The sequence below is a fragment of the Variovorax sp. CF313 genome (genome assembly GCF_000282635.1).
In the GTDB taxonomy this organism is placed as follows: Bacteria; Pseudomonadota; Gammaproteobacteria; order Burkholderiales; family Burkholderiaceae_C; genus Variovorax.
The window spans coordinates 55,720-161,519 of record NZ_AKIW01000013.1; the positions used below are offsets into that span (position 1 = coordinate 55,720).

Genomic DNA, 105,800 nt, shown 5'->3' on the forward strand with positions numbered 1-105,800 from the left:
GCTGGGCATCGACCTTGCGGGCAAGGCGCTCAAGGTCGCGCAACTGCATGCGCTCGAGGCCGGCACCCGCGGAGTGAAGTACCGCGAAATCAGTGCTGAGGCGCTGGCTGCCGAACAGCCCGGCAGCTTTGATGTCGTCACCTGCATGGAGATGCTCGAGCATGTGCCGCAGCCGGCCTCGGTGATCCAGGCCTGCTCAGCGCTCGTCAAGCCCGGCGGTTGGGTGTTCTTCTCGACGATCAACCGCAATCTGAAGTCGTTCATGTTTGCGATCGTGGGCGCCGAGTACGTCCTCGGCATGCTGCCGCGCGGGACCCACGAATATGCAAAGCTGATCCGGCCCAGCGAACTGGCCGGCTACTGCCGCGCGGCGGGCTTGGATCTGCGGCACACCCGCGGCATGGAGCACAACCCGTTGACCCGGCGCTACTGGCTCAGCGGCGACACCAGCGTCAACTACATGTTCGCCACGCAGAAGCCGGCCTCGCCGGATTCAAGGAAATGATGGGCGCGCAGACGCGGGCCGTGCTGTTCGACCTCGACGGCACGCTGATCGACAGTGCGCCCGATCTGGGTGCTGCAGCCGACAAGATGCGCACCGATCGCGGCCTCCATTCATACCCGCTGGAGCGCTACCGCCCCATGGCCGGAGCAGGCGCGCGCGGCATGCTCGGTATCGCTTTCGGCATCACGCCGGATTCGCCCGAGTTCAATGAGCTGCGCGAAGAGTTCTTCGTGGCTTATGAGCGCCGCATGCTGCTCAACACGCAGGTATTCGACGGCATCCAGGCGCTGATCGAGGCGCTGCGCGAGCTTGGGTTGCTGTGGGGCGTCGTCACCAACAAGTCGATGCGCTTTACCGATCCGCTGACGCGCGCCATTCCGCTTTTCGCGAGTGCGGGCGCGGTAGTGAGCGGTGACACCACGCCATTTGCGAAGCCGCATCCCGAGCCCTTGCATGAGGCGGCGCGCCGGCTCGGCGTGCCATCGGAGGCATGTGTCTACGTCGGCGACGACGAGCGCGACATCATCGCGGGCCGGGCTGCGGGCATGCGCACGGTTGCGGCGACCTATGGCTACATGGGGCCGCAGGCCGATTCAACGCTCTGGCAGGCGGATGCTTCAATCTCTTCGCCCCTTGAGCTCTTGAAGTTACTCAATAGAGCCTAAAATGTGAGGCTTGGGGCTGCACTGGTTTCGACGTGGGTTCGGAGTCGCAGCGGGGCATGTCGAGCTGAATGCGCTCGTAAAACAGATTCAAACAAACTAACTGCAAACGACGAACGTTTCGCACTCGCTGCTTAATTGCCAGTGAGCCTTGCAACAGTTGGCCGATGGGCTGGGCAAGGGGGTCTGGAGCAATCCTGACCTCCCGGCTGCAAGGATAATTACATGGGCTGGCTCCGATCCGGGTACCTTGGGTCGGGGCGAGAAAATAGGGTGCTGGCGTCCGGTTTAGCGTGTGACTGCGCGACTCCGGAAGCGAGACTCAAATCAGATCACTAAACATGTAGAACTGCGCGATGAAGGCTTGCGGACGGGGGTTCAAATCCCCCCAGCTCCACCACATTTCTCAACGCGAGCCTCTCTGAACATGGGCTTGCAGATGCTGGACCATGTCCAGCGACCCAGACTCAGTTGCACTGGAACAGGACGCCCTGTTCTGCAGGCGCCTTGCCGAGCCAGCGCGGCGTCTTGCTTTGCGCGTCGCAATAGTCCGAGGCTTGTACGTACGTCTTGGCCCGCAGCACGCCGTCGCGAACCTGCGTCACTTCGTTGGGGGGTGTCGAGCAGCCGGTGAGGACCAAGGCAAGCGGAAGCAGTGTGCGCCAATTCATCGGGTCATTCTAAGACCGGCGATCGCTGGAGCCGGGCCCGCGCTCGGGGTAGAGATACTTGAAGTATTCACCGGACTTGCCGAACAACTGGTGCGCCAACCGCACGGGATCTTCACTCTTGTGCTTCTCGTAGAGCACAGGCCCCCAGATGATGAAGCCGTCGATGCTGAGGCTTCTCGGCGAAGGCTCGATGGCCTTCCACGCGTGCGCGAACTTCGAGATCCAGGCCAGCGCTTCCTTGAGCGCGTGATTGGGCGCAGCGGTTGTTTCTTCGGTCAGAGACATGGCAGGTATCCTTTCTGAAAAGACTGTATAAATATACAGTAAACTGTGTCCCGGCCGAAATTTCTCCTTGACGGGTAACCGTCCCCCGCTGGTCAACCTGTGCGGGGACCTCGATGCATGCCAAGCAGAGAGGCTTTCAAGCCCAGCCCTCGCGGCTGGGCTTTTTTCTGTGCCATTCGCGCGGCCTGCTCGGGCTCGTTTTTTTGCTCGAACGCGGGCTATAGTCGGCCAGCGTTGTCACATTGCATTTGCTGCAATCCATCGCTGCCCGCGGTGCCCGTACCAAGGCACTGCCGCTTGCCCAGATCCCGAAAAGGACGCCCGTGCCGGATTCGCTGACTTCAGAGTTGACCACTTACTACGACACGGTGCCCTATGATTCGCATCCGTTTCCACAGTCGGCAATGGAGCATCTGGAAGCGCTGGCATTTCTCTTCGGGCTCGATGTTCCGTCTCCTGCAACGGCCCGCGTGCTGGAGCTCGGCTGCGCGGCCGGCGGCAACCTGATTCCCTTTGCGGCGCGCCACCCCGAGGCTTCTGCGATCGGCGTCGACCTCTCGACGGTGCAGGTGGCGCAGGGCATGGCGGCCATCGGGCGCGCCGGGCTGTCGAACATCGAGCTCAAGGCCTTCAACCTTGCGGACATCGACGCCTCGTTCGGCCAGTTCGACTACATCGTGTGCCACGGCGTCTACAGCTGGGTGCCGGGCCCGGTGCAGGACGCGATCCTGCGCATCTGCTCGGAGAACCTCGCGCCGAGCGGCGTGGCCTACGTGAGCTACAACGTGTACCCCGGCTGGAAGGCGCGCGAGATCGTGCGCGACGCAATGATCCTGCGCGGTGGCCCACGCGATACGCCCGACGAAAAGCTGTCCTATGCACGCGGCATGCTCGATTTCCTCGAGCAGTCGGCCCGCGCCGACAGCGTGCTCAAGAAGACGCTCGAGGAGGCGATGCCGATCGTGCGCAGCGCCAACAGCTCGTACCTGCTGCACGAGTTCCTCGAGCCCTGCAACGCCCCGTGCTATTTCAAGGAGTTCGTGGCGCGCGCGAACGTTCATGGCCTCGCCTACCTGGCCGATGCGGAGCCGTCGACGATGTTCGTGCAGAACTACGGCGACAAGGTGCGCGATCCGCTGCTGCGCGAATGCGGCGGCAGCCAGGTCATGATGGAGCAGTACCTCGACTTCCTGGTCAATCGCACCTTCCGCCAGACCCTGCTGGTCAAGCAGGAGCAGGCCAGGCATATCCGCTACAAGCTGGAGCCCGCGCGCATCCGTTTGCTCGAGTTCGCCGGCGTCTTCAAGGCCGACGGCGGCGAGGCGCTCACGCTCGATGCCCGCGAGCAGCCGTGCAGCGCGATCCAGGGCCGCAAGGTCACGCTGCGGGTACCGGTGCACAAGGCGGTGGCGCATCTGCTCGACATGCGTTATCCGGCGTCGATGTCGGTCCCGGCCCTCATCGAGGCCACCTCCGCGCTCACGGCGCAGCCGCCCGCCGAAGTCGAGGCGGCCGTGCTGGCCATGCTCGAGGAGCTGCTGATCCTCGGCGCCCTGCGCATCCGCCGCACTGCGGTGCCGGCGGCCGACGCGATTTCCGACCGGCCGCGGGTCCTGCCCGCTGTTCGGGGTGCTTCCGGCCTTGCGTCAGGCGCCGGTGCCACAGCCAACACCTGCAATCAATGGCACGAGCCCGTGGTGCTGACGCTGCTCGAGCGAAGCCTGCTGCCGCTGCTCGACGGCACACACTCGCACGACGCCCTGGCTGAGCATCTCGAAGCGGAAGTGCGCAGCGATCGCCTGCGCTTCGTCAAGGACGACAAGCCGCTGACCGACCCGCCGGCAGTCAAGGAATTCGCCCGCCAGCAGGTCGCGCTGGCACTCGACGCCCTGCGCCGCAAGGCACTGCTGACGGCCTGAACTTCATTCTTCATCACGCCCAAGAGGAGACTTTCACATGCAACAAATCCAATGGACCCCGAAGCTGCGCGCTGCCGTCGCCGCGGTGCTCGCGCTGGCGGCCGCCGGCGCGTCGAATGCCGCGTCGGTGGCGCCCGTCGCATCCGAGCACGGCATGGTCGTGAGCGCGCAGCACCTGGCCAGCAAGGTCGGCGTCGACGTGCTCAAGCGCGGCGGCAACGCGGTCGATGCGGCGGTGGCCGTGGGCTATGCGCTGGCGGTGGTGTATCCGGCCGCCGGCAATCTCGGCGGCGGCGGCTTCATGACCGTGCAGCTGGCCGATGGCCGCAAGACCTTCCTCGACTTCCGCGAGAAGGCGCCGCTGGCCGCCACGGCCAACATGTACCTCGACAAGGACGGCAACGTCATCAAGGGCCTGAGCACCAACGGGCACCTCGCCGTGGGCGTGCCGGGCTCGGTCTCCGGCATGGAGTACGCGCGCGAAAAGTACGGCACGATGAAGCGAGCCGACCTGATCGCCCCGTCGATCCAGCTGGCCGACAAGGGCTTCGCGCTGGAGCAGGGCGACATCGACATGCTGCTCACGGCCACCAACGATTTCAAGAAGGACCCCGTCTCCGGCGCGATCTTCCTCAACAAGGGCGAACCTTTCGCCGTCGGCCAGAAGCTGGTGCAGAAAGACCTCGCCAGGACGCTGAAGGAAATCAGCGCCAAGGGCACCGACGGGTTCTACAAGGGCTGGGTGGGCCAGGCCATCGTGGCTTCCAGCCAGGCCGGCAAGGGCATCATCACGCAGGCCGACCTCGACCAGTACAAGACGCGCGAACTCGCGCCGGTCGAGTGCGACTACCGCGGCTACCGCGTGGTGTCGGCGCCGCCGCCCAGCTCGGGCGGCGTGATCATCTGCGAGATGCTCAACATCCTCGAGGGCTATCCGCTCAAGGACCTGGGCTTCCGCTCGGCGCAATCGGTGCACTACCAGATCGAAGCCATGCGCCATGCCTACGTGGACCGCAACAGCTACCTGGGCGACCCCGACTTCGTGAAGAACCCGCTCGAGCGACTGCTCGACAAGGGCTACGCCGAGAAGATCCGCGCCGTCATCGACCCGAAGAAGGCCGGCGTCTCGAAGGACATCAAGCCCGGCGTGGCGCCGCATGAAGGCAGCAACACCACCCACTATTCGATCACCGACCAGTGGGGCAACGCGGTGTCGGTCACCTACACGCTGAACGACTGGTTCGGCGCCAAGGTCACGGCTGCCAAGACCGGTGTGCTGCTGAACAACGAGATGGACGACTTCACCGCGAAGGTGGGTGTGCCCAACCTCTACGGCCTGGTGCAGGGCGAGGCCAACAAGATCGAGCCGGGCAAGCGCCCGCTGAGCTCGATGAGCCCGACCATCGTGTCGAAGGACGGCAAGCCGGTGTTCGTGGTCGGCACGCCGGGCGGCAGCCGCATCATCACGGCCGTGCTGCACACCATCCTGAACGTCGTCGACTACGGCATGAACGTACAGGAGGCCGTCGACGCGCCGCGCTTCCACCAGCAGTGGCTGCCCGACGTCACCAACGTCGAGACCTTCGCGCTGAGCCCCGACACGCGCAAGATCCTGACCGACATGGGCCACAACCTGGGCGTGCCGCAGCCGGCCAACCACCTGGCGGCGATCATCGTCGGTGCGCCATCCCTTGGCGGCAAGCCGGTCGGCGCCAACCGCTTCTATGGCGCCAACGACCCCCGCCGCAACACCGGCCTGGCCGCCGGCTACTGATACTGCGGCAAACTAGAAGGCGGTCGTGCCCTTGTCGGCACGGCCGCCTTTTTCAATTTTCATGCACCTGCAAGACATCCTCTACACCCAAGGCTTCGGCACGCGCCGCGTGTGCGCGGGCCTGGTCCAGCAAGGCCACGTGACCGTCGCGGGCCAGGCGGTGACCGACCCCTTTGCCGATCTCGATCCCGACGGCCTGCTTTTCACCGTCCAGGGCACCGCGTGGGCGTACCACGAGAAGGCCTATCTGATGCTGCACAAGCCGGCCGGCACCGAGTGCTCCCAGAAGCCCTCGACCTACCCGAGCATCTACACGCTGCTGCCGTCGCCGCTGCGCCTGCGCCCCAACAAGGGGGCGGTGCAGGGCGTGCAGGCGATCGGCCGGCTCGACCAGGACACCACCGGCCTGCTGCTGATGACCGACGACGGTCAGTTCATCCACAAGATGGGTTCGCCCAAGCATCATGTGCCGAAGGTCTATGAAGTGACGGCCAAGCACCCGGTGGACGAAGCGCAGATCGCGAAGCTGCTGGCCGGCGTCGTGCTCGACGACGACCCGAAGCCCGTGCGCGCGGCCGCTTGCGAATCCGACAGCCCGCTGCACCTGCGGCTCACGCTCACCGAGGGCAAATACCACCAGGTCAAGCGCATGCTGGCGGCGGTCGGCAATCGGGTCGAGGGACTGCATCGTTCGCGCATCGGCGACCTGGCGCTGCCCGGCGACCTGGCACCGGGGCAGTGGCGGTGGCTGACGGCCGAAGAGGTCGCGGCGCTGCGCGCGCCGGCCAAGCCGGCGAAACCGGCGAAATAGAGGGGAAAAGCGAGCGAAAGAGCGTATTCCCGGTCAGCCAGCCATAAGACCTGGCCGTTAAGATTCGCAGCTCTCTCTCGGAACCTTCCCTTGCGACTCCCTGCTCGACCGAACGGCCGCACCGCGGCCTTCCTGCTTTCCTGTCTGACGGCCCTGGCGGCACACACCGCTGCTGCCGCGCCGGCCGAACCTCCGCCGATCTTCGTGCTCAACTCGCTGGATGCCAACGTGAGCGTGATCAATCCGGTCGACTGGACGGAAAAGCAGCGCATCGCCACCGGCAAGGAGCCGCACCACCTCTACATGACGCCCGACGAGAAATCGGTCATCGTGGCCAACTCGGCGGGCGATTCGCTGACCTTCCTGAACCCCCGCACGGCCGAAGTGCAGCGCGTGGTCTACGGAATCATCGATCCGTACCAGCTGCAGTTCTCGCGCGACATGAAGTGGTTCGTCACGGCGGGCAACCGCCTGAACCACGTCGACATCTACCGCTGGGACGGGAAAGACCTGAAGCTGGCCAAGCGCATCGCCAGCGGCAAGACGCCCAGCCACATCTGGATCGACAACACCAGCACCATCGCCTACGTGACGATGCAGGACAGCGACGAGATGATCGCCATCGACCTGCCCACGCAGACCGTCAAGTGGCGCACCGCCACCGGCACCATGCCGGCCGACATCTTCGGCGTGCACAACGACAAGACCCTGCTGGTGGGGCTGACCGGCAGCGACGGCGTGCAGGTGTTCGACGTGGCCGGCGCCGAGCCGAAGCTGGTCGGCAAGATCCCCACCGGCAAGGGCGCCCACGCCTTCCGTTCGGCCGGCGACGGCAAGAGCGTGTTCGTGAGCAACCGCGTGGCCAACAGCATCAGCCGGATCGACCTGGCGACGCTGAAGGTCATCGCGAACTATCCCGTGCCCGGTGGCCCCGACTGCATGGACGTCTCGGCCGATGGCAAGACGCTGTACGTGACTTCGCGATGGGCCAAGAAGCTCAGCGTGGTCGACCTGGCCAGCAACAAGGTCGTGCGCCAGGTCAACGTCGGCCGTTCGCCGCACGGTGTCTGGACGCTCGATCATGGCAAGCGCATCTAGCCGCATCGGCGCGGCCCTCGCGTTGTCGCTGGCCGGGGCCCTGGCGCCCGTGGCCTGGGGCGCGCAGCCGGGCGCCACCTGCGAAAAGCCCGTGTACCTGACCTTCGACACCGGCCACATGGGCGTCGCCCCGTTGGTGGCCGACGTGCTCAAGCGGCAGGACGTGCGCGTCACCTTCTTCGCCGCCGCCGAGCGCACCCAGACCGACGGCGACAGCCTCGACGACCATTGGGCGCCGTGGTGGAAGGCGAGGGCGGCCGAGGGCAACGAATTCGGCTCCCACACTTACGACCACGCGTACTGGCGCGCCGACGTCAAGGGCGCGCCGCCGAGCTTCCGCATCAAGCCTTCGGCCGGCCCGCAGGACGGCAAGGAATCGACCTGGAGCGCGGCCGAGTACTGCACCAACATCCGCAAGTCGTCCGACCGCCTGGCCGCCATCACGGGCAAGAAACCGCTGCCGCTGTACCGCGCGCCGGGCGGCAAGACGTCCCCCGCGTTGCTGGCCGCCGCCGAGGGCTGCGGCTACAAGTACGTCGGCTGGGCACCCGCCGGCTTCCTCGGCGACGAACTGCCGAGCGAGAAGTTCAGCAACGCCAGGCTGCTGACGCAGGCGCTCGACACCATTCGCCCTGGCGACATCCTGCTCGCGCACCTGGGCATCTGGTCGCGCAAGGACCCGTGGGCGCCGGCCAACCTCGAGCCGCTGATCGTCGGTCTCAAGGCCAAGGGCTTCTGTTTCCAGACGCTGCGCCAGCATCCGGACTTCCGCGCCTGGATCGCATCCCACCCCTGACCGAGTTGCCGCCATGATCGATTGGCTGACAGACGCCTTTTCCGCCCTGCAGGGCTGGTTCTTCGAGACCGCCGTCCAGCCGCTGGTCTATGCCGTCGGCCTCGGCGGCTGGACCGAGGACGCCTTCGACGCCACCGGCTGGCTGCTGGTCGGCCTCATCCAGATCCTGGTGCTGATCGCGGTCATCGGGCCGCTGCAGCGCTGGCGCTCGGTGGAGCCGGTGGTCGATCGCCATGCGGTCCGCATCGACGTGCTCTACACGCTGATCCACCGCCTCGGCCTGTTCCGGCTGGCGCTGTTCTTCACGCTGCAGCCCTTCTTCGACGACGCACTGGGCAGCCTGCGCACGGCGGGGTGGGGCACCTTTCATCTCGACGAGGTGTGGCCCGGCGTGACCGACGTGCCGGTGGTGGCCTTCGCCATCTACCTCGTGGTGCTCGACTTCGTCGGCTACTGGATCCATCGCGGCCAGCACCAGTTCAACTGGTGGTGGGGCCTGCATTCGCTGCACCACTCGCAGCGCCAGATGACCATGTGGAGCGACGACCGCAACCACCTGCTCGACGACATCGTCCATGACACGCTGATCGTCATCGTGGCGCAGCTGATCGGCGTGGCGCCGGGGCAGTTCATCGCCTTCGTCGCCTTCACGCAGCTCAGCGAAAGCCTGCAGCACGCCAACCTGCGGCTGAGCTTCGGCGCCATCGGCGAGCGGCTGTGGATCAGCCCGCGCTTCCACCGGCTGCACCACAGCATCGGACTGGGGCACGAGTCGAACGGCAAGAGCACGCTGGGCGGCCACAACTTCGGCGTGCTGCTGCCGTGGTGGGACATGCTGTTTCGCACCGCGAACTTCGAGGATCGCTACGACCCGACCGGCATCCGCGACCAGGTCGAGCCGGACGCGAATGGGCGCGTGCGCGACTACGGCCGTGGCTTCTGGGCCCAGCAGTGGCTCGGCCTGAAGCGGATGGCCGGTCGCGGCTGAGGGGCTCCGGGCCCTGAAAGGCGCGTCCGACGCGTTATCCTCGCTGCCTCATGCGCCTGCTCCTCGACTCCTTCTGGCGCGCGGTCGCCTATTGCATGCTGCCGCGCGTGATCGTGCTGTCGCTGCTGCCTTTGGGCCTGATGGTGGTGCTGGCCGCGGGGCTCGGTTACTTCTATTGGGACGACGCGGTTGTATGGACGCGCGGCGCGCTCGACGCCTGGCCGCTGCTGTCGAGCTTCTGGGCCTGGATCGGCCGTCTTTTCTCCGGTGACGTCACTTCCGCACTGGCGTCCCTGGTCGTGGTGTTTGCCGCCACCCCGGTGATCGTGGTGCTCTGCCTGCTGATCGTGGCCGGCTTCATGGCGCCCGCGCTGACGAAGCTGGTGGCCGAACGGCGCTTTCCCTCGCTCGAACAGAAAAAGGGCGCTTCGTTCTTCGGCAGCGTCGCGCGTTCGCTGGGCGTCACCATCCTGGCGCTGATCGCCCTCGTGGTGTCGATGCCGCTGTGGCTCATTCCGCCGCTGGTGCTGATCCTGCCGCCGCTGATCTGGGGCTGGCTCACCTACCGCGTGATGAGCTTCGATGCGCTGGCCGAGCATGCCAGCCCCGAGGAGCGCACCGCACTGCTGCGCGCGCATCGGCTGCCGCTGCTGTGCATCGGCGTGCTTTGCGGCTACCTGGGCGCCGCGCCCAGCATCGTCTGGGCATCGGGCCTGCTGTTCGCCGCCGCCTTCTTCGTGCTGGTGCCGATCGCCATCTGGATCTACACACTGGTCTTCGCCTTCTCGGCGCTCTGGTTCGCGCACTACTGCCTCGACGCGCTGGCGCAGCTGCGCGCTCAGCGCGCCGTGGCCGAAGCGTCGACCGCCGCCGGCACCACGTCGGCCCTCGAAGCCGAGGGAGCCAGCAAGGCCGCACTCTCTCAATGGGGTTCACCATGACACGCGCATTCGGTCTCATCGTCGTCGGCGACGAGATCCTTTCCGGCAAGCGGGCCGACAAGCACATGGCCAAGGTCATCGAGCTGCTCGCCGCGCGCGGCCTGCAGCTCGGCTGGGCGGAGTACGTGGGCGACGAGCCCGCGCGCATCACCGCCGCGCTCATGCGCGCCTTTGCCTCGGGCGACATCGTGTTCTCGACCGGCGGCATCGGCGCCACGCCCGACGACCATACCCGCCAGTGCGCTGCGCAGGCGCTGCGCGTGCCGCTCGCGCTGCACCCCGAAGCCGAGATGCTGATCCGCGAACGCATGCGGGACACGGCGGACGAACAGGGCCTGCCCTATGAGCCCGACCGTCCCGACAACATCCACCGCCTCAACATGGGCGTGTTCCCGCAGGGCGCGACCATCATCCGCAACCCGTACAACAAGATTCCGGGTTTCAGCGTCGACCACGTGCATTTCGTGCCGGGCTTTCCGGTCATGGCCTGGCCCATGATCGAGTCCGTGCTCGACAGTCGCTACGCCGACCTGTTCACCCGCAATGCCGTCGCCGAGAAATCGGTGATCGTTTTCGGTGCCATGGAAGCCACGCTGACCCCGCTCATGCAGGCCATCGAGGCCGCGCACGCCGGCATCAAGGTGTTCAGCCTGCCCAGTGTCGACCACCCTGAATATGGCCGGCACATCGAGCTGGGCGTCAAGGGCGACCCCGGCCGGCTCGATGCCGCCTATGTCCAGCTGATCGAAGGGTTGCACACCTTTGATGCCAAGCTTGGCCCAGAATTGGTGCGTTGATGTCGATTGCACCAACTTGGTGAATTTCCGCCTCTATTTGGGGTTTGCAGCGCTCGCCAAAGCGTCGTCGGGTGAGGCGACAATGGCACAGAAACTGCATCCCTCGTCCCTGTATTCCTAACCACCATCCAACTCAGGAGAAACTGATGGCAAAGACCGTCGCCGATGTACTCAAGCTCGTCAAGGAAAACGAGGTCAAGTTCGTCGACTTCCGCTTCACCGACACCCGTGGCAAAGAGCAGCACGTCACCGTGCCGGTCTCGGCTTTCGATGAAGACAAATTCACCTCGGGCCACGCGTTCGACGGTTCGTCCATCGCCGGCTGGAAGGGCATCGAAGCTTCGGACATGCAGCTCATGCCCGACCCGAACACCGCCAACATCGATCCCTTCTTCGAAGAAACGACGCTGATCCTGACCTGCGACGTGATCGACCCCGCCGACGGCAAGGCCTACGAGCGCGATCCGCGTTCGCTCGCCAAGCGCGCCGAAGCCTACATGAAGGCCTCCGGCCTGGGCGACACCGCCTTCTTCGGTCCGGAACCCGAGTTCTTCGTGTTCGACGGCGTCCGCTGGAAGAACGACATGTCGGGCTGCTTCGTGAAGATCGACTCCGAAGAAGCCTCGTGGAACACCGACAAGGAATACGAGCACGGCAACACCGGCCATCGTCCGGCAGTCAAGGGCGGCTACTTCCCGGTTCCCCCGGTCGACAGCTTCCAGGACATGCGCTCGGAAATGTGCCTGGTGCTCGAATCGCTCGGCATCCCGGTCGAAGTGCATCACCATGAAGTGGCCAACGCCGGCCAGATGGAACTGGGCACCAAGTTCAGCACGCTGGTCCAGCGCGCCGACTGGGTCCAGCTGCAGAAGTACGTGATCCACAACGTGGCCCACGCCTACGGCAAGACCGCCACCTTCATGCCCAAGCCCATCGTCGGCGACAACGGCTCCGGCATGCACGTGCACCAGTCGGTCTGGAAGGACGGCAAGAACCTGTTCGCAGGCGACGGCTACGCAGGTCTCTCGGACTTCGCCCTGCACTACATCGGCGGCATCATCAAGCACGCCCGTGCCCTGAACGCCATCACGAACCCCGGCACCAACAGCTACAAGCGCCTGGTGCCCGGCTTCGAAGCCCCGGTGAAGCTGGCCTACTCGGCCAAGAACCGCTCGGCCTCGATCCGCATCCCGTTCGTGGCCAACCCGAAGGGCCGCCGCGTCGAAGCGCGCTTCCCCGATCCGCTGATGAACCCGTACCTCGGCTTCGCTGCGCTGCTGATGGCGGGCCTCGACGGCGTCGAAAACAAGATCCATCCGGGCGAAGCCGCCAGCAAGGACCTGTACCACCTGCCGCCGGAAGAAGACGCGCTGATCCCGACCGTCTGCCACAGCCTCGACCAGGCCCTGGAATACCTGGACAAGGACCGTGCGTTCCTGACCAAGGGCGGCGTGTTCACCGATGCATACATCGATGCGTACATCGAGCTGAAGATGCAGGAAGTCACGCGCTTCCGCATGGCGACCCACCCGGTCGAGTTCGACATGTACTACTCGCTGTAAAGGCGAGCCCCTGACGGGGATTCAAGACAAAAGGACGGCCTCGGCCGTCCTTTTTCATTGGCCTGGAACATTTGGTCACGGTTGGCATCGAATTGCACGAAAATGCACCTTTGTCGCCGCCCTCCACCGATACACATGAAGACTGCTTCTCTCATTTTTCTGGCCGGTTCATTGATCGCGCTACCGGCGCTCGCGCAGGAGCGCGTCTGGCGTTGCGGCAACGAGTACACCAACAACGCCACCATCGCCCAGCAGAAGGGCTGCAAGGTCATGGAAGGCGGCAACGTCACGGTCGTGCAAGGCACGAAAACTTCGGGCGGCTCCGCGTCGTCCGGTGGCTCTTCCGCGGCACGCGCACCGGCGGGCAGCCCGCGTGTCGAAGGTGTTGACCAGCGCGCGCGCGACGGCGAGGCGCGCTCGGTGCTCGAAGCCGAACTCAAGAAGGCGGAGGCACGCCAGGCCGAGCTGCAGAAGGAATACAACAACGGCGAGCCTGAAAAGCAGGGCAGCGAAGGCCGCAACTACCAGAAGTACCTGGACCGCGTCGCCGAAATGAAGGCCGAGCTGGCGCGCAACGAAAGCGACATCGCCGGCATCCGCCGCGAGATCGGCCGCCTGCCGAACAAGCAGCAACCGCAATAGCCATATGGTGTTCGGGAAGAAGGCGAGCGGCGCCAATCCGCGCTTCCAGTCCTTCGACCTGCTGTCCACCCTCATCGCGGTGGTCAACAGCAACGGCTCGGTGCTGTTTGCCAATGCAGGCCTCGAAGACGCACTGGGCACATCGCGGCGCACCCTCGAGGGGTCGCAGTTCGGTGCGTGCTTTCACGAGCCGCAGGTGCTGCGCACGGCGATCGACGGCGCGAGCAGCAACGACTTCGCCACCCTGCGCTACGAAGCCTTCCTGCGCCGCGTCAACCACGAGCTCATGCCGGTGCAGGTCACGCTCGCGCATGGCGACAAGAAGGGCGAACTCATCATCGAGATGTCGCCGCTCGAGCATCAGGTGCGGCAGGACCGCGAAGAGCGCCTCATCGACCAGGCGCAGGCCAACAAGGAACTCATCCGCAACCTCGCGCACGAGATCAAGAACCCGCTCGGCGGCATCCGCGGCGCGGCACAGCTGCTGCAGATGGAGGTCGAATCGCGCGACCTCATCGAATACACCCAGGTCATCATCCACGAGGCCGACCGGCTGCAGACACTGGTCGACCGCCTGCTCGCGCCGCACCGCCGGCCGCACGTGGTGGGCGACGTCAACATCCACGAGGTGTGCGAGCGCGTGCGCTCGGTCATCCTTGCGGAGTTTCCGCGCGACCTGCACATCGAGCGCGATTTCGACGTGTCGATTCCCGAGTTCCGCGGCGACCGCGAGCAGCTCATCCAGGCCACGCTCAACATCACGCACAACGCCGCGCAGGCGCTGGCCGAGCGCCGCGCGGCCGGCGATGCGCAGATCACTTTCAAGACGCGCGTCGCCCGCCAGGTGATCTTCAACAAGCAGTGGTATCGACTGGCACTGGAATTGCATGTCATCGACAATGGACCGGGTGTGCCGGACACGATCAAGGACCGCATCTTCTATCCGCTGGTATCGGGCAGGGAAGGCGGGACGGGGCTGGGATTGACGCTCGCACAGACTTTTGTGCAACAGCATCACGGCGTGATCGAGTGCGACAGCGTCCCGGGCCGAACCGATTTCAAGATATTGATACCGCTGCCCTAGCAGCCCGGCAACAAGGAGATGCATGAAGCCGATCTGGATAGTTGATGACGACCAATCGATTCGCTTCGTGCTCGAGAAGGCTCTGCTGCGCGAAGACTTGCCCACGCGCAGTTTCACGAACACGCGCGAGGTGCTCGCAGCACTCGAACAGGCCGCCGACGACGATCAGCAAGGTCCCCAGGTCCTGGTGAGCGACATCCGCATGCCCGGCGGCTCCGGGCTCGACCTGCTCGACAAGATCAAGGCCAAACATCCCGGCCTGCCCGTCATCATCATGACGGCCTTTTCAGACCTCGACAGCGCCGTCTCGGCCTTCCAGGGCGGCGCCTTCGAATACCTGCCCAAGCCCTTCGACCTGCCGCGCGCGGTCGAGCTCATCCGCCGCGCCGTCGACGAAAGCCAGCGCGAGGAAGTCGCCGAAGAACGCATGGTCGCCGCGCCCGAGATGCTCGGCCAGGCGCCCGCCATGCAGGACGTTTTCCGCGCGATCGGCCGGCTCTCGCAGAGCAACGTCACGGTGCTCATCACCGGCGAATCGGGCTCGGGCAAGGAACTGGTGGCGCGTGCGCTGCACAAGCACTCGCCGCGCGCCAACGGCCCCTTCGTGGCCATCAACACCGCGGCCATCCCGAAGGACCTGCTCGAGAGCGAACTCTTCGGCCATGAGCGCGGCGCCTTCACCGGCGCGCAGACCATGCGCCGCGGCCGCTTCGAGCAGGCCGAGGGCGGCACGCTGTTCCTCGACGAAATCGGCGACATGCCCTTCGACCTGCAGACGCGCCTGCTGCGCGTGCTGAGCGATGGCCATTTCTACCGCGTGGGCGGCCACAACTCGGTGAAGGCCAACGTGCGCGTGATCGCCGCGACCCACCAGGACCTGGAGCAGCGCGTCAAGCTCGGCGGCTTTCGCGAAGACCTGTTCCACCGCCTCAACGTGATCCGCCTGCGCCTGCCGGCATTGCGCGAACGCGGCGAAGACGTGCCCGCGCTCACGCGCCACTTCCTGCAGGCGAGCGCGCGCCAGCTCGGCGTCGAGCCCAAGCGCATTTCCGACGCGGCGCTGGCCAGGCTCGCGGCCTTCAGCTTTCCGGGCAATGTGCGCCAGCTCGAGAACATCTGCCACTGGCTGACCGTGATGGCACCGGCCCAGCTGATCGAAGCGAAGGACCTGCCGCCCGAGGTGATGGCCGTCGGCGCAGGCGCCGAGGCCCACGTGCCCGAAGCCGTGGCTGCCGCGTCGGCTGCGATGGCCCAGCCCGTCGCATCGCCGCCGATTGCGGCCAGCGGTGAGTCAGCGCCCGTGCCCGCCGTATCCGAATCCACCGAAGCGCATGCAGGCGTGAGCAGTTGGGAAAGCGGCCTGGAGGTCGAGGCGCAGGCGCTGCTGGCGGCGGGCCGCACCGACGTCTGGGACGTGCTCACGCGCCGCTTCGAGTCGAGGCTGATCCTCACGGCCCTGGCCAACACGCGAGGCCGCCGCATCGAGGCCGCGCAGAAGCTCGGCATCGGGCGCAACACCATCACCCGAAAGATCCAGGAACTCGGGATCGAATGAAAAGGCCCTTCGGGGCTTTCTTACGACGCGACCCCAGCAGGGATGCCGCGGAACCGGTTTTGCCGGGCCGCCGGTATCGCCCCCTGCAGGGGGTGTGCCAAGCTACCTGCTGCGCTGGCCGAGCGTCAGCGAATCGATCTGGAATTTCCCGCTCTTGTCCCAGAGCCAGGTGTCAACGTACGTGTGACCGCCCAGCTTGCCCGGATTGGGCAGCGGCGACGTGGCCTTGATCAGTTCGGCAATCATCGGCGGCACTTCGGGCGCATGGCTCGGCGTGCGGCTGAACGTGACGTTCACTACCTTCCCGGTGGCGTCGATCTCGGTCTCGACCACCACCACGGCATACACCAGCGGCGGGATCTTGCCCTTGTAGATGCGGCTTGCGTACTTGTTGTAGATGTGGCGCGCGCCGATCTTGCGGTACGTTCGCACGGCCGGCGTTTGTGCCGTGATCAGGCGCACGGTGGGCACGTTGCGGTCGTCCGGCGCGGCCTCGCCGGCGGGGGCGGTCGCGGTGGCGCCCGTACCGCCTTCGGCCTTGTCGGTGGGCTTCAGCAGGGAGCAGGCGGACAGCGCGAGTGCGGTGGCCACCAATGCGATGCGGCCTGCGATGCGGATGGGCGCGGCCATCGGTCAGGCCCCCTGGTCCAGATCGAGCACCACCGGCGCATGGTCGCTCGGCTTTTCCCATTTGCGCGGCACGCGGTCGATGACGCAGCCCTTCACGCGCGGCACCAGCGGCTGGCTCACCAGGACGTGGTCGATGCGCAGCCCGCGATTCTTCTGGTAGCCCAGCATGCGGTAGTCCCACCACGAATAGCTTTTCTCGGGCTGCTCGAACATGCGAAAGCTGTCTGTCAGGCCCAGTTCGAGCAGCGCCTTGAAATGGTTGCGCTCCTCGGTCGTGTGGTGGATCGTTTCCTTCAGGCCCACCGGGTCGAAGCTGTCGCGGTCTTCCGGCGTGATGTTGAAGTCGCCCAGCAGCACGAGGTTCGGGTTCGACACCATCTCCTGGCGCAGCCAGTCTCGCAGCGCGTCGAGCCACTTCAGCTTGTATTCGAACTTGTCGGTGCCCGGCGCCTGGCCGTTCACGAAGTAGCCGTTGACCACACGCAGCGGACCCGACGGCGTTTCAACGGTGGCCGCGATCACGCGCGACTGGTCGTCGGTGAAGCCACCGATGTTCTTCACCACGTCGCGCATTGGTGCAAGGCTGAGGACCGCCACGCCGTTGTAGGTCTTCTGGCCAAACACCGCCGCTTCGTAGCCGGCCGACTTGAGCACGTCGAGCGGGAACTTGTCGTCGGTCATCTTGAGCTCCTGCAGGCACAGCACGTCGACCGGATTGGCGATGAGCCAGTCGAGCACGTGCTGAAGGCGCGCGGTGAGGGAGTTGACGTTCCAGGTGGCGATTTTCATAAATTATTGTAAGTCATTGATTTCAAATGAAAATTTATCATTTTCAGAGCGTCTTTGGCAGCCTGCACCCCTTGGTGTGCCCGTTCGGCGTTTCGCTTTGCCTCGGTTGGCGTGCATGCAACTGATCAGCTTAGCAAAAGCACTCGAACTTCCTTGCTTCTCGGGTAAGCGGGCGCAACAGCAGCGGCACCGCAGGGCGACGCCGCTGCTAGGTGCTTACCACTATCGTCAACAATATTGTCAACAATAATGTTGACGTTAATTTCAACAAAGCCTAGATTACGCCCGACAGCCTCGGCGGTGCACTGGCCCGGACCAGCCCGACCCGCGACTGCAAAGTTCGCCAGCGTGCCGGGTCCTTTTCCTGCAGGCTGGCATCCGTGCCACTGCAAGGAGACAAACCGATGCAAAACACCATGACGGACGGCGCCAAGGCGACCGCCGCAGCCCCCGACGCCGCCCACCAGCCCACCAAGGTGCGCTGGAAGATCTTCCTGATGATGTTGTTCCTGATCTCGATCAACTACATCGACCGGGCCTCGCTTTCGGTGGCCATGCCGCTGATCGCCAAGGAATTCGACATCGGCCCGGCCGTGCAGGGCCTGCTGCTCAGTTCGTTCTTCTGGACCTATGCGCTGATGCAGATCCCGGGCGGCATGCTGGCCGACCGCTTCGGCCCGCGCGTCGTCATCGCTGGCGCGACCGTGGGCTGGGGCGCCTTCCAGGCCATCGCTGCCCTCTGCACGGGCTGGGTTCCCTTGCTGTTGACGCGGCTGGGCCTGGGCGCGGCCGAGGCGCCGATCTACCCCGCGGGCGGCAAGCTCAACGGCATCTGGATGACCCAGACCGAACGTGGGCGCGGCGCCACCTTGCTCGACGGCGGTGCCCCCCTGGGTGCCGCGTTGGGCGCGATCCTGATCTCGGCATTGATCGCCGTGCTCGGGTCCTGGCGCCTGGCGTTCGTCATCGCCGGCGTCGGCACCGTGGTGGCAGGCTACTTCGCCTGGAGCTACATCCGCAACCATCCACGCCAGCATCCCGGTGTGAACGAGGCCGAAGCGCGCTACATCGAGGCCAGCCACGCTGCCGACGCCGCCAAGGAATCGGCCGACGCGAGCGGCCGGGTGCTCGACTTCTTCCGCTACCGCTCGGTGTGGGGCATGTTCTTCGGCTGGATGTGCTTCAACGCGCTGTTCTACGGCCTGCTCACGTGGATGCCCAACTACCTGTCGAAGGTGCACGGCTTCGACATCAAGCAGATGGGCGGCGCGGTGTTCATCATGTTCTTCTCGGGCTTCGTCGGCGAGATGTTCGGCGGCTGGCTGGCCGACAAGTGGCAGGCGGCCGGTGCCTCGCAGAGCAAGGTGCTGCGCACGCTGTTCGGCATCTCGTCGATCATCGCCACCATCGCCATCTTCATGGTGACCCAGATCAAGGACCCGGTCGCCGTGGTCGTGCTGCTGTCGGTGACGCTGTTCTTCCTGCGCTGGTGCGGCCTGTTCTGGTGCGTGCCGTCGATCCTCGGCACGCGTGCCCGGGTCGGCTTCCTCGGCGGCACCATGAACCTCGGCGGCAATGTCGCGGGCATCGGCGTGCCGATCGTGGTGGGCCTGATCGTGCAGGCGACCGGCTCGTACTTCATGGCGCTGATGCTGTTCACGGCGGCCGGTGCCGGCCTGTTCGTCTGCTCGACGATGCTGATCGACTACAGCAAGAAGCTGCCGGTCTGAGGCACGCAACCGAACCGGAAGGAGACGCTCCCATGTTTGTTTCTCATCTTCGTCTCGCGGCGGGTGCGGTTGCCCTGCACCTTGCCTGCGCCGGCGCGGCCCTGGCCCAGCCGGCGGTCGATGCCGAGCCCGGGATTGCCGTTGCGGTGCCCGAGGCCGTGGGCGTCGACTCCCAGCCGCTGGTGCGGCTGTCGGAGTGGATCCGCAAGGAAAACCTCGACGTGCGCAGCTTCCTCGTGGTCAAGGACGGCAAGCTGGTCTTCGAGCGCTACAGCCAGGGGCTTACGCGCGACCACAACTACGAGCTGTACTCGATCACCAAGAACGTCACGGCGCTGGCGGCCGGCGTGCTGATCGACGAGGGCCGCTCACGCCTCGACGAGAAGATCGCGCCCATTCTGGCCAAGGCGCGTCCCGACCTGAAGGACGCGCTCGCAGATAAGCAGGCCATCGAACTGCGGCACGTGATGTCGATGTCGACCGGCCTGTTCTACGACTTCAAGCCGACCGACGACCCGATCTACTACGGCGCGCCGGACCGCCTGAAGCTCGCGGCCGGCACCACGCCCCGGCGCCCGCCCGGCGAGGCCTTCGACTACACCGACGTCAACCCCATCCTCGCGAGCGCCACGCTGGGCGCCGATGCCGGCATGCCGCTGCAGGCCTTCGCCGAGCAGAAGATCTTCAAGCCGATGGGCATGGTGCACTACGCCTGGGAGCGCGCGGACGACAAGGGGCTCGTGTCCTCCGGCTGGGGTCTGCGGCTGCGCGCCGTCGACATGGCCAAGCTCGGCATGCTGGTGCTCTCGGGCGGCCGCTGGAACGACCGGCAGATCACGTCGCAGGCCTGGATGCGGACCATGACCGCGCCGTCGTCCGCGCCCTGGTACGGGCAGTACTGGTGGATCAACGACATCGTCGCCACCGAGCCCGAGGTGCATGCCATGGGCTTCAAGGGCCAGTTCATCGTGGCGCTGCCGCAGCGCAATGCGGTGGTCGTCATGACGAGCATGCTGCCCATCGAGGGCGGCCTGCGCGAGTCGAAGAACGTGCTGGCGATCCGCCGCATGGTCAACGACTTCGTGCTGCCCGCGCTCGACAACGCCTCGCATGCGAGCCCGACGCCCGCGCGCCGCAAGGCCCTGGCGCGCGAACTCGACTTGGCCGCGCACCACCAGGGCAAGCCCGGCGCACCGGCCGACCCGACCGATACCCCCCGGCTCTGACGACCATGACGCAACGAAAGCTCATCGGCGTGCTGACGCCTTCCTCGAACACCGCGCTCGAACCGCTGACCAGCGCGATGGTCGCGGGCGTGCCTGGCGTCTCCGCGCATTTCTCGCGCTTCACCGTCACCGAGATCTCGATGCGTGACGCCTCGCTGAACCAGTTCGACGACAGCAAGATCCTCGACGCCGCGCGGCTGCTGGCCGACGCGCGTGTGGACACGATCTGCTGGAGCGGCACCTCGGCCAGCTGGCTCGGCTTCGAGAAAGACCAGGCGCTGTGCGCGCGCATCACCGAGGCGACCGGTATCCCGGCCACCACCTCGGTGCTGGCGCTCAACGAACTGCTGGCCGCGCAGGGCGCGCGCACGCTGGGCCTGGTGTCGCCGTATGTCGAGGACGTGCAGCAGCGCATCGTCGCCAACTACGCGGGCATCGGCATCGACTGCGTGGCCGAGCGCCACCTGGACCTGACGGTGAACTTCGCGTTCAGCGAGGTCGAGCCCGACACGCTGCGCCGCATGCTGCGCGAGGTGGCACAACAGCGCCCCGACGGGATCACCATCATGTGCACAAACCTCAGCGGCGCGCAGCTGGTCGAAGAAATGGAGCGCGAGCTAGGCATCCCGATCTACGACTCGGTGGCCACCGTGGTCTGGCGCGCGCTGAAGACGGTCGGCGTCGATCCGAGCGCCGTGAAGGGCTGGGGCCGGCTGTTCGACGCGAAGGCCTGAACGGCCACCACCGACCATCAGACCCAGACATAAAAGCAAAGAAAGACCATGACCTTCCGCGACCTCGATCTCGTGGTGCGCAACGCCCGCGTTGCCACCGCCAGCGACACCTTCGATTCGGACATCGGCATCCGCGACGGCCGCATCGTGCAGCTCGGCCTCGGCCTGCCGCCGGGGCGGCAGGAGATCGATGCCGCCGGCCGCTACGTGACGCCGGGCGGCGTCGACGCCCATTGCCACCTAGACCAGCCGATGGAGCCGCCGGTGCGCATGGCCGACGACTTCGACACCGGCACCCGCGCGGCGGCCTGCGGCGGCACGACCACCGTGATCCCGTTCGCGGCGCAACACAAGGGCCAGTCGTTGCGCGCCGCCGTGCAGGACTACCACCAACGCGCCGAGGGCCGCGCCCACGTGGACCACGCCTTTCACCTGATCGTGAGCGACCCGACCGAGGAAGTACTCAAGCATGAGCTGCCGCAGCTCATCGCCGAGGGCTACACCTCCTTCAAGATCTACATGACCTACGACGATCTGAAGCTGGACGACGGCCAGATTCTCGACGTGCTGGCGGTGGCCAGGGAGCAGGGCGCGATGGCCATGATCCATGCCGAGAATGCCGACTGCATCGAGTGGCTGACCAAGCGGCTCGAAGCCGGCGGACGCACTGCGCCGCGCTTTCATGCGCATGCGCGGCCGATGCTGGTCGAGCGCGAGGCGACGCACCGCGCGATCGCGCTGTCGGAGCTGGTCGACGTGCCGATCATGATCGTGCACGTGTCCGGGCGCGAAGCCGTCGAGCAGATCCGCTGGGCGCGCGCACACGGCCTGAGCGTGTTCGCCGAGACCTGCCCGCAGTACCTGTTCCTGACCGCCGAAGACTTGGGGCTAGACGACAGCTACCAGGGCGCGCGCTGCGTTTGCAGTCCGCCGCCGCGCAACCGCGAGAACCAGCAGGTGATCTGGAACGGGCTGTCGGACGGGCTGTTCACGATCTTCTCTTCGGACCATGCGCCGTTCCGCTACGACGCACCCGAGGGCAAGAAGCCCGGCGGCGAAGAGGTGGCGTTTCGCCACATTCCGAACGGCATTCCCGGCATCGAGACGCGGCTGCCGCTCTTGTTCTCGCACGGCGTGCTCGATGGGCGCATCACCATCAACAAGTTCGTCGAGCTGACGTCCACCAACCCCGCCAAGGCCTACGGGCTGCACCCGCGCAAGGGCACGATCGCCGTCGGCGCCGATGCCGACCTCGTGGTCTGGGGCACCACGCCGCGCGCCATCCGCAACGCTGATCTGCACCACGACGTTGACTACACGCCCTACGAGGGCATCGAGGTGAAAGCCTGGCCGGCGCTGACGCTGGCGCGCGGCGAGGTCGTGTGGGACGGCGAACGCTTCCATCCGCGTGCCGGACGCGGAGAATTCCTGCGCCGGGGCGAGCCCACCTTGCTGCCGAGCCGCCGACCGGCCTGAGCCAATCGCCTGGAGACATTGCCATGAACCTGCTGCTGATCAACCCCAACACCTCGCAAAGCGTCTCGGACCTGATCGCGGCCGAAGCCCGGCGTGCGGCCGCGCGCGACACGCGCATCGAGGTGCTGACCGCACCCTTCGGTGTCGCCTACATCGAGACCCGCTTTGAATCGCTGATCGGCGCCTATGCCGCCGCTACGCTCGCGGCGGAGCACCACGCGCGGCACGACGCCATCGTGGTCGCGGCCTTCGGTGACCCCGGCATCGACGGCCTGCGCGAGGCGCTCGACATCCCCGTGGTCGGCCTGACCGAGGCCGCGCTGATGAGCGCGTGCCTGCTGGGCAAGCGCTTCTCGATCGTCGCGATCTCGCGGCGCATCACGGCGTGGTACCGCGAGTGCGTGCAGGCCAACGGCCTGATCGACCGGCTGGCGAGCATCCGCAGTCTCGACGGTCCGCTCAAGGACATCGGGCACGTGCAGGACGACCACGGCCAGCGACTGGAGGCGTTGTGCATGTCGGCCATCGAGGACGACGGCGCGGATGTGATCATCATCGCCGGCGCGCCGCTGGCGGGCCTGGCGCGTTCGATCAAGGACCGCATTCCGGTGCCGGTGGTCGATGGTGTGTCGAGCGCCGTGTGCCATGCCCAGACGCTCGTGTCCCTGGCGGCTGCGCCGGCGCGCCTGGGCAGCTTTGCGCCGCCGCCGATCAAGCCGAACCAGGGGCTGCCAGACGCCCTGGCGCGGCTGCTGGCGCGCGATGCCGGACGCAGCACGGGCTGAGGTTGCGGGTCCCGTGGCGCTCTGCAGCGTAGGGGGGCCGCCGATAGAATCGGCGCCGATGTCCACCAAAGCCCCAGCCCGCAAGACCAGCGCGAACGGCGCGGCCAACGCCCGCGAACACAGTGTCGAGGAGATCGCCGAGAAGATCTCGGCAGCCATCCTCGAGCACCGTCTCGCGCCCGGCACGAAGCTGGGGGAAGACCGGCTGGCCACGATCTTCGCGACCAGCCGCGCCAAGGTGCGCGAAGTGCTGGCCCGGCTGGCTCACGAGCAGATCGTCGAGCTGGTGCCGCAACGCGGCGCCTTCGTCGCCAAGCCCACCATCGAGCAGGCGCAGGACGTGTTCGAGGCGCGCCGCCTCATCGAACCCGGCGTGCTGCGCCGCCTCATCCGTACGCTCGACGACACCAAGAAGCAGCGCCTGCAGCGCCACATCGAACTCGAGGCCGACGCGCGGCGCCGCGACGACAAGCGCGCCATCGTCCGCCTGTCGGGTGAGTTCCATGTGCTGCTGGCCGAACTGGCCGGCAACTCGGCTCTGGCGCGATCGATGCGCGAGCTGTCGGTGCTGACCTGCCTGATCATCTCGCTGTACGACGCCCCCACGGCCACCAGTTGCCGCGCCGACGAGCACGAGGAAATCGTCGCTGCCGTGAACCGCGGCGATGCCGAGCGCGCCGAGAAGCTGATGCTGCATCACCTCGATCACATCGAGCAGAGCCTGAAGCTGGACGACAGCGCCGAAGAGGTCGACCTCGAAAGCGTGTTCAGCTGAAGCAGGAACGGTGCAGGCGAACCGTGCGCCCCGGAATTGGCACGATCAATGACATCGTTCATGCGCCGCAGGCGCGGTTTCCTACAGTTCGATGAATGCCGACGTGGCCTTGTTGAGCGCCAGCTTGCCCTTGGCGGTGATCGATTCGACCTGGGCCAGCTGGCGTATCGCGCGCGCATCGGGCGCGCGGTCCGAGGGCGGAATGAAGGCCGTCACCAACTCTGCCGCACGCAGCACGCGCAGCCTGTCGATGTCTGCCGGCGTGTGAATGACGTATGGCAATTTCTGCTCGGCGATGACCCGAAGAAATTCCATGGACATGAGCCGTCTCCTTGGGTTGAGGGCGGGAGCGACATTTTGCGCACAAACAATTGGCGTTGTCTAAACCCTGAGCCGGGCATGCCTTTACACGCGTGTACCGAAGTGTTCCTTTCGCGCTGAAAGGAGCGACGCAGGTGCCAGTTTGTTTCTGGTAACCGGGCGATTATTTTTTTTGAGCGTCAGGGCCGGCCAAACTGTCGCCGCTCATCCGTTCGGGGATGCGATGCGCTCGTAGGTCACGAAGCTGAAGCCCAGGCCTTCCTTGGCCGAGACATGCGATTCGCGCTGCGTCTCGCGCCATACGGCTGCGTCGAGATCCGGAGCATAGGCATCGCCTTCGTAGTTGCGCGCAACCTCGGTCACGACCGCGCGCTGCGCGAGCGGCTCGGCTTCGGCGTAGATCTGCGCGCCGCCGATCACCCACACGGCGTCGGCCTTCGATGACGATTCGCAAAGCGACAGTGCCTCCTGCAGGCTGCCTGCGCGCAGCGCGCCGTCGGCCTGCCAGCCGGGCTGCCGCGTCACCACGATGTTCTGCCGGCCCGGCAGTGGCCGGAAGCGTGGCGGCAGCGAGTCCCAGGTCTTGCGGCCCATGATCACCGGCGCGCCCACGGTCTGCTGCTTGAAGTGCGCCATGTCCTCCGGGATGTGCCAGGGGATCGTGTTGTTCGCGCCGATCACGCCGTTGGCGGCGCGCGCGAAGATGAGGTTGACGCGGGGCTTGCTCATTCCGCTCATACCGCCACGGGCGCCTTGATCGGATCGCCGTGCCGGTAGTCCAGCACCTCGAAGTCTTCGTACTGGTATTCGAAGATCGACGCCGGCTTGCGCTTGATGTTCAGCGTGGGGTACGGGTAGGGCGTGCGGCTCAGCTGCAGCGCGACCTGTTCGGCATGGTTGCTGTAGATGTGGCAGTCGCCGCCGGTCCAGATGAAGTCGCCCACGTCGAGGTCGCACTGCTGCGCCACCATGTGCGTGAGCAGCGCGTAGCTCGCGATGTTGAAGGGCACGCCCAGGAAGATGTCGGCGCTGCGCTGGTAGAGCTGGCAGCTGAGCTTGCCCCGTTCGCCTTCGGCCTGCGGCGGCGCCACGTAGAACTGGAAGAAGGCATGGCAGGGCATCAGCGCCATCTTCGACAGCTCGGCCACGTTCCATGCGCTCACGATGATGCGGCGCGAATCGGGGTTGCTCTTCAGCGTCTTGATGACGTCGGCGATCTGGTCGATGTGGCCGCCGTCGGGCGTGGGCCAGCTGCGCCATTGCACGCCGTATACCGGGCCCAGGTCACCGTCCTCGCGCGCCCATTCGTCCCAGATGGTGACGCCGCGTTCCTTGAGCCAGTTGTTGTTGCTCGACCCGGTCAGGAACCACAGCAGCTCCTGGATGATGGACTTCAGGTGCACCTTCTTCGTGGTGACCAGCGGGAAGCCCTCGTTCAGGTCGAAGCGCATCTGGTGGCCGAACACGCTCTTGGTGCCCGTGCCCGTGCGGTCGCTCTTGAAGACGCCATGCGTGTCGACGTGGCGCATGAAGTCTTCGTACTGGGAGCGGACGGGGCGGGCGGGCGTGGAGGTCATGGGCGAAAGGCTTCCGGGGGATCTGGCGGGAGGCTTCGAATTTTAAGTGCCCGGGCGTAGCATCGCCGGAATGAGCGCAGACCACCCCCACGACGACAGCGGCCACGGTCACCACCACGATCATGACCACGAACACAGCGAACTCGGCGAGATGGACCTGCGCGTGCGTGCGCTCGAAAGCGTGCTCGCGCAGAAGGGCTACATCGACCCGGGCGCGCTCGACGTGCTGATCGACACCTACCAGACCCGCATCGGCCCGCGCAACGGCGCAAGGGTGGTGGCGCGGGCCTGGGTCGATCCGGCCTTCCGGCAGTGGCTGCTGGCCGACGCCACGGCAGCCATCGCCTCGCTGGGCTACGCGGGGCGGCAGGGCGAGCACATGGTGGCAGTGGAGAACACCGGCGATACGCACCACATGGTGGTGTGCACCCTGTGCAGTTGCTATCCGTGGCCGGTGCTGGGCCTGCCGCCCACCTGGTACAAGAGCGCGCCGTACCGCTCGCGCGCGGTGAAGGACCCGCGCGGCGTGCTCGCCGATTTCGGCGTGACCCTGCCCGAGACCACGCGCATCCGCGTGTGGGATTCGACCGCCGAGGTGCGCTACCTCGTCATCCCGCAGCGGCCCACCGGCACCGAAGGCCTGAGCGAAGAAGAGCTCGCCGCATTGGTTTCACGCGATTCGATGATCGGCACGCGGCTGGCCGGTGCACCAGTTGAAGCCGGGAGCGACGCATGAGCTACGCGACGAAGGCCGACCTCGGCGGACAGCCCGGCTTCGGCAAGGTGGTGCCTGAAGCCGAGGGCGAGCTTTTTCATGCCGATTGGGAGCCGCGCGCGCTGGCGCTCGTGCTGGCCATGGGCGCGACGGGCTCGTGGAACATCGACGCGAGCCGCTCCGTGCGCGAGACGCTGCCCGACTATGGCGAGCTGAGCTACTACCAGATCTGGCTTCGCGCGCTGGAGCAGCTGATGCTGCAGCGCGGGCAGCTCTTTCCCGACGAGATCGCCAGCGGCGAGGTGAGCCATGCTGCCGCGCCCGTGGCCCGCGTGCTGCGCGCGGCCGATGTGCAGTCGGTGCTCGCCAAAGGCTCGCCCGCCGAGCGGCCGGCGCCTGCACCGGCCCGCTTTGCCCTGGGGCAGAAGGTGCGTATGCACCTCGGCAAGGTCGACCATCACACGCGGCTGCCGGCCTATGTGCAGGGCAAGCGCGGCACCATCGTTCACGTACATGGCGCGCATGTGTTCGCAGACACCAACGCGCAAGGGCTCGGCGAGCAACCGCAGTGGCTCTACACGGTGGAGTTCGACGAAGCCGAACTGTGGGGCGACGATGCGCCGCGCCAGAACCTCTCGGTGTCGGTGGATGCGTGGGAGAGCTATCTCGAGGCCGTGGCATGAGCGCCGCGCCGGGCCGCCCCAAGCAAGCTCGCACCGCAGTGCGAAGCACGAAGGTATTCCAATGAGCGGCGAGCGCATGCCGCTGTCGCCCGGCATGCCGCGCGATGCGGACGGGCCGGTGTTCAGCGCGCCATGGGAGGCCCAGGCCTTCGCGATGACGCTGGCGCTGCACGAGCGCGGCCTCTTCACATGGCCCGAATGGGCCGAGGCGCTGGCGGCGCAGATCTCCGAGGCTCAGGCCGCGGGCGACCCCGACACCGGCCAGACCTACTACCTGCACTGGCTGGCCGCGCTCGAGAAGCTCGTGGCCGCCAAGGGCGCCAGCTCGGGCGACGAACTGGCCCGCTACCGGCATGCCTGGGAGCACGCGGCCGGCCGCACGCCGCATGGGCAGCCGATCGAGCTGCGCGGGGAAGACTTTCCGGGTTGAACTTTTCCGGCTGAAGTGTCTGTAGAGTGCGTGCGGCAGCGCCCGCATCGTGAGCTTGATCCGTTCGCGAGTCGGGTGATAGCCTGCCGCGCTTTCCTCGACATTCCTTCAACAGAACGGACAACATGACGACTCACTCGCGCCATCCCGCTTCGGCTTCTTCGGCCATGAAATCCCGGACTCCCGCTCGCCGCCACATGCTCGCCATCGCCCAGTGCACCGCGCTCGCGTGCGCCCTGCTGACTGGCAACGCCATGGCCCAGAAGCCGCACCAGGGCGTGCTCGACGCCGCCACGCAAAGCAAGGACGAGGCGCTGAAGATGCTGGAGCGCATGGTCAACATCGACTCCGGCTCGGCCGACACGGCGGGCCTGGACAAGGTCCGCGAGATGGCGGTGGAAGAGCTGCGCAAGCTCGGCGCGCGCATCGAGACCTTTCCGGCCGATCCGCATCCCGGCACCAACGTGGTGGCCACGCTGACAGGGCAGGGCAAGAAGAAGATCCTGATCCTCGCGCACATGGACACCGTCTTCAAGGAGGGCACGGCCGCGGCCAAGCCCTTCTACATCAAGGATGGCCGCGCCTACGGCCCCGGCGTGATGGACGACAAGGGCGGCGTGATCGCCGGGCTCTATGCGCTGAAGATCCTCAAGCAGGTCGGCTTCCAGGACTACGGGCAGATCACCTTCCTGCTCGACACCAACGAAGAGGTCGGCTCCGTCGGCACCAGCGCGCTGATCGAGCGCATCGCCAAGCAGCACGACGTGGCGTTGAACCTGGAGCCGGGCCGACCGGCCGATGGCCTCGTGGTCGAGCGCAAGGGCTCGGCCACCGCGCTCGTCGAGGTGAAGGGGCTGGCCGCTCACGCGGGCGTGGCGCCCGAGGCCGGCCGCAATGCGGCGATGGAAGTGGCGCACCAGGTGCTGCAGCTGTCGAAGACGGCCGATGCCGCGAAGAAGACCACGGTCAACTTCACGGTGCTCACGGCCAATGGACCGACCAACGTGATTCCGGCGACCGCGAGCGCCAAGGGCGACGTGCGCGCGGCCACGCCCGAGGAGCTCGACCGCGTCGAGAAAGACCTGGTCCGCATCTCGCAGAACAAGCTGATCCCCGAGACCGAGGTGCGCGTGCGACTGATCCGCGGCCTGCCGCCGATGCCGCGTTCGCCCGCGTCCGACAAGCTGGTGCGCATGGCCGAAGGCATCTACGGCGAGATCGGCAAGAAGCTCACCATCGAGAGCAGCGGCGGCGCGGCCGATGCGAGCCTGGTGGCAGGCGTCGGCGTGCCGGTGCTCGATGGCTTCGGCATCGTGGGTGGCGGCATCCACACGCCGGAGGAATATGCGGAGGTAGAGAGCGTGGTGCCGCGCCTCTACCTGCTGTCGCGCATGCTGATGGACCTGAGCGCCAACTGAGCAGGCGCTCAGCCGCGCTTCGGAATGCCCAGCCCCGCCACCACGGCGGGGCGCGCCACGAAGGCTTCGAGCGCGCGCGCCACGTTCGGAAAATCCTTGAAGCCCACGAGGTCCGCTGCCTCGTAGAAGCCGATCAGGTTGCGCACCCACGGGAAGGTGGCGATGTCGGCGACGGTGTAGCTGTCGCCCACGATCCACGCGCGGTCCGACAGGCGCTTGTCGAGCACGCCGAGCAGGCGCTTCGATTCGGCCACGTAGCGGTCGCGCGGGCGCTTGTCTTCATAGTCCTTGCCGGCGAACTTGTTGAAGAAGCCGAGCTGGCCGAACATCGGGCCGATGCCGCCCATCTGGAACATCACCCACTGCAGGGTTTCGTAGCGGCCGGCGGCGTCCTGCGGAATGAACTTGCCGGTCTTCTCGGCGAGGTACATGAGGATGGCGCCCGATTCGAACAGCGCCAGCGGCTTGCCGCCCGGGCCATTGGGGTCGAGGATGGCCGGGATCTTGTTGTTCGGGTTGAGCGACAGGAATGCCGACGACGTCTGGTCGTGGGTCTCGAAGCTCACGAGGTGCGGCTCGTACGGCAGGCCGGTCTCCTCCAGCATGATCGACACCTTCACGCCGTTGGGCGTGGGCAGCGAGTACAGCTGCAGCCGGTCAGGATGCTGCGCGGGCCATTTTTTCGTGATGGGAAAGCTCGAGAGATCGGTCATGGAGGGAGTCCTTGGGAGGGAGACGGCAAGCGCCGGATTCTGCCCGGGCCGGGCAGGCGGCGTGCGCGTACGGCCTTGCCCCTCAGATCCCCAGCCAGCTCATCAGCGAGGACTCGACGTCGGACGAAGGCGTGACGAAGCCGACATAGGTGGACGCAGCGAGCGCGCGCTTGCCGGCGTCGGTCTGCGCCAGGCTCAGCAGCGCATCGCGCGCCGCGTTCACCGTGGCCGCATCGAGCTTGCGCGACGCGAGCCATTGCTTGATCGGCACTGCGCGCGATTCCGCGCAGACCTTGCCGCCGCCGTCTTTCCAGGTCTTGATCACGCCGGAGGCTGCCGTTGCACCGTAGGCTGCAAAGCCGTTCTGCACGTAGAAGGGCACGGCCTCCTGGAAGCGCGTGTTGGTGACCTTGACCGCGGTGCCCTGCAGTCCCTGCTCGCGCAGCATCGCGCGCGTGATCACCGCGGTGATCGAGTCGGCGTCGGGCATGACCAGCTGCTTGCCGGCCACGCTCTTCCAGTCGGAGATCGGCTGCTGTTCCTTGCACAGGAAGGACACCTTGTAGTCGGTGTAGCCGGTGGTCCAGGCGAATGCGCTGTACTGCCCGCCCTTGATGGCGCCGAGCGCCACGTGCGACGGGTGCACGAAGGCGAAGTCGACCTGCTGCTGCTTCAGCGCGTCGCGCGCACCGTTGTACGAATTGAGGATCTTGATCGTCACCGGCTGCTTGAGCGCCTTCGACAGCACCTCGGCGATGGGCTCGAAGCGGGCGGTGACCTGCGCGTCGGACACGTTGTAGCTCACGCCTTCGCTGACACCGATCACAAAGGCGTGTGACGAAGCGCAGGTTGCGAGAAGCAGCGCGGCCGTACCGCGGGCGATGGTGCCAGGTGAATGGAGGGCGGCGCGGTGTTTCATGGGGACTTTTTCCGGAGGGTGGTGTTGTAACTAAATTATTACATTCATCCACTCGAAGGAACAAGCCCGGACCGCAGGGTTAGCACTGATGAAACAACACTCCGGCGGCCCGCGGGCCGACCGGGCGAGGCGCTATCGCAGGATCAGCCCCGCAGCAGCACTTCCTCGACCTTGATCGACGGCACGTTCTCGCCGCCCGACTTCACCATGTCCTTCGGCCGGTCGAGGAAGACCAGCTGCCCATCGGCGTCGAACTTGCCCAGGTCGCCCGAGTGGTGCCAGCCGAAGCGCTGCGCGTTCGCCGTCGCCTCCGGGTCCTTGTAGTAGTCCAGCATCACGTTGGGTCCGCGAAAGACGATCTCGCCGACCTGCTCCGGCCCGAGCAGGTCGCCCTCATCGCCCATCACGGCGACCTCGTTCACCAGCGTGCCCACGCCCCAATACGAGCCGAAGCGCTTGCGCTGCTCCTGCACCTCGAAGATGGTGGCGCCGGGGTACATCTCGGTCTGGCCCGAGACGAGTGCGAAGTTGGGGCAGAACCCGTCGAGCAGGCGCAGCAACTGCGTGCGCGACATCGGCGCCATCGCGTAGACGCACAGCCGCAGGCTCGACAGGTCGCGCGCGGCGCGCTGCGGCTGCGCGAGGAGCGCACCGTACATCATCGGCAGGCCGACCATCACCGTGATCCGGTGGCGCTCAATGGCGGCGAGCACCGCGCCGGGGTCGAAGCCGCGCAGGACGACGAGCGCGCCGCCCACCGCCAGCGCCGACATCAGCACCGTGTGCTGGCCGCAATGGAACAGCGGCAGCACGCAGCTCCACACGTCGGCGCGCTCGGGGCTGCTGCCTCATTCGATCATGTTGCTCAGCAGCACCGAGTGCACCGACGCATGCGAATGCATCACGCCCTTCTGGCGCCCAGTGGTGCCGCTGATGTACATGATGAGCGCAAGCTGTGTGCTGTCGATGGGCACTTCGGGCAGCGTGTGAGGTCCCTGCGCGAGATGCGCGGATGGAACTGCGGCGGCGCGAGGCCGGTGGGGGCTGCAGGTATGCTCTGTGTCTCCGTTCTTCGGTGATGGGCGCAGCCCCAAGGCTGGCCGCCGCACCGCGCTTGCGAAGACTGGCTACACGCAGAACGCCCCAGGGCCTAGAAGCGTGCCTTGAGGAAAGCCGAAGGCCCCTGCAGGCGGACCTTCAAGCGCGAATCGGCAGAGCCGCTCTCGCGCGTCAGGTCGATGTTCGTCAGGCCATAGGCGAGCACCAGGCCCACGTTCTTCACCGGGAACCACTCGACGCCGGCGGAGGCGTTGTAGATGTTGCCGTGGAAGCGGCCGCTGCTCTTCCACACGCCCGAGGCGTCGGCGAACAGCCGCAGGTCCGGCGTGATGGCGTGGCGCACGCCCACTTCGAGCAGCGGCGCCACGGCGTTGTCGCTGGAGCTTTCGTTCAGCGTTCTGACCTGGCCGTTCACCCCGGCGAGCGCAGTCGCGCCGAGCGTCGCACGGTAGTAGGCGGCACCGGCGCCCAGGCCGAGCACGGTGTTGCCCGAGCCGATCCACCACTTGTACGAGAGCTTGGCAAAGTCGAGCTTGGTGTTGACGGTGGCGTTGCCGAAAGTATTCAGCGAACCGAAGTTGCCCAGGGACGTGGTGTTCGCGACGCCGCCGGAGTAGTCGCGCCGGTACTGGTAGTAGTCGAACGAGATTCCGTGGCTGTCGCCGATCAGCACGTCGGCCGTGATGCGCGGCATGGTCACGCGGCCCGGCTTGATGTCGCCCGATTGCAGCGTGCCATACGGCGTGCTGACCGAAGCGTTGAACTTCGGATCGGCGCTGAAGGCACCGACCGAGAAGCTGAACCGGTCGAGCGCGGGCGAGGGATCGGCCAGAGCCGGCGCGGCGGCAAGCAGGAGGCCGGAGCCGAACAATGCGCCGAAAGCGGGGCGAGGGCGGAGCAGCAGCATGGATGAAATCCTTGGTGACCCGGATGGGAAATGGATGCCGCGGGCACGCGATGAAATGGGCGCAGGCCTGAGGCCTTGCGCTGTGCTTCCGGGCGAAGCTCCCTTGAACAGCGAGAACCCTAGTGGCCCGCGTGAGCTTTCCCGATGCGCGGAATGCCGCTGTACTTGTAGGACTCCTTCTACGCTACGGCGCTACAGTGCTCGCCCATGCGCCGACATCTTTCCACCACCACCGGTCCCCAACGTCTTCTCTACGGCGCGGCCACCGGCTGCGCCGTTGCGGCCGCGCTGATGCCGCTGCCCATGAGCGGCATGGCGCGCGGGCTGGCCGGATGGTGCGTGGGCGTGGGGGTCTTCCAGCTGCTGTCGTGGTGGTTGGCCGACACCTTCGATGCGAAGCGCACGCGCGAGCGCGCCCAGTCGCTGGACCAGCCTAATGTGGTGATCCTGGTCTCGATGCTGGTGGTGGTGGGCATGAGCGTGGTGGCCATCGCGATGCTGCTGCAGCAGGTGAAGGGGCTGAGCGGCTGGGAGCGCGCGGCGCATGTCGCGCTGGGCCTGGTGGCGCTGGCAGGGTCGTGGCTGACGATGCACACCATCTATGCCTTTCACTATGCGCACCGCTACTACATCGACCAGCGGGACGGTACTCCTGACGGCGGGCTCGATTTTCCGGGCGGGCACGACGCCCCCGACTACTTCGACTTTCTCTACTACTCGTACGTGATCGGCATGACCTCGCAGGTGTCCGACGTGCAGGCGACGTCGAAGGAGATGCGGCGCATCACGCTGCTGCACAGCGTGCTGGCCTTCGCGTTCAACATGATGGTGCTGGCGCTCTCGGTGAACGTCGTCGCGGGTGCCGTGTAGGCGCCCCGCAAGAAAACACGCTCAGGCCGAGGCCCTGCGCGGCAGGCCCAGCTTGACGATGCCGCTCGACAGCGCCACGCCGCAGACGATGACGCCCGCGCAGATCAGCATCCACTGCGTGATGTTTTCTCCGAGGAACACCGCGCCGTAGAACAGCGCGAACACCGGCACCAGGAAGGTCACGGTCAGCGCGCGGGCCGGCCCGGCGCGTTCGATCAGCCGGAAGAACAGGATGTAGGCGACGCCCGTGCAGGCGATGCCCAGCGCCAGCAGCGCCAGCCACGCGCGCAGGCTGGGCATCTGCGCGGGCCAGAGCCAGAAGGCCGGAATGGCGAGGAACAGCGTGGCACCGATCTGGCTGCCGGTAGCGGTGGTCAGCGCGGGCACGCCGCCCAGGTGAGCGCGCGTGGCGCTGGCCGAGATGCCGTAGCACAGGCATGCGCCCAGGCAGGCCAGCACCGCGAAGAGCGCGGCATGCCCGCTGGCGCCAGCATGCAGGCCGGCGCTGCGGCTCGCGAGCATGGCGACGCCGGCAAAGCCGATCGCGAGACCGATGAGGCGCGAGCCGTTCGGACGCTCGCGGAACCAGGCCCACGCCACGAGCGCGCCGAACATCGGCGTGGTGGCGTTGAGCACGGCGGCCAGGCCGGTGTTGATGGTCAGCAGCGCGAAGCAGAACAGCGCGAACGGCATGCCCGAGTTGAAGACGCCGACCGTGAAGCTGGCCTTCCAGTGCTTCGCCAGGGATGGCCCCTGGCCGCGCAGCAGTGCGATGGGCAGCAGGAACAGCGCGGCGATCGCCACCCGCACCGCCGCCGTCGGCAGCGCACCGAACTCCGCCGCGCCGATGCGCATGAAGAGGAAAGACGCGCCCCAGAGCGCGCCCAGCAGCACGAGGTCGATGAGCCAGGCGCTGGGTGCAAGGGGCTTGGTGGCGGCGATGTTGTTGTTCGTAGTGGTCATGCGTCTTTCGCTCTGCTTCTTGTGGCTGCTCAGAGCGCTCCCTCGAGTTCGAGCAGGGCGGTCTTGCGTTCGAGCCCGCCAGCGTAACCGGTCAGCGAACCGTCGGCACCGAGCACGCGGTGGCAGGGCACGATCACGCTGATCGGGTTGCGCCCCACGGCTGCGCCCACCGCGCGCACCGCGGCCGGGTTGCCCACGTTCATGCTCAGCTTGCCGTAGCTCGTGGTGGCGCCGGCCGGAATGGCCAGCAGCTCCTGCCACACGCTCTGCTGGAACGCGGTGCCGTGCGACAGGTCGAGCTTCATGTCGAAGCGCTCGCGCTTGCCGGCGAAGTAGTCGCGCAGCTGGGCGGCCGCCTCCACGAGCGCGGGATGGTCGTCCTTCGTGATCCAGCCCGCGGTGTCGGGCCAGTGGCGCTGCTGGTCGAACCAGACGCCGGCCAGGCCCCGGTCGGTGGCCGCCATCGTGATGCCGCCGAGCGGCGTGTCGATGTGCGAGGTATAGATGACTTTGCTCTTGAACTTCATGACATTTCAGGCGGTGAGGCCTGCCGTAGTGATGAGAGGGGATTCCGTGATCGCCACGTCGGTGGCGGCCACGGCAGGAGAAGGAGAAGAGGGCGCGTGCCACGCCCGCAGCACCGCATAGCTGCGCCACGGCCGCCAGGCTTGCGAGGCCTCGCTGGCCGCGCGCGCGGTGGTCACGCCCAGCGCCTTCTGCAGCGCAACGTCGCCGGCCGGGAAGGCGTCGGGCCAGCGCAGCGCGCGCATGGCGATGTACTGCGCGGTCCACGCGCCGATGCCGGGCAGCTCCTGCAGCGCGGCGATGGTCGAGGGCACATCCGCGCCCGCATGCAGCGCCAGCTTGCCGGCCGCGACCTCGCGCGCGATGGCGTGCAGCGCCGTCTGCCGCTGGCGCACGATGCCGAGCTGGCCCAGTGCGTCGCCGCTCGCGTCGGCAATGGCCACGGGCGTGGGAAACAGGCGATCCAATCCTTCGACGGGCGTCGCAAGCGGCTCGCCGAAGGCCTCGACCAGCCGCGAGCCCAGCGTGCGCGCTGCGGCCACCGTGATCTGCTGGCCCAGCACCGCACGCACCGCCAGCTCGAAGCCGTCGACCGCGCCGGGCACGCGCAGTCCGTCGCCATGCGGGAAGGCCGCATGCAGCGCCGCGTTGATGGCCATCGGCTCGGCGTCGAGGTCGAACAGCGCGCGGGCGCGGCTGATGACGATCGGCAGCACCGCGGCCAGCGAATCGCTGATCGACAGCAGCACCTGTTCGCGCTCGAGGTCGAAGCGCAGCTGCAGCCAGCCTGCGTGCGCCTGTCCGCCCTGCTGGATGCGCAGCGTGCGGGTGAGCTTCACGTAAGTGGGCGTGCTGCCCTTGGCGGGCTCCTTGCCGTCCGATGTCGAGACGACTTCGACGCCGCGCAGCGCACGGCGCGCGAAGAAGCCGAGCATGGCGTTGGCGTCATAAGGCGGACGAAAGCCCAGCCGTACCTCGATGGCCTTGGCTTCGCCGCCCTCGGCCGTGGCACCGCCGGCGCGCCGCAGGGCGCTCGGGTTCAGGCCGTAGTGTTCGAGGAAGGCCGCATTGAAGCGCCGCACGCTCGCGAAGCCGCTGGCCAGCGCCACCTGCGTCATCGGCAGGCGGGTGTCGGCAATGAGCTGCTTGGCGGCCAGCAGCCGGCGCGTCTGCAGGTACTGCAGCGGGGACACGCCGAACTGCACCTCGAAGATGCGCCGCAGGTGACGGTCGCTCACGCCGAGCCGCGCCGCGATCTGCGCAGCGCCCGGACCGTCTTCCGACCACGCGTCGGGCTCGTCGATCAGTCGTGCCGCCTGCAGCGCGAGGATGCGAGAGGCGTCCTCGGTCGACCAGGTGGCCGCGCGCGGCGCGAGTTCGGGCCGGCAGCGCAGGCAGGGGCGAAAGCCCGCGGCCTCGGCCTGCGCCGCGTGGCGGAAGAACCGGCAGTTCTCGCGCCGCGGCAGCTTGACGCGGCAGACCGGGCGGCAATAGATGCCGGTGGAGGTCACGGCGGTGAAGAACGACCCGTCGAAGCGCGCATCGTGCGTCTTCATCGCCAGGTAGCAGGCGTCGCTCTCGAGCGCTTCGGTGGAGGTGTGGCTGGTGGGCATGGGGAAATGATACGGTTTCGACTCGTTTCAACTGGCCGTTTTCGGACATGTGGGCGCCCGGAGCCTTGCCTACAATGCCTCGTTCCAAAAACCAACAGGGAAACGCCTTTCATGCAGCTCAGCGCGTCCATCTTCAAGGCCTATGACATTCGCGGCGTCGTGCCCGTCACTCTCGATGCGGAGGTGGCCGAAGCGCTCGGCCGGGCCTTCGGCAGCGCCGCCCGCGCCGCCGGCGAGAAGTCCGTGGCCGTGGGACGCGATGGACGCCTGTCGGGCCCCGTGCTGGCCGAGGCGCTGATCAAGGGCCTCGTCGCCACCGGCGTCGAGGTGATCGACGTGGGCGCCGTCACCACCCCGATGCTGTACTTCGCGGCCCACACGCTGTGCACGAGCGGCATCCAGGTCACCGGCAGCCACAACCCCAAGGACTACAACGGCTTCAAGATGGTGCTGGCCGGGCGCGCGATCTACGGCGACGAGATCCAGGGCCTGCGCAAGACCATGGAAGCCGGCACCGCGCAACTCGCCCCCGGCGGCAGCGTGCGCAAGGTCGACGTGACCGAGGCCTACGTGAAGCGCATTGCCGGCGACATCAAGCTGGCACGCCCGATGAAGATCGTGGTCGATTCGGGCAACGGCATCGCGGGTGCATCGGCCCCGGCCATCTTCCGCGCCATCGGCTGCGAGGTGACCGAACTGTTCAGCGAAGTCGACGGCGACTTCCCCAACCACCATCCCGATCCGAGCAAGCCCGAGAACCTCAAGGATCTGATGGCCGCGCTGGCCGCGGGCGATGCCGAACTGGGCCTGGCCTTCGACGGCGACGGCGACCGCCTGGGCATCGTCACCAAGGACGGCCAGAACATCTTCCCCGACCGCCAGATGCAACTCTTTGCGCAGGACGTGCTGTCGCGCGTGCCGGGCGGCACCATCGTCTACGACGTGAAGTGCTCGCAGCGCCTGGCGCCGGCCATCGAGGCCGCGGGCGGCGTGCCGATGATCTTCAAGACCGGCCATTCGCTCATCAAGGCGAAGATGAAGGAAATCGATTCGCCGCTGGGCGGCGAGATGAGCGGCCACATCTTCTTCAAGGAGCGCTGGTTCGGCTTCGACGACGGCACCTATGCGGGCTGCCGGCTGCTCGAAATCCTGAGCAAGAGCCCGAACGCGAGCGAGGTGCTCAACGCGCTGCCCACCAGCTTCTCGACGCCCGAACTGAACGTGCCCTGCGCCGAAGGCGAGCCGCACACCGTGGTCGACAAGCTCGTGAAGGGCGCGAGCTTCGCGGCCCCGGCCAAGGTCTCGACCATCGACGGCCTGCGCGTCGACTGGCCCGATGGCTTCGGCCTGATCCGCGCATCGAACACCACCCCCGTGCTCGTGCTTCGCTTCGAAGGCCAGACCGATGCCGCGTTGAAGCGCATCGAAACCGAGATGCTCGCGCTGCTGCGTACGGCCAAGCCCGACGCCAAGCTCGCCGAAGCGTCCCACTGAGCCTGTGCGTTCCCTGCTGCTGCGCCTCTACGGCGTCTTCACCACCGTTGTGCAACCGCTCGTGCGCCGCAAGCTGCGGCGCCGCGCGGAGGCCGAGCCGGGCTATGGCGTGGCCGTGGAAGAGCGCTTCGGCCATTACGACGAAGCCACCACCGGCAAGGCCCAATGCTGGGTGCATGCGGTTTCGCTCGGCGAGACGCGCGCGGCCGCCATCCTGATCGCCGAGCTGCGCAGGCAGTACCCGGGCATCCCGATCCTGCTCACGCACGGCACCGCCACCGGCCGTGAAGAAGGCGCCAAGCTGCTCGAACCGGGCGACACGCAGGTCTGGCAGCCGTGGGACACACCGGGCGCGGTGGCGCGTTTCCTGGATCGCTTCGAGCCGCGCATCGGCGTGCTGATGGAGACCGAGGTCTGGCCCGAAATGGCCGCCGCCTGCGCCGAGCGCCGCATTCCGCTGGTGCTGGCCAATGCGCGGCTCAACGAGAAATCGCTGGCCGCGGCCGAACGGCTCGCATGGCTCGCGCGGCCCGCCTACTCGGCCCTCGCGGCCGTGTGGGCGCAGACCGAGGCCGATGCGCACCGGCTGGTGTCGCTCGGCGCCAAGGTGGCCGGCATCTACGGCAACCTCAAGTTCGACGCCACGCCCGACGTGCGCCAGCTGAACGCGGCCGTTTCGCTGCGCGAGCACCTGCCTCGGCCGATGGTCGTGCTCGCGAGTTCGCGCGACGGCGAGGAGCGGATGCTGCTCGAAGTGCTCAAGCGCTTCGGCGCGACCTCGCCCGTGCCGCCGGAGCAGGGCGCGATCCGCTCGATCGCCAAGCGCGTGCACGACGTGCAATGGATGATCGTGCCGCGCCATCCGCAGCGCTTCGACGAAGTGGCGGCGCTGATCGAGGCCGAAGGCTTCGCCGTGGCGCGCCGCAGCGCGGCGGGCCAGCCGGCCGAGGCAGAGATCTGGCTCGGCGATTCGCTGGGCGAGATGGCGCTGTACTACGGCCTGGCCGACGTGGCGCTGCTGGGCGGCAGCTTCGAGCCGCTGGGCGGGCAGAACCTGATCGAGCCGGCCGCCTGCGGCTGCCCGGTGGTCATGGGACCGTCGACCTTCAACTTTGCCGAGGCGGCGCAGCTGTCGCTGGCGGCCGGTGCATCGCTGCGCGTCGAGAACATGGAGCAGGCCGTGACGGCCGCGCTGAAGCTGGTCGAGAACCCCGAGCGCCGCGCCACGATGGCGCAGGCCGCGCTGGCGTTCTCTTCGTCGAATCGCGGGGCGGCCGAGCGCACGGCCGCCGCGGTGCTCGCGATCGCGCAGGCGGCGGAGCCTGTGGCGTCGGGACTCGCGCCGCTCGAAAGCGAGCCGCCGCGCGCCGAACCCACACTCGACTGAGTTTGCATGGCTCCCTCCCCTTCGGGGGAAGGCCGGGATGGGGGCAAGCGCCCAACGAGCGCAGCAGTGGGGCCGAGGCCGCCGTGCCTCCACCCCAACCCTCCTCCGGAAGGGGAGGGAGAAAGAATTTCAGCGCACCGGCGGATTGAGGATCACCGGCGGCACCGGTGCCGTCGGCATCGTCGGCGCCGGCGGATTGAACGGTGGTACCGGCACCGGCGGAATCACCGGGATGCTCGGCGGCGTCACGGCAGGCGTCGTTATGTTGCGATCCGGCCCCGTGGCCGGAGGCACCGCCGGCACGCTGCCGCTGCTCGCCAGCGTCGCGTTGATCGCGTTCATGTCGTCGATCGTCAGCGTGCCGTTGGCCTGGCGCAGCTTCAGGTTGCCCAGCAGCACGTTGTAGCGCGCCTGCGCGAGGTCGCGCTTGGTCTGGAACAGCTGGCTTTGCGAATTCAGCACGTCGATGTTGATGCGCACGCCCACCTGATAGCCCAGCCGGTTGGCATCGAGCGCGCTCTGGCTCGAGGCCTCGGCCGCTTCCAGCGCCTTCACCTGCCCCGCACCCGAGACGAGCCCGAGGTACGCCGCGCGCGTGGCCTGCGCCACGCTGCGCTTGGTGCCGTCGAGCACGCTGCGCGACTGGTCCTCGAGCGCCAGCGTTTCCTTGATGCGGTTCTCGGTGGCGAAGCCGGCGAACAGCGGCAGGTTGAACGTGACGCCGACCGTGGCCGCGTTGATGCGTGTGCCCACGGTGCTCGTGCTGGTGCCCGTCGGGTTGCGCGTGACGTTGTAGCCCAGGTTGGCGTCGAGCGTGGGCTTGTGGCCGGCCTTGGCCTTCTCCACTTCGAGCCCGGCCACGTCGAGCCCCAGGCGGGCCTGCTGGATGGCGGGGTGCACCTCGTCGGCCTGTGCGACCCAGGCGTTGATGTCCGCGGGCATGGCGGTGGGCAGCACCACCGGCACCCGCAGCGGCACCGGCACGCTGCCGGGACGGCCGACCAGCTGGTCGAGCACCACCTTCTTCACCTGCAGGTCGTTCTCGGCCGCGATTTCCTGGGCGATCACCAAGTCGTAGCGCGCCTGCGCTTCGCGCGAGTCGGTGATGGTGGAGGTGCCGACCTCGAAGTTGCGCTTGGCCGATGCCAGCTGCTCGGCCACGGCGACCTTCTGCGCGCGCACGAGCGCCAGGCTGTCCTGGCTCGCGAGCACGTCGAAGTACGCCTGGCTCACACGCACGATCAGGTCCTGCTCGGCAATGGTGAGCACCGCCTGTGCGATGTCGGCCTGGCGCTTGCCCTGCTCGTATGTGGCCCAGTTGGCCGGCCGATACAGCGGCTGCGTGGCGTTGATGCCGACGTTCTGCGTGTTGAAGTCGCGCGGCGTGGTGGTGCCGCGGCCGGCGCCGGTGAGGGTTTCGATGTCGAGATCGCTGCGCGTCACACCGGCCGTGAGTCCCACGGCGGGCAGGATGCCGGCCTTGGCCTGCGCGGCGCGCGCGATGCTGGCGTCGTACTGGGCCCGTGCGCCCTGGTAGGTGGCGTCGAAGCCGCGGGCGGATTCATAAAGTTCGTTCAGTGTCTGGCTCTGGGCCGGCGATGCGAGCAAGGCTGCGAAGATGCTTGCGAGCGCTGCGGAAAGAGGCGAAAGCCGGGGCCTGGAAGGCATTGAACGTCCTTGGAGAAAGAATCAGTAGCGCGGCACGGAAGGGTCGTGCTGCGAAGACCAGGCGTCGATGCCGCCCGCCACGTTGGCGAGCTGGTCAAAGCCGTTCTGGTTCAGGAAAGCGGCCACGCGCTGGCTGCGTGCGCCGTGATGGCACAGGCAGGCAATTCGAAGTCCGGGCTGGCCGTCGTTCAGCTCGGCCAGCCGCCCGGGAATCTCGTTCATCGGAATCGCGACCAGGGTGAAGCCCTGGGGCACGACGCTCGCCGTCTGCAGTTCCCAGGGTTCGCGCACGTCGAGCAGCACGGGGGTGGCGTCGGCGTCCTGGGCGAACCAGGCGGCAAGGTCGGTGGGGCGGACTTGGTCGATCATTCGGTGGACCGCCCGCTCAGAACGAGAAGCGCGAGGGCTCGGGGAAGTTCAGCAGCCGCGGGGCCACGGTGTCCCACGGCTGGATCGTGTCCCACTTGCTTTCGCTCGTGCGGGTGACGAAGTGGGCGCGCATCATGGGCTCTTCGCCCACGATGGCCGAGAGGCGGCCGCCGACCTTGAGCGAACCCAGCAGGTTCTGCGGAATGCGCGCGACCGAGCCGCTGAGCACGATCACGTCGAAGCTCGGGCCGCTGGGCAGCGGTACGGCGCCGTCGGCATGGCGCACTTCGACGTTGGTCACGCCGTTCTGGCGCAGCGTCTCGGCGGCGCGGGCGGCCAGCACGGGGTTGATTTCGAGCGTCAGCACCTGGGCGGCGCGGGCGCCCAGCAGGGCGGCCATGAAGCCGGAGCCGGTGCCGATCTCGAGCACCGATTCATGCTTCTGGATGTGCAGGTCCTGCAGCGTGCGGGCCTCGACCTTGGGCGACAGCATGATCTCGCCGGGCACGGAGCCGTCGAGCAGCGGCAGTTCCATGTCGAAGAACGACAGCGTGCGGTGCGCGTCGGGCACGTAGTCTTCGCGGTGGATTTCGGCCAGCAGTTCGAGGATGTCGGTATCCAGCACATCCCAGGGGCGGATCTGCTGTTCGATCATGTTGAAGCGCAGGCGCTCGAGGGTGGGGGTGGGGTTCATGGCGTGGCTTTCCTTGTGGGCTCAGGACAAACCTTCAATTTTAGGCGTCGCCGATGACGCCTCCGCCGCGGTCGGCCTTCCGGGGCGCACGCAGAGTCCGTTGATCACCACCTCGGCCTGGGTGGCGAGGTATTTTTCGGGGTCGAGGGCCGATTCGCCGTCGACGCAGACCATGGCTGAATGCTTCCAGAGCATGAGGAAGACCATGGGTGCCACCACCGAGTAGATCGCGTGGTCGACGTCCATCGGAGCGAACTCGCCGCTGTCGATGCCGCGCTGGAAAATGCGCCGCAGCAGCTCGTGGCCGGGGCGGACCACTTCGCGGCGGTAGAACTCCGCCAGATCGGGAAAGTTGGCGCCCTCGCTCATCATGAGCTTGGTCAGGCCCGAGGCCTGGGTCATGCCGACGCGTTCCCACCACACTCTCATGCAGTAGCGCAGCATGTCGGCCGTGGTGCCCTCGAAAGCCGCGAATTCGGCGTTCCACTCGGTGAAACGGCCGCCGAGGCTTTCCATGACGACGGCCTTGAACAGCTCTTCCTTGCTCGGGAAATAGAGAAAGAGGGTGCCCTTGGAGACGCCGGCGCGCACCGCTACTTCCTCTGAGCGGGTGGCGGCAAAGCCTTTTTCGACGAACAGGTCGAGTGCGGCGGCCAGCAGTTCGCCGGGGCGCGCCTCTTTGCGGCGCTCACGCTTGGCGCGCACCGGGCAGATGATCTTGTCGACGAAGGAACGGGGCGGGGACATGGGATGTTAATGACTCGCGGGTTAGTAATGTAGTGACCGATATCCGTCACGTCAAGCCGCCACAATACCGGGCTCATCCTTTTCCAACCTCCCGGAGCCGCACCATGTCCACTTCATCGCCGCCCACCGAAACCATCGTGCTCGGCGGCGGCTGTTTCTGGTGCACCGAGGCGGTGTTCGACCGGGTGCAGGGCGTGCTGGACGTGGAGTCGGGCTATTGCAACGGCCAGACCGTCAATCCGACCTACGAGCAGGTCTGCACCGGCCGCACCGGCCACGCCGAGGTGGTGAAGCTCGAATTCGACCCCGCGCAGATCAGCCTGCGTGAAATCCTCGAGATCTTCTTCGTCGTGCACGACCCGACCACGCTCAACCGCCAGGGCAATGACGCCGGCACCCAGTACCGCAGCGGCATCTACTACACGAGCGACGCGCAGAAGCAGGTGGCCCAGGAGGTCATCCGCGAGATCGGGGTCAGCAAGACCTACAGCTCGCCTGTCGTGACCGAGGTGGCGCAGCTCGCCAACTACTCGGCGGCCGAGGCCTACCACCAGGACTACTTCCTGAACAACCCGAACCAGGGCTACTGCGCGTTCGTCGTGGGACCGAAGGTCGAGAAGTTCCAGAAGACCTTCGCATCGCGCGTCAAGGCCTGAGCGCCGATCGGTACCTCGCCCCGTGCATCTCTCCATCCGCCAGCCTCGGACCCGTTCGACCCGCGCGCTCGTCATCGCGCTGATGGTCGCGGTGTGGTTCGCGGGCACGCTCGGGTTGATGCACCGCTCGCTGCACGTGCCGGGCCTGCCGGCCGCCGCGGCGCAGGCTGGCCACAAGCATGCCGTCCCCCAGCTGGCCAGCCTGTTCGGCGAACACAACGACGCCGAGTGCCGGCTGTACGACCAGCTCTCGCACGGATCCGGCGTGCCCGGCGTGCCGCTGGTGGTGCTGCCGATGCTGCTGCCGTCGGCCGTCTTTGCTTTCCTGCAGGGCGAAGCCGTCGCCCGCTGGGTCGCGCTGTTCGACGCGCGCGGCCCGCCTTCCACTCGCTGAATCCCCTGTGTTCCGGCTGCCGCACCCGCTTCCCGCGCGGGCGGCGGCCGGTCGTTTCCCGATTCAACGAGTGTTCCTTCATGACTCCCAAATTCCGTCGCAACGCCATCGGCGTTGCCGTTCTTTCGCTCGCCTCCTTCGCAAGCATGGCCCAGGACCAGGCGCAGGTTCAGGCCCAACCCGCCGACGCCGCCAGCCTGCGCGAGGTCACCGTCACCGGCAATCCGCTCGGCGCCTCCGAACTGATCGCTCCCACCACCACGCTGTCGGGTGACAAGCTGCTGCTGCGCTCCCAGTCGACGCTCGGCGAAACGCTGGACAACGTGCCCGGCGTGAGCAGCAGCTACTTCGGCCCCAACGCCAGCCGCCCGATCATTCGCGGCCAGGACGGCGACCGAATCCGCATCCTGCAGAACGGCGGCGGCGCACCCGATGCCTCCGCGCTGAGCTACGACCACGCGGTGCCTGTCGATGCGCTGGTCACCGACCGCATCGAAGTGCTGCGCGGCCCGTCGGCGCTGCAGTACGGCGGCAGCGCTGTCGGCGGCGTGGTCAACGTGATCGACAACCGCATTCCTTCGGAGCCGATCAACGGCTTCGGCGGCCGCGCCGACCTGGGCTATTCCACCGGCAACAAGGAGAAGAATGGCGGCGTGGTGCTCGAAGGCGGCAGCGACCGCTTCGCACTGCACGTCGACGCCTTCAACCGCGACTCGAAGGACGTCTCGGTGCCGATCACCCTCGAATGCAGCAAGCCCGGCTCGCCGTGGACGGCGCGCAAGATCTGCAACTCGGCCAACGAGGCGCACGGCGGCGCGCTCGGCGGCACGATGTTCTTCGACCAGGGCTACATCGGTGCCTCGGTCAGCACTTACCGCAGCACCTACGGCACCGTGGCCGAGGACGACGTCACCATCGGCATGAAGTCCGACCGCTATGCGCTCGAAGGCGAGTGGCGCCCGGGCGGCTTCATCAGCAGCATCCACGCCAAGCTGAGCCACACCGATTACCGCCACACCGAGTTCGAGGGCGGCACGCCCGGCACCACGTTCTCGAACATGAGCAACGACCTGCGCATCGAGGCGCGCCACCAGAAGATCGGCAACTTCGAGGGCCTGGTCGGCTTCAGCAGCGAAACCAACCGCTTCGCCGCCGATGGCGAAGAGGCCTTCGCGCCGCACAGCCGTACGCGCTCCAATGCGCTGTTCATGTACGAGGAGTACGGCACTTCGTGGGGCCGGCTGAGCTTCGGCGCGCGCACCGAGCAGGTCCGCATCCGATCGCTGGGCTATCCGGACGATCCGACGGTCACGCGCTTTGCGGTCGGCGAGCGCACCTTCAACCCGCACAGCGCGGCCTTCGGTGCTCTGGTCAACCTCGCGCCTCAGTGGCAGCTGACTTCGAACCTCGCCTACACCGAGCGCGCGCCGAAGGACTACGAACTGCTGGCCAACGGCCCCCACGTGGCGACCGCCGCGTGGGAGGTGGGCGACCCGAACCTGAAGAAGGAAAAGTCGACCGGCCTCGACCTGGGCGCGCAGTGGAAGTCGGGCCCCAACACGGCCCGCGTCAACGCCTACGTCACGCGCTTCAGCAACTACATTGGCCTGACCGCGACGGGGCGCAACCTCGACGAGGAAGGCAACGTGGCCGAGCCCGGCGCCACCGATACGCTGGCCGAGTACGTCTACAGCGGCGTGCGTGCACGCTTCACCGGCATCGAGGCCAACGGCAACCTGCGCCTGCTGGGCAGCGAAGGCTTCGCGCGCATGGACGACGCCGGCACGCTGGACCTCGAATGGCGCGGCGACATCGTGCGCGCGAAGAACCTCGACACCGGCGAGCCGCTGCCGCGCATCGCGCCGCTGCGCCTGGGCGCGACGCTGGCCTATGCCAACGGTCCGTGGGGCGCGCGCTTCGGCTTCGACTACAACGCGGCGCAGCACCGCATTCCGTCGGTGGGTGCGCGCGAGACCGATGCCTACACGCTGTGGAACGCGGCCATCACCTACCGCATGAAGGTGCAGCGCGCCAACCTCACCTGGTACGCGCGCATGGACAACATCACGAACAAGCTGGCCTACAGCGCGACGTCGATCCTGACGACGACGGTGTATCCGAACGCGCCGTTGCCCGGGCGCACGCTGAAGGTCGGTTTGCGCGTGACGTTCTGATCTTGTGTTGCTCCCTCCCCCGTTGGGAGAGGGCAGGGGGTGGGGGCAAGCGGCCTTTGACAGGGCCATGGCTCCTGCGAGTGCCGCCTGCCCCCATCCCGACCTTCCCCCAGAGGGGGAAGGAGCAAGGCACTCACTGGGCTATCCTCGCCGAGTGAATTCCTTCGTCATCTCCTCCCTGCTCCCCGTCGTCCTGCTCATCGCCGCGGGCTACCTCGCCGGCAAGCGCCGATGGATCGGCGGCAATGCGGTGAAGGACCTGTCGCATCTCATCTTCCTGCTGCTCGCGCCCGCGCTGCTGTTCCGCGCCATGAGCACGGTGCACGTCGAGCAGCTGAGCCTGAAGCCGGTGGCGGCGTACTTCGTTGCTTCGGGCCTGCTGTTCGCGGCCACGCTGGCGCTGCGCGGATTCAATCGCACCGCGGCGGTGATCGCGCTGGCCAACACGTACAGCAACACGGTGATGATCGGCATCGCGTTGATCGGCCTGGCGTATGGCGAGGCGGGCATGGTGGTGCTGCTCACGCTGATCTCGCTGCATTCGCTGGTGCTCCTGACCAGCGCCACGGTGGTGCTGGAGCTGGCCGTCGCGCGCGAGCACGCGGGTGTCGGTGGCGAAGACAAGCGCCCCTCGATGGCACGCACCGTGATGCGTGCGCTGCGCAACGCCATCATCCACCCCGTGCCGCTGCCGATCATCGCGGGCCTGTTGTTCGCGCAGACCGGGCTGGTCATGCCCGAGTTCATCGACAAGCCGATCCAGTTGCTCGGCCAGGCCTTCGGCCCCATCGCGCTGGTGATGGTGGGCATCACGCTCGCGCTCACACCCATCGGCCGGCATTGGCGCGGCGCGCTGATGCAGGCGCTGGTGAAGAACCTGCTGCATCCGCTGCTGGTGGCCGTCATCGGTTGGCTGCTCGGCGTGCGAGGCATTCCGCTCACGGTGATGGTGGTGGCGGCGGCGCTGCCGATCGGCGCCAACGTGTTCCTCTTTTCGCAGCGCTACCGCACGGCCGAAGACCTGGTGACGGCCAGCGTCGCGATGTCGACGGTGCTGGGGCTCGCCACGCTCCCGCTCGTGATGGTCTGGGTGCAGTGGTTGCCCTGAGCCCTTCGGTTCTCTCTTCGTAGAACCTCGCAGACTTTCGCCTTAGCGCGGTTCGCCGCACGCCTATGCCGTTCGGCAGGGTGGCCGTTTGGAGAGATGGCGCGCGGCCTCTGCCGCCCTACATTTGCCGGCTGATGATTCACCCGGCGCGCTCTTCGCCCCTTCTTGCTATGGCGGTGGTCGCGACGACGATCGCCGCGCTGCAAGTTCGCCCCGCGCAGGCCACAGGCGAGGCCAGGCCGTGCCGCACGCCGTGCCTGTCGGCGAACGTGCCGCGCGAGCCCGCCGAGCCGCCGCCCGCCGAGAAGGCTGAAAGGGCCGACGAGGGGCCGTCGAAGCCGAGGCCGGTGATCAGGACGCGCACACAGCCAGCCGCGTCGGCACCGCCGCCGGTGCAACGGGAAGCGGCGGTATCAAAGCCTGCGCCGTCGAAGCGCTGCAGCGAGATCAACATGCGCGCCGCCGTGGGCGAGCCGCTGTCGGATCAGGACATGAAGACATTGAGGAGCCAATGCTGATGACGACCATCACCACCCAACGAGTACGCCTGGCGCTGCGCGCGCTCGCGCTGTGCGCCGCCGTGCTTGCCGCCGCCTGCGCGCACCGCCCCGCGCCGGGCAACGCCATGCCCTTCGACCAGGCCGTGAACCAGGCGGTGGACGACCTGATGGTGCAGACGCAGAAACTGCCGGCCTTCCTGGCCAAGGTGGAGTCGACGCTCACGCAGCGCCGCATCGTGATCGACCCGCTGCTCGAAGGCGCGAGCGGCCAGCAGACCGAGGTGACGCGCGTGGCCGAGCAGCGCATCGTGCAGCGCATGCAGGCGCAGTTCAGGCAGTTCACCGTCACGCCCTTCAACGCGAGCGAGATCGGCAGCGCGCAGTACGTGCTCAATGGCACGCTGGTGCGCGACAGGGACGCTTCGGGCGCACCGTACCGACTGAACCTTGCGCTGACCGAGATCCGCAGCGGCATGGTGATCGCGCAGTCGGTCACGCGCATCAGCGATGCCACGCTCGACACACGGCCCACCGCCTTCTTCCGTGACAGCCCGGTGAATGGCAAGGACCGCGGCGTCGAGGGCTACATCCGCACCGCCGAGACCCAGCCCGGCCAGGCCGCGGACGCGCTGTACCTGGAGCGCCTGCCGACCTCGACCGTGCTGCAGGAGGCCACCGCCGCCTACGAGGCCGGCCGCATGAGCGAGGCGCTCGGCCGCTACGAGGCTGCATCGAAGCGGCCCGACGGCCAGCAGCTGCGCATCTACAGCGGGCTGTACCTCACGCAGTCGCAACTCGGCCGCACGGCCGATGCCGAGAAGACCTTCGGCACCATCGCGCGGCTGGGGCTCGAAACCAACAACCTGAGCGTGAAGTTCCTGTTCAAGCCGGGCTCGACCGACTTCCTCGCCGATCCGAAGATCAGCGCCGCCTATCCGATGTGGCTGCGCCAGATCGCGCGGCAGGCGGCGCAGATCGATTCGTGCGTGGTGGTCACGGGCCACACGAGCCGCACGGGCTCGGAGGCGGTGAACGAGCGGCTGTCGCTGCAGCGCGCAGTGAGCGTGAAGACCCGGCTGGTGGGCGAGGCGGCGCCCCTGTCGAAGAAGCTGCGGGAATCGGGCATGGGCTTCCGCGAGAACATCGTCGGTACGGGGGCGGACGATGCGAGCGACGCGCTGGACCGGCGCGTCGAGTTCAAAGTCGTGAGTTGCGAGGCCTGACGACGATCCGCCTCACGGAGCCAGGCGCTCGCGCACCCAGTCGCTACCGTCGAGCCGGTAGCGCAGCCGGTCATGCAGCCGGCTCTTGCGGCCCTGCCAGAACTCCCAGCGGTCGGGCACCAGCCGGTAGCCGCCCCAGTGCGGAGGGCGCGGCGGCGAGAGCATGTGCTTGGCCGCGGCAACGGCGGCGTTCTTCACCAGCACGTCGCGTCCGCTGATCACCTCGCTCTGCGGACTGGCCCAGGCGCCGATGCGCGAATCGAGCGGGCGGCTCGCGAAGTAGGCGTCGCTCTCTTCGGCGCCTGCCTTCTCGACGCGGCCCTCGATGCGCACCACGCGTTCGAGTTCGACCCAGTGGAACTGCAGCGACGCATACGGATTGCCCGACAGCTCGCGGCCCTTGCGGCTCTCGTAGTTGGTGTACCAGACGATGCCGCGCGCGTCGTAGCCCTTGATGAGCACGATGCGGCTGGACGGCCGCAGGTCGCTGCCCACGGTGCACAGCGTCATCGCATTGGGCTCGGGCACCTGCGCGTCGATGGCTTCGGTGAGCCAGCGCTCGAACTGCTTCAGCGGATCGCCGGCGCTGTGGGCTTCGCCGAGTTCGGCGCGCTCGTAGCTCTTGCGCAGCGCCGCCAGTGCGTCATTGGAGAGGGGGGAGGTCATGCCGGGATTGTTGCGCACATACTCGGCCCATGACGACCATGAAGGTGAATTCCCCGGTGGTGATCGTGCTGGCCTCGGGCCGCGGCGAACGCTTCATCGCGGCCGGTGGCGCGGGCTCGAAGCTGAAGGCGTTGCTCGCCGGCAGGCCGGTGCTGGAGCGCACGCTCGACGCGGTGCGCGCCAGCGGCCTGCCATGGCACGTGGAAGATGCGGGGCACCCCGGCATGGGCGATTCGATCGCGGCCGCAGTGCGCGCAACGCCCGATGCGGCGGGTTGGCTGATCCTGCCGGGCGACCTGCCGCTGGTGCAGCCCGCGACGCTGCAGGCTGTTGCAGCAGCCCTGGGCGGCCGGGTGAATGCCGTGCAGCCGCAGTACCGGGGCGAGCGCGGCCATCCGGTGGGCTTTGCCGCCGGGTGCGGTGCGCAACTCGCCATGCTGGAGGGAAGCCTGGGCGCATCGTCCATCCTGCGGTCGATGCGTGCCATCGATTCGGTGGCCGACCTGGTGGTGGACGACGTCGGCGTGATCACCGACATCGACACACCCGAGGCGCTGGCGCAGGCCGAGACGCTGTGGCTGGCGCGCGAGGGCGCCTAGCTTTTGCCGCCCGTTTCGATCAGGGCTTGGTGATCACCGCACAGGCGATGCGCGGGCCCGAGTTGCCTGACGGCTGCGTCGTGAAATCGTCGCGGTCGCGATGCACCACCAGGGCGCGGCCCACCACGTTGTTGGCGGCGCCGTCCGTCAGCGAGATCGAGTGGTCTTCCACGCTGAAGCGGGCCACGCCGCTGGCATCGGCCACCAGGCTCGGCAGTTCGCCGGCATGGCTGCCCGCGGCGGCGAACTTGCCGTGCGTGCCGCCGGTCGGATTGAAGTGGCCGCCCGAGGCGTCGCCGTTGTTGCCGCAATCGCCCTTCTCGTGGATGTGGAAGCCGTGCTCGCTGCCCGGTGCCAGCCCGCGCACTTCGCCCGACACGCGCACGCCGTGGTCGAGCGCGGCGAAGGTCACCGTGCCGCGCGTCGGGTTGGGCGTGATGGCGCCGGTCGGCACCAGCTCGACGGCGGTGCTCGGCTTGCCGCCCATGCTGCCGCAGGCGGCGAGAAGGGCGCAGGCGAGGAGGGCGGCGCCGGCGGCGGCGAGACGACGTTGGGTCATGTGTTTTCCTTGGATGATTCGGAAGGTTGGGAAGAAGAGTCTGAAGACCCCGGAACATATACCGGAGGCTGCGGCGCCCCGCAATCGGCGGCGGCCTCGGTTTGCTGCTGGCGCTGCTGTTCCTGAACGGCGGCCAGCGCCACCAGGCGGGCCAGCGCCGCGTCGTGGATCGAGTGGCGCTGCAGTTCGAGCAGCGTCTGGCGTGCGTAGTCGAGCGAAGTTCCGTAGCGGCCGACGGCGTTGGCGAAGATGTGGCGGTAGCGCTCGTCGCTGAGCTCGCCCGTGAAGTTGGGGCTGCGCCGCGACAGCGTGAACGCCAGCGCGCGCACAGGCCCTTCGGCCGTGCCGCAGCGCAGCCATTTCGGGTCGTACACGCCAGTCGGCATCTCGCGCAGCCAGAGCCGGCGCAGCGTTTCCAGACCCTCGGCCCTGGGCACGCGGAACACCATGCCACGGCAGCTGCCGCCCGAGAGCAGTCCGAACACGAGGCCGGGCACCTGGACGCTGCCGCGGTTCACGCGGCTCCACATCTTCAGCGCGCGATGCCAGCCGCGCACCCAGGCCTGGCGCCGCTCGACGAAGTCGAACTCGGGCCGCCAGATCAGCGAGCCATAGCCGAAGAGCCAGAGATCCTCATGCCCGCCCCAGTCGGCGATGGCGCGCTCGAGCATCGGCTGCGGATCGCGCAGGGGTTTGGGCATGGGGTCGAGTCCCGGCGGACCGGGGTTCGGCGCAGGGTCCGACATGGGGATGCCGGGACCGCCGCCTACAATTTCCTGATCATGGTTCACCGCACCATTATTTACCTACCCCTTCCCTATGGAGCAAGATCCCCGATGAGCGATGACGACAGCCAGCAGAATTTCATCCTCGGATTCGTCATGGCGCTGATCGCCCTGGTGATCTTCTTCGTGGTCGGCATCGTGCTCTGGCACAGGGGCCACAACCCCGCGGTCGCGCAGGCCGCCGCCGCTCCCGCGGCGGTGGTGGTCTCGGCGCCGGCCCCCGGCGCCGCGCCCAAGGTGGCCGAGGTCACCGAGACCGTGACGGTCACGATCCCCGACGGCGCAAGCATCCGCGTGGTCGACGGCGTGGTGAACTTCTACTTCGCGACCGGCAGCGCCGACCTTGCACCCGGCGCCGCCGAGGCGCTGGCCGCGGTCATCAAGGGCGTCGAGAGCGGCCGCAAGGCGGTGGTCTCGGGCTTCCACGACACCACCGGCGACGCCGCCATCAACGAACAGCTCGCGAAGAAGCGCGCTGAGATGGTGCGCGACGTGCTCGTGGGCCTGGGCGTGCCGGCGGCCAAGGTCGACCTGCAAAGGCCCGCCGTGACGGCCGGCTCGGGCAACGATGCCGAGGCGCGCCGCGTCGAGGTGAAGCTGGTGGACTGAGCGCCGCGCGCATCGGCTGCAAGAGCAGAAGAAGCCCGGTGACGCCGGGCTTTTTCATGGGTGCTTCCCTGCAGGGGCGCGGATGAGAGGATTCGTATTGGCGGGCACCCGGATTTCATCGGGCTTTCGTGCCCGGCTTGTTACCATGGGTCTCCAGGCCCACAGCCGCCCTGGCGGCACGCAGCAAGAGCCACCGACCCCATGAGCAGCAGCACACACCCCATCGTCCGCGACGTCACCGATCGCATCCGCGAGCGCAGCAAGGGGCTGCGCAGCGCGTACCTCTCCCGCCTCGCCGAAATCCGCGACCGCGACCGCGGCTCAGACCGCATGGGCTGCGCCAACGTGGCGCACGCCGTGGCCGGCATTCCGGCGAACGACAAGTTCCGCGTGGTGGCCGAGCGCGCGCCCAACATCGGCATCGTCACCGCCTACAACGACATGCTCTCGGCCCACGCGCCGTACCAGGGCTACCCCGACATCATCAAGCACGAGGCCCGCCGACTCGGCGCCACCGCGCAGGTGGCCGGCGGTGTGCCCGCCATGTGCGACGGCGTCACGCAGGGCACGCCCGGCATGGAACTGAGCCTGTTCAGCCGCGACCTGATCGCCATGAGCACGGCCGTCGCGCTCACGCACGACATGTTCGACAGCGCGCTGCTGCTCGGCGTGTGCGACAAGATCGTGCCGGGCCTGCTGATCGGCGCGCTGCACTTCGGCCACCTGCCGACCGTGTTCGTGCCCGCCGGCCCGATGCCCTCGGGCCTGTCGAACAATGCCAAATCGAAGGTGCGCGAGCAGGCGGCGCAAGGCCTCGTGGGCCGCCAGGGCCTGCTCGACGCCGAGATGGCGGCCTATCACACGATGGGCACCTGCACCTTCTACGGCACCGCCAACAGCAACCAGATGCTGCTCGAGGCCATGGGCCTGCACGTGCCCGGCACTGCCTTCATCCAGCCCGGCGACGCGATGCGCGAAACGCTCACGCGCGAAGCGGTGCGCACCGTGCTGGGCAAGGCGAGCGACATTTCCTTCCAGTGCCCGCCCATCGGCGAGATGGTGGACGAGCGCTGCATCGTCAACGCCATGGTCGCGCTGCTGGCCACGGGCGGCTCCACCAACCACCTGATCCACTGGGTGGCCGTGGCGCGCGCCGCCGGCATCGTGATCGACTGGGACGACTTCTCGAAGCTCTCCGATGTGGTGCCGCTGCTGAGCCGCGTGTATCCCAACGGCAGCGCCGACGTGAACGAGTTCCAGGCCGCGGGCGGTCCCGGCCTCGTGATCGGCGAACTGGTCGACGCCGGCCTGATGCATGCCGACGTGCTGACGGTGCGCGCGGGGGGCATCCGCGAATACGCGAACATCCCGGCGCTGGCGGGCGATGGCGCCGAACAGCGCCTGCAATGGAGTCCCGCGGCGCCGCTGAAGAACGAAGCCATCACACGCACGGTCGCGAATCCGTTCAGTGCCACCGGCGGCCTCAAGCTGCTGGGCGGCAACCTCGGGCGCAGCGTCATCAAGGTGTCCTCGGTGCCCGACGACCGCCATGTCATCGAAGCGCCCGCGCGCGTGTTCGACTCGCAGGCCGCGCTGCACAAGGCCTTCACCGCCGGCGAACTCGAGCGCGACGTGGTCTGCGTGGTGCGCTGGCAGGGCCCGCAGGCCAATGGCATGCCCGAGCTGCACAAGCTCACGCCGCCGCTGTCGGTGCTGCAGGGCAAGGGATTCCGCGTGGCGCTGGTCACCGACGGCCGCATGAGCGGCGCGTCGGGCAAGATACCGGCCGCCATCCACGTCTCGCCCGAAGCGGCTGCGGGCGGCCCGCTCGCCAAGGTGCGCGACGGCGACCTGATCCGCCTCGATGCGGTAGCGGGTACGCTGGCCGTGCTGCTGCCCGAAGACGAATGGGCCGCGCGCGAAACCGCGACGCTGCCCGAAGCGCAGCGCATCGCCGATGGACACGGCCTCGGCCGCGAACTGTTCGCCGGCATGCGCCGCAATGCACTCACTGCCGAAGAGGGAGCCTGCTCATGGCTGTAATCGGGCTCGCCCCCAGGCTGCGCGCGCTTCGTGCCGCTTCGCCTTCCCCCTTCCGGGGACAACACCGGTGGCCCGGCAAAGCCGGTTCCGCGGCGTTTCTGGAATTGAGCACCGCGATTTTCAGGATCGCGGATGTGCTTGAAGTAATGGAGCTATGAAATGACAAAGAAACTCACCGCCCTCGAAGTCATGCGCGATGCGCCGGTCATTCCGGTCATCGTGCTGAACGACGTGAAAGACGCCGTCCCTCTCGCTCGTGCACTGGTGGCTGGCGGCATCCGCATGCTCGAAGTCACGCTGCGCACGCCGCAGGCGCTGCAGTGCATCGAAGCCATTGCCAGGGACGTTCCCGAGGCCGTGGCCGGCGCCGGCACCATCCGCAGCGCGGCCGATGCCCAGGCCTCGGCGCTGGCCGGCGCGAAGTTCGGCGTGAGCCCGGGCTACACGCGTGCGGTCGGCAAGGCCTGCCACGACCTCGGCCTGCCGCTGCTGCCCGGCGTGGCCACCGGCAGCGAGATCATGATGGCGCAGGAAGACGGCTACACCCAACTCAAGTTCTTCCCCGCGCTGCAGGCCGGCGGGCTGCCGATGCTCAAGGCCTGGCAGGGTCCGTTCGGCGACGTCACCTTCTGCCCGACGGGCGGCATCCAGGCGGGCAACGCGGCCGAGTTCCTCGCGCTGTCGAACGTGGCCTGCGTGGGCGGTTCGTGGATCGTGCCGACCGACGCGATCCGCGAAGGCGACTGGGCCCGCATCGAGCAGCTGGCACGCGCCGCGAGCCAGCTGCCGCGCTGATCATGCGCGCCGATTTCGACGCGGGCGACCTGAAGGTCATCGCGTTCGACGTCTTCGGCACGGTGGTCGACTGGCACAGCGGCATTGCCGCCGAGGTCGAGCGCGCATTGCCGGGCGTGGACGGCGCGGCCTTCGCGCTGGCGTGGCGCGCGGGCTACCAGCCCGCGATGAAGGCCGTGATGGAGCGCATTGCCGCGGGCGAGGGCGGCTTCACGCTGCTCGACGAGCTGCACCTGAGCATGCTCGAACAGGTGCTGCGCGATTTCGGCCTGTCCGAGCGCCTCGACACGGCCGCCAGGCGCGACCTGAGCCGCGCCTGGCACCGCCTGCCGGCCTGGCCCGATTCGGTGCCGGGTCTCACGCGGCTCAAGAAGAAGTTCACCATCTGCACGCTGTCGAACGGGAACATCGGCCTGCTCACCGAGATGGCGAAGCGTGCGGGCCTGCCCTGGGACTGCGTGCTGTCGGCCGAGGTGTTCAAGGCCTACAAGCCCGACCCGCGCACCTACCTCGGCGTGGCGGGTGTGTTCGATGCAACGCCCGGTCAGGTGATGCTGGCCGCCGCGCACCACGACGACCTGGCCGCCGCGCGCGTGTGCGGCCTGAAGACGGCCTACATCGAGCGCCCGCACGAATTCGGCCGCGCCAAGCCGAAGGACGTGTCGCCGCAGCCGGACAACAACCTGCATGCGCGCGACATCGAGGCGCTGGCCGACCTGCTGGGCTGCTGATCAGCCGGTGAGCAGCTTCTCCACCGTACGCAGGTTGCGCGTGGTGGTGCTCGACTTGTAGCGCGTCTTGGCCAGCAGCTTGGCCACCGGCGTATCGAGGCTCTCGCCGCGCGGGCATTGCCAGTACAGCACGCCCTTGCCGGGCTCCATCTGTTCGACGTCGGCATCGACGGTGCCGGCCTTCTCCACGATCTCGTCGAGCATCGCGGTGTCCGAGCCGAACACGATGTAGGGATGCCGCTCGTCGTCGATGCGCTCGAAGGGATAGGCCTTGGCCACGTCGGCCACCTGCTTCTGTGTGAGCAGCACGATCCACGCCTCGTAGCCGAATCGCTTGCGCAGCGCCTGCTCGATGCGCTTGCGCAATGCGGTGGCATCGCGCTCGTCGGTGTCGAACAGCACGTTGCCGCTGGCGAGCACGGTGCGCACCGCGCCGAAGCCGAGTTCTTCCGCGAACAGCGCCTTCAGGTCGGCGCTCCTGATCGCGATGCCGTTGACGTTCACGCCACGCAGCAGGGCAACGCGGCGAGTCATCAGCGCAGGCCGCCGCCGGCGGCGCCTTCGTCACGCTGGATCAGCTCGATCTTGTAGCCGTCGGGGTCCGTCACGAACGCGATCACGGTGGTGCCGCCCTTGACCGGCCCGGCCTCGCGCGTCACGTTGCCGCCCGCGGCCTTGATCTTCTCGCAGGCCGCGTACGCGTCGGGCACGCCCAGCGCGATGTGGCCGTAGGCGGTGCCCAGTTCGTAGCTCTCGGTGCCCCAGTTGTAGGTGAGCTCGATCTCGGCCTGCTCGGGGTTGCCCTTGCCGTAGCCGATGAAAGCGAGGCTGTACTTGTACTCGGGGTTCTCCGAGGTGCGCAGCAGGTTCATGCCGAGCACCTTGGTGTAGAAGTCGATGGAGCGCTGGAGGTTGCCGACGCGCAGCATGGTGTGGAGGAGTCGCATCTCGTGGGGGCCGTTGGGCGTGAAGAAAGGGAGGCCGCTATTGTCTGCCTCCCGCCGCGACGATCAAGCCGCCAGTGTCAGCAGGTGGGCCTGGTGGCGCTTCAGGAATTCCATCAGGTGCCGGGGATATTCAGGCACCACCGCATCGCGCACGCTGGGGCGGGCCGCCAGCGCCTTGCGCCAGGCCTTGACCCTGGGCAGTGCGTCGAAGACATGCGAGTCGCTGATCGCGTCGAACACCTCGAAGTAGCGGAACACCGGTGCGAAGACCGCGTCGACGAGGCTGAAGTTCTGGCCGGCGAAGTAGGGACCTTCTCCCGAGGCTGCCAGCGCAGCTTCCACGCGCTCGAACCTGGCGACGAGCGCCAGCCGCTTCTGCTCGAACACGGCCGCGTCCTGCGTGGTCTCGTAACCCCAGAGGTCGCCGAGGATGGCCGAGCCGAACTCCATCCACGCGCGATGTTCGGCGCGCTGGAGCGGGTCTTCGGGGTGCAGGCGGGCGCCGGGCTGTGTCTCCTCGAGGTACTCGCAGATCACGTTGCTCTCGAACAGCACGGCCTCGCTGCCGTCGGGCCGGCGCACCTTCAGCAGCGGTACCTTGCCGAGCGGCGAGATGTCGAGAAACCACTGGGGCTTGTTCGCGAGGTCGATGACGACGCGCTCGAAGGGCACGCCCTTTTCATGCAGCGCGATCGCGGCGCGCTGGACGTACGGGCACAGCAGGTGGCTGACGAGGGTGAGAGCTTGCGTCATGGGGCTTTCCGTTCCTGGGTGATGGATGTGTCTGGAAGGCCGCGATTCTTGCGGACCGGAACAACCTTTTCCCGGAAAGCCCATTCGGAAAATGGGCCTCGTGTGCTACGCCGCTGCGTCGAGCCAGTGCGTGATGCGCCCGCCGTGCATCACGCCGATGCGGTCGGCCATGGCGTGCGCCTCGGCCTCGTTGTGCGTGACGAGGATGGCGGTCTGGCCGGCCTGCTTGAGGATGCCGCGCACCTCCGCAGCCAGCCGCTCGCGCGTGCCGCCGTCGAGGTTGGAGAACGGCTCGTCGAGCAGCAGCAGGGCGGGCGAGGGCGCGAGCGCGCGGGCCAGTGCGACGCGTTGCTGCTGGCCGCCGGAGAGTTGGTGCGGATAGCGTTCGCCCGCGTCGGCGAGGCCGACCAGCGCCAGCATTTCCGCCACGCGCGATTGCTGCGCCGTGCGGCCGAGCCGGCGCAGGCCGAAGGCCACGTTCTTCGCCGCCGACAGGTGCGGGAACAGCGCGTACTCCTGGAACATCATGCCCACGTGCCGCTGCTCGGGCGGCAGGTGCTTCTGCGCGGACGAGAGCAGCACGTCGCCGAGCCGGACCGTGCCGGCGCGCACGGGCTCGAAGCCTGCGATGGCACGCAGCACCGTCGTCTTGCCGCAGCCCGAAGGGCCGAACAGGCAGCCGATTTCGCCGGCGTCCAATGCCAGCGAGAAGCCGTCGACGACCGTGTGTGGGCCGCGCGGTGTGTCGTATGCGAGCTGGATCGCATCGAGGTGCAGGGGGGAACTCATGGTGTCTGGTCGGGGCCGGGTGCGGCCGAAGGCGCGCCCAGCTGGTTGCGCGCGAGCAGCAGGACGGGCAGCAGGCCGGCCAGCACGATGGCGAGCGCGGCAATCGCGCCTTCTTCATACGTGCCGCGCGCGGCCTCGGCATACAGCCAGGTGGCGAGGGTGTCGAAATTGGCGGGCCGCAGCAGCAGCGTGGCCGGCAGTTCCTTCATCGCATCGACGAACACCAGCAGCGCGCCCGTGGCGATGGCGGGGCGCAGCAGCGGCAGGTGCACGCGGCGCAGCGTGCCGCCGGTGGTTTCGCCGAGCAGGCGCGAAGCCTGTTCGATGGCAGGCGGAATGCGCGCGAGGCCGGCCTCGATGCCGCCGACCGGCATCGCGAGAAAGCGGATCGCGCAGGCCACGACCAGCACGATGCCCGCGCCCATGAGCGGCAGGCCCTGCCATCCGAATGCCGTGGCGAGCGCGCTGTCGAAGGCCAGCGCCGGCGTGAGCAGGCCGATGGCCAGCACTGTGCCCGGCACCGCGTAGCCCAGCGTCGCCGCACGCGCCTGCCATCGCGCGCGGTTGGCGAGGCCCGCGCCCTGGCTGCGCGAGGCCCAGGCGACGACCAGCCCCGCCGCGACTGCGGCCGCGGTGACACCCGAAGCCAGCGCCAGCGTGTTGCCGAGGCTCGCGACCAGGCCTTGGGAAATGCCGCCGCCCTGATGCAGCCGCTTGAAGCTTTCCCGCACGAGGTAGAACGCAGGAGCCACGAAGCCGATCAGCACCGGCAGCGCCGCCGCCACGCTGGCGGCCCACGCCGCGCCACCGTGCAGCCGCCGCGGCTGCACCGCGCGCATGCGCTGCGCCGAGCCGAAGCGCTGGTGCTGCCGGCCATTGCGTTCGAGCCAGACCAGCGCCACCACCACGAACAGCATCGCGCACGCGATCTGCGCAGCCCCTGCGAGGTCGGAGCGCGTGATCCACGTCGTGTAGACCGCCACCGTCAACGTGTTCACGCCGAGGAACTCCGAGGCGCCGATGTCGTTGAGCGTTTCGAGCAGCGCGAGGCTCAGCCCCACGGCCAGCGCCGGCCGCGCCAGCGGCAGCGCCACGCGGAAGAACGCGCCGCGCCGGCTCTCGCCGAGCGTGCGCGCCGCTTCCATCAGGTGCGCCGGCTGCGTCATGAACATCGCGCGCGCCGTCATGTAGACGTACGGATAGAGCACGAAGCCCAGCACGAAGATTGCACCGGGCATCGAGCGCAGGTCGGGCAGGCGGAACTGGCGCGGGCTGTCGAAGCCCAGCATCCAGCGGATCGCGCCCTGCACGGGGCCGATGGGGTGCAGCAGGTCGAGGTACGCGAAGGCGACGATGTAGGTTGGCATCGCCAGCGGCAGCAGCAGCGCCCAGTGCAGCACGCCGCGCCCCGGGAAGTCATGCGCCGTCACCAGCCACGCGCAGCCGGTGCCGATCACCAGCACCAGCACGCCCACGCCCGTGAGCAGCATGGCCGTGTTGAGCGCCGCCTGCGGCAGCACGTTCGCAAACAGCGGCCCCCAGTGCCCGAGGCCCGAGCCGAAGGCGAGCCACACCAGCGTGAGCACCGGTGCGAGCACGCCGACGGCGATGGCGAACGAGGCAAGACGCCAGACCGGACCTGCGGCGTGCAGGCCCGGGAGCTGGCGTCGTGTCATTCGCATGCTTCCTCAGGCACCGGGAAGGCGTGCCCGGCCGCTTGCGTCACTGGTCGAAGCCGACCTTGTCGACCAGCGCGCTGGCCTGCTTGCGGTACTTGGCGATCTCGGCCACGGGCAGCGGGTCGGCCTTCAGCTCGCCGATGCTCGACGCGATGATCGGGTCGAGCGCGACGCCCTTGCGCACCGGGTACTCGTAGTTGGTCTGCGCATACAGCGCCTGCGCCGGCTCCGACACCAGGAACTCGAGCAGCTTGACCGCGTTGGCGCGCTGCGGCGCGTTCTTCGCCACGGCCGTGCCGCTGATGTTGACGTGCGTGCCGCCGCTCTTGGCGAAGGTCGGGCGCACCACCTTGATGGCGTCGCCCCACTTGCGCGCGTCGGTGCCTTCCTTGGAACTCTTCATCTGGCCAACGTAGTACGAGTTGGCCAGGCCCACGTCGCAGATGCCGCCGAGGATGTCGCGCGCCACGTCGCGGTCGCCGCCCGTGGCCTTGCGCGCCAGGTTGGCCTTGACGCCGCGCAGCCACTGCTCGGCCTTGGCTTCGCCGTCGTGCGCGATCAGCGCGGCGACCAGCGCGGTGTTGTAGGGGTGCTGGCCGGCGCGGATGCAGACCTTGCCCTTGTATTTCGGGCTGGCGAGGTCTTCGTAGCGGAAGCTCGTGAGCGGCAGGGCCTTGTCGGCATAGAGCACGCGCGCGCGCAGCGAGAGCGAGAACCACTGGCCGTCGGCGCCGCGCAGGTTGGCCGGAATGGCCGATTCGAGCGCGGGCGATTTCACGGGCTGCGTCACGCCGCCGTCGACGAGGTCCATCAGCGCGCCGATGTCCACGGTCATCAGCACGTCGGCCGGCGAGCGGGCGCCTTCGGCCTTGACGCGCTCCAGCAGGCCGTCCTTCACGAACACGGTGTTGACCTTGACGTTGCTCTGCGCGCTGAAGGCAGAAATCAGCGGCTGGATCAGTGCGGGCTCGCGCGTCGTGTAGAGCGTGAGTTCGTCGTTCGCAGCGTGGGCGGGCAGGGCCGTGAGGGCGAGCCAGGCGGTAGTGGCGCCGATCAATGCGCGCGCGGCGCGGACTTGAGCGCCAGAGCGTTCGGTCATGAAAAATCCTCCAGGACGGTGAAGTGTTCTTGTGAAAGCATCGGCGGCACGGCGTGCGGCGCCAATGCGAACAATTATCACTGACGAAGAGGGGATGAGCCGTTTGGACTTACGAGCTGAAGGCCTACTGCAGGCGAATCGACGTTCAGCGTCAACGCGGTGAGCGCCGGGTTGTCGATGTCGGTGGCCAGGGTTCGTGCGGCCACCGCCCCATCCGGATCGCCGAGGGCGGCGCGAAGGAGGTGGGCCCGCACCACGAGTTCCCGCATGCCGGTTCGTGCGGCGATGTCCATCAACTCGTCCACCTGCCGGCGGATCGGCGACGTGCGCCGCGACACGCCAAGACGGCAAAGCGCCTCCAGCACATAGGCCTCGCCCCACAGGTAGGCGTCCGGCGGGCGGGTGCAACGGGCCAGTGTGTCCAGCAGGATTTCCTCGGCGCGCGCAGCGTCGCCGCGAGCCATCGCGACCAGTCCGAGGCCGCGGCCGGCAATGCCTTCCCAGCATGGATCGCCCAACTGGCATCCCAGCGCGAAGGCGTGCTCGAAGCGCTCAGCGGCCGGCTCCAGTTGGCCGTCGCTCAGATCTATTTCGGCGCGAAAGGACAAGGGCCAGGGAAGGAAGGCGGCCCACAGCCGGCCAGCCTGGTCGACGGCACGGTCGACGATCGGCCTCGCTGCTTCCCATTCGCCGCGCAGGATCATGGCCCGACCCAGCATGGACTCGGCGTAGATCACCTGTTTGGGCTCGCCCGCCTCCAACGCCCAGGCTGCGGCGTCGCGCAGCGTTTCCATGGCGGCCGGGTAATAGGCCGAGTCGCTCAGGATGGAGCCCTTCACCGTGGCGATCCGGGCCCGCTCGGCAAGGGAGTCGCCTGCCAATGGCTCTGCCCGTGCCATCCAGGCCAGCGCGCGCTCATAGCGACCTCGCAGGAACTCGACGTAGCCCAGTTCGCGGCATGCGGCGGCGGCCAGTGCGGGCGCGGCTTCACGGCCGATGGCCAAGGCCTCGTGCAGGGCCGCGGCGCCCTCTTCGTCGCGGCCGCGCGCCGCGTGCACCAGCGCGCCGCCCAGCGCGACCCGCGCGCGCGTGCGCAGGGCGGGATCGCCGGTGCCGTCGGCGTCGACCATGGCTCGGCGCAGGCATTGCAGGCCGGCCTCGAGCACGCCCGCGCCGATGGCGGCCTCGCCAGCCTCGAGCTGCGCCAGGGCACCCGCGCGGCCAATGGCCGGCCGGGCTGTCGGCGTGGCCGTCACGGTGTGCAGTGCATCGGCCAGCGCGGGCCCGGGTGCGACGCCGAGCTGGCGCCTGAACAGTTCCCGGCAGGCGGCCGCCTGCCGCGCCGCGCCCATCCCGTCGCCCGCCGCCGCAAGGCAGCGCACCAGCAGGACATGCGCGTTTTCGTCCAACGGGTCCAGGCTGACGAGCCGGTAGGCCAGGTCGGCGGCCGCGCCCGGCGCCCCGTCCGCCACGCGGGACAAGGCGGCTTCGCGCAGCACGGCTTCCGCCGTGGCCTGCATCCTTCGTCGCTCGGACTGCAGCCACGCTGCGAACGACGGGCTCGATGAAAAGCCCAGGCCCTCCAGCAGCTCGCATCCGAGCCCATGGAGCGACAACGCGTCCGACCAGTCTCCCCGCGTCAGCACGGCAACGTCCACGCCGGCGACGTGCTCGTGCGGAAAGGCGATCGCATCTCCGCGCAGCGTGCAGTCGCCCAGGGCCCGACGCAGTTCGCGAAGGTTCCAGCGCAGCGCAGCCAGCGGGTCTTCGGCGTCCTCGAACAGCAATCCGGCCAGGCGCTGCCGCGCAACAGCGCCCGGTTGGAGCGCGAGATAGGCAAGCAGTCCCCAGGCCTTGTGGCCCCGGATGGGCGCGACCGGGCCGTCTGGGCTCACCACACACGGCACGCCAAGAAGCTGGACGAAGGGCCTCATGCCAGCAGTGTGGCAGAGCGAGGCACGGGGCGCAGCAGGATCGTGGGGTCAGGCCTCCGCAGTCGTCGGATCGATCGTCGTCACCACGCGGGCCACGCTGTCGGCGGGGAATCCGCCCTTGCGCGCGTGCTCGCGCACCAGCTCTTCGCTGGCCGCGTTGTAGACGCAGTAGATCTTGTCGCCCGTGACGTAGCTGTGGACCCATTGCACGTCGGGGCCGAGTTCGCGCAGCACGCCGCACGACTTCTGGGACACGGCCTGCAGTTCGGCGGCGCTGGCGGCGCCGATGTTGGGAATGGCGCGTTCGATGACGAATTTGGGCATGAGGCTCACCTTGAAGAGAGAGTCGAAGGGAGCGCGACCGTAGGCGCGGCGCGTTTGAGCTTGCGTTTGACGGCGGGTTACCCCGCCGCGGCCCCCTTGGCGACTACCGCCGCCTGGTGCCAGCCGCCGATGAGTCCGCCGGCTGGTCCGCCGAAGCCTGCCGTGCGAGCGACAGTGCCAGGTAGTCGACGAAGGCGCGCACGCGCGCCGCGAGTCGGTGGCGCTGCGGGTAGACCGCGTAGATGTCCGCGTCCGGCGTGTGGTGCTGCGGCAGGACCTGCACGAGGCGGCCGCTGCGCAGGTGGCGGGCAATGTCCCACTCCGCGCGCATCAGGATGCCGTGCCCGTCGAGCGCCCAGTTGACGGCGATCTCTCCGTCGTTCGTCGTCAGCGTGCCGCGTGTCTTGACGGCCTGCGTGGTGGCGCTCTTGCCCCGGCCGCTCGACAGCCGCCAGAGGCCGTAGGCCTCCTCGCCCTGCCGGATGCCGATGCAGTTGTGCCTGGCCAGGTCGCTGGGCACCTTGGGCATGCCGCGCCTGGCGATGTAGGCCGGCGCGGCGCACAGCAGGCGGCGGTTGGCAGCGATCCGCCTTGCGATCACGCGCGAATCCGGCGGCGCGCCGAAGCGCACGCAGACATCGAAGGAATCGTCCGTCAGCGGCGGCGGATTGACCGACAGCTGCAGCTGCACTTCCACCTCCGGATATTCGCGCACGAACTTGGATATCAGCGGTGCGATGTGGCTGCGGCCGAAGCCGAGCGTGGCGTTGACGCGCAGCAGTCCCCGTGGGGTCGCCTTCGACGCGCCCAGCATCTCGCTCATGCTGTCGATGTCGTTCAGGATGCGGCGCGCGTGCTCGAGATAGAGCTCGCCTTCGGGCGTCAGGCTCATGCGCCGCGTGGTGCGGTTGAGCAGGCTGACACTCAGGCGCGCTTCCATCTGCGCGAGATGCTTGCTCACGGCCGCCGTCGAGACACCCAGCTCGCGTGCCGCGGCACTGAGGCTGCCGGCGCTCGCCAGCGCGCAGAAGAAGCCCAGGTCGGCCGGCTGGATCTCGTTTCCCACGGCTCAGCCCGCCGGCCGCGTCTCGAACACCAGGCAGGTCGTGGTGGCATGCGCGTACAGCGTGCCATCGGGCCCGAAGAGGCGGGCCTCGGCGGTGGCCAGCTGGCGGCCGCAGTGGATCACCTTGCCTTCGGCGCGCACGCGCTGCACCTTGGGCGTCAGGCCTTTCACGTAGTTCACGTTCAGCTCGGCGGTGGTGTAGGCCCGCCCGGGCGGCATCATCGTGTGGACGGAGCAGCCCAGGGCGGAGTCGAGCATCGTGGCGACCCAGCCGCCATGGATGGTGCCCAGCGGGTTCAGGTGCTGCGGCAGCGGCGTGCCCTGGAAGATGGCCACGCCCGGGCGCACTTCGAGGATCGTGAAGTCCAGCGTCCTGGCGATGGCTGCAAAGGGAATCTCGCCGTTCAGCATCGCCTGCATCATCTCGAGGCCGGTCTTGCCCGCGATCTGGTCGGGGCGGGCGAGGCCAGGGCCTGGGCCGGCTTCGAGGCGTTCGGTGATCTTTCGCTCTTCGGCGATCCATGCGTCGAGCTGGCTGGGGTTCTGCGTCATGCCGGGTGTTCTCCTGTCCGGGTTGTCTGGAGGGTTAAGTTGCATATGCAATAGTTGTAGCTACAATAATACCCCATGGACACCCTCGCCAAGCCACGCGGCTGCACCAGCTTCAAGGTACGCCAGCTCTCGCGCCGCCTCTCGCAGCACTACGACGCCGAGGTGTCGAAGAGCGGCCTGAAGACCACACAGTACTCGCTGCTGTCGAATCTGGCGCGGCTCGGGCCCTCGCGCCCGGTCGACCTGGCAAGCGAACTCAAGATGACCGCCTCGACCCTGAGCCGCAACCTGCAGCCGCTGATCGCCGCGGGCTGGATCTCGCTGGGCGCCGGCGCCGATGCGCGCAGCCGGCTGGTGCAGATCACCGATGAGGGCGATGCCAAGCGCCGCGAGGCGCAGCTGCACTGGAAGGCAGCGCAGCAAAAACTCAATGCGCTGCTGGGCGTCGAGCGTGTGCTCGCGCTGCACCGGCTGATCGACGAGTCGATGGAACTGCTGGGCGCGGAGGACGAGCCCGACGCCGAAGACTGAACCTTTTCTTTCCAACCGCACGCCTTCACCCATCGCGTCCGAGGCCGCGCGCGGATTCCGTTTTCGTTTCCTGCTTCTCCTCACATTCAATTCCAACAGCAGAGGTCCCATGTTCGCCACTCCCGTCTCCGCATGGCTGCAGCGCCGCGGCATTCACTACGGATGGATCGTCGCCGCCATCACCTTCCTCACCATGCTGACCATGTCGGCCGCGCTGGGCTTGCCGGGCGCCATGCTGCAGCCGCTGGGCAAGGAGTTCGGCTGGAGCACCGGGCAGATCTCGTCGGCGCTGGCGCTTCGCTTCGCGCTGTTCGGCCTGATGGGGCCGTTCGCCGCGGTGCTGATGGAGCGCTACGGATTGCGCGCCGTGGTCTGCACCGGCCTCGCGCTGGTCGGCCTGGGCATGGCACTGGTCACCATGGCTTCGCAGCTGTGGCACCTGTTCGTGCTGTGGAGCCTGATGCTGGGCCTGGGCACCGGCATGACGGCGCTGGTGCTCGGCGCGGTGGTGGCCAACCGCTGGTTCGTCGCGCGGCGCGGCCTCGTCGTCGGCATGCTCACGGCCAGTTCGGCCACCGGTCAGCTGGCCTTCCTGCCGCTCGCGGCCTGGATGATCGAGCACTGGGGCTGGCGCTCGGCCATCGTGCCGATCGTGGCCGGCAGCATACTGATCGGCGTGCTGGCGCTGTGCCTCATGCGCAACCGGCCTTCGGACCTCGGCCTGCTGCCCTACGGCGAGTTGCCCGGCACCCAGCCGGCCGCGCCTGCCGCCGCCGCGCCGGCGATGAACTTCGCCACGCCGTTTCGCGTGTTGAAGGAAGTTTCGACCAACCGCACCTTCCTCATCCTCGCCGCCACTTTCTTCATCTGCGGCCTGAGCACCAACGGGCTCGTGCAGACGCACTTCATCTCGCTGTGCGGCGACTACGGCATGAGCGCAGTGCCCGCAGCCTCGGTGCTCGCGATGATGGGGGCCTTCGACTTCGTCGGCACCATCCTCTCGGGCTGGCTCTCGGACCGCTACGACAACCGCAAGCTGCTCTTCTGGTACTACGGCCTGCGCGGCCTGTCGCTGTTCTGGCTGCCGCATTCGGAGTTCACTATCTACGGCCTGGGCATCTTCGCGATGTTCTACGGCCTCGACTGGATCGCCACCGTGCCGCCGACCGTCAAGCTCGCGGGCGCCGCCTTCGGCCCCGCCAAGGTGGGCCTGGTGTTCGGCTGGGTCTTTGCCGCGCACCAGCTGGGCGCCGCCACGGCCGCCTACGGCGCCGGCTTCGCGCGCACGCTGCTGCTGACCTACACACCGGCGCTCTACGCGGCCGGCGCAGCCTGCCTGGTGGCGGCGGTGGTCGTGATGATGATCCGCCGTCCGGCGGCGAAGGCCGGCGCGCAGGTCGCGCCTGCCGCGGCACGGGCCTGAGCGCGCGGAGCCCCCGACATGACGACAGCCCACACCGAGCTCGACCCGCGCACGCGCCGCCTGCTCGAGGCGCCCATCGTGCCCACCCTGCTGCGCCTGGCTGCGCCCAACGTGCTGGTGATGCTGGCACAGGCCTCCGTCGGCCTTATCGAGACCTACTTCGTCGGCAGGCTCGGCACCGATGCGCTCGCCGGCATGGCGCTGGTGTTTCCCATCGTGATGCTGATGCAGATGACCTCCAGTGGCGCGATGGGCGGCGGCATCGCCTCGTCGATCGCGCGCGCACTTGGCGCACGCCGCAAAGACGATGCGGATGCGCTGGTGTGGCATGCCATCGTCATCGCGCTGGGCTTCGGCCTGTGCTTCACGCTGGCCCTGCTGCTGGGCGGGCAATGGCTCTACGGGACCATGGGCGGCACGGGGCCGGCGCTCGAGGCTGCGCTCACGTACTCGAATTGGGTGTTCGCGGGCGCGACGCTGGTGTGGCTCTTCAACTCGCTCTCGGCCATCATCCGCGGCACCGGCAACATGTCGGTGCCGGCCAACGTGACGGTGGTGGGCGTGGTGTTCCTCGTTCCCGCGTCGCCGCTGCTGATCTTCGGCATCGGACCGCTGCCGGGCATGGGCATCGCGGGCGGTGCGATGGCGCTGCTGCTGTACTACCTGCTGGGCTCCGTCGCGCTGATCGTCTACCTGCGCTCGCCGCGCAGCCTGCTGCGGCCCACGCTGGCCGCGCTGAAGCTGCGCTGGCCACTGTTCCGCGACATCCTGCGCATCGGGCTGGTGGGGGCGGTGTCGACGGTGGCGACCAACCTGTCGATCGGCATCGCCACTGCGCTGACAGGTCATTTCGGCTCGGGCGCGCTGGCCGGCTACGGCACGGCCTCGCGGCTCGAATACCTGCTGGTGCCGCTGGTGTTCGGCCTCGGCGCGCCGCTGGTGGCCATGGTCGGCACCTGCATGGGGGCAGGGCAGCGCGAACGCGCGCTGCGCGCCACCTGGACCGGCGCGGCGCTGGCCTTTGCGCTCACAGAAACCATCGGACTCGCGGCCGCGCTGTTCCCGCGCCCGTGGCTGCTGCTGTTCGGCAGCGACCCGGCGATGCTCGAGACCGGCGCGCACTACCTGCGCGTGGTCGGGCCGCTGTATGGCTTCTTCGGCGTCGGGCTGGTGTTGTATTTCGCGTCGCAGGGCGCGGGCCGCCTGCTGTGGCCGGTGCTGGGCAACATCGCGCGCCTGGCGGTGGCGGGCACGGGAGGCTGGCTCGCGCTGCGCTGGGGAGGCGGGCTCACCGGCGTGTTCGGGGCGCAGGGCGTGGCGCTGGCGGTGTACGGCATCGTGATCGCATCGGCCATCGCGGGCGGGGCCTGGTTCGGCCGCGTCGGCTGGCCGCGTACCACCGGCGGGCTGCTGCGGCGCATGGCGCAGGCCTGATGAAGCCCGCGCCTGCGCAACGAACCGGACGTGGACGCGGGCCGACCCGAGGCTCTGGCCGACGAGGTCTCGCGGCAGCTCAAGCAGGGCCTGTCGAGTCCGACGCCGCCCTATGCCGGCTCGCCGCGGGCAGCCTGAACCGATGCCCGAATGGAGCACCCGGGCGCGCGGCCCGGGCCTTCGTCAATAGCGGTAGGGGTTGTTGGGCCGGCGGTCGTAGCGGTTGGGTACGCCGTCGCCGTCGTTGTCCCTGCGGCCATAGCGCGGGCGGTCGTCCCAGCGGCGGCCGTAGTGGCGATCCGGACCGCGGTAGTAGCCGGGGCCGTAATAGTGGCGCGGCGGGGGCGGCGGCGCGTAATAGTGGCGGGGCGGTGGTGGCGGTGCGGGCACGACATACACCTGCGCCTGGATGAAGCGCCCGCCCGTCTGGGCCTGGGCCGGAATGCTGAGTGTGGCCAGCGACAACAAGGCCGCGGCACCGATTGCGAAACTAAGCTTTTTCACTTGATCCCCCGGTTGTGGTTGGAAGCCTCATCCTCGCGCCTGCGTGTGAAGTTGTTGTAAGGCTGAAGCGAAATCGGATGAAGAGCTGTAAGCCCGTGCGCGCCGGACGCGGCATGGTCAAGACACAATTGTGAATGGCTTTGCACCGCGGAACATGTCCCGCGGACAGGCCATTGGCCGTATCGGCCGGATGCTCAGTCGCGCGGGGCGGGCAGCATGCGCCGCAGGGCTTCGAAGAACAGGTCCGACTGTTCGCGCTCGCCCTGGATCTGCGCCGCCACATGCGCGGCCAGCTTCGCGTCGACCGGCACGAGCGGACGGCCGGTCGATTGCGCGATCACCTGGTGCAGGCAGGCGCGCTCCAGGTAGTAGAGGTCGTCGTAGGCATGGGCGATGGTGCCGCCTGCCACGATCACACCGTGGTTCGCGAGAAAGGCCACGTCCTTGCCGGCCATCGCGCGGGCGATGCGTTCGCCCTCGGCGTCGTCGAGCGCGAGGCCGTTGTATTCGGCGTCGATGGCGATGCGGTTCATGTAGCGCATCGCGTTCTGGCTGGCGGTCGGGTCGAGCGCGCGGTCGGCCGTGATCGTGAGCGCGGTGGCGTACGGCATGTGGCAGTGCATCACGACCGCATGGCCCGTGAGCCGGTGCACCGCGCCATGGATGAAGAGGGCTGTGGGCTCCACGCGGTGGCGGCCCGCAAGCACCTCGCCGTGCACGTCGATCAGCACGATGTCGTCGGGGCCGATCTCGCTCCAGTGCAGCCCGCGGGGGTTGATGAGGTAGCGGTCCTGCGCGCCCGGCAGCATCACGCTGAAGTGGTTGCAGACGCCTTCGGACAACCCGTGGTGGGCGGCGGCGCGCAAGGCCAGGGCGAGGTCTTCGCGCAGCTTGCTGACGGCGGGGCTGGCGTAGGCGGCATCGGCGGACATCGAGGGGGCTCCTTGTTCTTGGGTTGCGTCCTGGATCAGGCCTGGATCAATCCCGTCCAGGCCGCGATGAATTTCTTCGCATCGTCGCACACCGCCGCGGCCTGCTTGCCGGGCTTGTAGAGCGCGGAGCCGATACCGAACCCTGCAGCCCCGCCCGCACGCCATTCGGCCATGTTCGCGGGCGTGATGCCGCCCACGGGCATCACGGGCGTGCCGGCCGGCAGCACGGCCAGCAGCGCTTTCACCACGGCGGGCGAGGCCAGTTCGGCCGGGAACAGCTTGAGCCCCGTGGCGCCGGCCGCGAGCGCGCCGAAGGCCTCGGTTGGCGTCATGACGCCCGGCAGGCACACCATGCCGAGCCGTGCGGCCTCGGCGATGACCTCGGCGTTGAAGTTGGGCGAGACGATCAGCTCGCCGCCGGCCGCGTGCACCTCGCGCACCTGCTGCGCGCCGAGCACCGTGCCGGCGCCGACCAGCGCGTGCGGAAAGCGCTTGCGCATCAGCGCAATGCTTTCCAGAGGATGCGGCGAATTGAGCGGCACCTCGAGCAGCCGGAAGCCGGGTCCGGCGATGGCGTCGCCGATGTCGGCGGCCTCGGCGGGCGTGAGACCGCGCAGGATCGCCACCAGGGGCAGCTCGCGCATCGCGGCATGGAATTTTTCGAGGGGCGTGGTCATGTGGGGGTTCTGTCGGTGTCGAGAAAACCGGACAGCGCGTGCAGTCCGGCCCAGGTGGCTTCGGCGCCCAGCGTGCGTGTGGCGACGCCGGTGGCGCGCAGGGCCAGTGCATAGCGCTGGGTGAGGGCGGACGAGCCGATGAGGATCACCTCGCCGGCGGCCTGCAGCGACTGCGTGCGCAGTTCCTCACCGATCAGCAGGCCCGAGAGATAGCTCGACAATTCCTGCTTCGGCATGCGCTCGAACAGCGCCAGCGTGCGCGTGCCGAAGGCGTTGTGCAGCAGGCCGTGGCCGTTTTCCGAGCAGGTCACGCCTTCGAGGAAAGAGGCCTCGTCGAGCGGTGCCGACGCGTCGAGCATGCGCGCCAGGATCGAATGCTGGCTCAGCAGCGCGTAGAACTCGCCCGTCATGTAGGTGCGGAAGCCCGCGACGCGGCCCTTCTTGACCGTGACCCATTTGTTGTGCGTACCGGGCAGCACGAAGACGCCGTCGTCCAGGCCGGTGATCGACATCGCACCGAAGATCTGCACCTCTTCGCCGCGCATCACGTCGGGCACGCCGTCGTGCTCGTCGTTCAGGCCCGGCACGATCGCGATGCTGGCACCGGGGATGGCGTCGACGTCGATGATCCTGCGGCCCACCTCGACGCGGCCGGCGGGGCAGGCACAGTACGGTGCTTCCACCCAGCCCTGCTTGCTGCCGGCCATGCCGGAGATCAGGCAGCGCGCGCCCTCGAGGCGCATCCAGTCGCCGAACAGTGACTCGAAGACGGCGGGAAAGCCACCTTCGGGCACCGCGAGGATGCCTCGCGCATCGCTGCGTTCTTCCTGTACCTTGCCTTGGGCGTCCAGCAAGGCACCGCGCAGCGAGCTTGTGCCCCAGTCGATGGCTATCAGTCGTGTCATGTCTGTCGCCTGCGTTTTGAGGATTTGTGTCGGGGTGCGTGCACAAGCCACCGGGTGCTCCCCTCCGCGAATGTCCCCCGTCGGCGTGATCGCGCCGCGAACCCTCAGCCCTCGGTCCTAGTGATTGTCGCGCGGCACGAAAGCCCCACGGCGACCACGCAGAAAGCCCAGGTCGGCCCCCTGGTCAGCCTGCAGCACCGTGTCGACGTAGAGCTTCCAGTACCCCGAGTCCAGCGGCGCCTTGGGAGCGACCCATTTCTCGCGGCGCTTCGCCAGCTCTTCGTCGCTCACATGCAGATGCAATTTGCGGTTCGGCACGTCGAGCTCGACGATGTCGCCGTCCTGCACCAGCGCCAGCGGGCCGCCGGCTGCGGCTTCGGGTGCGGTGTGCAGCACCACGGTGCCGTAGGCCGTGCCGCTCATGCGCGCATCGCTGATGCGGACCATGTCGGTGATGCCCTTGCGCAGCACCTTCGGCGGCAGCGGCATGTTGCCGGCCTCGGCCATGCCGGGGTAGCCCTTGGGGCCGCAGTTCTTCAGCACCATGATGCAGTGCTCGTCGATGTCGAGGTTCTCGTCGTCGATGCGCTTGTGCAGGTCTTCTGCGCTTTCGAACACCACCGCGCGGCCCTTGTGCACCAGCAGTTCGGGCGTGGCCGCGCTGGGCTTGATGATGGCGCCGTTGGGCGCGAGGTTGCCGCGCAGCACGCAGATGCCGGCCTTCTCCTTGAAGGGCTCGGCCAGCGTGCGAATGACCTGCGGGCCATAGTTCTCGGCGTCCTTCACGTTCTCCCACACGCTCTGGCCGGTGACGGTGAGGATGTCCTTGTGCAGGTGGTCGGCGATCTCCTTGATGACCACCGGCAGGCCGCCCGCGTAGCAGAAGTCTTCCATCAGGAACTGGCCCGAAGGCTGCAGGTTCACGAGGCAGGGCAGCTCGGAGGCGAGGCGGTCGAAGTCGTCGAGCGTGAGGTCCACGCCGATGCGCCCCGCGATGGCCAGCAGGTGGATCACGAGGTTGGTCGATCCGCCGATGGCCGCGTTCACCTTGATGGCGTTCTCGATCGCCTGGCGCGTGAGGATCTTCGACATGTTCATGTCCTCGTGCACCATGTCGACGATGCGCCGGCCCGCCTGGCGCGCGAGCACGTTGCGGCGGCCGTCCACGGCGGGGTAGGCCGCGTTGCCCGGCAGCCCGATGCCCAGCGACTCGACCATGCTCGCCATGGTGCTGGCGGTACCCATCGTCATGCAGTGGCCGTGGCTGCGGTGCATGCAGCTCTCGGCCTCGAAGAATTCCTGCAGCTTGAGCGTGCCGGCGCGCACCTGCTCGCTCATCTGCCATACGCCGGTGCCCGAGCCCAGCTCCTGGCCGCGCCACTTGCCCGAGAGCATCGGGCCGCCGGAGACGCCGATGGTCGGCAGGTCGACGCTGGCCGCGCCCATCATCAGTGCGGGCGTGGTCTTGTCGCAGCCCATGAGCAGCACCACGCCGTCGAGCGGATTGCCACGGATGCTTTCTTCGACGTCCATGCTCGCGAGGTTGCGGTACAGCATGGCGGTCGGGCGCAGCAGCGTCTCGCCGAGCGACATCACGGGGAACTCGAGCGGAAAGCCGCCCGCTTCGTACACACCGATCTTCACTTGCTCGGCCAGCGTGCGGAAGTGCGAGTTGCAGGGCGTGAGTTCGCTGAAGGTGTTGCAGATGCCGATGACCGGGCGGCCGTCGAACTGGTCGTGCGGCAGGCCCTTGCCCTTCATCCAGCTGCGGTAGATGAAGCCGTCGCGGTCGTTGCGGCCGAACCATTGCTGGCTGCGAAGTTCACCGGGTTTTTTCTTGGGAGCGGTGCTCATGGAGTGTCTCTCTTTGTTGTCGAAATAAGAGGCAGAACTCTCAGGGTTTGTCCTGCCGATCCGGGCTTTCAATCATCATATGATAAGCGCGACCAGCACGCCGGACCCTTGGTGTTTTCGAGCGTCGAGATACCGAATTTCGCATCACACATGATCAAGAACATCCACGGTCGTACGCTCGAGCTGCTCGGTGAAGCCGTGGTGTCGGGACGCTATGCGATCGGTGCGTCGATCCCCTCCGAGCCGGTGCTCGGCGAGGAACTCGGCGTGAGCCGGACCGTGGTGCGCGAGGCCATCAAGTCGCTGGCGGCCAAGGGCCTGATCGTCACGGGGCCGAAGGTCGGCACGCGCGTGCTGCCCCAGGACAAGTGGAACTGGTTCGACCCCGATGTCATCACCTGGCAGGCGCGCGCGGGGCTCACGCCCGAGTTCCTGCGCGACCTGCAGGACCTGCGTCGCGTCGTGGAGCCGGCGGCCGTCAGGCTCGCGGCCGAGCGGGCCACGGCCAAGGACATCGCGGAAATAGAAACGGCCTTCGCCGGCATGAAGGAGGCGGTGGAAAACGGCGGCGACTACGTCACCTTCGACCTGCGCTTCCATAACGGCCTGCTGAGTGCCGCCGGCAACCGCATGCTGGCGCAGATGAGCAAGGTGCTCAGCGCACTGCTGCGCACCAGTTTCGAGATATCGACCGCCAAGCCCGACGGGCCCGCGCTTTCGCTGCCGCTGCATCGCGCGGTGATCGACGCGGTGATCGCGCACGACCCGAGCGGGGCCGAGCGCGCGATCATCCGCCTCATCGACGGCGCGCGCCAGGACATCGAGGACGTGCTGGGCTCTCGCCGGCGATTGCCGCGCCTGAGCAGGCCGCCGCCCAGGCTCAAGGCCAGCTAGCAGCATCTGCGCCGTCTACGCGTTTGTCCGCAGTTCGCATCCGGTTCTTTCACCCTACGCTCGCGCCCCGAGCAAATTCCACCCAAGAAGAGAAGGAGACATCAACCATGAAACTCGTCAAGTCGCTCATCGCGCCGACGCTGGTCGCGCTGGGCCTGCTGTCGGCAGGCCACGCTGCCGCGCAGGAAAAACTCACCGTCTGGTGGGTCAAGGGCTTCTACAAGGCGGAGGACGATGCGCTGTTCGCCGCCATCAAGAAGTTCGAGGAGAAGAACAAGAACGTCAAGATCGAACTGTCGCAGTACCCGATCCAGGACATGATCCCCAAGACCGTGTCCGCGCTCGACTCGGGCAGCCCGCCCGACGTGGCCTACGCCGACGTGTACGACTTCCAGGTCACGGGCAAGTGGGCCTTCGACGGCAAGCTCGAGGACATCAGCAGCGTGCTCACGCCCATGAAGGACCGCTTCGCGCCCAACACGATCGAGACCACCTACCTCTACAACGACCAGACCAAGAGCAAGGCCTACTACGCCTTCCCGATCAAGCAGCAGACGATGCACATCGAGTACTGGCGCGACATGCTGGCGGAGGCGGGCTTCAAGGAGTCGGACATCCCGACGACCTGGAAGGAGTACTGGACGTTCTGGTGCGAGAAGGCGCAGACCGCCAGCCGCCAGAAGAGCGGCAAGCGCACCTTCGGCATCGGCATGCCGATGGGCGTGGATTCGAGCGACTCGTTCTATTCGTTCCTGACCTTCATGGACGCCTACAACGTGAAGCTGGTGGACGACAACGGCAAGCTGCTGGTCGACGACCCGAAGGTGCGCACCGGCCTGATCGGCGCGCTGACCGACTACACCACGCCCTACACCAAGGGCTGCACGCCGCCGTCGTCGACAAGCTGGAAGGACCCGGACAACAACGTCGCGTTCCACAACAAGACGACGCTGATGACGCACAACGCGACCATCTCCATCGCCGCCAAGTGGCTCGACGATTCGGACAACGCCTCGCTCACGCCCGAGCAGCGCGAGGAAGCGCGCAAGAACTACACCGAGCGCATCCGCACGGCGGGTTTCCCGAGCAAGCCTGACGGCAGCAAGATGGTGTACCGCACCGCCGTGAAGACCGGCGTGGTGTTCAAGGACGCGAAGAACAAGGCGCGCGCCAAGGAGTTCGTCGCCTTCCTGATGCAGGAAGAGAACCTGACGCCGTACGTCGAAGGCTCGCTGGGCCGCTGGTTCCCGGTCACCAAGGCCGCGCAGCAGCGCGACTTCTGGAAGGCCGACCCGCACCGCCTCTCGGTCTACAACCAGTACGCCGCCGGCACCGTGACCTTCGAGTTCACCAAGAACTACAAGTTCACCGTGCTGAACAACGAGAACGTCTGGGCCAAGGCCATGAGCCGCGTCGTCACCGACAAGGTGCCGGTGGACAAGGCCGTGGACGAGATGATCGCGCGCATCAAGACGGTGGCGGCGCAGTAAGCGGCGCACACGCGACACCCGCAACCACCAGCAGCTGCATGCCATGAGCGCCACAGCCACCGCCGCCGCGTCGACCCCGACGCCTGTCGTCAATCCCGGAGCGCGGCATGCGCGCTGGCAGTTCTGGGGCGCGGTCATGGTCGTGCCCTACCTGCTGGTGTTCGTGGTGTTCGTGCTGTACCCGGTGGGCTATGGCCTCTGGCTCGCCCGCCATCCGCAAAGCTACGTGAAGCTGGTCGAAGACCCGATCTTCTTCCGCTCGGTGATCAACACGGCCATCTTCCTGATCGTGGCGATCAACCTCAAGATGCTCGTGGCACTGGTGCTCTCGGGCTTCTTCGTGACATCGCGCTGGTGGATCAAGATCGTCTCGGCGATCTTCATCCTGCCCTGGGCGATGCCGTCGATCCCGACCATCCTGTCGATCCGCTTCATGCTGAACCCCGAGTGGGGCGTGATCAACAGCACCATCTTCCGCCTGACCGGCGCCGATGGGCCCAACTGGCTCAACGACCCCGCGCTGGCATTGGCCTTCGCGATGGTGGTGCACGTGTGGAAGTCGCTGCCGTTCTGGACGCTGATCCTGGTGGCGGGGCGGCTGGCCATTCCATCCGAACAATACGAGGCGGCCTCCGTCGACGGCGCCTCGTCGTGGCAGAAGTTCCGCTTCGTGAGCTGGCCGGCACTGAAGACGCTCTACATCACCTCGACCATCCTCTCGATGATCTGGACGCTGGGCGACTTCAACAGCGTCTACCTGCTGACCGGCGGCGGCCCCGCCGACCTGACGCATGTGCTCGCCACGCTGGGCATCCGCTACCTGCGCCTCGACCAGGTCGACCTGTCGATGGCTTCCATCGTGGTGGCCTTGCCGCTCGTGCTGCCCCTCGTGTACTTCATGATGAAGAGGCTCTCGAAATGAAGCGCTGGACTCCGAAAGCCGTGCTCACCGAAGCCCGGCTCCTGCTCATCGGCATACCTGTGCTGCTGTGGACGCTGATCCCGGTCTACCACATGGTGCTGTTCGCGATCTCGTCGAAGGACTCAGCGACCTCGGGCCACCTGTGGCCCAAGAACCCGACGCTGGACAACTTCCGCATCGTGTTCCAGCAGAAGCATTTCTACCTCGACCACTTCTGGCTGCAGCTGTGGAACTCGCTGCTGATCGCGCTGTCGGTGGGCGTGCTCACGCTGTTCGTGGCGACCACAGCCGCATTCGCCATCAGCCGGCTGCGTGTGCGCGGCGGGCGCACGGTGATGAACCTGGCGCTGTTCACGTACTTCATCCCGGCGGCGTTCCTGGCCGTGCCGATGTACAAGACCATGGGCAACTACGGGCTGCTCAACAGCCAGTGGGCGTTGATCCTGGCGATGGTGACCATCGCTTCGCCGTACTGCATCTGGGTACTGAAGCAGGCGTCGGACAAACTGCCCTACGAACTCGACGAGGCCGCGCGCATGGACGGCGCCTCGCCGCTGCAGTTGTTCCGCCTGGTGTACTTGCCGCTGATGGTGCCGTCGCTGGTGGCGGTGGGCACCTATTCGCTGCTGCTGGCATGGAACGAATACCTCTACGCCTTCCTGCTGCTGTCGAACGACAGGAGCGTGACCCTTGCCGTCGCGCTCGGCAACTTCCTCTCGGCGGACGATTCGCCATGGGAGCTGCTGATGGCCACCGGCCTCATCTATGCGTTGCCGCCCGCGGCGATCTACTACGCATTCAAACGCTACATGGTCGGTGGTCTTACTGCCGGCGCCGTCAAGAGCTGAGCGAATCCAGGAATCACAAATGGCATCCGTAACCTTTCGCAATATCCAGAAATCCTTCGGCAAGGTCCAGATCATCAAGGGCCTGGGCTTCGACATCAGCGACGGCGAATTCGTCGTGCTGGTCGGCCCTTCGGGCTGCGGCAAGTCGACGCTGCTGCGCATGCTCGCGGGCCTGGAAGACATCAGCGGCGGCGAGATCGTCATCGATGGCCGCGTGGTCAACGACCTCGAGTCGAAGGACCGCGACATCGCCATGGTGTTCCAGAGCTACGCGCTCTATCCGCACATGACGGTGGGCGAGAACATGGGCTTCAGCCTGCGGCTGCGCAACGCCGAGAAATCGGTGACCGACGAGCGCGTGGCGCGGGCCGCGAAGATACTCAACCTCGACGCATTGCTGGGCCGCTATCCGCGGGAGCTCTCGGGCGGCCAGCGCCAGCGCGTGGCCATGGGCCGCGCCATCGTGCGCGACCCGAAGGTGTTCCTGTTCGACGAGCCGCTGTCCAACCTCGACGCCAAGCTGCGCGTGGCGATGCGCGCCGAGATCAAGGCGCTGCACCAGCGCCTGAAGACCACCACCGTCTACGTGACGCACGACCAGATCGAGGCCATGACCATGGCCGACCGCATCGTGGTGATGCACGACGGCATCATCGAGCAGATCGGCACGCCGCTGGAGCTGTACGACCGGCCCGACAACCTGTTCGTCGCGCAGTTCATCGGCTCGCCGTCGATGAACGTCATCGAAGGCACGGTGCGGCGCGCGGGCGGCGACTGCTGGGTCGAATCGCAAGGCGCGCGCTGGCCGGTGCCGGCCGGCACCTCGGCCCCCGACGGCCAGCCGGTGCACTACGGCATCCGGCCCGGCGACATGACGCTCGGCGGCGGCCCGCACAGCGTCGAGGCCAAGGTGATCGTGGTCGAACCCACCGGCGCGGAGACCGAACTGCTGGTGCAGGTCGGCGAAGAAAAGCTGGTGCTGGCGGTGCATGGCCGCGTCGATGCCGGACCTGACGAAACGGTGCGGCTGGCCATCGAGGCCGAGAACGTGCACCTGTTCGACCGGCAGACCGGCCGGCGCATGGGCTGATCCTCAGGCCGTGCGCAGCCGCAGCAAGGCGCGCACGAAGCCGTGGTCGGAGCGCGAGCGGTCGCGCCCTTCGTGCAGGTGGTCGTTGAAATAGTCGACCCGCCGCACGTCGCCCAGGCTGTGCCGGCTGGTGGCGACGAACTCCTCGCTCACGAAGATCTGGTCGAGCACGTCCGGAAAGCCCTGGTGGATGTGCGAATACGCCACGTCCTTCTTGAGTGCTGATTCACCCTGCATCTCGTAGGCGTTGAACAGGGCCACGTCGCGCGCGGCCTTGTCGTAGGCCACTTCGGAGGTGGCAGCCACGAGCTGCGTCGTCACGCTGTGCGGGTTGTCGTTGAAGTCGCCCATCACCACGAGCGGCACGTTCGTGTCCTGCAGCAGATCGATGACGATGCAGCGCAGGGCCGCGGCTTCCGCGCCGCGCATCAGCAGCGAGCGCATCGAGGCCATCACGCCCACCTTGCGGTCGTCCCGGTCTTCGAGCGGGTTGCCTTGGGCGTCCTGCAGGAACTTCGGGCGCTTGGACTTCAGGTGCACCGTGAGCACATGCACCTGCTGGCCGTGCTTCATGCGCACCGTGGCGAGCAGGGGGGGCCGCTCGAAGCGCGTGTGGGGGCCCAGGCCCGGCACCTCGACGCCGAAGCCCGGAGGGAAGTCGACGAAGGAGCGAAGCTCGTCCACCTTCAGCCGCGTCGCGATGCCCACGCGCGGCGTGCCCTGCGCGCCGCTGTGTGGTGGCGTGTTCTCGGCACCCGGCACCGAGACGAAGTCGTAGCGCAGGCCGCTGCGCGCGATGCAGGCCTTGAGCGCCGACTCGTCCCACACCTCCTGCACCGCCAGCACGTCGGCGTTGAGTGCATGGAAGCGCTCGCCGGTCCAGTCGATCTTTCGTTCGTACTCGCGCTCGGTGTAGGCGTCCTGGTTCTCGTAATACACGCGGTTCGGTGCCGCGAGATTGAGGAGGTTGCAGGTGGCTACGAAGAGGGTGGCGTAGTTGGGTGGGATGTATTGCATGGCGGCGATGATTGTGGCTCGGGTCACCGTTGCCTATCGAAACCTTGCCTGCCACACGCGCTGACGACCTCAAAAGAAAAAGGGCACCGAGTGCCCTTTCTTCATCTTCCGGGTAGGTGTTCTACCCGCGGCGAGTCTCAGCGACCGAACGAACGGCCACCACCGCCGCCGCCCGAGCGGCCACCGCCACCATAGCCGCCGCCACCCGAACGGCCACCGCCGCCCGAACGGTTGCCGCCGTAGCCGCCACCACCACCGCCGCCACCCGGGCGACCGCGACCGCGTCCGCCACCCATGTGGTCGACGCTCGTGCGCAACGGATCCGGCTGGCCGGCGCCGCCTGCGACCGCTTCGGCGCGCAGGTGTGCGACCTGGTTGGCCTGGGTCGGGCTATGGCTGTTGCCGTGATGGCGTGGCTGGCGCTCGTCATGCGGCTGATGGGCCTGTTGCTGATGTGGCGCATGGTGCGGCGCGCGTGCCGGACCTTGCGGGCCACGGCCCTGCGGTGCGCGAGCACCCTGGCCGCGCGGGCCTTGCCCCTGGCCTTGGCCGCCACCGTTGGCGTTGCGGCCCTGGCCGCCACCACCGCGGCGTTGACCGCCGCCATTGCCGCCGCCACCACCGCCAGCGCGCTCGCCGCCGCCGCCCTGGCCGGCCTTGTTCTCGCGGATGCGCTGCAGCATCTCGGTGCGGGCAGCCTTGGCGGCCGCCTGCATCACGTCGCGGCTCGGCGGACGGCCGGCGCCGCCCCAGATCGTCTGGCGACCCATGGCGATCGGCTCGGCGCGTTCGCCGTCTTCAGGGCCGAAGCCTTCGACGATCTGCACCGGAATCGTCTGCTTGGTGAAGCGTTCGATTTCCTGCATGAAGCCCTCTTCGTCCAGGCACACGAAGCTCACGGCCTCGCCGCTCGAACCGGCGCGGCCGGTGCGGCCGATGCGGTGCACGTAGTCTTCGCTGACGTTCGGAATCTCGTAGTTCACGACGTGCGGCAGTTCATCGATGTCGATGCCGCGCGCCGCGATGTCGGTGGCCACCAGCGCTCGGATGTCGCCGGTCTTGAAGCCGGCCAGCGCTTGCGTGCGGGCGCTCTGGCTCTTGTTACCGTGCAGCGCCATCGCCTCGATGCCGTTCTTGGTGAGGAATTCGGCCACGCTGTTGGCGCCGAACTTGGTGCGCGTGAACACGAGCACCTGGCTCCACTTGTTCTCGTTGATGATGTGCGCGAGCAGCGCCTTCTTCTTGCCGCGGCCCACGGGGTGGATCACCTGGGTGATGCGCTGCACGGTGGTGTTGCGCGGCGTGACCTGGATGCTTTGCGGGTTCTTCAGCAGCGTGGCCGCGAGGTCGCGGATCTCGTCGCTGAAGGTGGCCGAGAACAGCAGGCTCTGCTTTTCCTTGGGCACCAGGGCCAGGATCTTCTTCACGTCGTGGATGAAGCCCATGTCGAGCATGCGGTCGGCTTCGTCCAGGATCAGCATCTGGACCTGGCTCAGGTCGAGCATGCCTTGCTGCTGCAGGTCGAGCAGGCGGCCAGGGGTGGCCACGAGGATGTCGACACCCTTCTTGAGCTTGCTGATCTGCGGGTTCATGCCGACGCCGCCGAAGATCACGGTCGAGTCGAGCTGCAGGTACTTGCCGTAGGTACGCACCGACTCTTCGACCTGGGCCGCGAGTTCGCGCGTGGGGGTCAGCACGAGGGCGCGGATGCCGGTACCGCCGAACTTGTTGGTGGCGCTGCGGCTCATGCTGAGCTTGTGCAGCATCGGCAGCGTGAAGGCGGCCGTCTTGCCGGTGCCGGTCTGGGCGCCGCCCAGCAAGTCGTGGCCTTCGAGAACCGCGGGAATGGCTTGCGCCTGGATGGGGGTGGGGGTGTCGTAGCCGTGCTCGTGCACAGCCTTCAAGATGGCGGGGGCCAGCTTCAGTTCGTCAAAATTCATTGGAAACAATAAGCGCCATACACGGCGCAGTGGCATCGGCCCGCCAGGCGTCTTGTTGACGCCGAGCCAGTCAAGGCAGATGAAGGTCAGGGGTGGGAGCCGGAAAGTCCGCCCTCGCAAAAGGGTTGAAATGGAGCTTTCTTCGTCCCCGGCAGAGAGCCGGTGTTGCGGGCAACTGGACCCGGCAACGGTGGCTATTGTCGCATGAGTCGATAATCGGTGGTTTGCCGCGCCTGAATGCTTCCCAAGGGCTTCTTTCTGGCGACCGCGCTTTCCCCCCGAATCTTTGTACCCAAGGTAACTATTCCCAGATGGCTCAATACGTCTATTCGATGAACCGCGTCAGCAAGACCGTGCCGCCCAAGCGGCAGCTCTTGAAAGACATTTCGCTCTCTTTCTTCCCCGGCGCCAAGATCGGCGTGCTCGGCCTGAACGGCTCGGGCAAGTCCACGCTGCTCAAGATCATGGCGGGTGTGGACAAGGAGTTCGAGGGCGAGGCGCTGCCCATGCCGGGGATGACGATCGGCTATCTGGAGCAGGAACCCAAGCTCAACACCGAGCACACGGTGCGTGAGTCGGTCGAAGAGTCCATGGGCGCGGTGTTTGCGGCCAAGGCGCGCCTCGAAGAGGTGTACATCGCCTATGGTGCCGAAGACGCCGACTTCGACGCGCTGGCGGCCGAACAGGCCCAGCTCGAAGCCATCATCGCCACCGCCGGCACCGATTCCGAGCATCAGCTGGAAATCGCCGCCGATGCCCTGCGCCTTCCGCCGTGGGACGCGAAGATCGGCCTGCTGTCTGGCGGCGAAAAGCGCCGCGTGGCGCTGTGCCGCCTCCTGCTGTCCAAGCCCGACATGCTGCTGCTCGACGAGCCGACCAACCACCTGGATGCCGAATCGGTGGAGTGGCTCGAAGTGTTCCTGCAGCGCTTCTCGGGCACCGTGGTGGCCATCACGCACGATCGCTACTTCCTGGACAACGCGGCCGAGTGGATCCTGGAAATGGACCGCGGTCGCGGCATCCCCTGGAAGGGCAACTACAGCACCTGGCTCGAGCAGAAGGGCGAGCGCCTCGCGCAGGAGCAGAAGAGCGAGGAAGCCCACGCCAAGGCGCTGAAGAAGGAACTGGAGTGGTCGCGCCAGAACCCGAAGGCACGCCAGGCCAAGAGCAAATCCCGCCTGGCCCGCTTCGAAGAGCTGAGCGACATGGAATACCAGAAGCGCAACGAGACGCAGGAAATCTTCATTCCTGTGGCCGAGCGGCTGGGTCAGCAGGTGTTCGAGTTCCACGGCGTCAGCAAGTCCTTCGGCGACCGCATGCTGATCGACAACCTGAGCTTCACCGTGCCGCCGGGCGCGATCGTCGGCATCATCGGTCCGAACGGCGCCGGCAAGTCGACGCTCTTCAAGCTGCTCGCGGGCAAGGAAAAGCCCGATTCGGGCGAGGTCGTCATCGGCCAGACCGTGAAGATGGCCTTCGTCGACCAGCACCGCGACGAGCTGGCCAACCAGAAGACCGTGTGGGAAGACATCTCGAACGGCCTGGACATCATCAACGTCGGCAAGTTCCAGATGGCGAGCCGCGCGTATGCGGGCCGCTTCAACTTCAACGGGGCCGACCAGCAGAAGAAGGTCGGTACGCTGTCGGGCGGTGAACGCGGCCGCCTGCACCTGGCCAAGACGCTGATCGCCGGCGGCAACGTGCTGCTGCTGGACGAACCGTCGAACGACCTCGACGTGGAAACGCTGCGCGCGCTCGAAGACGCGCTGCTCGAGTTCGCCGGCACCGTCATGGTGATCAGCCATGACCGCTGGTTCCTCGACCGCATCGCCACCCACATCCTGGCCGCCGAAGGCGACAGCCAGTGGACTTTCTTCGACGGCAACTACCAGGAGTACGAAGCCGACAAGAAGAAGCGCCTGGGCGAAGAAGGCGCAAAGCCCAAGCGCATGCGCTACAAGGCCTTGAAATAGGGCTCGCCCCCAGGCTGCGCGCACTTCGTGTCGCTTCGCCTACCCCCTGCCGGGGGCAACACCTGAGGCCCGGCGGAGCCGGTTCCTCGGTGTTCCTGGATTTGCTCCCTCCCCCCGCTGGGGGAGGGTTGGGGCGGGGGCACGACGGCCTGCGAGAAACCCCTCAGTTCGTTTCGGCAAGAGCGCGCGGTTCCGCAAGGGACTGCGCGCTTTTTTCATCGTCGGCCGCGAACACCTCGCGCGCCGCAAACAGGCCGTTGAGCGCCGCCGGAAAGCCCGCGTACACCGCCATCTGCATGATGACCTCGACAACCTCGGTGCGCGTCGCGCCGACGTTCAGCGCACCCTGGATGTGCACCTTCAGCTGCGGCGTCGCATTGCCCATGGCGGTGAGCGCGGCCACGGTCGCGATCTCGCGGGAGCGCAGGTCGAGGCCGGGGCGCGAGTAGATGTCGCCGAACGGAAACTCGATCACCAGACGGCCAAAGTCGGGCGCGATGTCGGCCAGGCTCTCGACCACCTTGACGCCGCCTTCACCGTCGATCTCGTGGAGCTTGGCGAGGCCGCGCGTGTAGCGCAGGTTGTCGTTGTGGCCCTGGTTCTGTGTGTTCGTCATTGCTCGTCTTTCCTTCCGGGGCAGTGCCCGATGAAGGAGGACGCTTCTTCGTCTTCTCGACCGCGCGGTAGTGGTCGATCTTGAGCGACAGCGCCTGCATGGATTGCTGCAGCGCCGCCACCCGGGCCTGAACTTCGGCAAGGTGCTGTTCGAGCATCTCGCGCCGTTCGCCGACGCTGGCGTCCCCCTGGTTTCGAAGCCTGACGAAGGCCTGCATGCCCTGGATGGACATGCCGGTCTCGCGCAGGCGCAACAGGAAATCCAGCAAGTCCATGTCGGCGCTCGCATAGCGCCGCTGACCGCCCGGTGCACGCGGCACCGCGGCAATCAGCCCGATGCGTTCGTAGTAGCGCAGCGTGTAGGCCGTGAGGCCGGTTCGCTGCGCGACTTCCGCGATGGTCAGACTGGTTTCCATGGCGTTGATTCTCGAAGTTAGAGCGCGCTCCAAGTCAAGCGCTTTGACGAACTATTTTTGCGCAGTGTGCAGGTCGGCATCGAGCCAGCCGCGCAGGCTGTTCACGAAGGCAAGGGCCTGCACGCGTGGCAGATCGTTCACCCGCACGACGGCTTCGGCAAGCTGGCCGCTGCGCAGCCGGTTGGCGCGGCCGACGCCGTTCAGCAGGCCGCAGTGCAAGGGCGGCGTGACCCAGCGGCCGTCGAGCAGCAGGGCGATGTTGCCGCGCGTGCATTCGGTGATCTCGCCATCGCGGTTCCACAGGAGCGTGTCGAACACGCCCGCGGCGGTGGGCGCGAAGGCCTCGTAGTGGGCGCGGCGGGTGGTCTTGAAGCGGGTGAAGTCGCTGTCGGCCTCGTCGAACGCGCGCGTGGCCAGTTGCAGTTGCACGCGCGCGGGTGGCGCCTCCATCGCAAAGGCTTCGGCGCGCGGCGCGCCTTGCGCGTCGAGCAGCAGGCGCACGCGCCACATACCGGTGGCATGCCGTGCCTTGAGTCGATCGAGGCATGCAGTGACGGGCGCTTCGCTCCACGCGCGGCCGAAATGCGCTGCCGCGGCCGCCATGCGCGCAAGGTGTGCGGGCGCATCGCGCAGCTCGCCGCCAACCAGCGCAAGGGTTTCGAGCAGCTCGAACGGCGGGTTCGCCGCCTGGCCCAGGAAGGCCCGCTTGTGGCGCCATTCCTCCCATTCGGCGTCCGCCCGCGCATCGGCCGTGATGCCGCTGCCGATGCCGCAGCGCGCCTCGGTGCCGCGCAGCGTCACGGTGCGGATCGGTACATTGAAGGTCGCATGGCCGCCGGGCTGCACCACGCCGACCGCGCCGCAGTACACGCCGCGCGCCTCGGGCTCCAGCTCGCGGATCAGCCGCATCGCGCTGACCTTGGGCGCGCCGGTGATCGAGCCGCACGGGAACAGCGCCCCGAACACGTCGGCCAGCGTGATGCCCTCGCGCAGGAGCGCCTCGACATCCGACGTCATCTGCCACACCGTCGGCAGAGCCTCGGTATGGAAGAGCCGCGGCACGCGCACCGAGAAGGGCTGCGCCACGCGCGACAGGTCGTTGCGGATCAGGTCCACGATCATCACGTTCTCGGCCCGCTCCTTCGGCACGGTGCGCAGCCGCCGTGCCAGCGCTGCGTCCTCGGCCGGTGTCGTGCCGCGCGGGGCCGTGCCCTTCATGGGGCGCGCCAGGATGCGGTCGCCGTGCCAGTCGAAGAAGAGTTCGGGTGACACCGACAGCACCTGTTCTTCGCCGGTGTCGATGAAGGCGCTGTAGCCGCCGGGCTGCGCCTGCCGCAGCGCGAGGAACCAGTCGAGCGCATCGCCGTGGAATTCGGCATTCAACGCGGCGGTGTAGTTGAGCTGGTAGAGCTCGCCGTCCGCAATTGCGCGGTGGATGGCCTGCATGCGCTGGTCGAAGGACTCGCGCGAGAGGCTGCCTTGCCATTCGACCGGCGGCATTGCGGGCGAATCTTCCGGCCAGGGCAGCACTTCGTCATGCACGCCGAACCATGCCAGCGGGCCGTCGGCTTCGTGCACGGCCAACGCAGGATCGAACGCCACAGCCGCCTCGTAGCGCAGGTACCCCACGCACCAGCGCCCCTCGCGCGCCAGCGCCTCGATAGCCTCCAGCACCGGCCGTACCTCGCCGGCAGTCCGCGCCACCAGCACGCGCGATGGCGCGCCGAAGGCCAGGCGCAGCCGGCTCGCACCGTCGCCGTGCGGCTGCGCAAAATCGATCAGCGTGCGCAAGGCCGGAAGCAGGGCTCCATCAGCCGGCATCGTTCGCCGCGGCCGTCGGTGCGGCAGCGCCTTGCGACGTCCTGGCCAGCACCCGCTTGCGCACCGCATAGATGTTGTTGCGCAGTGCGTAGAGCTCGTCGGCATACGACAGCGGCACCGCCACCTTGTTGACCGTGCGGTCGAGCTGGTCGAGGTCGTCCAGCAGCGTTTTCTGTTCGCCCTGTTTCGCATCGACCTTGGCCTCGATGTCGCGCAGCCGTGCATACCAGCGGAACACGCGCCGCCGCACGCGGAACTGGTACAGCGGCGGCACCACGCGGCTCAGCGGCAGCATCAGCACCAGCAGGCCGCCCAGCACCAGCCACATGCGCTCGACCAGGTTGCTGGCCCAGAACGGCAGGTAGCGCTGCCAGGCCGGCGGCGTGCCGTTGATGGCGCGGTCGCCCTCGGGGCTCACCGGCAGTTCGCTGGTGCGGGTGTTGGGAAAGTCGCGCGCCCGGTTGAACCAGCCGGCGCCGCCGTGGATCGACTGCGCCGCCTGCGCGAACAGCTGGCGCAGGGCGGGGTGCGTTTCCTCGCGTGACAGCAGCGAGGTGGTGGCTGCGAGCAGCGACACGTCGTGCGGCGGCAGGTCTTTCGACAGGTCGACCACGCCGCGCGGCAGCGTCACTGCCGAGAGGAACGGAAAGCGCCGCGAGTAGGCATCGGCCTGGCCGAAGTCCATGAGCTTGATGTCGTCCGAGCGCAGCAGCCGCTGCACCTGCGGCGACTGCGGCGCCGAAGACAGCACGATGGCATCGAGCAGCCCGGCCTGCAGCGCTTCGGCCGCCGCCGCCTGCTCGAGGTTCGACAGCAGCAGGTCGTCCGGGCCCAGATGGTTGGCCTTGAGCATCCGCTCCATGATGTCGGGCAGGCCGCTGCCCGGCAGGTCGACGTTCACGCGCAGGCCGCGCAGTTGCGTGAGCGACGTCAGCGTGCCGGTCTTGCGGTCGATCTTCTGCGCCGAGTCGGCGCGGTAGAACAGCCAGATCGGCTCGTAGAACAGGCTGCCGAGCGAGGTCAGGCCGGCTTCTTCGTCGGCCACCGGGTCGGCGCTGCCGCCGCGCACGAAGCCTACGTCGGCGCCGCCGGTGCGCAGCAGCTGCAGGTTCTCGGTGGAGCCCGACGTGGGCTTGAGCTCCACCTCGATGCCGGCGCGCTTGAGCGCTTCCGCGTAGTGCTTGCCGAACTGTGCATAGGCGCTGCCCGTGGGGCCGGTGGCGAGCGTGACGTGCTTGGGCGGCTGTGGCTGCAGCCACCAGTAGGCGGCGATCAGCAGGCCGATCACGATGAACACGATCGGCCCGGCCGAGGCGATCAGGTCGCGGATCGACAGCAGGATCAGTTTCAAGGTTCTGGGAAACGCCATGGTGTCTCTTCCGTGTTCAGCCACGCGGCGTGGCGAGATCGGCCGCGCAGGGAATGTGCAACTCGCCCACGGTCACGGACCGCGCTGCGTGCACCGCGCGCAGCGTGGCGATCGCGACGGCCTCGGCCGCCATGGTGCTGAGCACCGTCATGCCCGGCGCGCTGCCTTCCAGCGGCACGCGGCCGGTGGCCAGCGCGAACAGCGTGTCGCCATCGCTCATGGTGTGCACCGGGTTGATGGCGCGCGCCAGACCGTCGTGGGCGACCATGGCGAGCCGGTTGGCCTGCACCTTGGTCAGCACCGCGTCGGTGGCGATCACGCCGATGGTGGTGTTGGTGCCCGCCAGCAGCGGCTTGGGGCTGTCGCCGCGCAGCAGCGCGCGGCGCGTGTCGAGCAGCGCCTTGCCGTCTTCGGTGCGCGCGCCGGCCACGGGCTGGCCGGTGTTGTGGTCGATCACGTCGCCCAGCGAGTTGACCGCGATCAGCGCGCCGACCGTGACGCCGCCGACCGTGACCGACGCGGTGCCGACACCTCCCTTCATCGCTCGGTCCACACCGAAGAGCTTGCCCACCAGCGCGCCGGTGCCCGCGCCCACGTTGCCTTCGGCGGGCGCCGCGGTGCTCGCGGCCTCGCAGGCGGCGTAGCCGGCGGCGGCATCGGGGCGGATGCGCGCATCGCCCATGGGCAGGTCGAACAGCACGGCGGCTGGCACGATGGGCAGGATGCCGAAGCGCACGTCCATGCCGATGTTGCGTTCTTCCATCCATCGCATGGCGCCGTCGGCGGCCGCGAGGCCCCAGGCGCTGCCGCCCGCGAGCATCACCGCGTGCACCTGCTGCACGAGGTTGCCGGGCGCGAGCAGGTCGGTCTCGCGCGTGCCGGGGGCGGCGCCGCGCACGTCCACGCCGGCCACCGCGCCGTCGCGCGCCATGACCACGGTGCAGCCGGTGGGGCGGCGGGTGTCGGAGAAATGGCCGACCTCGATGCCGGCGACGTCGGTGATGGAACCGGCGGATTGGGAGGGAGCAGAAACTGAGGCTGGCATGGCGGCCGATTATGGGACCGCACCCTCTACGATCCTCGTCATGACAGTTGCAAGAAGTTTCTCTCCCGGTGGCGGACGCCGCCATGTGGTGGTGATCGGCGCGGGCGCGGTGGGCAGCGCCACCGCCATCGAGGCGCTGCGCGCGGGCCTGCGCGTGACGGTGCTGGAGCCCAACGAACCGGGCGGCCCGCAGGCCACGAGCTACGGCAATGCCGGCTGGCTGTCGTCGCACTCCGTGGTGCCGCCTGCGTTGCCGGGCGCCTGGCGCAAGGTGCCGGGCTGGCTGGCCGACCCGCTCGGTCCGCTCGCCCTGCGCTGGCGCTATCTGCCGCGCGCCTTGCCGTGGTTGCTGCGCTACCTGGCTTCGGGCTGGACCGAGGCGCGCGTGCAGCGCACGGCCGACGCGCTGCGCACGCTGCTGGTCGATGCGCCCGCGCTGCACGCGCAACTTGCGGCCGAGGCTGGCGTGCCGCAGCTCATCGAGCGGCGCGGGCTGTTGCATGCCTATCGCTCGCGCGCGGAATTCGATGGCGACGCGCTGGGCTGGCGCGTGCGCCGGCGTGTGGGCATCCAATGGAACGAGTGGAGCGAAGACGAGCTGCGCCGCCGCGAGCCCGATCTGGATGCGCGCTACACGCTCGGCATCTTCGTGCCCGAAGCCGGCCATTGCCGCAATCCGGGCGCCTACGTGGCCGCATTGGCGCGGCATGCGCTCGATGCGGGCGCCGAACGCATCACCGCCCGCGCGACGGGCTTTCTCGTCGATGGCGGGCGGCTGCGCGCAGTGCGCACCGAGGCCGGCGACATCGCCTGCGACGGCGCCGCCATCTGCGCCGGTGCGCGCTCGGGCCCGCTCGCGGCGGCGGCCGGCTCCGCGGTGCCGTTGGAGTCCGAGCGCGGCTACCACGTGGTCATCGAAGACGCTGCGGCCGGCCCGCGCACCCCGACGATGGTGGCCGACGGCAAGCTCATCGCCCACTGGATGGACGGCGGCCTGCGCGCGGCGGGGCAGGTCGAGATTGCCGGCCTCGAAGCGGCGCCCGACTGGCGCCGCGCCGGGATCCTGCACCGGCATCTGCAATCGATGTTTCCCGCGCTCGCTGCAGGTGCATCGCCGGCGAAGCACTGGCTCGGCCATCGCCCGAGCCTGCCCGACGGACTGCCCTGCATCGGCCCGGCCGCCGCCAGCGCCGACATCGTCCTAGCCTTCGGGCATGGCCACGTGGGCCTGTGCGGCTCGGCGCGCACGGGGCGTCTGGCGGCGCAACTGCTCGCGGGCGTTGCGGCGGAGATACCGTTGGCCCCGTTCGATCCGGGCCGCTTCAAGCCATAGGGCCAGCCGACATGCCGAGTGCGTCAGTTCGCCGGTGCGATCGACAGCACCGTGAGCGCGCCATCGACCTTGTCGGCCGTGAACTGCACCTTGTCGCCCGGCTTCACCTTCGCGAGCAACGCAGGGTCGCTCACGCGGAAGACCATCGTCATGCCGGTCATTTCGAGGTTGGGAATGTCGCCGTGCTTCAGCGTGATCTTCTTTGCGTCGGTGTCGATCTTGCGGACCTCGCCTTCGACGGACGGCAATGCAGCCTGCGCGAAAGCGACTGCGGCGAGCAGCGCGGCGGAGAGTGCGGTGAACAATTTCTTCATGATGAGTTTGCCTTCCTCGGTGGTCGGTTGATTCAGCGATAGCTTTGATAGATGCGTGTGCTGCCATCGGCCAGCACCAGCAGCACGTCGTAGGGATCGCGCTGGTCGCCATAGGCAGGGCCGTCCATGCCCGGCGAGCCGACCGGCATTGCGGGCACGGCGAGGCCGACGGCCTTGGGCTTTTCCTTGAGCAGCCGCTGCACTTCGCGTGCGGGCACGTGGCCTTCGATGGCGTAGCCGCCGACGAGGCCCGTGTGGCACGAGCCCAGCTTGGCAGGCACGCCCAGGCGGGTGCGCGCGGCTGCGTTGCCTTCGTCGTGCACGCGCGTGGCGAAGCCGCTCTTGTTGAGGTGCTTGACCCAGTCCTGGCAGCAGCCGCAGTTCGGGTCTTTCCAGATCTCGACCATCGGTGCTGCGGCCATCGCTGTGAAAGGCAAAGTGGTCGAGGCCAGTGCCAGCAGCAGGTTTCTTCTTTGCATGGGTTCTCCTTCAGGATTTGCCAGCGGCAGCCAGCACGCGGATGCGGCCGGCCATGCCGAGTTCGTAGTGGTCCTTCACGAGGCAGGCGAAGTCGAAGTCGCCGGCGCGGTTGAAGGTCCAGACCATGTCGCCGGTCTTGCCGGCGGGCACGTGCACCATCCACGGGTCGTCGTGTTCCATGTCCGGGAACTTCTTCATCATGGCCGCGTGAGCCTCGATTTCGGCGGTGGTGCCGAGCACGAGTTCATGCAGTTCCTTGCCGCGGTTCTTCAGGCGCAGGCGGATGGTGTCGCCTTCGCGCACTTCGATGACCGAGGGCGTGAAAGTCATGTCGTCGGCCATCGCGATGTCGATGGTTCGCTTCACTGCATTGGCCTTGCCTGCGATGCCCCAGGCCTTCTGCTCGGGCGCGAGCGTGGCAGCGCCTTTGGGCTTGGGGCCGTTGTGGGCCTCGTGGGCCAACGAAGCAGTAGTGGCAGCCGCGAGCACGAGGCCCGCGGCGATGGACTTGATGAGTGTCTTGTTCATGAGTTGAGCTCCAGAGAGGAAGGGGTAAAGGAATCAGTGGTTGTGTGCGCCATGCCCGGAGGGCTTGCGCACGGTTGCGTCGGGGCTACTGTTCTTCATCGACGGTGCGGGCGTTTCCTTGCGCGTGGCCGGCGGCACGTTCGCGTTCGGCACTTCGCGTGCGACCGTGCCGGCCGGGTGCTTGAACCAACCCGGATCGCGGTAGTCGCCGGGCTTCTGGTCGCGCCGCACCTTCAGCAGCGTAAACATGCCGCCCATCTCGGCCGATCCGAAGGGGCCGGTGCCGGTCATCATCGGCACGGTGTTGTCGGGGATGGGCATTTCCATTTCGCCCATGTCCGCCATGCCCTTGTCTCCCATCACCATGTAGTCGGGCACGAGCTTGCGGATCTTCTCGGCCACGCCCTTGTGGTCCACGCCGATCATGGTCGGCACGTCGTGGCCCATCGGCCCCATGGTGTGGTGCGCCTTGTGGCAGTGCAGCGACCAGTCGCCTTCCTCGTCGGCTATGAATTCCATCTGCCGCATCTGGCCCACCGCGATGTCCACCGACACCTCGGGCCAGCGCGCGGTGCGCGGCACGGGGCCGCCGTCGGTGCCGGTCACCTCGAACTCGTGGCCGTGGATGTGAATGGGGTGGTTGGTCATCGTGAGGTTGCCCACGCGGATGCGCACGCGGTCGCCCTTGCGCACGTTCAGCGTGTCGATGGCCGGGAACACGCGGCTGTTGAAGCTCCAGATGTTGAAGTCGGTCATGGTGTTGACCTTGGGCGTGGCGCTGCCGGGCTCCACGTCGAAGCTGCCGAGCAGGAAGCAGAAGTCGCGCTGCACGGGCTCGATCAGCGGATGACTCTCCTTCGGGTGCGTGACCCAGAAGCCCATCATCCCCATCGCCATCTGCACCATCTCGTCGGCGTGCGGGTGGTACATGAAGGTGCCGGGCCGGCGCGCGGTGAACTCGTAGACGAAGGTCTTGCCCGGCGGAATGTGCGGCTGAGTGATGCCGCCCACGCCGTCCATGCCGTTGGGCAGGCGCTGGCCGTGCCAGTGCACGGTGGTGTGCTCGGGCAGCCGGTTGGTCACGAAGATGCGCACGCGGTCGCCCTCGACCACCTCGATGGTCGGGCCGGGCGACTGGCCGTTGTAGCCCCACATGTTGACCTTGAAGCCAGGCGCCATCTCGCGCACCACGGGTTCGGCGACGAGGTGGAATTCCTTGACGCCGGCGTTCATGCGCCAGGGCAGCGTCCAGCCGTTGAGCGTGACGACGGGGTTGTAGGGGCGGCCGTTCGGCGGCACGAGTGGCGGCGCGGTGGCGGTGGAGCCCCGCGACACCGGTTCGGGCAGCGCGGCCATGGCCACACGGCTTACGGTGGTTGCGGCGACGGCTGTGGCCGCGCCTGCGAAGAAGTTGCGGCGGTTCATGTCAGTGGCCTCCCTTGGCGGGGGCGTCACCGGCCGCAGCGGTCTGCAGCGCCGTCATGCCACCGGGCGAGCTGCCCGTGAGCACCAGCTGCAGATCGGTGTCCGCCAGCCAGAAATCGCGCTGCGCCTCGATGCCCGCGTTCACCGCGAGCATGCTGGCGCGCGTCTCGCCGAGCAGTTCCCACACGCTCGCGAGCATGCCGTTGTAGCGCAGCACCATCTCTTCGTTGACCTTCTTGCGCAGCGGCAGCACCTCGTCGCGGTAGCGGCGGGCGAGGGTGTAGGCGGTGTTCCAGCCCTGCCATGCCTCGCGCGCCTCGCTCGCGGCCAGCACGCCCACGTCGCGCACGCGGGCGGCCGACTGCAGGTATTGCGCCTCGGCGCGGCCATTGCGGGCCTGTCCCCAGTCGAAGATCGGAATGGGCAGGTCGAGTTCGAAGCCGCGCTTGGTCTTTTTCGTGCGATCGGCGTCGTTGTCGAAGGTGGTGTTGCGCACCACGCCGAGCTCCATCGCGTTGATCACGCTGGTGGCATGCGTCAGGCCCAGCGAGCCGGCCACGGCGGTGTTCTGTGCTTGCGCCGAACGCACGTCGAGGCGGTCGCGCAGCGCCAGCGCCTGCACGTCGCCCAGTTCGGGCGCGGCTTGCGGCAGCGGTGGCAGGCGGTCGGGCAGGGTGTAGCCGGCGCGAGCGCCGCCCAGGCCCATCAGGCGCGTGAGCTGCTCGCGGCTAGCGACAGCCGCCTGCTCGGCACGCGCGAGCTGCGCGGCCGCGTCGGCCAGCAGCAGTTGTTCGCGGGTGCGCTGCAACGCGCTCCAGTTGCCGACCTGGGCCATGCGATGCGCGAGTTCGGCGCCGGCTTCCGCGGCCTCCTTCGCGTCGCGCAGGTAGACCACGCTCTGCTGCGCCGCCACCGCGCGCACCCAGGCGCGGCGAGTGTCAGCGGCGAGCGTCAGCACGCTCTGCGCAGCCTGCAGCTTGGCCGCCTCGTGCCGCTGGCCGGCCCATCGGGCCTGCCATGGCAGCGTGACCAGGCCCACCACGTTGAAGCTGAGCATCCGCTCGAACTCGCGCTCGCTGCCCTGCGCCAGCCGGCTGAAGGAAAGCACCGGATTCGGCAGGCTCGCGGCCTGCACACGGTCGGCATCGCTCAGTTGCAGGGTGGCGAAGGCGTCTTGCACGCGCGGGCCGTTGATGAGTGCGATGCGTACCGCGGCTTCGACGTCCAGCGGCTTGGCAAGCAGGGCATCGACGCTCTTTTGCGAGGCTTCGTCGGGCGTGCGCTGGGCTGCGGTGCCCGCCATCAGCGGGTTGCCGTTGACCAGCGCCTGCACGTCGGCGGTGCCGCCGTCGGGCGAGAGGCTGGCGCAGCCGGCCAGTATCAGGACGCTCGCGAGTGCAGTGGCGCGTTTGAGCAGCGCGCTACTTCTTCGATAGCAAGGGGGGCCGGCAGGCTGCCGGCGAACAATGGGGTTCACGCTCGATCTCCATGAGCAATACGACGGACGCTGCGAGCCGGAACGGGCTCACTGCGGACGGACTACGGGCAGGGAGATCAGGAAATGGGCGGCTTCAGGCCCTGTGCGGGCTCTGCGCTTGCGAAGCGAGCCGCGTGTGCCGCAGGCGGCGCCTGGGGCGCGCTGTGCACGATGTCGACGAGGGGCATGCCGCCGAGGGCCACCGCGTGGCAGACCTGGCAGGCGGTGCAGGTGCCGCAGCCTTGATGGCCGGTGCCGTCGTTGCTGCTGTGGTTGTCATGTGAACCGGCGTGGTCCGCCATGTCCATCTGCATGTCCATGCTGTTGCCGGCATCCATCGCCTCGTGGCAGTGGGCTTCGGTGGCCGCAGTCGCCGTGGACACGGCCGCCTCTGCCGCCGGCAGCGAATGCCGCACCATCTCGACCGCCATGGCATCGCCGAGCCAGCCGCGGATGGGCAGCAGGGCGATCATGAGGGCGAGCAGCAGGGTGCGCATGGGCGGGATGATAAACCTGCGCTCTCAAGACACCAGCTGGCCTCGGGCCTTGTCCACCCATACCTGCAGGTTGTCGAGCAGGTCTTTCTGGCTGAAGGAGCAGCTTTCCTCGCTGAAGAGCGCGCTCGACTCCAGCCGGTCGAGCAGGCTCAGCAGCACCTCGCCGTAGCGCGGTGGCAGGGCGCCGAGCAGCTCGGTGCTGGTGCGGGCTTCGTTCGACAGCGTGGTGACGGATCCGCCGCCATCGGTGCGCAGGGCCGCGATGCGCGCGGCGATGGCGTCGAGTTGCTGTGCGGCGCTCATTGCTTGTTCTTTCCGGGCGGCGGCAGCGACAGCCCGCGCTCGCGCATCAGATCGCGCAGGATGTCCGGGTAGTCCGTGATGATCCCGTCCGCGCCCCAGTCCATCAGCCGCTGCATGTCGGCGCGCTGGTTAACGGTCCAGGGCAGCACCTTCAGGCCGAGCTTCTGAGCTTCCTTGATGACGGTGGGCGTCAGGTCGGCGAAGGCCGGCGACCAGATCACCGGGCCCGGTGCGTTGGCCGATGCGGCCCTGACCATCTGCGGCACCGAGACGAAGCCCGCCGCGTCGATCCCGGCCGTCCAGCGGCTGTCCTTCAGCGTGCGGGGCGTCGTCAGGTAGGCGCGGGGCAATTGCGGCGCGAGCTTGCCGACCAGCGCCAGCGTGCGCCAGTCGAAGCTCTGGATCGTCACGCGGCCTGCCATCTTCGCCTTGTCGATCTCGGCGAGCAGCGCGCGCACCATCGGCTCGGGCGCGGCGGTTTCCTCCGGCCTGGTCGGATCGATCTTGGTCTCGATGTTGAAGTGCACCGTTGCCGCGTCGGCGCCGCGCGCCTGCACCTGCGCGAACAGCGCGGCCAGCGTCGGGATACGCTCGCCGTCGCGCGGCTGCTGCAGCGCGAACTGCTTGCCGTAGTTGCTCGCCGGATTGAGGCGGCCCACGTCGTAAGTCTGCAGCTGCGCCAGCGTGAGCGAGCGGATCGACGCGCCGCTGTTCGTTGGCAGCCAGGCGCCGCTGGCGTCGCGCGTGTGGTCGGGGTTGAGCGAGGTGTCGTGCGAGATCACGACCACGCCATCGACCGTGAGCCCGATGTCGAGTTCGAGCGTGGTCACGCCCAGGTCGATGGCGTTGGAGAACGCGGCCAGCGTGTTCTCGGGTGCCAGCCCGCGTCCGCCGCGGTGGGCTTCGAGGTCGAAGTGCTGCTTGGCCGTGGGTGCGATGGCGGCGCAGCCGGCGACGAGCAGGGCAGAGGCGAGGAGGACGTATTTCATTTGAGCTGCACTTTGATGCCGTCGTCTTGCACAGTGATGTCGCCGATCTCGTAGGTCTTGCGCCCGACCGTCAGTTCGTTGGCCGTGAAGCTGCGCAGCACCTGGCCCTGCAGCAGCTCCTGCGCGACCAGGGCGCCGATTTTTTGCAGCCGCTCGGCATCGCGGCCTTCGATACCCTGCAGTTCGATGCGCTCGGCCTTGGGCTGGTCGAGCCGCAGCGCGCGCGCGGCTGCGTCGTACTTCAGTGCGCTGCTGACCGACACCACGCCCTGCACCGGCGACGCCGCCAGCAGGGGGCTCGCGATGGTCAGCGTGGCCGTGATGGCTGCGCGGTTGGCCTGCGCGTCGAGGCCCAGCTGAGGATCGCGCAGCCCGACCATGAAGATCTCGGCATAGCGCTCGGCCACCGGAAAACGCTTGGCGATCTGCATCTGCAGCTCGTCGCGGGTGGCGGTGTATTCGCTCGTGAAGAAATTGAAGCCGGCCAGTGCCGCGAAGGGCGCATGCAGGGCCGCGGCGCCCAGCAGCGCGCGCAGCACCCGGCGGCGGGAGGTGGGAAACGGGGTGCGGAGGTTCATGGGGGCTCCGAGCTTGCCACAGGCGGGAACGTTCCCGCCAGTGCGATGGATCAGCGCACCCAGGCCAGAATCAATCGTGCAGCGAAGAAAGAAACTGCTTCAGCTCCGCCGTCTGCGGATTCCCGAACAGCTCCGCCGGCGGCCCCATCTCGTGCACACGTCCCTGGTGCATGAAGATCACGCGGTCGCTGACCTTGCGCGCGAAGCTCATTTCGTGCGTCACCATCAGCAGCGTCATTCCCTCGTCGGCCAGCGACTCCACCACGCGCAGCACCTCGCCCACCAGTTCGGGGTCGAGCGCCGAGGTGATCTCGTCGCACAGCAGCACGGCCGGTTCCATTGCCAGTGCGCGCGCGATGGCCACGCGCTGCTGCTGGCCGCCCGAAAGCTGGTCGGGCATGGCGTCGAACTTCTCGGCCAGCCCCACGCGGTCGAGCAGCTTGCGCGCCTGGGAGGCCGCCTCCATGCTGCCGCGCTTCTTCACCAGCGTGGGCGCGAGCATCACGTTCTTGCCGACCGTGAGGTGCGGAAACAGGTTGAAGCTCTGGAAGATCATGCCCACGCGCTGGCGCAGTTCGCGCATGGCCATGGTGCTTTCGTGCAGCAGGGGCTTGCCGTCGACGGTGAGCGAGCCTTCCTGGAACACCTCGAGCCCGTTGATGCAGCGCAGCAGCGTGCTCTTGCCCGAGCCGCTCTTGCCGATGATGGCGATCACCTCGCCGCGTTTCACGTCGAGATCGATGCCCTTCAGCACTTCGTTGGTGCCGTAGGACTTGCGCAGCGCGGTGATGCGCACGATGGGGGCGCCCACCGAGGTGGCGGGTTGCTGTTGTTGCGGTTCAAGCACGGCGGCCATGGGTCTTCCTCTCGAGGTTCTTGGCGTACAGGCTCACGGGGAAGCACAGCACGAAATAAAGCAGGGCCACGCAGCTGAACACCACGAAGGGCTTGAAGGTGGCGTTCGAAATCATGCTGCCGGCCTTGGTGAGCTCGACGAAGCCGATCACCGAGGCGAGCGCCGTGCCCTTGATCACCTGCACCAGGAAGCCCACCGTCGGCGCGACCGCGATCTTCACGGCCTGCGGCAGGATCACATGGCGCATCTGCTCGGCGAAGCTCAGGGCCAGGCTGCCCGAGGCCTCCCACTGGCCCTTCGGGATCGAGGCCACGCAGCCGCGCCAGATCTCGGTGAGAAAGGCGCTGGTGTACAGCGTGAGCGCCACGCTGGCCGCGGTCCACGCCGACACGTCGACGCCGAACAGCGCGATGCCGAAGTAGGCGAGGAACAGCTGCATCAGCAGCGGCGTGCCCTGGAACAGCTGCACATAGAGGCCGACGGCGCGGTTCATGGCGCTGCCGCCGCGCAGGCGCAGGAACAGCAGCAAGGCGCCGACCAGTCCGCCGCCGATGAAGGCGATGAGCGACAGCACGACAGTCCAGCGCAGCGCCATCAGCAGGTTGCGCAGGATGTCCCAGAGGGAAAAATCGACCATGGTGTGTGTGGCTTTCCCGCGTTCAGCGGCCGAAGAAGAATTTCGGCCCGGCCCAGTTGAGCAGCCGCCGCAGCGCGACCGCCAGGGCCAGGTAGATCAGCGTGGCAACGATGAAGGCCTCGAAGGCGCGGAAGTTGCGGCTCTGGATGAGGTTGGCCGCATAGCTCAGCTCCTCGGTGGAGATCTGCCCGCATACGGCCGAGCCCAGCATCACGATGATGATCTGGCTCACCATGGCGGGCCACACCTTCTTGAGTGCCGGCGGCAGCACCACGCGGGTGAACACCTGCGCCTTGCTGAGTGCCAGGCTCACGGCCGCTTCGATCTGCCCCTTGGGCGTGGCCTCGATGCCGGCGCGGATGATCTCGGTGGAGTAGGCCCCGAGGTTCATCACCATCGCGATGATCGACGCTGTCTCCGGCGTGAGCTTGACGCCCGCCGCGGGCAGCCCGAAGAAGATGAAGAACAGCTGCACGATGAAGGGCGTGTTGCGGATCAGCTCCACGTAGGTGCCCACGATGGCGCGCAGCCATGCAGGGCCATTGGCACGCGCCCACGCGCAGAAGGTGCCCACGATCATGCCCAGCACGGTGCCCACGGCGGTGAGGCCGATGGTCCACGCCACCCCGCGAAGCAGCAGCGGCCACTCGGAGAGCACCGCGCCGAAATCAAACTCGATGTTCATAAGTCAGTCTTCTCTTCGTGGAACGCCGCGGAACCGGCTTTGCCGGGCCGCAGGCGTTGCCCCCGGCGAGGGGGTGTGCGCAGCGACACGAAGTGCGCGAAGCATGGGGGAGCGCTTGTTCAGACCGGCAGCTCGCCGGCGGCCTTGCCAAGCCACTTCTTCGACATGGCGTCCAGCGTGCCGTCCTTCTTGGCGGCGGCAATGATCTCGTTGACCTTGGTCTTCAATGCGGTTTCGCCCTTGGCGACGCCGACGAAGCAGGGGCTGTCTTTCAGCAGCAGCTTGAACTCGGCGCTCACCTTCGGATTCTTGGCGAGCATGTCGCCGGCGACCGCCGCGCTGGTCGCGATGGTTTGCGTCTGGCCGGCTACGAAGGCCGCGATCGTCGCGTTGTTGTCTTCGAAGCGGCGGTAGTCGACGTTCGGGGGGGCCACCTTGTTCAGTTCCTGGTCTTCCATTGCGCCGCGCGTCACGGCGACGGTCTTGCCGGCCATGTCGGCGAAGCTCGTGAGCTTCATGCTCTTGGCCGCATACACGGCCTGGAAGAAGGGCGCGTAGGCCGAGGTGAAGTCGATCACCTTCTCGCGCTCGGCGTTCTTGCCGAGCGTGGAGATCACGAGGTCGGCCTTGCGGGTCTGCAGGTACGGAATGCGGTTGGCGCTGGTCACGGGCACCAGCTCGACCTTGACGCCCAGCTTGGCGGCGATCAGCTCGGCCATCTCGATGTCCAGGCCCTGGGGCTTCATGTTCCTGTCGACCGAGCCGTAGGGCGGGTAGTCGGTCGGCACGGCGATCTTGATGGTCTTGGCCTTGAGCACGTTGTCGAGTGCGTTCTGGGCCTGGGCGGCGCCCGTGGCGGCCATCATGGCGAGCGAAGCCAGTGCGAGCGCGAAGCGGCGTTTGGACGGAGAAGAGAAGGTCATAGCAAGGCTCCTAGGTAAGACGAAGAATCGGAAGCAGGGGATGCGGCCGCCTTGCGGCGCTTGCCCTTGGGCGCCGCTGCGGCGGCGGTGTTCGTGTTCTGCAGCGGCGCCAGCGCATCGCGCAGCTGCGCGAGCGGATCGGCGGGCGCCTGCACGCGCAACGCCGACTGCACCGTGCCGATGTGCGCGGCCATCAGCGCCTCGGCGGCGGCGGGGTCGCCGCGCTCCAGCGCCGCGACGATCTGCACGTGGTCTTCGCACGACTGCACCGCGTCGTGCGTGGACTGGTAGAGCATGGCGATCAGCGTGGTGCGCGCGGTGTAGTCGCGCAGCGTGTCGGCCAGCAGCGTGTTGCCCAGGCATTCGGCCAGGCACACATGGAAGTCGCCCAGCAGAAAACTGCGGTTGCCTACGTCGCTCTCTTTCAGTGCGGCTTTTTCACGCTGAAGGTGCGCTTTCAGCTCGCGCAGGGCGGCCTTGTCGATCTTGCCGGCGCTGCCCGCGCTGCGGATCAGCCCCAGTTCGATGACGCGCCGGGCTTCGAAGGCCTCGCGCGCCTCGTCCTGCGAGGGCTCGATGACGAACCAGCCGCGCCGTGCGCTCACCGTGACGATGCCGCGCGCCGCCAGCCGCGTGAGCGCCTCTCGCACGATGGTGCGGCTGCAGTCGAACAGCATCGCCAACTGCTGCTCGCCCAGGCGCGAACCCGGCGCGAGCTTCTGCGCCATCACCGCTTCGATGATGCGTGCACTGATTTGGGATGCGGAAGTGGCCATGGCCTGCATACCAGCAGCTTCTGTGCCAATTGGTATGCAAGATATGTGCACCAAAAAGAGGCTGAGCAGCCTCTTCAGGCCCTCAGAACCTGGCCGGGAAGTCGCCCTTCTCGAAGGCGGGAATCACCGCCTTGAGTTCCTCCACGCGCTCCAACGCGCAGAATTTCGGGTTGGCCTTGCTCTGCGCCGCGTGGAAGTCGATGCCGTTCATTTCGTGCATCAGCGCGTCCTGCTGGTACTTCTTGATCAGCTGCGCGACGGCGTTCGGGCGGTCGTACGGGATGCCGCAGGTCTTCGCCGCACCCAGGCGCGACCAGGCGAACTGGAGGTTCGGGTCCCAGCCCATTGCGTCCGGCCCGGTGAAGCCCTTGTCGTAGTGGTACTCGTAGACGTTCGACTCGATCTTGTAGGCGCCCATGCCGCCTTTGCCGCGGTAGCTGCCATAGTCGGCGGCCATGGCTGCATGCCCTGCCACAGCGGTAAGCAGGAGGATGGCGATGCGTGCTGTGCTCTTCTTCATCTGGAATCTCTTGAAGGGTTTATTGGAGGCTATCTGGCAATGAAGGTCTCGCTGTCGTAGCCGTACCGGGAAAGCAGCGCATCGAAGGGTGGTTGCCGCAGCGAGGCAAGCAATTGCGCACGATCGGCCGGCTTGGCGTCGGTGCCCAGCAATTCTTTGCCGCGATCGAGATCCTTCCTGGCCAATTCACGCCGACCCTGCGCGTCGTACGCGAGGGCGCGGTACAGGTAAGCCCACGCATAGGTCGGTTGATAGCTCAGGCCCTCGGTGAAGGCTTCGGTTGCTTCGGGCCATTGCTTGAGCTCGCTCAAGGTCCTGCCCAGGTGGTAGTAGGCCGGCATGCCCGACAGGCCGAGCCGCTCGTCCTGCATCTTGCGAAGCAACTCGAGTGCCTTGGCGGGTTGTCCTGTGTCCCGGTACAGCGACGCTAGGTTGATGAAGTCCAAGGCCTCGCGGCGTGGCATCAGACGCTGGGATTCTTCGAGGTCACGGATCGCCTCGTCGTACTGTTCGATCTGCCTTCTCGCGTGGCTGCGCATCTTCAGCGCCAGGCCCTTCAGGATGGCGGTCTGCGGTCCGTTCTCGACGCAACGGGTCCAGAGCGCCACGGCCCGGTCCGGTTGCTGATACCCGTCCTTGCTGGCGGTCAGGGGCAGGTTGCCGGCGGCACGGCATGCGCCCTGGCCCGTGAGGGGTCCCGACGCACAGCCGGCGACGGCCAGTCCCAGCGCGGCGGCCAGGACGAGTTTGATGCCGGTTTCGCTCATTGCTGCAGCGACGCGGGAAGGTCGGGACGCACGCGCTCCAGCAAGGGCGGCGTGACGGAGCCTTGCAAGGCGCAGGAGACTTTGGTCCGGCCGGGCGCCTTGTCGGCTTCGATAAGCAGCACGCGCTCGACCGTGCCCTTCTGCGTCACCGACCCGGACTGGCCGCCACGGCGCCACGTGTCCATGGGATCGCCGATCCGCCGGGTTTCCGCTCGGGCCCATTCGGCACCGTTCTTCACGACACGCTGGGCCGGCTGCAGCAGGCTGTTGAGGGCAGTCGCGGCCGTATCGGGCGTGCCTTCGACGTCGAAACCCCACCAGAGGAACGCGCCCATCGTCGCGTCATAGCTCACCTCGTTGCGCCAGGCGACCAGGCGCAGGCCCGCCACGTCGATCGGCCGGGCGAAAGACTGTCGCTGTCCTTTCTCCGACCGCGGGTCCGCCACCGCAGGGGCCGCCGTCGTCCCATTCATGGCAACTTCGACGCCCGATCCGAAGAGCTGCGGCTTCTGGCCCAGCAACGTGAAAAACGACGCATCGCATTGCGCGAATGCGGCGAGCGCCGTCTTCGCTGCGTCCAGGTCGGGCGCGAGGTTGGCGGGCGCCGTGCCGGCGGCACCGGCCGAGAAAGACATGGCTGTGAAGCAAGTCAGGGTCGCCATGCGGCGGCCGAAGCCGATGTGGTCTTGATGTGTGCGCATTGCGCGATTCCTCCCATTTGATTGCGTTGCCCTTGTCGTCACTGGCGATGCAGGCCGCCCTCCATGCGACAAGGTGTGGGCACTATAAGAGGCTTGGAAGCGTCGGGCGGGCGCGCTTGCGCATCGGGCAAGGCAATCGCAAAGAAGTTGGCACCGGCGCCGGCGGGCGCGCGGCCGGGCCGGTCGGTGGTCAATCCATCCGGGCGCGCCTGTCTGTAGTCGCAGGGCGCATCGTGCGTGGCGATGACGTCAGTACCGCGCTCCTGGCCGGTGTCAGCCGACGTGCACGCCGGCAGTGCTGCGCTTCATCTGTGCCCGGACTTCGCCCGCCGGCCAGGCGCGGGTCGATATGCCGACGTGCGAACTTCTGTGCCAACTGGTATGCAAGGCGCGTGCACCGAAATGGATCGCGGCCGGCCGGGCCGCACCGGCGTCAGCCCCTGTTGCGCCCCAGTGCGCTGGCTGGAAGTGCCACAAGCATGAGCAATGCCGACAGCACCAGCGCCCCGCTCAGCACATACAGGCTGGCGGCGAACCCGCCCGTCAGCGTCTTGAACGCGCCGACCATCATCGGCGCCACCAGCCCTGCGCTGCCGCCGATGGTGCTGATGAGCGCGATGCCCGCGGCCGCGGCGCTCTTCGACATGAAATTGCCGGGCACCGACCAGAGCACGGTGAACGCGGCGGAAATGCCCATGGCCGCCAGTGCCAGGCACAGCACGGCGGCGAAGGCGTTGTGCATGAACAGCGTGGTCAGCGCCAGCCCGGCCGCGCCCACCACCGCGCTCAGTGCGAAATGCCAGCGGCGCTCCTTGTGCCGGTCCGAATGCCGCCCGACGACGATGTTGGCCGCGATGCCCGCCACCGCCGGAACGACCGAATAGAAGCCGATCTGCAGCACGCTGAGCCCCATCGACTTCAGGATCGTGGGCTGCCAGAACGACAGCGCATAGATGCCGAGGATGATCAGGAACGACATGAAGCCGATCAGCCACACCCGGGCGTCGCGCATCGCCGCGCCGAAGGTGTGGCGCCCGGTGGCGCCATTGGCGGCCTGGTCTTCGGCCAGCAGGCGCGCCACGCGCTGCTTCTGCGCTGGCGACAGCCAGGCCGCCTGCGACGGGCTGTTCGACAGCCAGCGGAAAGCCGCCACGCCGAGCAGCACGCTCGGAATCCCTTCGAGCAGGAACAGCCACTGCCAGCCGCGCAGCGACAGCACGCCGTCGAGATACGTCATCGTGAGCCCTGCGATGGGCCCCGCCACGATGGGCGCGGCGCCGAAGGCCATGAAGAACAGCGCGGTGGCCTGCGCGCGGCGGTGTGAGGGGAACCACAGCGTCAGGTAGAACAGCACCCCCGGCGCGAAGCCGGCCTCGAACACGCCGATGAGAAAGCGCAGCACATAGAAGTGCGTGGGCGTGGTCGCGAACATCATCGCCGCCGACGCCAGCCCCCACAGGCCCATGATGCGCAGCAGGGTCGCGCGCGCACCGATCTTCGCGAGCATCAGGTTGCTCGGAATCTCGAACACCGCATAGCCGATGAAGAAGATGCCCGCGCCCAGGCCGAACACCGCGTCGCTGAAGCCGAGCTGGTCCTTCATCTGCAGCTGCGCGTAGCCCACGTTGGTGCGGTCGAGGTAGTTCAGCACGTAGCAGGCGCACAGCAGCGGCATCAGGCGCCAGGTGATCCTGCGGAAGAGCGCGGCGTCGTCGCGAGCGGCGGTATCTGCTGCCGGGGTGCGCGCATCCGCTGCGTCGAGGGTGGCGGTGTTCATCGTGTGTCTCCTTCTGTTGTTCCTGCCCGAGATGCTTCAGGCGACCGTGGGCGTGCCGAAGCTTGTCTCGCCCCACAGGTGGCTGGCCGGCGCACCCGGAAACAGCCAGTGCGGCGAGCATTCGGCCGACGGCACCACGTTGCTGAACCCGTGCGAGGACGAGGTGCCGGCGAGGGTCTTCTCCAGCACCATCGACAGGTACTGGTCGTTGCTGCCCTCCTGCGTGTTGCCGTTGAGGATCACCTCCGCGCCAGTGGCCTGCACGTAGCGGCGGATGCCGTTGTGCCGCGACTGCAAAGGCGCCCAGCTGTCGGCTGCCACGCCGTTCTCGCTGCTCACACGCAGGCCGTCGCCGGTGCGGTAGACCAGCGAATGGTTGCCCTCGGTGTGGCCCGGCGTGTGCACCAGAGCGAGCCCGCGGCCCAGCTGGATGCTGCCGTCGAAGGCGACGATGCGTTCGGCCGGCACGCCGTCGAGGCCGCGCGGGCAGTACCACTCGGCCTGTATCGGCAGCAGGCCCTGCACGTTCGCGAGCTCCTGGCGGTGCACCAGCAGCCTTGCGTTAGGCAGCAGGCCCGGCGCGCCGGCGTTGCCGAGCCAGCGGCGCACGTCCTGCGTGTGCAGGTGGTCGTAGGTGATGTAGTCGACTTGCTCCGGCGCGATGCCGCAGCTCGCCAGCGCCTGCGGCACGGTCTGGTAGACCGGCGCGATCGCCTTGTGCAGGAACTTCGGCGTCTGCTCGCTCAGGCGCTTGAAGTAGGGCGTTTCGTTGCCGGCCTCGAAGTCGGCCGGCGTGAACAGCAGCGTGCGCAGGCGGCCCTCGAAGTCGTCGTACTGGATCAGCACGGTGCGCGCCAGCAGGTGGACCATGTGCGGCTTGAGCAGTTGCTGCGAGTACACGCCGGTAAAGGCGAACCACGCGGGGTACGGAATGCGCAGCAGGTTGAAGCTGCGCGCAAAGCGCACCGGCGGCGCGTCGAGCAGCCGCTCGCGCAGGCCTTCGGCCCCATGGCGGACGGCGCGCAGGCGATCCTGCGGCATGGCGGCGTTGCGTGTGCCGTCGAATTCCGGCAGCTGTGCGAAGCCGGTGGGCTCGGGGTCTCGGATCATGGTCGTCTCCTGGAAATGAATGCTTGCTTTTCGATTCGTTGTGCGTTGTTCGGGGGAGCGGTTGAACTGCCGGCATGAGCAGAGCGCTCATCGTGCGCAGGGCACCGAGTGCTCCCCGCAGCGAAATAAAGG

General features: G+C 67.7%; 109 protein-coding genes, 1 other RNA gene and 1 pseudogene (1 of these 111 running past the window's edge). 48 read left to right on the forward strand and 63 right to left on the reverse strand.

What is annotated here, in order from left to right:
• The 3 genes from ubiG to ssrA form a co-directional block, all read left to right on the forward strand.
• Positions 1-505 carry the 3' portion of a bifunctional 2-polyprenyl-6-hydroxyphenol methylase/3-demethylubiquinol 3-O-methyltransferase UbiG gene (gene ubiG, locus PMI12_RS03995; RefSeq protein ID WP_007829382.1) on the forward strand. It extends 224 nt beyond the left edge of the window, so the window shows 505 of its 729 coding nt (coding positions 225-729); the start codon falls outside the window, past its left edge; the stop codon is at positions 503-505.
• Positions 505-1,170: an HAD family hydrolase gene (locus tag PMI12_RS04000; protein WP_042672795.1), complete on the forward strand. Its 666-nt coding sequence runs from the start codon at positions 505-507 to the stop codon at positions 1,168-1,170. Before ubiG ends, PMI12_RS04000 begins: the two co-directional genes overlap by 1 nt.
• A 12-nt stretch (positions 1,171-1,182) precedes the next feature.
• Positions 1,183-1,567, forward strand: a transfer-messenger RNA (tmRNA) gene (gene ssrA, locus PMI12_RS28005).
• A gap of 67 nt (positions 1,568-1,634) precedes the next feature.
• Here ssrA and PMI12_RS04005 read toward each other — a convergent pair.
• Both PMI12_RS04005 and PMI12_RS04010 read right to left on the reverse strand, forming a co-directional pair.
• Positions 1,635-1,838 (reverse strand): hypothetical protein, encoded by a 204-nt coding sequence (locus PMI12_RS04005; RefSeq protein WP_007829384.1) that lies wholly within the window; start codon positions 1,836-1,838, stop codon positions 1,635-1,637.
• Between the two features lie 9 nt (positions 1,839-1,847).
• Entirely contained in the window at positions 1,848-2,123 is a 276-nt protein-coding gene (locus PMI12_RS04010) for a hypothetical protein (RefSeq protein ID WP_007829385.1), read from the reverse strand.
• A gap of 347 nt (positions 2,124-2,470) precedes the next feature.
• Here PMI12_RS04010 and PMI12_RS04015 point away from each other — a divergent pair, with 347 nt between their 5' ends.
• The 12 genes from PMI12_RS04015 to ntrC all read left to right on the forward strand — a co-directional run bounded on the left by PMI12_RS04015 (position 2,471) and on the right by ntrC (position 16,090).
• Positions 2,471-4,042 (forward strand): class I SAM-dependent methyltransferase, encoded by a 1,572-nt coding sequence (locus tag PMI12_RS04015; protein WP_237726042.1) that lies wholly within the window; start codon positions 2,471-2,473, stop codon positions 4,040-4,042.
• Between the two features lie 37 nt (positions 4,043-4,079).
• Positions 4,080-5,816, forward strand: a complete 1,737-nt coding sequence (ggt, locus tag PMI12_RS04020; RefSeq protein WP_007829388.1) for a gamma-glutamyltransferase — start codon at positions 4,080-4,082, stop codon at positions 5,814-5,816.
• 61 nt (positions 5,817-5,877) lie between these two features.
• A complete protein-coding gene (locus PMI12_RS04025; protein WP_007829390.1) occupies positions 5,878-6,627 on the forward strand; it encodes a pseudouridine synthase in 750 nt (249 codons plus the stop codon).
• 90 nt (positions 6,628-6,717) lie between these two features.
• Positions 6,718-7,725: a YncE family protein gene (locus PMI12_RS04030; protein ID WP_007829392.1), complete on the forward strand. Its 1,008-nt coding sequence runs from the start codon at positions 6,718-6,720 to the stop codon at positions 7,723-7,725.
• The gene (locus PMI12_RS04035) at positions 7,709-8,521 is read left to right on the forward strand and encodes a polysaccharide deacetylase family protein (RefSeq protein ID WP_007829395.1); all 813 of its coding nucleotides are present in this window, start codon (positions 7,709-7,711) and stop codon (positions 8,519-8,521) included. Before PMI12_RS04030 ends, PMI12_RS04035 begins: the two co-directional genes overlap by 17 nt.
• Before the next feature lie 13 nt (positions 8,522-8,534).
• Positions 8,535-9,509, forward strand: coding sequence for a sterol desaturase family protein (locus PMI12_RS04040; RefSeq protein WP_007829397.1), 975 nt, complete (start codon positions 8,535-8,537; stop codon positions 9,507-9,509).
• A gap of 50 nt (positions 9,510-9,559) precedes the next feature.
• A complete protein-coding gene (locus PMI12_RS04045) occupies positions 9,560-10,450 on the forward strand; it encodes an EI24 domain-containing protein (protein WP_007829399.1) in 891 nt (296 codons plus the stop codon).
• The gene (locus PMI12_RS04050; protein ID WP_007829401.1) at positions 10,447-11,247 is read left to right on the forward strand and encodes a competence/damage-inducible protein A; all 801 of its coding nucleotides are present in this window, start codon (positions 10,447-10,449) and stop codon (positions 11,245-11,247) included. Before PMI12_RS04045 ends, PMI12_RS04050 begins: the two co-directional genes overlap by 4 nt.
• A gap of 146 nt (positions 11,248-11,393) precedes the next feature.
• Positions 11,394-12,809, forward strand: a complete 1,416-nt coding sequence (gene glnA / locus PMI12_RS04055) for a type I glutamate--ammonia ligase (RefSeq protein ID WP_007829403.1) — start codon at positions 11,394-11,396, stop codon at positions 12,807-12,809.
• Positions 12,810-12,944: 135 nt separating this feature from the next.
• Entirely contained in the window at positions 12,945-13,451 is a 507-nt protein-coding gene (locus tag PMI12_RS04060) for a hypothetical protein (RefSeq protein ID WP_007829405.1), read from the forward strand.
• Positions 13,452-13,455: 4 nt separating this feature from the next.
• On the forward strand, positions 13,456-14,535 hold the full coding sequence (glnL, locus tag PMI12_RS04065; protein ID WP_007829407.1) for a nitrogen regulation protein NR(II): 1,080 nt from the start codon (positions 13,456-13,458) through the stop codon (positions 14,533-14,535).
• Between the two features lie 22 nt (positions 14,536-14,557).
• Positions 14,558-16,090: a nitrogen regulation protein NR(I) gene (gene ntrC / locus PMI12_RS04070; RefSeq protein ID WP_007829409.1), complete on the forward strand. Its 1,533-nt coding sequence runs from the start codon at positions 14,558-14,560 to the stop codon at positions 16,088-16,090.
• Between the two features lie 102 nt (positions 16,091-16,192).
• Here the strand turns inward: ntrC and PMI12_RS04075 are convergent, their stop codons facing one another.
• Positions 16,193-16,720: a hypothetical protein gene (locus tag PMI12_RS04075; RefSeq protein WP_007829410.1), complete on the reverse strand. Its 528-nt coding sequence runs from the start codon at positions 16,718-16,720 to the stop codon at positions 16,193-16,195.
• 3 nt (positions 16,721-16,723) lie between these two features.
• Complete coding sequence (gene xth, locus PMI12_RS04080) at positions 16,724-17,509, reverse strand: exodeoxyribonuclease III (RefSeq protein WP_007829412.1); 786 nt, start codon at positions 17,507-17,509, stop codon at positions 16,724-16,726.
• 416 nt (positions 17,510-17,925) lie between these two features.
• Between xth and PMI12_RS04085 the strand changes: the two genes are divergently transcribed.
• Genes PMI12_RS04085 through PMI12_RS04110 form a run of 6 tightly spaced genes read left to right on the forward strand, consistent with a single transcriptional unit; the run spans position 17,926 to position 24,235 of the window.
• Positions 17,926-19,239, forward strand: a complete 1,314-nt coding sequence (locus tag PMI12_RS04085; RefSeq protein ID WP_086012090.1) for an MFS transporter — start codon at positions 17,926-17,928, stop codon at positions 19,237-19,239.
• 32 nt (positions 19,240-19,271) lie between these two features.
• Positions 19,272-20,465 carry a serine hydrolase domain-containing protein gene (locus tag PMI12_RS04090; protein WP_007829421.1) on the forward strand — a complete coding sequence of 398 codons (1,194 nt, stop codon included), beginning with the start codon at positions 19,272-19,274 and terminating at the stop codon, positions 20,463-20,465.
• A gap of 5 nt (positions 20,466-20,470) precedes the next feature.
• A complete protein-coding gene (locus PMI12_RS04095; RefSeq protein WP_007829423.1) occupies positions 20,471-21,199 on the forward strand; it encodes a maleate cis-trans isomerase family protein in 729 nt (242 codons plus the stop codon).
• 48 nt (positions 21,200-21,247) lie between these two features.
• On the forward strand, positions 21,248-22,675 hold the full coding sequence (gene hydA, locus PMI12_RS04100; protein ID WP_007829424.1) for a dihydropyrimidinase: 1,428 nt from the start codon (positions 21,248-21,250) through the stop codon (positions 22,673-22,675).
• 23 nt (positions 22,676-22,698) lie between these two features.
• Positions 22,699-23,460, forward strand: coding sequence for an aspartate/glutamate racemase family protein (locus PMI12_RS04105; RefSeq protein ID WP_007829425.1), 762 nt, complete (start codon positions 22,699-22,701; stop codon positions 23,458-23,460).
• A 58-nt stretch (positions 23,461-23,518) separates the two neighbouring features.
• Positions 23,519-24,235, forward strand: a complete 717-nt coding sequence (locus tag PMI12_RS04110; protein WP_007829427.1) for a GntR family transcriptional regulator — start codon at positions 23,519-23,521, stop codon at positions 24,233-24,235.
• 81 nt (positions 24,236-24,316) lie between these two features.
• On the opposite strand, the gene PMI12_RS04115 is transcribed toward PMI12_RS04110, so the two are convergent.
• From PMI12_RS04115 to PMI12_RS04125, 3 genes are all read right to left on the reverse strand, one after another.
• The gene (locus PMI12_RS04115; protein ID WP_007829428.1) at positions 24,317-24,556 is read right to left on the reverse strand and encodes a hypothetical protein; all 240 of its coding nucleotides are present in this window, start codon (positions 24,554-24,556) and stop codon (positions 24,317-24,319) included.
• Between the two features lie 204 nt (positions 24,557-24,760).
• Complete coding sequence (locus PMI12_RS04120) at positions 24,761-25,285, reverse strand: dihydrofolate reductase (RefSeq protein WP_193386530.1); 525 nt, start codon at positions 25,283-25,285, stop codon at positions 24,761-24,763.
• 5 nt (positions 25,286-25,290) lie between these two features.
• Positions 25,291-26,133: a thymidylate synthase gene (locus PMI12_RS04125; protein WP_007829430.1), complete on the reverse strand. Its 843-nt coding sequence runs from the start codon at positions 26,131-26,133 to the stop codon at positions 25,291-25,293.
• A gap of 70 nt (positions 26,134-26,203) precedes the next feature.
• On the opposite strand from PMI12_RS04125, the gene nthA reads away from it, so the two are divergent.
• The 4 genes from nthA (at position 26,204) to PMI12_RS04145 (ending at position 29,379) form a co-directional block, all read left to right on the forward strand.
• Complete coding sequence (gene nthA, locus PMI12_RS04130; protein WP_042672800.1) at positions 26,204-26,869, forward strand: nitrile hydratase subunit alpha; 666 nt, start codon at positions 26,204-26,206, stop codon at positions 26,867-26,869.
• Positions 26,866-27,531: a nitrile hydratase subunit beta gene (gene nthB, locus PMI12_RS04135; RefSeq protein WP_007829432.1), complete on the forward strand. Its 666-nt coding sequence runs from the start codon at positions 26,866-26,868 to the stop codon at positions 27,529-27,531. The genes nthA and nthB overlap by 4 nt, the downstream gene beginning before the upstream one ends.
• A gap of 61 nt (positions 27,532-27,592) precedes the next feature.
• Positions 27,593-27,961, forward strand: a complete 369-nt coding sequence (locus PMI12_RS04140; protein WP_007829434.1) for a nitrile hydratase accessory protein — start codon at positions 27,593-27,595, stop codon at positions 27,959-27,961.
• Positions 27,962-28,128: 167 nt separating this feature from the next.
• Positions 28,129-29,379 carry a glutamate carboxypeptidase gene (locus tag PMI12_RS04145; RefSeq protein WP_042672818.1) on the forward strand — a complete coding sequence of 417 codons (1,251 nt, stop codon included), beginning with the start codon at positions 28,129-28,131 and terminating at the stop codon, positions 29,377-29,379.
• A gap of 8 nt (positions 29,380-29,387) precedes the next feature.
• Here PMI12_RS04145 and PMI12_RS04150 read toward each other — a convergent pair whose 3' ends face one another.
• From PMI12_RS04150 to PMI12_RS04165, 4 genes and pseudogenes are all read right to left on the reverse strand, one after another.
• Entirely contained in the window at positions 29,388-30,092 is a 705-nt protein-coding gene (locus PMI12_RS04150) for a glutathione S-transferase N-terminal domain-containing protein (RefSeq protein WP_007829451.1), read from the reverse strand.
• A gap of 82 nt (positions 30,093-30,174) precedes the next feature.
• Positions 30,175-31,011, reverse strand: a complete 837-nt coding sequence (locus tag PMI12_RS04155) for a phosphate/phosphite/phosphonate ABC transporter substrate-binding protein (RefSeq protein ID WP_007829454.1) — start codon at positions 31,009-31,011, stop codon at positions 30,175-30,177.
• 143 nt (positions 31,012-31,154) lie between these two features.
• Positions 31,155-32,120, reverse strand: a pseudogene (locus PMI12_RS04160) (class I adenylate-forming enzyme family protein).
• A gap of 41 nt (positions 32,121-32,161) precedes the next feature.
• Positions 32,162-32,977, reverse strand: coding sequence for a hypothetical protein (locus PMI12_RS04165; protein WP_007829458.1), 816 nt, complete (start codon positions 32,975-32,977; stop codon positions 32,162-32,164).
• A 207-nt stretch (positions 32,978-33,184) separates the two neighbouring features.
• Between PMI12_RS04165 and PMI12_RS04170 the strand changes: the two genes are divergently transcribed.
• On the forward strand, positions 33,185-33,847 hold the full coding sequence (locus tag PMI12_RS04170) for a DUF1345 domain-containing protein (protein WP_007829460.1): 663 nt from the start codon (positions 33,185-33,187) through the stop codon (positions 33,845-33,847).
• 21 nt (positions 33,848-33,868) lie between these two features.
• Here PMI12_RS04170 and PMI12_RS04175 read toward each other — a convergent pair whose 3' ends face one another.
• The 3 genes from PMI12_RS04175 to PMI12_RS04185 are packed head-to-tail and all read right to left on the reverse strand — an operon-like array spanning position 33,869 to position 36,948.
• Complete coding sequence (locus PMI12_RS04175; protein ID WP_007829462.1) at positions 33,869-34,810, reverse strand: DMT family transporter; 942 nt, start codon at positions 34,808-34,810, stop codon at positions 33,869-33,871.
• Positions 34,811-34,839: 29 nt separating this feature from the next.
• Complete coding sequence (locus tag PMI12_RS04180; protein ID WP_007829464.1) at positions 34,840-35,337, reverse strand: methylated-DNA--[protein]-cysteine S-methyltransferase; 498 nt, start codon at positions 35,335-35,337, stop codon at positions 34,840-34,842.
• A 6-nt stretch (positions 35,338-35,343) separates the two neighbouring features.
• Positions 35,344-36,948, reverse strand: coding sequence for a DNA-3-methyladenine glycosylase 2 family protein (locus PMI12_RS04185; protein WP_007829465.1), 1,605 nt, complete (start codon positions 36,946-36,948; stop codon positions 35,344-35,346).
• Positions 36,949-37,059: 111 nt separating this feature from the next.
• Between PMI12_RS04185 and PMI12_RS04190 the strand changes: the two genes are divergently transcribed.
• Entirely contained in the window at positions 37,060-38,442 is a 1,383-nt protein-coding gene (locus tag PMI12_RS04190; RefSeq protein WP_007829466.1) for a phosphomannomutase/phosphoglucomutase, read from the forward strand.
• A 4-nt stretch (positions 38,443-38,446) separates the two neighbouring features.
• On the forward strand, positions 38,447-39,829 hold the full coding sequence (locus PMI12_RS04195; protein ID WP_007829468.1) for a 3-deoxy-D-manno-octulosonic acid transferase: 1,383 nt from the start codon (positions 38,447-38,449) through the stop codon (positions 39,827-39,829).
• Positions 39,830-39,958: 129 nt separating this feature from the next.
• Here the strand turns inward: PMI12_RS04195 and PMI12_RS04200 are convergent, their stop codons facing one another.
• The 4 genes from PMI12_RS04200 to PMI12_RS04215 are packed head-to-tail and all read right to left on the reverse strand — an operon-like array spanning position 39,959 to position 43,307.
• Positions 39,959-41,497, reverse strand: a complete 1,539-nt coding sequence (locus PMI12_RS04200; RefSeq protein ID WP_007829470.1) for a TolC family outer membrane protein — start codon at positions 41,495-41,497, stop codon at positions 39,959-39,961.
• 21 nt (positions 41,498-41,518) lie between these two features.
• Positions 41,519-41,866, reverse strand: coding sequence for a rhodanese-like domain-containing protein (locus PMI12_RS04205; RefSeq protein WP_007829472.1), 348 nt, complete (start codon positions 41,864-41,866; stop codon positions 41,519-41,521).
• 16 nt (positions 41,867-41,882) lie between these two features.
• The gene (locus PMI12_RS04210; RefSeq protein WP_007829474.1) at positions 41,883-42,560 is read right to left on the reverse strand and encodes a protein-L-isoaspartate O-methyltransferase family protein; all 678 of its coding nucleotides are present in this window, start codon (positions 42,558-42,560) and stop codon (positions 41,883-41,885) included.
• Positions 42,561-42,581: 21 nt separating this feature from the next.
• Positions 42,582-43,307, reverse strand: a complete 726-nt coding sequence (locus tag PMI12_RS04215) for a TetR/AcrR family transcriptional regulator (RefSeq protein ID WP_007829476.1) — start codon at positions 43,305-43,307, stop codon at positions 42,582-42,584.
• A gap of 104 nt (positions 43,308-43,411) precedes the next feature.
• Here PMI12_RS04215 and msrA point away from each other — a divergent pair, with 104 nt between their 5' ends.
• From msrA to PMI12_RS04235, 4 genes are all read left to right on the forward strand, one after another.
• Positions 43,412-43,963: a peptide-methionine (S)-S-oxide reductase MsrA gene (msrA, locus tag PMI12_RS04220; RefSeq protein ID WP_007829478.1), complete on the forward strand. Its 552-nt coding sequence runs from the start codon at positions 43,412-43,414 to the stop codon at positions 43,961-43,963.
• A 22-nt stretch (positions 43,964-43,985) separates the two neighbouring features.
• Positions 43,986-44,357 (forward strand): hypothetical protein, encoded by a 372-nt coding sequence (locus PMI12_RS04225; protein WP_042672802.1) that lies wholly within the window; start codon positions 43,986-43,988, stop codon positions 44,355-44,357.
• An 80-nt stretch (positions 44,358-44,437) separates the two neighbouring features.
• Positions 44,438-46,531, forward strand: coding sequence for a TonB-dependent receptor (locus tag PMI12_RS04230; RefSeq protein ID WP_007829480.1), 2,094 nt, complete (start codon positions 44,438-44,440; stop codon positions 46,529-46,531).
• Between the two features lie 154 nt (positions 46,532-46,685).
• Positions 46,686-47,639, forward strand: coding sequence for an AEC family transporter (locus PMI12_RS04235; RefSeq protein WP_042672804.1), 954 nt, complete (start codon positions 46,686-46,688; stop codon positions 47,637-47,639).
• A 139-nt stretch (positions 47,640-47,778) separates the two neighbouring features.
• Here PMI12_RS04235 and PMI12_RS04240 read toward each other — a convergent pair whose 3' ends face one another.
• Positions 47,779-48,093 carry a hypothetical protein gene (locus PMI12_RS04240; protein WP_007829482.1) on the reverse strand — a complete coding sequence of 105 codons (315 nt, stop codon included), beginning with the start codon at positions 48,091-48,093 and terminating at the stop codon, positions 47,779-47,781.
• Between the two features lie 57 nt (positions 48,094-48,150).
• On the opposite strand from PMI12_RS04240, the gene PMI12_RS04245 reads away from it, so the two are divergent.
• Positions 48,151-49,362, forward strand: a complete 1,212-nt coding sequence (locus PMI12_RS04245) for an OmpA family protein (protein WP_042672805.1) — start codon at positions 48,151-48,153, stop codon at positions 49,360-49,362.
• Between the two features lie 12 nt (positions 49,363-49,374).
• On the opposite strand, the gene pdxH is transcribed toward PMI12_RS04245, so the two are convergent.
• Positions 49,375-50,028: a pyridoxamine 5'-phosphate oxidase gene (pdxH, locus tag PMI12_RS04250; RefSeq protein WP_007829484.1), complete on the reverse strand. Its 654-nt coding sequence runs from the start codon at positions 50,026-50,028 to the stop codon at positions 49,375-49,377.
• 38 nt (positions 50,029-50,066) lie between these two features.
• On the opposite strand from pdxH, the gene PMI12_RS04255 reads away from it, so the two are divergent.
• Complete coding sequence (locus tag PMI12_RS04255) at positions 50,067-50,627, forward strand: nucleotidyltransferase family protein (RefSeq protein ID WP_007829485.1); 561 nt, start codon at positions 50,067-50,069, stop codon at positions 50,625-50,627.
• Positions 50,628-50,646: 19 nt separating this feature from the next.
• Here the strand turns inward: PMI12_RS04255 and PMI12_RS04260 are convergent, their stop codons facing one another.
• Both PMI12_RS04260 and PMI12_RS04265 read right to left on the reverse strand, forming a co-directional pair.
• Positions 50,647-51,186, reverse strand: a complete 540-nt coding sequence (locus PMI12_RS04260; protein ID WP_007829486.1) for a superoxide dismutase family protein — start codon at positions 51,184-51,186, stop codon at positions 50,647-50,649.
• Positions 51,183-51,887, reverse strand: a complete 705-nt coding sequence (locus PMI12_RS04265) for a gamma-glutamylcyclotransferase (protein WP_081502616.1) — start codon at positions 51,885-51,887, stop codon at positions 51,183-51,185. The genes PMI12_RS04260 and PMI12_RS04265 overlap by 4 nt, the downstream gene beginning before the upstream one ends.
• A 135-nt stretch (positions 51,888-52,022) precedes the next feature.
• Between PMI12_RS04265 and PMI12_RS04270 the strand changes: the two genes are divergently transcribed.
• The 4 genes from PMI12_RS04270 to PMI12_RS04285 all read left to right on the forward strand — a co-directional run bounded on the left by PMI12_RS04270 (position 52,023) and on the right by PMI12_RS04285 (position 56,149).
• A complete protein-coding gene (locus PMI12_RS04270) occupies positions 52,023-52,580 on the forward strand; it encodes an OmpA family protein (protein WP_007829488.1) in 558 nt (185 codons plus the stop codon).
• A gap of 201 nt (positions 52,581-52,781) precedes the next feature.
• Positions 52,782-54,623: a phosphogluconate dehydratase gene (gene edd / locus PMI12_RS04275; RefSeq protein WP_007829489.1), complete on the forward strand. Its 1,842-nt coding sequence runs from the start codon at positions 52,782-52,784 to the stop codon at positions 54,621-54,623.
• Positions 54,624-54,782: 159 nt separating this feature from the next.
• Positions 54,783-55,418: a bifunctional 4-hydroxy-2-oxoglutarate aldolase/2-dehydro-3-deoxy-phosphogluconate aldolase gene (gene eda / locus PMI12_RS04280; protein ID WP_007829490.1), complete on the forward strand. Its 636-nt coding sequence runs from the start codon at positions 54,783-54,785 to the stop codon at positions 55,416-55,418.
• Positions 55,419-55,420: 2 nt separating this feature from the next.
• Positions 55,421-56,149, forward strand: a complete 729-nt coding sequence (locus tag PMI12_RS04285; RefSeq protein ID WP_007829491.1) for a haloacid dehalogenase type II — start codon at positions 55,421-55,423, stop codon at positions 56,147-56,149.
• On the opposite strand, the gene PMI12_RS04290 is transcribed toward PMI12_RS04285, so the two are convergent.
• The 10 genes from PMI12_RS04290 to PMI12_RS04335 form a co-directional block, all read right to left on the reverse strand.
• On the reverse strand, positions 56,150-56,683 hold the full coding sequence (locus tag PMI12_RS04290; RefSeq protein WP_007829492.1) for a DUF1697 domain-containing protein: 534 nt from the start codon (positions 56,681-56,683) through the stop codon (positions 56,150-56,152).
• Positions 56,683-57,096, reverse strand: coding sequence for a lactoylglutathione lyase (gene gloA, locus PMI12_RS04295; RefSeq protein ID WP_042672808.1), 414 nt, complete (start codon positions 57,094-57,096; stop codon positions 56,683-56,685). The genes PMI12_RS04290 and gloA overlap by 1 nt, the downstream gene beginning before the upstream one ends.
• A 63-nt stretch (positions 57,097-57,159) precedes the next feature.
• Complete coding sequence (locus tag PMI12_RS04300; RefSeq protein WP_007829496.1) at positions 57,160-57,849, reverse strand: glutathione S-transferase family protein; 690 nt, start codon at positions 57,847-57,849, stop codon at positions 57,160-57,162.
• 105 nt (positions 57,850-57,954) lie between these two features.
• A complete protein-coding gene (locus PMI12_RS04305; protein ID WP_007829498.1) occupies positions 57,955-58,638 on the reverse strand; it encodes an ABC transporter ATP-binding protein in 684 nt (227 codons plus the stop codon).
• Complete coding sequence (locus PMI12_RS04310; protein WP_007829500.1) at positions 58,635-60,314, reverse strand: ABC transporter permease; 1,680 nt, start codon at positions 60,312-60,314, stop codon at positions 58,635-58,637. Before PMI12_RS04310 ends, PMI12_RS04305 begins: the two co-directional genes overlap by 4 nt.
• Before the next feature lie 46 nt (positions 60,315-60,360).
• Complete coding sequence (locus PMI12_RS04315; RefSeq protein ID WP_007829502.1) at positions 60,361-61,416, reverse strand: Fe(3+) ABC transporter substrate-binding protein; 1,056 nt, start codon at positions 61,414-61,416, stop codon at positions 60,361-60,363.
• 77 nt (positions 61,417-61,493) lie between these two features.
• Complete coding sequence (locus PMI12_RS04320) at positions 61,494-63,350, reverse strand: BTAD domain-containing putative transcriptional regulator (RefSeq protein ID WP_007829503.1); 1,857 nt, start codon at positions 63,348-63,350, stop codon at positions 61,494-61,496.
• Between the two features lie 48 nt (positions 63,351-63,398).
• Positions 63,399-63,674: a DUF4242 domain-containing protein gene (locus tag PMI12_RS04325; RefSeq protein ID WP_007829504.1), complete on the reverse strand. Its 276-nt coding sequence runs from the start codon at positions 63,672-63,674 to the stop codon at positions 63,399-63,401.
• A 103-nt stretch (positions 63,675-63,777) separates the two neighbouring features.
• Positions 63,778-64,740 (reverse strand): LysR substrate-binding domain-containing protein, encoded by a 963-nt coding sequence (locus PMI12_RS04330; RefSeq protein ID WP_007829505.1) that lies wholly within the window; start codon positions 64,738-64,740, stop codon positions 63,778-63,780.
• 3 nt (positions 64,741-64,743) lie between these two features.
• A complete protein-coding gene (locus PMI12_RS04335) occupies positions 64,744-65,292 on the reverse strand; it encodes a PaaI family thioesterase (protein WP_007829509.1) in 549 nt (182 codons plus the stop codon).
• A gap of 75 nt (positions 65,293-65,367) precedes the next feature.
• On the opposite strand from PMI12_RS04335, the gene PMI12_RS04340 reads away from it, so the two are divergent.
• From PMI12_RS04340 to PMI12_RS04350, 3 genes are all read left to right on the forward strand, one after another.
• Positions 65,368-65,823: a MarR family winged helix-turn-helix transcriptional regulator gene (locus PMI12_RS04340; RefSeq protein WP_007829516.1), complete on the forward strand. Its 456-nt coding sequence runs from the start codon at positions 65,368-65,370 to the stop codon at positions 65,821-65,823.
• Positions 65,824-65,932: 109 nt separating this feature from the next.
• Positions 65,933-67,246, forward strand: a complete 1,314-nt coding sequence (locus PMI12_RS04345; protein ID WP_007829517.1) for an MFS transporter — start codon at positions 65,933-65,935, stop codon at positions 67,244-67,246.
• A gap of 18 nt (positions 67,247-67,264) precedes the next feature.
• On the forward strand, positions 67,265-68,680 hold the full coding sequence (locus tag PMI12_RS04350) for an MATE family efflux transporter (RefSeq protein ID WP_007829518.1): 1,416 nt from the start codon (positions 67,265-67,267) through the stop codon (positions 68,678-68,680).
• A gap of 183 nt (positions 68,681-68,863) precedes the next feature.
• Here the strand turns inward: PMI12_RS04350 and PMI12_RS04355 are convergent, their stop codons facing one another.
• The 5 genes from PMI12_RS04355 to PMI12_RS04375 form a co-directional block, all read right to left on the reverse strand.
• Positions 68,864-69,184, reverse strand: coding sequence for a hypothetical protein (locus tag PMI12_RS04355; RefSeq protein WP_007829519.1), 321 nt, complete (start codon positions 69,182-69,184; stop codon positions 68,864-68,866).
• A gap of 194 nt (positions 69,185-69,378) precedes the next feature.
• Entirely contained in the window at positions 69,379-70,152 is a 774-nt protein-coding gene (locus PMI12_RS04360; RefSeq protein WP_272943554.1) for an aldolase, read from the reverse strand.
• Positions 70,152-70,793: a 2-dehydro-3-deoxy-6-phosphogalactonate aldolase gene (locus PMI12_RS04365; protein WP_007829521.1), complete on the reverse strand. Its 642-nt coding sequence runs from the start codon at positions 70,791-70,793 to the stop codon at positions 70,152-70,154. Before PMI12_RS04365 ends, PMI12_RS04360 begins: the two co-directional genes overlap by 1 nt.
• Positions 70,790-71,698, reverse strand: a complete 909-nt coding sequence (locus PMI12_RS04370) for a 2-dehydro-3-deoxygalactonokinase (RefSeq protein WP_007829522.1) — start codon at positions 71,696-71,698, stop codon at positions 70,790-70,792. Before PMI12_RS04370 ends, PMI12_RS04365 begins: the two co-directional genes overlap by 4 nt.
• Positions 71,699-71,815: 117 nt before the next feature.
• On the reverse strand, positions 71,816-73,552 hold the full coding sequence (locus PMI12_RS04375; RefSeq protein WP_007829523.1) for an IlvD/Edd family dehydratase: 1,737 nt from the start codon (positions 73,550-73,552) through the stop codon (positions 71,816-71,818).
• Between the two features lie 150 nt (positions 73,553-73,702).
• Here PMI12_RS04375 and PMI12_RS04380 point away from each other — a divergent pair, with 150 nt between their 5' ends.
• The 5 genes from PMI12_RS04380 to PMI12_RS04400 all read left to right on the forward strand — a co-directional run bounded on the left by PMI12_RS04380 (position 73,703) and on the right by PMI12_RS04400 (position 78,796).
• The gene (locus PMI12_RS04380; RefSeq protein WP_007829524.1) at positions 73,703-74,446 is read left to right on the forward strand and encodes a FadR/GntR family transcriptional regulator; all 744 of its coding nucleotides are present in this window, start codon (positions 73,703-73,705) and stop codon (positions 74,444-74,446) included.
• A gap of 107 nt (positions 74,447-74,553) precedes the next feature.
• The gene (locus tag PMI12_RS04385; RefSeq protein WP_007829525.1) at positions 74,554-75,936 is read left to right on the forward strand and encodes an ABC transporter substrate-binding protein; all 1,383 of its coding nucleotides are present in this window, start codon (positions 74,554-74,556) and stop codon (positions 75,934-75,936) included.
• Positions 75,937-75,979: 43 nt separating this feature from the next.
• Positions 75,980-76,858: a carbohydrate ABC transporter permease gene (locus tag PMI12_RS04390; protein ID WP_007829526.1), complete on the forward strand. Its 879-nt coding sequence runs from the start codon at positions 75,980-75,982 to the stop codon at positions 76,856-76,858.
• Entirely contained in the window at positions 76,855-77,706 is an 852-nt protein-coding gene (locus PMI12_RS04395; protein WP_007829528.1) for a carbohydrate ABC transporter permease, read from the forward strand. The genes PMI12_RS04390 and PMI12_RS04395 overlap by 4 nt, the downstream gene beginning before the upstream one ends.
• A 19-nt stretch (positions 77,707-77,725) precedes the next feature.
• Positions 77,726-78,796, forward strand: coding sequence for an ABC transporter ATP-binding protein (locus tag PMI12_RS04400; RefSeq protein WP_007829530.1), 1,071 nt, complete (start codon positions 77,726-77,728; stop codon positions 78,794-78,796).
• Between the two features lie 3 nt (positions 78,797-78,799).
• Here the strand turns inward: PMI12_RS04400 and PMI12_RS04405 are convergent, their stop codons facing one another.
• On the reverse strand, positions 78,800-79,813 hold the full coding sequence (locus PMI12_RS04405) for an endonuclease/exonuclease/phosphatase family protein (protein WP_007829532.1): 1,014 nt from the start codon (positions 79,811-79,813) through the stop codon (positions 78,800-78,802).
• Between the two features lie 137 nt (positions 79,814-79,950).
• Complete coding sequence (locus PMI12_RS04410) at positions 79,951-81,753, reverse strand: DEAD/DEAH box helicase (protein ID WP_007829533.1); 1,803 nt, start codon at positions 81,751-81,753, stop codon at positions 79,951-79,953.
• 311 nt (positions 81,754-82,064) lie between these two features.
• Between PMI12_RS04410 and ettA the strand changes: the two genes are divergently transcribed.
• On the forward strand, positions 82,065-83,726 hold the full coding sequence (gene ettA / locus PMI12_RS04415; protein ID WP_007829535.1) for an energy-dependent translational throttle protein EttA: 1,662 nt from the start codon (positions 82,065-82,067) through the stop codon (positions 83,724-83,726).
• 163 nt (positions 83,727-83,889) lie between these two features.
• On the opposite strand, the gene PMI12_RS04420 is transcribed toward ettA, so the two are convergent.
• The 5 genes from PMI12_RS04420 to PMI12_RS04440 are packed head-to-tail and all read right to left on the reverse strand — an operon-like array spanning position 83,890 to position 88,992.
• Positions 83,890-84,342: a carboxymuconolactone decarboxylase family protein gene (locus PMI12_RS04420; protein ID WP_007829538.1), complete on the reverse strand. Its 453-nt coding sequence runs from the start codon at positions 84,340-84,342 to the stop codon at positions 83,890-83,892.
• Positions 84,260-84,757, reverse strand: coding sequence for a MerR family transcriptional regulator (locus PMI12_RS28010; protein ID WP_081502615.1), 498 nt, complete (start codon positions 84,755-84,757; stop codon positions 84,260-84,262). The genes PMI12_RS04420 and PMI12_RS28010 overlap by 83 nt, the downstream gene beginning before the upstream one ends.
• A 51-nt stretch (positions 84,758-84,808) precedes the next feature.
• A complete protein-coding gene (gene pabB / locus PMI12_RS04430) occupies positions 84,809-86,578 on the reverse strand; it encodes an aminodeoxychorismate synthase component I (protein WP_007829539.1) in 1,770 nt (589 codons plus the stop codon).
• Entirely contained in the window at positions 86,568-87,947 is a 1,380-nt protein-coding gene (locus tag PMI12_RS04435; RefSeq protein ID WP_007829541.1) for a TAXI family TRAP transporter solute-binding subunit, read from the reverse strand. The genes pabB and PMI12_RS04435 overlap by 11 nt, the downstream gene beginning before the upstream one ends.
• Positions 87,948-87,963: 16 nt before the next feature.
• Complete coding sequence (locus tag PMI12_RS04440; protein WP_007829542.1) at positions 87,964-88,992, reverse strand: P1 family peptidase; 1,029 nt, start codon at positions 88,990-88,992, stop codon at positions 87,964-87,966.
• Between the two features lie 40 nt (positions 88,993-89,032).
• On the opposite strand from PMI12_RS04440, the gene PMI12_RS04445 reads away from it, so the two are divergent.
• The gene (locus PMI12_RS04445) at positions 89,033-90,325 is read left to right on the forward strand and encodes an NAD(P)/FAD-dependent oxidoreductase (protein WP_007829544.1); all 1,293 of its coding nucleotides are present in this window, start codon (positions 89,033-89,035) and stop codon (positions 90,323-90,325) included.
• 23 nt (positions 90,326-90,348) lie between these two features.
• Here the strand turns inward: PMI12_RS04445 and PMI12_RS04450 are convergent, their stop codons facing one another.
• From PMI12_RS04450 to PMI12_RS04540, 19 genes are all read right to left on the reverse strand, one after another.
• Positions 90,349-90,639 (reverse strand): copper-binding protein, encoded by a 291-nt coding sequence (locus PMI12_RS04450; protein WP_007829561.1) that lies wholly within the window; start codon positions 90,637-90,639, stop codon positions 90,349-90,351.
• Between the two features lie 32 nt (positions 90,640-90,671).
• Positions 90,672-91,118, reverse strand: coding sequence for a DUF411 domain-containing protein (locus tag PMI12_RS04455; protein ID WP_007829563.1), 447 nt, complete (start codon positions 91,116-91,118; stop codon positions 90,672-90,674).
• Between the two features lie 10 nt (positions 91,119-91,128).
• A complete protein-coding gene (locus tag PMI12_RS04460; RefSeq protein WP_007829565.1) occupies positions 91,129-91,647 on the reverse strand; it encodes a cupredoxin domain-containing protein in 519 nt (172 codons plus the stop codon).
• Positions 91,648-91,680: 33 nt separating this feature from the next.
• On the reverse strand, positions 91,681-93,072 hold the full coding sequence (locus PMI12_RS04465) for a multicopper oxidase family protein (RefSeq protein ID WP_007829567.1): 1,392 nt from the start codon (positions 93,070-93,072) through the stop codon (positions 91,681-91,683).
• Position 93,073: 1 nt separating this feature from the next.
• Positions 93,074-94,549, reverse strand: a complete 1,476-nt coding sequence (locus PMI12_RS04470; protein ID WP_007829569.1) for a TolC family protein — start codon at positions 94,547-94,549, stop codon at positions 93,074-93,076.
• Positions 94,550-94,626: 77 nt separating this feature from the next.
• Positions 94,627-95,046: a hypothetical protein gene (locus PMI12_RS04475; protein WP_007829570.1), complete on the reverse strand. Its 420-nt coding sequence runs from the start codon at positions 95,044-95,046 to the stop codon at positions 94,627-94,629.
• 24 nt (positions 95,047-95,070) lie between these two features.
• A complete protein-coding gene (locus PMI12_RS04480; protein WP_007829571.1) occupies positions 95,071-95,349 on the reverse strand; it encodes a hypothetical protein in 279 nt (92 codons plus the stop codon).
• Positions 95,346-96,338: a glycerophosphodiester phosphodiesterase gene (locus PMI12_RS04485; RefSeq protein ID WP_007829572.1), complete on the reverse strand. Its 993-nt coding sequence runs from the start codon at positions 96,336-96,338 to the stop codon at positions 95,346-95,348. The genes PMI12_RS04480 and PMI12_RS04485 overlap by 4 nt, the downstream gene beginning before the upstream one ends.
• On the reverse strand, positions 96,335-96,916 hold the full coding sequence (locus tag PMI12_RS04490) for a DUF1439 domain-containing protein (RefSeq protein ID WP_007829573.1): 582 nt from the start codon (positions 96,914-96,916) through the stop codon (positions 96,335-96,337). Before PMI12_RS04490 ends, PMI12_RS04485 begins: the two co-directional genes overlap by 4 nt.
• Before the next feature lie 70 nt (positions 96,917-96,986).
• Positions 96,987-97,772 (reverse strand): amino acid ABC transporter ATP-binding protein, encoded by a 786-nt coding sequence (locus tag PMI12_RS04495; RefSeq protein WP_007829574.1) that lies wholly within the window; start codon positions 97,770-97,772, stop codon positions 96,987-96,989.
• Positions 97,756-98,409 (reverse strand): amino acid ABC transporter permease, encoded by a 654-nt coding sequence (locus tag PMI12_RS04500; RefSeq protein ID WP_007829575.1) that lies wholly within the window; start codon positions 98,407-98,409, stop codon positions 97,756-97,758. Before PMI12_RS04500 ends, PMI12_RS04495 begins: the two co-directional genes overlap by 17 nt.
• A gap of 22 nt (positions 98,410-98,431) precedes the next feature.
• Positions 98,432-99,094, reverse strand: a complete 663-nt coding sequence (locus tag PMI12_RS04505; RefSeq protein WP_007829576.1) for an amino acid ABC transporter permease — start codon at positions 99,092-99,094, stop codon at positions 98,432-98,434.
• A gap of 119 nt (positions 99,095-99,213) precedes the next feature.
• Complete coding sequence (locus PMI12_RS04510) at positions 99,214-100,017, reverse strand: transporter substrate-binding domain-containing protein (protein WP_007829577.1); 804 nt, start codon at positions 100,015-100,017, stop codon at positions 99,214-99,216.
• Entirely contained in the window at positions 100,014-100,793 is a 780-nt protein-coding gene (locus tag PMI12_RS04515) for a GntR family transcriptional regulator (protein ID WP_042672825.1), read from the reverse strand. The genes PMI12_RS04510 and PMI12_RS04515 overlap by 4 nt, the downstream gene beginning before the upstream one ends.
• An 82-nt stretch (positions 100,794-100,875) precedes the next feature.
• Complete coding sequence (locus PMI12_RS04520; protein WP_007829579.1) at positions 100,876-101,313, reverse strand: hypothetical protein; 438 nt, start codon at positions 101,311-101,313, stop codon at positions 100,876-100,878.
• 29 nt (positions 101,314-101,342) lie between these two features.
• On the reverse strand, positions 101,343-102,080 hold the full coding sequence (locus PMI12_RS27790; protein ID WP_007829580.1) for a tetratricopeptide repeat protein: 738 nt from the start codon (positions 102,078-102,080) through the stop codon (positions 101,343-101,345).
• Positions 102,077-102,781, reverse strand: a complete 705-nt coding sequence (locus PMI12_RS04530) for a hypothetical protein (RefSeq protein ID WP_007829581.1) — start codon at positions 102,779-102,781, stop codon at positions 102,077-102,079. The genes PMI12_RS27790 and PMI12_RS04530 overlap by 4 nt, the downstream gene beginning before the upstream one ends.
• Before the next feature lie 433 nt (positions 102,782-103,214).
• Entirely contained in the window at positions 103,215-104,558 is a 1,344-nt protein-coding gene (locus PMI12_RS04535; RefSeq protein ID WP_007829582.1) for an MFS transporter, read from the reverse strand.
• Positions 104,559-104,594: 36 nt separating this feature from the next.
• Positions 104,595-105,668 carry a hypothetical protein gene (locus PMI12_RS04540; protein WP_007829583.1) on the reverse strand — a complete coding sequence of 358 codons (1,074 nt, stop codon included), beginning with the start codon at positions 105,666-105,668 and terminating at the stop codon, positions 104,595-104,597.
• Positions 105,669-105,800 lie beyond the last annotated feature (132 nt).

Bases quoted from the DNA above. Each gene is read 5' to 3' on its own strand.
- PMI12_RS04180 (WP_007829464.1), bottom strand. From the start codon at position 35,337: ATGAAGTTCAAGAGCAAAGTCATCTATACCTCGCACATCGACACGCCG.
- PMI12_RS04380 (WP_007829524.1), top strand. From the start codon at position 73,703: ATGATCAAGAACATCCACGGTCGTACGCTCGAGCTGCTCGGTGAAGCC.
- PMI12_RS04490 (WP_007829573.1), bottom strand. From the start codon at position 96,916: ATGAACCTCCGCACCCCGTTTCCCACCTCCCGCCGCCGGGTGCTGCGC.
- PMI12_RS04410 (WP_007829533.1), bottom strand. From the start codon at position 81,753: ATGAATTTTGACGAACTGAAGCTGGCCCCCGCCATCTTGAAGGCTGTG.
- xth (WP_007829412.1), bottom strand. From the start codon at position 17,509: ATGAAAATCGCCACCTGGAACGTCAACTCCCTCACCGCGCGCCTTCAG.
- glnA (WP_007829403.1), top strand. From the start codon at position 11,394: ATGGCAAAGACCGTCGCCGATGTACTCAAGCTCGTCAAGGAAAACGAG.
- PMI12_RS04215 (WP_007829476.1), bottom strand. From the start codon at position 43,307: ATGTCCCCGCCCCGTTCCTTCGTCGACAAGATCATCTGCCCGGTGCGC.
- PMI12_RS04185 (WP_007829465.1), bottom strand. From the start codon at position 36,948: ATGCCCACCAGCCACACCTCCACCGAAGCGCTCGAGAGCGACGCCTGC.
- PMI12_RS04515 (WP_042672825.1), bottom strand. From the start codon at position 100,793: ATGGCCACTTCCGCATCCCAAATCAGTGCACGCATCATCGAAGCGGTG.
- PMI12_RS04445 (WP_007829544.1), top strand. From the start codon at position 89,033: ATGACAGTTGCAAGAAGTTTCTCTCCCGGTGGCGGACGCCGCCATGTG.
- PMI12_RS04440 (WP_007829542.1), bottom strand. From the start codon at position 88,992: ATGCCAGCCTCAGTTTCTGCTCCCTCCCAATCCGCCGGTTCCATCACC.
- PMI12_RS04115 (WP_007829428.1), bottom strand. From the start codon at position 24,556: ATGTCCATGGAATTTCTTCGGGTCATCGCCGAGCAGAAATTGCCATAC.
- pabB (WP_007829539.1), bottom strand. From the start codon at position 86,578: ATGCCGGCTGATGGAGCCCTGCTTCCGGCCTTGCGCACGCTGATCGAT.
- PMI12_RS04375 (WP_007829523.1), bottom strand. From the start codon at position 73,552: ATGAGCACCGCTCCCAAGAAAAAACCCGGTGAACTTCGCAGCCAGCAA.
- PMI12_RS04320 (WP_007829503.1), bottom strand. From the start codon at position 63,350: ATGAGGCCCTTCGTCCAGCTTCTTGGCGTGCCGTGTGTGGTGAGCCCA.
- PMI12_RS04210 (WP_007829474.1), bottom strand. From the start codon at position 42,560: ATGAACCCCACCCCCACCCTCGAGCGCCTGCGCTTCAACATGATCGAA.
- PMI12_RS04400 (WP_007829530.1), top strand. From the start codon at position 77,726: ATGGCATCCGTAACCTTTCGCAATATCCAGAAATCCTTCGGCAAGGTC.
- PMI12_RS04110 (WP_007829427.1), top strand. From the start codon at position 23,519: ATGTCCACCAAAGCCCCAGCCCGCAAGACCAGCGCGAACGGCGCGGCC.
- PMI12_RS04200 (WP_007829470.1), bottom strand. From the start codon at position 41,497: ATGCCTTCCAGGCCCCGGCTTTCGCCTCTTTCCGCAGCGCTCGCAAGC.
- PMI12_RS04510 (WP_007829577.1), bottom strand. From the start codon at position 100,017: ATGACCTTCTCTTCTCCGTCCAAACGCCGCTTCGCGCTCGCACTGGCT.
- PMI12_RS04340 (WP_007829516.1), top strand. From the start codon at position 65,368: ATGGACACCCTCGCCAAGCCACGCGGCTGCACCAGCTTCAAGGTACGC.
- PMI12_RS04540 (WP_007829583.1), bottom strand. From the start codon at position 105,668: ATGATCCGAGACCCCGAGCCCACCGGCTTCGCACAGCTGCCGGAATTC.
- PMI12_RS04270 (WP_007829488.1), top strand. From the start codon at position 52,023: ATGAGCGATGACGACAGCCAGCAGAATTTCATCCTCGGATTCGTCATG.
- PMI12_RS04535 (WP_007829582.1), bottom strand. From the start codon at position 104,558: ATGAACACCGCCACCCTCGACGCAGCGGATGCGCGCACCCCGGCAGCA.
- PMI12_RS04495 (WP_007829574.1), bottom strand. From the start codon at position 97,772: ATGGCCGCCGTGCTTGAACCGCAACAACAGCAACCCGCCACCTCGGTG.
- PMI12_RS04335 (WP_007829509.1), bottom strand. From the start codon at position 65,292: ATGACGCAGAACCCCAGCCAGCTCGACGCATGGATCGCCGAAGAGCGA.
- PMI12_RS04480 (WP_007829571.1), bottom strand. From the start codon at position 95,349: ATGAGCGCCGCACAGCAACTCGACGCCATCGCCGCGCGCATCGCGGCC.
- PMI12_RS04260 (WP_007829486.1), bottom strand. From the start codon at position 51,186: ATGACCCAACGTCGTCTCGCCGCCGCCGGCGCCGCCCTCCTCGCCTGC.
- PMI12_RS04475 (WP_007829570.1), bottom strand. From the start codon at position 95,046: ATGCGCACCCTGCTGCTCGCCCTCATGATCGCCCTGCTGCCCATCCGC.
- PMI12_RS04345 (WP_007829517.1), top strand. From the start codon at position 65,933: ATGTTCGCCACTCCCGTCTCCGCATGGCTGCAGCGCCGCGGCATTCAC.
- PMI12_RS04305 (WP_007829498.1), bottom strand. From the start codon at position 58,638: ATGAGTTCCCCCCTGCACCTCGATGCGATCCAGCTCGCATACGACACA.
- PMI12_RS04265 (WP_081502616.1), bottom strand. From the start codon at position 51,887: ATGCCCAAACCCCTGCGCGATCCGCAGCCGATGCTCGAGCGCGCCATC.
- PMI12_RS04145 (WP_042672818.1), top strand. From the start codon at position 28,129: ATGAAATCCCGGACTCCCGCTCGCCGCCACATGCTCGCCATCGCCCAG.
- PMI12_RS04095 (WP_007829423.1), top strand. From the start codon at position 20,471: ATGACGCAACGAAAGCTCATCGGCGTGCTGACGCCTTCCTCGAACACC.
- PMI12_RS04230 (WP_007829480.1), top strand. From the start codon at position 44,438: ATGACTCCCAAATTCCGTCGCAACGCCATCGGCGTTGCCGTTCTTTCG.
- PMI12_RS04155 (WP_007829454.1), bottom strand. From the start codon at position 31,011: ATGAAACACCGCGCCGCCCTCCATTCACCTGGCACCATCGCCCGCGGT.
- hydA (WP_007829424.1), top strand. From the start codon at position 21,248: ATGACCTTCCGCGACCTCGATCTCGTGGTGCGCAACGCCCGCGTTGCC.
- PMI12_RS04455 (WP_007829563.1), bottom strand. From the start codon at position 91,118: ATGCAAAGAAGAAACCTGCTGCTGGCACTGGCCTCGACCACTTTGCCT.
- PMI12_RS04245 (WP_042672805.1), top strand. From the start codon at position 48,151: ATGCTGATGACGACCATCACCACCCAACGAGTACGCCTGGCGCTGCGC.
- pdxH (WP_007829484.1), bottom strand. From the start codon at position 50,028: ATGACCTCCCCCCTCTCCAATGACGCACTGGCGGCGCTGCGCAAGAGC.
- gloA (WP_042672808.1), bottom strand. From the start codon at position 57,096: ATGCGACTCCTCCACACCATGCTGCGCGTCGGCAACCTCCAGCGCTCC.
- PMI12_RS04000 (WP_042672795.1), top strand. From the start codon at position 505: ATGGGCGCGCAGACGCGGGCCGTGCTGTTCGACCTCGACGGCACGCTG.
- PMI12_RS04140 (WP_007829434.1), top strand. From the start codon at position 27,593: ATGAGCGGCGAGCGCATGCCGCTGTCGCCCGGCATGCCGCGCGATGCG.
- PMI12_RS04170 (WP_007829460.1), top strand. From the start codon at position 33,185: ATGCGCCGACATCTTTCCACCACCACCGGTCCCCAACGTCTTCTCTAC.
- PMI12_RS04255 (WP_007829485.1), top strand. From the start codon at position 50,067: ATGAAGGTGAATTCCCCGGTGGTGATCGTGCTGGCCTCGGGCCGCGGC.
- PMI12_RS04520 (WP_007829579.1), bottom strand. From the start codon at position 101,313: ATGAAGAAGAGCACAGCACGCATCGCCATCCTCCTGCTTACCGCTGTG.
- PMI12_RS04420 (WP_007829538.1), bottom strand. From the start codon at position 84,342: ATGACGAACACACAGAACCAGGGCCACAACGACAACCTGCGCTACACG.
- PMI12_RS04395 (WP_007829528.1), top strand. From the start codon at position 76,855: ATGAAGCGCTGGACTCCGAAAGCCGTGCTCACCGAAGCCCGGCTCCTG.
- PMI12_RS04300 (WP_007829496.1), bottom strand. From the start codon at position 57,849: ATGACGCAAGCTCTCACCCTCGTCAGCCACCTGCTGTGCCCGTACGTC.
- PMI12_RS04060 (WP_007829405.1), top strand. From the start codon at position 12,945: ATGAAGACTGCTTCTCTCATTTTTCTGGCCGGTTCATTGATCGCGCTA.
- PMI12_RS04240 (WP_007829482.1), bottom strand. From the start codon at position 48,093: ATGTTGATCTCGCTGCAGCGCTTCGACGGCGCAGGCTTTGATACCGCC.
- PMI12_RS04350 (WP_007829518.1), top strand. From the start codon at position 67,265: ATGACGACAGCCCACACCGAGCTCGACCCGCGCACGCGCCGCCTGCTC.
- PMI12_RS04190 (WP_007829466.1), top strand. From the start codon at position 37,060: ATGCAGCTCAGCGCGTCCATCTTCAAGGCCTATGACATTCGCGGCGTC.
- PMI12_RS04205 (WP_007829472.1), bottom strand. From the start codon at position 41,866: ATGATCGACCAAGTCCGCCCCACCGACCTTGCCGCCTGGTTCGCCCAG.
- PMI12_RS04405 (WP_007829532.1), bottom strand. From the start codon at position 79,813: ATGCAATACATCCCACCCAACTACGCCACCCTCTTCGTAGCCACCTGC.
- PMI12_RS04290 (WP_007829492.1), bottom strand. From the start codon at position 56,683: ATGACTCGCCGCGTTGCCCTGCTGCGTGGCGTGAACGTCAACGGCATC.
- PMI12_RS04085 (WP_086012090.1), top strand. From the start codon at position 17,926: ATGACGGACGGCGCCAAGGCGACCGCCGCAGCCCCCGACGCCGCCCAC.
- edd (WP_007829489.1), top strand. From the start codon at position 52,782: ATGAGCAGCAGCACACACCCCATCGTCCGCGACGTCACCGATCGCATC.
- PMI12_RS04035 (WP_007829395.1), top strand. From the start codon at position 7,709: ATGGCAAGCGCATCTAGCCGCATCGGCGCGGCCCTCGCGTTGTCGCTG.
- PMI12_RS04005 (WP_007829384.1), bottom strand. From the start codon at position 1,838: ATGAATTGGCGCACACTGCTTCCGCTTGCCTTGGTCCTCACCGGCTGC.
- PMI12_RS04485 (WP_007829572.1), bottom strand. From the start codon at position 96,338: ATGAAATACGTCCTCCTCGCCTCTGCCCTGCTCGTCGCCGGCTGCGCC.
- PMI12_RS04435 (WP_007829541.1), bottom strand. From the start codon at position 87,947: ATGGCGTTTCCCAGAACCTTGAAACTGATCCTGCTGTCGATCCGCGAC.
- PMI12_RS04385 (WP_007829525.1), top strand. From the start codon at position 74,554: ATGAAACTCGTCAAGTCGCTCATCGCGCCGACGCTGGTCGCGCTGGGC.
- ettA (WP_007829535.1), top strand. From the start codon at position 82,065: ATGGCTCAATACGTCTATTCGATGAACCGCGTCAGCAAGACCGTGCCG.
- PMI12_RS04460 (WP_007829565.1), bottom strand. From the start codon at position 91,647: ATGAACAAGACACTCATCAAGTCCATCGCCGCGGGCCTCGTGCTCGCG.
- PMI12_RS04310 (WP_007829500.1), bottom strand. From the start codon at position 60,314: ATGACACGACGCCAGCTCCCGGGCCTGCACGCCGCAGGTCCGGTCTGG.
- msrA (WP_007829478.1), top strand. From the start codon at position 43,412: ATGTCCACTTCATCGCCGCCCACCGAAACCATCGTGCTCGGCGGCGGC.
- PMI12_RS04370 (WP_007829522.1), bottom strand. From the start codon at position 71,698: ATGACACGACTGATAGCCATCGACTGGGGCACAAGCTCGCTGCGCGGT.
- eda (WP_007829490.1), top strand. From the start codon at position 54,783: ATGACAAAGAAACTCACCGCCCTCGAAGTCATGCGCGATGCGCCGGTC.
- PMI12_RS27790 (WP_007829580.1), bottom strand. From the start codon at position 102,080: ATGAGCGAAACCGGCATCAAACTCGTCCTGGCCGCCGCGCTGGGACTG.
- nthA (WP_042672800.1), top strand. From the start codon at position 26,204: ATGAGCGCAGACCACCCCCACGACGACAGCGGCCACGGTCACCACCAC.
- PMI12_RS04040 (WP_007829397.1), top strand. From the start codon at position 8,535: ATGATCGATTGGCTGACAGACGCCTTTTCCGCCCTGCAGGGCTGGTTC.
- PMI12_RS04450 (WP_007829561.1), bottom strand. From the start codon at position 90,639: ATGAAGAAATTGTTCACCGCACTCTCCGCCGCGCTGCTCGCCGCAGTC.
- PMI12_RS04530 (WP_007829581.1), bottom strand. From the start codon at position 102,781: ATGCGCACACATCAAGACCACATCGGCTTCGGCCGCCGCATGGCGACC.
- PMI12_RS04125 (WP_007829430.1), bottom strand. From the start codon at position 26,133: ATGACCTCCACGCCCGCCCGCCCCGTCCGCTCCCAGTACGAAGACTTC.
- PMI12_RS04175 (WP_007829462.1), bottom strand. From the start codon at position 34,810: ATGACCACTACGAACAACAACATCGCCGCCACCAAGCCCCTTGCACCC.
- PMI12_RS04285 (WP_007829491.1), top strand. From the start codon at position 55,421: ATGCGCGCCGATTTCGACGCGGGCGACCTGAAGGTCATCGCGTTCGAC.
- PMI12_RS04315 (WP_007829502.1), bottom strand. From the start codon at position 61,416: ATGACCGAACGCTCTGGCGCTCAAGTCCGCGCCGCGCGCGCATTGATC.
- ggt (WP_007829388.1), top strand. From the start codon at position 4,080: ATGCAACAAATCCAATGGACCCCGAAGCTGCGCGCTGCCGTCGCCGCG.
- PMI12_RS04365 (WP_007829521.1), bottom strand. From the start codon at position 70,793: ATGACCACGCCCCTCGAAAAATTCCATGCCGCGATGCGCGAGCTGCCC.
- PMI12_RS04050 (WP_007829401.1), top strand. From the start codon at position 10,447: ATGACACGCGCATTCGGTCTCATCGTCGTCGGCGACGAGATCCTTTCC.
- PMI12_RS04465 (WP_007829567.1), bottom strand. From the start codon at position 93,072: ATGAACCGCCGCAACTTCTTCGCAGGCGCGGCCACAGCCGTCGCCGCA.
- PMI12_RS04075 (WP_007829410.1), bottom strand. From the start codon at position 16,720: ATGGCCGCGCCCATCCGCATCGCAGGCCGCATCGCATTGGTGGCCACC.
- PMI12_RS04045 (WP_007829399.1), top strand. From the start codon at position 9,560: ATGCGCCTGCTCCTCGACTCCTTCTGGCGCGCGGTCGCCTATTGCATG.
- PMI12_RS04150 (WP_007829451.1), bottom strand. From the start codon at position 30,092: ATGACCGATCTCTCGAGCTTTCCCATCACGAAAAAATGGCCCGCGCAG.
- PMI12_RS04325 (WP_007829504.1), bottom strand. From the start codon at position 63,674: ATGCCCAAATTCGTCATCGAACGCGCCATTCCCAACATCGGCGCCGCC.
- PMI12_RS04025 (WP_007829390.1), top strand. From the start codon at position 5,878: ATGCACCTGCAAGACATCCTCTACACCCAAGGCTTCGGCACGCGCCGC.
- PMI12_RS04505 (WP_007829576.1), bottom strand. From the start codon at position 99,094: ATGAACATCGAGTTTGATTTCGGCGCGGTGCTCTCCGAGTGGCCGCTG.
- PMI12_RS04500 (WP_007829575.1), bottom strand. From the start codon at position 98,409: ATGGTCGATTTTTCCCTCTGGGACATCCTGCGCAACCTGCTGATGGCG.
- PMI12_RS04165 (WP_007829458.1), bottom strand. From the start codon at position 32,977: ATGCTGCTGCTCCGCCCTCGCCCCGCTTTCGGCGCATTGTTCGGCTCC.
- PMI12_RS04120 (WP_193386530.1), bottom strand. From the start codon at position 25,285: ATGAGCAAGCCCCGCGTCAACCTCATCTTCGCGCGCGCCGCCAACGGC.
- PMI12_RS04010 (WP_007829385.1), bottom strand. From the start codon at position 2,123: ATGTCTCTGACCGAAGAAACAACCGCTGCGCCCAATCACGCGCTCAAG.
- ntrC (WP_007829409.1), top strand. From the start codon at position 14,558: ATGAAGCCGATCTGGATAGTTGATGACGACCAATCGATTCGCTTCGTG.
- PMI12_RS28010 (WP_081502615.1), bottom strand. From the start codon at position 84,757: ATGGAAACCAGTCTGACCATCGCGGAAGTCGCGCAGCGAACCGGCCTC.
- glnL (WP_007829407.1), top strand. From the start codon at position 13,456: ATGGTGTTCGGGAAGAAGGCGAGCGGCGCCAATCCGCGCTTCCAGTCC.
- PMI12_RS04105 (WP_007829425.1), top strand. From the start codon at position 22,699: ATGAACCTGCTGCTGATCAACCCCAACACCTCGCAAAGCGTCTCGGAC.
- PMI12_RS04390 (WP_007829526.1), top strand. From the start codon at position 75,980: ATGAGCGCCACAGCCACCGCCGCCGCGTCGACCCCGACGCCTGTCGTC.
- nthB (WP_007829432.1), top strand. From the start codon at position 26,866: ATGAGCTACGCGACGAAGGCCGACCTCGGCGGACAGCCCGGCTTCGGC.
- PMI12_RS04090 (WP_007829421.1), top strand. From the start codon at position 19,272: ATGTTTGTTTCTCATCTTCGTCTCGCGGCGGGTGCGGTTGCCCTGCAC.